Here is an 88791-nt window from a genome sequence, read left to right as displayed (position 1 = left end):
CGCGACAGGCAGTTGAAGAGCGTGGTCTTGCCGGCGCCGTTCGGGCCGATCAGCCCAAGGATCTGGCCCTTGTGCATGTCGAAGGACACGCCGTTGAGCGCGACGATGCCGCCGAACACGACGCTAATGTCGCGAACCGCGAGCAGGGGCGATGCCCCCTGCGCGAGCTGCGCCCGCATCATTTCGTCTCGCCTCTGTCGTTCAGCAACTTGGTGGGCGACCAAGCTCCGCAACGACAACGGCTATCCGAACCCGTCCGCTCCTCGCGCATTTTTCCCTCCTGGTTGTGTCATTTTTTTTGGGATAGCGAATTCTTGGAGCGCCTTGTTTTCTAAGGAGTTCTTCAAGACCCCCCATGAGTTCCGCTCTCAGCAATTCCAGCCGAAATAGCTATATAGTTCCAAATAAGAACTGTCAACTTGATAGGATCACCCTCGTAATTTGAGAGTTTCGATCAGGCAATGAGTTTTAGTTCCATTTTGAGATGTATATAATCGAGATCAGCGATCCTCCATGCGATGCGTGCGGGAAGCACAGAGCTCATTCTGGAGCACAGCAAATCCCGAGCGGGCGGCGAGCCAACCGGGACCACGCCGGCTCATTGCCGCAGGCTGACGCAGTCCCGTAACGCCGATGCGACGCATGATCAGAGAGGTCGGCTTGGCCGACGGTCGATACGTGGGTGCCTCTCGTCGCCGGCCTTCATGATTGCAATTGATGAACACGATAATCCGGCCCGACCTGCGTTGCTCGGGACTGGATCTGAAGTCCTTCGACTTCGCGCTCGAGTTTTGCGAGGCGATTCTCCAGCGTGAACATGTAGTCGCCGCGCGGATCGTCCATGCTGAGGGCCTCGGCCCAGTCGTTCATTCTCTGCCAAAAGCGCGCTTGAACATCCCTGCACGCTCCTGTGGTTGACCATTGCAGTCATTCAGCCGCCAAAATCACGCGAGCCAGTTCCGACGGATTCTCTACGGCTGAGAAGTGACCGGTATCCTTCAGCGTCACCATCTGCGACGTGGGAATCAGCGATCGCGTGCGTTCGCGCTCATCTGGTCGAGACCAATCGCTGTCGCCGTAAATGAGCGTCACGGGCGCCGAGATCTGCCGATAGTAATCACGGGCCTGGCTCCAGGAGCGCCAGCCTGCCAGCACCTTGCGGGCGCCCCGCTTGTATCCGGGGCGACGGGCGACCTCGTTGAATTCGGCAAGCAGATCCGCTGGCAGTTTGCGTGGATCGTGATATCCGCCACCCATGATCTTGCCAAGCACGAGCTTGTTTTCGAGCGATGCATTGATCGCGCCGAGCACCGGGATCTGCAGGCTTCCGATGATGAAATTCGCAAACCAGTTGCCGCGTCGAATGCCGTCGCCGTAGCGGGTCTCGTAGTCGTATGGGTTGATTGCAACGACCCGCTTCACCCGCTGCGGAAGCGATGCCGCTACTGTGAGGACCAATGCTCCGCCGATCGATTCACCAACGAGCGTTACGCCCGAGAGGTCCAGCTCCTCGATAAAGCCTATGACGGCCCGCCTAAAGTAGGGTTCATCAAGGCTCGCGTTCGGATCGATTAGCGAGTGTCCGTGACCCGGAAGGTCAATAGCGTACACCGTGTGCGCCCCGGCGAGGAGGGGCGCAAGAGCGCGGAAATATTCGAGCTGCGTCCGGATCGTGTGCAACAGTAACAGCGGAGGCCCGCTGCCGATCTTTTGAAAACGTATGCTTAGCTTATCCGATATCTTCAGCAAACTCGGTTTGGCTTCAGTCATGCTGAGCATTCGATCTCTCCGTGCTTCGAGGGCATGCGCTTTCAAGCGGCAGCTGCGTCTCGAACCTGTTTCGCCGCGGCATCCAGAACGGCCTGAGCCAGGTCGGGATCGTTGATCACGCGCGATAGCGTCACCGCGCCGATCATCGTCGCGAGAATGGCCATGGACTTGCTACGGGAGGCCTCGTCGCCAGTTCCGGCGAGAAAGCGGTCGAGCACGTCGAGATGCGCTTTGATTCCTGCTTCGAATTCCGCCTTCACCTCGGGGCCCTGTCGGGCAGCGTCCGAGCCGAGTGCCACGATCGGGCAACCATCCATCTTTTCTCCGCGATGATCGCCACTGAGGTAGAACCCGATCACTGCGCCGAGTGGATCGTCAGGATGTGCCGCGGCCGCGTCCGACCATCGACCGGATGCGCTTTCCAATGCGCGCCTGGACGCCTCCACCGCCAGATCCTCTTTTGATGCGAATTGCTTGTAGAAGGCGCCTTGGGTCAGCCCGGCCCCCTTCATCAGGTCCTTGAGGCCGATGCCATCAAAGCCGCGCTCCCTGAAAAGGCGACTGGCCACATTAATTACGGTTTGGCGGTTCTCAGCCGCCTGGGTGCGACTCACTCGCATCGCTGACCTCCATTTGGATTTCGTACGACTTCTATATTCAAGATAGAGTTCAATTGCAATCTATCAATTCCGACTACGGTATCAAGACACCGTTTGACGAGAATCTCCGGTATTGGGGGAAATCACGCTCGCGTTATTGCTCCAAAATTTAGATTGCGATCGAAATCTAATCGTGTATAGAGTTCGTATGCAATCTAATCCTCAAAAGGAGACGGTCATGAAAAGGGGTGTTGCGGTGCTCGCCGGTGTCCTGGTCCCAGCTGGAGTGGCGACCTTCGTTGCTCTTGCGATTCCCTCCCATGAAGCCTCCGCGGTCATCGACCCCAGGCAGGAGCCCCCGATGGTTCGTCTGGTCACGGCCGCGCGGGTCAGCGGATCCGAACGCGGCTTCACCGGGACCGTCGGCGCGCGCGTGGAGAGCAATCTGGGTTTCCGCGTTGCCGGGAAGATCGTCGAACGACTCGTGAATGTCGGTGAGCAGGTCAAATCCGGCCAGCCGCTGATGCGGATCGACGAAACCGATCTCCGCTTGGCAGTCACAGCGAAGCGCAACGCCGTCGCCGCCGCGCGTGCGGTTGTCGTTCAGACCGACGCCGATGAGCGGCGCTACGCCAATTTGGTGAACGACGGATGGACGTCAAAGCAACGCTACGAGCAGGCGAAGGCCGCATCGGATACCGCCAAGGCGCAGCTTGCCGCGGCGGAAGCCGAAGCTGGCGTCGCGGAGAACCAGGCGACCTATTCCGTGCTGGTTGCGGATGCGGACGGAACGGTCACCCAAACGCTTGGTGAGCCCGGCCAAGTCGTCGCCGCCGGCCAAGCGGTGGTTCGGCTGGCACAGTCCGGTCCTCGCGAAGCTGTGGTGGCGCTTCCCGAAACGACCCGGCCGACGATCGGATCGCTCGCCGAGGCAAGCCTCTATGGCAGCGTTGGGCGCCGCTATACCGCGCATCTGCGGCAGTTGTCGGATTCCGCCGATCCGCAGACCCGTACCTATGAGGCCCGCTACGTCCTCGACGGGGAGGCCGCGGCAGCACCACTTGGCGCCACCGTCACCATTCGGCTTGCCAGCCAGGATCATCAGCCGGAAGTGCAGGTGCCGCTGGGAGCCGTGCTCGACAATGGCAGAACGACAGGCGTTTGGGTCTTCGACAGCGCGACCTCGACCGTACGCCTGCAGCCCGTCAAGCTTCTGCGCGTGACCAGCGAGACGGCCGTTATCTCCGGATCGAAGTCCGGTGACCAGATTGTTTCGCTCGGCGCTCATCTCCTGCATGAGGGCGCTCGCGTCAGGACTGGCTCGGACAGCGGGAGCAAATCATGAGCTTCAATCTCTCCGCCCTCGCCGTTCGCGAACGCGCCGTCACCCTGTTCTTCATCCTCCTGCTGGCGGCCGCGGGCACCTACGCCTTCATCATGCTCGGGAGGGCCGAGGACCCGTCCTTCACCATCAAGACGCTGACGGTCACCACGGTTTGGCCGGGAGCGACGGCGCGCGAGATGCAGGACCAGGTGGCCGAGCCTCTGGAGAAGCGGCTTCAGGAATTGACCTGGTACGACCGGGTGGAGACGACCACGCGGCCCGGTTATGCCTATATGACGGTGACGCTGAAGGACAGCACGCCGCCGTCGAGCGTGCAGGAGGAATTCTACCAAGCCCGCAAGAAGCTTGGCGATGAGGCGCGCAAGCTGCCCTCTGGCGTGCTCGGCCCCTTCGTCAACGACGAATACTCGGACGTGAGCTTCGCCCTTTACGCTCTCAAGGCCAAGGGCATGCCGATGCGCGAGCTTGCCAGGCAGGCCGAGACCATCCGTCAGGACCTCCTGCACGTGCCCGGCGTCAAGAAGATCAACATCCTGGGCGAGCGTCCCGAGCAGATCTTCGTCGAGTTTTCCTATGCCAAGCTGGCAACCCTCGGCGTGTCGGCAACGGATATCGTTGCCGCCCTGCAGCGGCAGAATACCGTGACGCCGGCGGGTTCGATCGACACCAAGGGGCCGCAGGTCTTCATCCGGGTCGATGGCGCTTATGACAGCGTCCAGGCGATCGCCGACACCCCGATCGTCGCTGCCGGGCGAACGCTGAAGCTGTCCGACATTGCCGAAGTCCGCCGCGGCTACGAGGATCCAGCCACCTACATCATCCGGCACCAGGGTGAGCCCACCGTCATGCTCGCAGCGGTGATGCAGGAGGGCTGGAACGGTCTCGCGCTCGGCAAGGCGCTGGAGGAGAGGTCCGCGGCGATCGCGCGGACATTGCCACTCGGGATGAGCCTGGCCAAGGTCAGCGACCAGGCTGTCAACATCACCTCGGCAGTCGACGAATTCATGATGAAATTCGCGATGGCGCTCGGCGTGGTGCTGCTGGTGAGCCTGCTCAGCCTCGGCTGGCGAGTCGGCATCGTTGTCGCGGCGGCCGTGCCCCTGACGCTCGCCGTCGTATTCCTCATCATGCTGGAAACCGGCCGGTTCTTCGACCGCATCACGCTCGGCGCATTGATCCTGGCGCTCGGTCTGCTCGTCGACGACGCCATCATCGCGATCGAGGTGATGGTAGTGAAAATGGAAGAGGGCATGGACCGCATCTCCGCGGCGGCCTATGCGTGGAGCCACACGGCGGCGCCGATGCTGTCCGGAACGCTCGTGACGATCGCGGGCTTCCTGCCGGTGGGCTTCGCCCGCTCGACCGCCGGCGAATACGCCGGCAACATCTTCTGGGTCGTGGGCTTCGCCCTCATCGTCTCCTGGATCGTCGCCGTGATCTTCACGCCGTATCTCGGCGTCAAGATGCTGCCCGCGATCAAGCCGGTCGAAGGCGGTCACCATGCGATTTACGGCACGCCCAACTATCAGCGCCTGCGAGGCCTCATCACCCTCGCCGTCCGCCATAAATTCCTGACCTGCAGCATCGTCGCTGTCGCCTTCGCGCTTTCCGTTGTCGGCATGGGTGGCGTCAAGCAGCAGTTCTTCCCGACCTCCGACCGTCCGGAAGTGCTGGTGGAGGTTCGTCTGCCGGAAGGCACCAGCATCGAGACGACGACCGCCACCGTCGAGAAGCTCGAGGGTTGGCTGCATGATCAACCCGAGGCCAAGATCGTCACGAGCTATGTCGGCCAGGGTGCGCCACGCTTCTTCTTCGCCATGGCGCCCGAGCTGCCCGATCCGGCCTTCGCCAAGATCGTCGTCCTGACGCCTGACGCAGAGGCGCGCGAGGCTTTGAAACACCGGCTCCGAACGACCGTGTCACAGGGCTTTGCACCCGAGGCCAATGTGCGCGTCACCCAACTCGTGTTCGGACCTTATACGCCATTCCCGGTGGAGTTCCGGATCATGGGACCCGATCCCGCTCAATTGTACGCCATCTCGCAGAAGGCGCTCGAAGTCATGCGCGGCGTTCACGATGCGCGGCAGGCAAATCGGGATTGGGGCGATCGCACGCCCGTGCTTCGCTTCATCCCGGATCAGGATCGGCTGAACCTGATCGGCCTGTCGCCGGCCGAGGTCGGCCGTCAACTCCAATTCCTGCTCACCGGCATCGCCGTGACGCAGGTTCGCGAGGACATCCGCAATGTCCCGATCGTGGCACGCAGCGCCGGCGGCGAGCGGCTGGACCCATCGCGTCTGGCGGATTTCTCATTGATGAGCCGCGATGGCCGCGCGATTCCGCTCGATCAGGTCGGCCATTCGGAAATCCGGCTCGAAGAGCCGATCATGAAGCGGCGCGATCGCACACCGGTCGTCACCATTCGCTCCGATATCAATGAGGCGACCCAACCTCCGGAAGTCTCCAAGGAGATCAAGACCGCCCTTCAGCCGCTGATCGCGTCTCTTCCGGTCGGCTATCGCATCGAGTTAGGCGGATCGATCGAGGAGGCAACCAAGGCCAACGACGCGTTGGCCACGATCTTCCCGGCCATGATTGCCGCCATGCTGATCGTCGTCATGCTGCAAGTGCGGTCCTTCTCGACCATGGCCATGGTCGTCCTGACCGGACCGCTCGGTCTCGTCGGTGTCGTGCCGGTATTGCTGCTCTTCAACCAGCCGTTCGGGTTCAACGCAATCTTGGGCCTGATTGGCCTAGCGGGCATCCTGATGCGCAACACGCTGATCCTGACTGAACAGATCAAGGAGAACCTTGCTGCCGGACTTGATGACTATCACGCTGTCATCGAGGCCACCGTGCAACGCACGAGGCCGGTGATCCTCACCGCATTGGCAGCCGTGCTGGCTTTCATCCCGCTCACGCATTCCGTTTTCTGGGGATCGATGGCCTACACGCTGATCGGCGGCACCACGGTCGGAACGGTGCTGATCCTGCTGTTCCTCCCGGCGCTCTATGCCACCTGGTTCCGGATCAAGCCGACCGCAGATGGGACGCATGCGGAAACGACGGAAGAAGCACATGCACAACCGGCAATGGCTGCCGAATAGAACTCATCAACTCATGAAGCGCCGCGACGACCGGATTCCGACGCGGCGCAACATGAATGATGCAACCGCCAGCGAAAGCGCGCCGCCCCTCGGCGCGCAAGAACAAATGACCGGCTGAGTGGAGACGACCTTTGAGCAAGCTATTCACCCTCCTTTCGGTCGTCTTCGCCGGCCTCGCTGGCGCAGACTATCTGAGCGTTGCGCCGGCGGTCTCAACAAACGCCTACGGATATTGTCTCCAGGACAATTCGTCCGCCCTACGGACATGCAGCTTCGATACGCTCGAGCAGTGCATCGTCTCGATTTCTGGTCGCGGTGGGAGCTGCGCTCGCCATCGCTGGCCGGCCGAGCGGGCCGCTATGGCAGCGAACTGAGCCAAGCTACATATTCTGGCAGAGCCGGGCTTTCTCGAAGCGTGGCTAGGCTGATCGACCGCTTGCACACGCGTCCAAACGGTTGCTTTCCGTCGGGATCACGCCGGCAGCGCGAACTTGCCGCGATCCGGCGCGAGAAAAGATGATCGTTGCGCGTTGTCACTATTAATAATAAAGTGACTTACATTCAAAAACAATCCAGGGGAAACAAATGCGCAAGGTTGGGATACATAACTTTCCGAACATCGATCGTGTGGTTTACGGCAAGCCTGCAGCCGAGGCTTTGAATGATGAAGCGGTGCGGCTGAATGCCAATCGCGTTTTCCTCCTGGTCAGCCGTACCTTGAATACGAAGACCGACGAGATCGAAAAGATTCGCCGCGCGCTCGGCAACAAGCATGTGGCGACCTTCGACGGAATCGCGCAGCACACGACCCGCAAGCAGGCCGCCGAGGTCGCGCGTCAAGCGAAGGAGGCGCAGGCTGATCTGGTGGTAGCCGTCGGCGGAGGCTCCGCGGTCGACCTCGCGAAGATCGTCATCATGGCGATGGAACATGACATTTCCGATGAGGCAGGCTTCGACCCGTTCGTTATGGGACCCGGCGTGCCCTTCTCTCCATTCCGTGCGCCCACAGTGCGGCAGATCGCAGTGCCATCCACGCTGAATGGCGGCGAATACAATGCCGGTGCGCTCGTCACGGACGAGCGCACCAAGCTGAAGCAGATATACTTCCACCCCCAAATGTCACCGGTAGCGGTCATCCTTGATCCCGGTCTGAGCCTTCATACGCCGATGAACCTGTGGATGGGATCCGGCACGCGCTCGATGGATCACGGCATAGAAGCCCTGTGCTCGCCGACGGGCACGCCATTGGCGGATGAAGTGGTTCTGGCGGGCATCCGTCTGTTGCGCGAGGGTATGCTCCGCACTTTGGAGCAACCAAATGACATGGAAGCGCGACGCCAATCGCAACAAGGCTCATGGCTCGCTGCCTTCGGTCTGCAGGCACGCATTCCGATGGGGGCAAGCCACGGCATCGGACACGTGCTTGGCGGCACGTTCGATGTTCCTCACTATTACTGCACGCCCGTCATCATGCCGAGCCTGCTTCGATACAATAAGGCCTTTACAGAGGATGCGCAGAAGCGCCTGGCAGCAGCCCTCGGCAGCCCCGATATGGAAGCTGGAGACGCCTTTGCTGGTTTCGTCAAAGCCCTCGGACTGCCTACGCGTCTGGCCGACGTCGGCGTCAGCGAAGACAAGTTCGAGAAGATCAGCAAGATCGCGATCAATCACCGCTTCGTTCAAGCCAATCCGCGGCCGTTCAAGAGCGAAGCCGACATCATCGATCTCTTGCGAATGGCCGCCTGACTGACCCGGTTTGCGCGACCTCCTGGGCTGCGTTGCGTGGGATCGGCAGAGGGTTGGCTTGCGTCGGTCTGATGCAAGCCTTTTGCAGATGGCGATCTCGCGTGCCCCTCGCGCTACCCTGCCCTCTGGGGAAGCCGCGGCATCGCCGCTTCGGGCGCCCAACCGTTGATCGTCTGGAACCATTGGGCGACGCAGGTCACAGGAGAAGCCGTCGAGGCCGTCATGTGCGAGGAAGCTCCATGCCACCCGGAGGGCGATCCTGAAATTCCTCGCCGGCTGATCAGGCGACCGGCAGCAGCGCCGACGGCCGAAGATCGGCGATGCGAGGGTATCCATCGACTGCCATCAGCAAGTCCGCCTCGGCCAGAATGCATCGCAGCACGTGAACGATCCCCTCGACGCCGTCGAGCGCGAGTCCGTAGGCATAGGGCCGGCCAACGCCGACGGCCGTCGCGCCCAAGGCCAGAGCCTTGACGACATCCGTGCCTGAGCGAATTCCCGAGTCGAAAAGAACGGGCGTGCTGCCGGAGGCCCTGACGATGCCGGGCAGCAGGTCAATCGCCGCGATGCCGCCGTTTGCCTGGCGGCCGCCGTGGTTCGAACAATAGATGCCGTCGACGCCACCATCGATGGCACGTCGCGCGTCGTCAGGATGACAAATGCCCTTCACGACCAAGGGCAGTTTCGTCAACGAGCGTAACCAGGGAAGATCATCCCAGGTCAGAGGATGTCCAAAGATCGTCCCCCACTTCATGATGGCAGCGGCAATATCATTCTCGGGCGGCTTTTCGAGACTGGCGCGGAATACAGGGTCCGATAGATAGTTGGCGAGAGCATGCCCGCGGAGCTGGGGGAAATTGGCCTGATTGAGATCCCGTGGACGCCAGCCGGTCACCCACGTGTCCAACGTCACAACGATCCCCTTGAAGCCAGCAGCTTCCGCCCGATGAACCAGGCTCTCGGCAACCGCGCGATCGGTCGGCGTATAGAGCTGGAAGAAGCCCGGCGTCTCGCCGAACTCCGAAGCAACCTGTTCGAGCGGAGCGTTGCTCAGGGTCGATGCAATCATCGGCACGCCAAGCCTGCGTGCGGCGTTTGCCGTTGCAAGATCGCCACGTCCATCCTGCGCGCACAAACCAATGACGCCAATCGGGCACAGGAATAAGGGTGTTGGAAGCCGCATTCCAAAGAGATTGACCGACATGTCGCGCTTCGCAGCGCCTACGAACATGCGTGGGATCAACCCCCAGCGTTCGAAGGCGGATACGTTGATATTCTGCGTATGCTCGTTGCCGCAGCCACCTGCCACATAGGATACGACCCACGGGGGCATTGCGGCATGAGCCCGTGACTCAAGTTCACGAAAATCGACAGGAAGCTTCGGCAGCACGCCGTGCAAGCCCGAACGATAGATTTCGAACTGGTAGCCGCCATAATCAACCACGCCGAGCTCCTCTGCCCGTGTCACTTTGCAGAATGCAGCCGCGGATGCTCGCGAGCCTGACGCGCCTCATACGACTTCACATGGGCATAGGCGGCCCTGAGGAGGATCGGGACCTCGCCTGCACCGACGCGACCAAGCAGATCACCGAGAATATGATCGCCCTCGGTCGGTGCACCTCGTTCAATGTCGCGTGCCATGGATGCCATGAGCGGAGAGCCCGGTGTTGTGAGAATGGAACTCACGCGCTCGATATAGGCGGGACGCGGTCCAAACCCCTGCTTGGCCGCGATGGCGCTGGCTTCGTCAAGCAATCCATTCACCACGTCGGAGGCGCCGGCGGCTACGATGTCCCCCATCGAGGCGCGCATCAAGCAGGTCGCGCCGGCGATGGTGGCGATCATGACCCACTTCTCCCACATGCCCTGCAGAATGTCGTCGCTGAGCTCGGCGTCAAAGCCGGCACCCGACAAGGCGCCGACGATCTCGGGGCGACGGTCGGATCGCGTCCTGCTCTGTTCGCCAAAGCTCAGCGTGTGCAGATCCGTCATGTGCAGGATCTCACCGTCGGCGGAAAGCGCCGCCGAGATGGCACACTGACCGCCGAACACGTTCTTTGCGCCAAACCGGGCGTTCAGCACGTCGAGATGACGCAAGCCATTCAACAGCGGGATGATGACCGAGTTCTTGCCCACCGCCGGAGCAAAGGACTCTATCGCACCATCAAGGTCGTAGGCCTTGCAGCTCACGATGATGAGATCATACGGACCATTCAGCCGTTCGGACGTAACGGTCGGAGGCGATGCCAGGTGCAGGTCTCCAAGCTTGCTCTTAACGACCAGCCCGCCTTTCGCAAGCGCTTCCGCGCGTTTGGGCCGCACCAGGAACGTGACGTTGCGTCCTGCCGCCAGCAGCCTCGCGCCAAAATATCCGCCCAGGGCCCCGGCTCCGATGACCAATATCCGCAAAATTCATCTCCTTATTGACGTGAAAGATCGTCGTCCCCTGTCGAATCCGCGACCCGCGCGTCCGGCTCCGGAGCGCGACAGCAGCGCCTCAGTGATCATCCCCTTACCGACAGGCGGGCCTAGTCCGCGGCACTGACAAGCTTCCCAAAGGGGACCCAGCTTTTCCCGTCGAACCTCTCGAGCTGAAGCGAGGCCCACGCCTGGTTATTGTTCACGCCCGTGTTGATGGCGCTGCCGGGGAGCGCCATCGAAGGTGAGAAGTTCCTCAAATTCAGCGCCTGCTTCATGATGTTGTCACGCGTCAAGTCATCGCCGCATTGCTGCAGGATCTGCTCGAGGATTTCGCCCTGGACGATACCGGCAACGTAAAGCGTCTCTGCGACATCCGCCGTAGGAATGTATTTGGCAAGAAACGCACAATAGCTTTTTACCCCGAGATCCTGCTCCCATGTCGGGTCCATCGGATCTTTCAGGAAGGTGCTCGATACGACCCCTTTGGCGTTGTCGAGCCCTGCTGTCGCAAGAGTACCGGCAACGGACGTGGTCGAATTGACAATGACCATTAGTGGATTCCAGCCGATTTCGCGGCTTCTACGGATCGCCTGCGCCGTGAACTTAGGCGACCCGGCGATAAATAACGCTTCTGCTCCCGAACTCTTGAGCGACACGACCTGAGATTCCACCGTCGGATCGGTCGCTTCGTAGGACTTTGCCACAACCAGTTTGCCGAAGTCGTCTTTCATGTAGGAACGGAATGCGCCGACAAAATCCTTTCCGAGATCATCGTTCTGATAGAGGATGGCGATGCGCGAACCCGGCATTTTTTCAGTTATGAATTTCGCATACACCCTACCCTCGGTATCGTAGCTCGGCAGCCCGGTCGTGGTGTAGGGATACTCGCCGTGATTGGTGAATTTGTTCGCGCCTGAGAGAACGAAGAGGTGCGGCACCTTTTTGCTGTTGGCGTATTTCACGTTCGCAGAGATACTTGCGGTCCCAAGCGGGCTGAACAGAAATGCGACCTCCTCGCTCTCCACCAGCTTGCGGGTTTGTTCGACGGATTTGCTCGGTGAGTATGCATCGTCTAGCGCTATCAGCCTGATCTTGCGGCCGTTAACGCCTCCCTTGTCGTTGATGAACTCGACATAGGCAATCAATGCCTTGCCGACCTTGCCGAGGGCCGAGGCAGGACCACTGAAAGGGAACGTCGCGCCGACCCTGATCTCAGTTGCGGTAACCCCGACTGGATCTTCGGCCTTTGCCTTTTGCGCAAACGACACCGTCGCGATTGCAAGCATCAGCGTCGCGAGAACGACTCTCTTCTGCCACATCGATACTTCCCCACACTAAGACGCCCTTGGCGTCAAATGGCGTTTCCGTTCTGCGCCCCCGCATCTGACGGCGGGTTGCGCACGCAGCCAGCGAACCGCGCCGTACCGCGCTTAGTCTCTGTAACGCGAACCCTTTGCTTCCAGCGCACGACGATAGGCCTCGAACGAATCTTGTCCAAAGGAGGTCTTTTCGTCGAAGCCCTTCGCAACCTCACTCTGCATCTGGCGCGTCGTACGGCGCAGAATCTCTTCCGGCAAAGGCCGCCAGCCCTTCCCGAATGTTGCGGCCGCGAGTTGCACCTCGCATGCGCGCTGCAGGATCGTCATGCGGAACAGCGCCTCCGCGGCCGTCCTTCCACAGGTCAGCAGACCGTGATGTCTCAGGATCATGTAGTTCTTGGTGCCCAGCGACTTAACGAGGCGCTCGCGCTCGCCGAGATCTGTCGAGATGCCCTCAAACTCGTGATACGCAATTTGCTCATAGAGCATTGCGCCGTAGAAGCTGTGATGCGAGAGCCCCTCATCCGTACAAGCAACGGCCACGCCGGCCGTCGTGTGCGTGTGGGCGATGAAATGGGCGTCATCGCGCGCTGCGTGGATCGAGGAATGGATCGTGAAGCCCGGCGCGTTGACGCGGCCGGGAACGTCCACGACTTTCTTGCCATCGAGATCGATCTTGATGAGATTGGAAGCCGTGACCTCGTTGTACGCAAGGCCGAACGAGTTGATCAGAAAGTACTTATCAAGACCCGGCACCCGAGCCGTGATGTGATTGTAGATGTGCTCGCACCAGCCTAGATCAGAGAACACGTGATACAGCGCAGCGAGGTCCTCGCGGACCAGCCGCTCTTCGGCAGCCAAAGCGTTCTGTACGATTCTTCCAGGCGACGTTTGGATATTCATGCGATCCCTTCGGGCAGCGCCTCAGTTGAGCAAGTCCGGCTGTTCCTTCACGATCTTCGAATACAGCGTCTGGAACTGAAACCACCCTGCCTTGGGCGAACCAAGGATAGCGAAAGCCTGTTTTGCGGAACCCTCGGGAATCACCTTGAGAGCTTGGCCGGTTCGCGCCGCAGCTGCCTCGGCAATAAGTTGAACCTGGCACGACCGCTCCATCGTGATGAACCACCAGACCGCCTCATCCACGCTCTGTCCGACGGTCAACAAGCCATGGTTCTGCAGGATAGCCGCCTTATGCGGCCCCAACGCCTTCGCGATTTGCTGGCCTTCGTCCATTTCGACTGCGACCCCACCATAATCTTCATATAGCGCGTGATCATTGTAGAATGCGCAGGCATCCTGCGTGATCGGCTCCAGTTTCCGCGCGAGCGTTGAGAACGCCCGGCCATACGTGGAGTGCGAATGCGCCGCACCGATCGACTCCGGACGTGCCGCGTGAACGCTCGCGTGAATCGCGAAAGCGGCGGCGTTGACGGGATGTTTGCCCTCGACCACTTCGCCCTTGTGATTGACCCGGATGAGATCCGAAGCCTTGATCAGGCCAAAGCTCATCCCGAACCCGTTCACCCAGAACGTGTCCGTGAACTCCGGGTCGCGCACGGTGATGTGACCAGCGACCCCCTCGTCGAATCCGAACTTCGAAAAAAGCCTGAGTCCGGCCGCCAGCCGTTCCTTTCGGTACTGCCTCTCTTCGGCCGGACTGTTGAAGACCGGAGGCTGAGGCAGCCCCGCATTGATCTTTGCTAAGGCCGCCGTGTGTTGATCTTGCCGCTGGGGTGCGTTCATCATGGTGCCATCGCCTCCGGTTTCCGTGGGTCGGCCTGTCTGGACGCGCCCGGCTTTTGTTCGATGCGATCTGATAACGATCTAGATTGCGCTATCCGGCGTCCGCTGCCTTTCGACTAAACTGGCCGGCAAGCAGCTAGAAGACAATTGAAATCGGTTGTGGATCGTTGAACTGCGCTCAGCGCACGACGCCGAATGCACATCAACGTTGCGCCCATTGGAACGCCTCATCCCGTTTGTGCGCCTGAGCGTGGCTCCAACGTTCGCAAAGCTTGCCCCGAACAGAAACAATCGGGCTCTATTGCATCCTTGGAGGGTTCTGAGGGTCTCGTGTCGGTCAGGGAGCGTCGATCGAGCGCAGCTGGAAGGTCGGCGGCTGGCCCTTCTTGGAAGGATCCATGAGATAGCCGATCTGGCCTTCCGCTACCCAAAGTTTGTCGCCGACGCGCGCGACGCCAGTTGGTCCAGCGAATTCCTTGATCGTTTCGATTTGGGCCCGATCCTCGACGATCGTCACCTTCGAAAGCGGACCGGCGCCTTCAACCATCACGAATCCGGTCTTGTCAGCCTTAAGACCGTCCGGAAACTTGATTGGGCGTGATGTTTCAAGCTTCGTGACGGCGCCCGCGACTCCCGATTTAGCTTCGATGCGGAAGAGTTCGCCGCTTTGGAAAGTGTTGACGTACAAAGCTCCGTCCGTACCGAACGCAATCCCATCAAGGCCACCCTTCAGCTTGTCGTTCTGGACCCAGACCTCAAGCTCGGAAGATCCCTTCTTCAAGCGGAGGATCTGCGGCTGCAGAGTATTCGTGACGTAGAGCGCGCCGTCCGGCCCAATCGCGAGATCGTTGCAGATCGAGGGCTTCGCGGGCAGTTGGGCGCTGATTTTTCCCTCTCCGGTCTTGAGGTCAAACCCCTTGACGAACGAGCCTTCGATCGTGCTTGGACCTTTGACGCCGAGCGGAGTGGCGTCGTTCGAACAGACCCAGAGAAGCCCCGATCTCTCGTCGGCGAGAACGCCGAACGTCGATCGCGTATCGAACGTCCCCGGCTTGATCCAGGCTTCGGCCTCGGAGGCGCCCGGCTTTACGCGCGCAATTCCGCCGTTCGTCAAGCTGCTGGCGAAGAGCGTTCCATCCGTCGTCGCTGCCAGACTTTCCGGAAACGGGGATCCAGACGGGATCGCGGTCTGCGATCGAGCCTCGCTCGCAACCGAGGCCCCGACTATACCCATCGCAGCCGCGACGATCATTCGGCACAGATTCTGAAGGAGATCTGATTTGTTTGCGGACATGCGTGCCTCCAAGCTAGATCGTGTGGTCGACGTTCACTTCCGAGGGATCTTGAGCCACACTCCACCCAGGATTCCCTCCTCACGTGAAGGAAGACAGCCCATTTGCTTCGAGCGCCAGACTCGAATCGTGCAGCGGCCGGCGACGGTGGATCGAATAGATTCTCGTTGAGACAGATCATCAGCCGCGCGCCCGATCTTCGTCACGGCTCCTGTATGTCGATCGCGCCTCTGGGGGACGTTCCTCCTTCCGCCCTCCCTATCCGCTGCGCGGGTTAGCGCCGTACACAGGCGATCGTCCGACGTCGCCCCTCATAGGAGTCTAAATTGCGCTATGGAGCGTCGCTTGCTTCCGCTAAGCTGGCCAGCAAAACAGGTGGCACACAATTGAATTCGATTGCGGATCGTTGAAGCAGGTTCACGACAAATGTCGAATGCACCATCAGCCCTTCCTCCCCTGGCGAGCCTGCGTGCATTCGAAGCTCTCGCACGGTCAGGCAGCGTGAAGCTTGCTTCCGAAAGCCTGAATCTCACGCCGTCCGCGATCACCCATCAAATACGTACGCTCGAAGCGCACTTCGGCATTCAACTGGTCCGGCGCAGCGGCCGGAATATCGAACTCACGGAAAACGGGGCGATCTATGCCAGTGCCGTCCTGAGCGCTTTCAACGAACTATCTCGCGCAAGCGACCTCCTGGAGGATAGAAAGCGCGGCCCTATTGTTCGGGTTAGCGTAACCCCTACGTTCGCGATGCTTGCTGCGCTCCCTCACCTCGAGAGATTCCGCATCGATAATCCGGGGCTTGATTTGCGACTGGAGGCCAAGAATACACTGGCCGATTTCGAAAGAGACAATATCGACGCCGCGGTTCAGTTCGGAGAGCCGCCGTTTGGAAGCCTGACCTATCATAGACTGCTCAGGTCGCGCGCTGCCCCATGCGCGGACCCGAAGCTGCTGGAGCGCTTTGCCCCAATTCAGCACCCGGAAGACCTGACGAAGCTGCCATTGATAAAGTTCGCCACAGCGCCCGAGCTTTGGCAAAGATGGTTCGAGGAGTACGAACCGCAGGTCGCTACCAAGGAACCGGACCTCGTCGGCGACAGCCTCTTGACGGCGATACAGATGGCCAGGTCATCGATGGGCGTCGTGCTGGCGCCTTTTCCTCTGATCGCTCCACTGGTCAGCAGCGGCGCGCTGACGGTCATGGCGCAGTGGGGCTCGAAAAGCATGGCGCTAAGGGACTTCTACTTTACCTATCGAAAGGTTGACGGTTCGTCCGAGAAGATAAAAGCCGTCCACAAATGGCTAAAGGCAGTGGCCAAGGCCTTGGAGACTGATGCGAGAACGTGTGGGATCTAGAACTTGGCGGCCGCCTTCACGCCAGACGCTTGGGTTTTTCGCGCTTCTGCGGCCTTTTCGAACTCGGACGCTTGGTCCGTATCGAGAGTTTACGTGGCGCCTTCGCGATTCCGGGGACCTGCGGATCATGGCCTAGGACATACTCGCGAGCCACGCTCATTATTTCCGATGCGAACTCCGGATGATCGGCCGCCCGGGCCAGAAGCAACGCACCGACGATCTCGGATACGATGGCGATCGCTTCTCGCTTCGACGGACCATTCACGTCCTTCGACAGAACGTCGATCATCTCTCTCAGGCCATCTGAAAACGTCCTTTTGATCCCGACACCGGCCCGGGGGACCTCGGCTCCGAGCGAGGGAAGCGCGCAACCGTTCGCGATATCGTCGCGGTGTCGGTCCGCGAGGTAGTAGTCGACGATGCTCAGAAGACGTTCGCCGGGACCCGAGCGATCGGCCGCCTTCCGCCATCGCTCCACCGATCCGTCCATGGCTCTGGCGAAGGCCCTCTCGATCAGATCACGACGAGATTTGAAATGGAGATAGAAGCCGCCGTGCGTCAGACCGGCAGACTTCATGAGCCCGGCAACCTTGATGCTTTCAATTCCCCGCTCGCGAATACGAGCAGAAGCACACTCGACGATACGAGCCGACGTTCCGGCTCTATGACCCTTATCGTAGCGCATAATGTCTCGCCATCAACGAGCGATTGGCCGATCGAAATTCGCGACCAGATCCACACGCCCCTGTGGACCGTCCGCCGGTCAAACGCGACTCCGGCTCATCGTAGTGCACCCCAATACAGCCCAACACGGCAAAGCTGCTGCCACGCCTATTCAACAATGAATTACGTACCTCCGCTTCTGGATGATATTCATCATCCAGAATTTTCGAGGACCTCGCAATGACAAGGACTGCTGCGCCTTCGCCCGACCGCCCCGGTGCTCCGGTCCAGACGGGTCAGAAGTTTGAGCCGACGGAAATCCGCAAGCGGGTGGTTCGCGCCAACGGGCTGGAGTTTCCGATCCTCGAAATCGGCGATGGTCCCTTGGTGCTATGCTTGCACGGCTTTCCCGATCATGCGCAAAGCTGGGTTCACGTCTTGGGCCGCCTCGCGCAGGAGGGATATCGGGCCGTTGCTCCGGCGCTGCGTGGATTTTGGGCCGGTGGCGCTGCACCCGACGGATCCTACCGTGCCGCGGCGATCGGACAGGACGTCCTCGCCCTCATTGAAGCTTTGGGCGCCGAACAGGCCTATCTCATCGGTCACGATTTCGGAGCACGGGCCGCCTATTCCGCGGCAAGTCTCGATGCGTCGCGGATCCGCAAGCTTGTAGGGCTGGCGGTCCCCTACGGGAAAGGCTTGTCGCAGGCGTTCCTGGCCGACGGCGACCAACAGCGACGAAGCTGGTACATGTTCTTCTTTCATACGCGTTTTGCCGAACCGGCCGTTCAGCTCAACGACTTCGCCTTCCTCGATCGACTTTGGCGGGAGTGGTCGCCAGGCTACAAGATGCCGGCTTCGGATCGCATCGCACTGATCGAAACGTTCAAGCAGCCCGGAGTCGTACCCCAGACGCTCTCCTACTACAGGCAATTGTTCATCCCGCCACCCGAAGCGGAAGCGCAGGCCCTCGAAGCTCGCGCCAACGGCCCGATTGCCGTCCCAGCCCTCTATCTGCACGGGGAAGAAGACGGCTGCATGTCCGCGCGGCTCAGCGACGATATGGCTGCAGCATTCACAAAAGGCTTTGAACGCGTCGTCATGCCCGGCGTCGGCCATTTCCTGCATCTCGAGAAGCCCGAGGCGGTCTTGGGCCACATTCTGCCTTTCCTCAAGAGCTGATGGCCTCTAGGCGCGCTGCGCGGCCCGCCCCTTCCGTTCGAAGAACGTCCCAGTCACATCACCAAGGAAGCGTCGATGTCCAAATCGCCTCCCATTTTGATTACCGGCGCCGGCGGAGACGTGGGCTCCATCAGCAAAACGATAATCAATATGCTCATCGAGAAGAGCTATCCGGTGCGTGCCTTCGTACGCAAAGACGACGAGAGGGCGCAAGCTCTTCGACAGCTGGGCGCCGAGGTGTTTGTGGGAGATCTGCTCAACGTCGCTGACGTCGCCGCCGCGCTAAAAGGCTGTCGACGGGCTTACTTCAGCATGAGCTTGAACCCCTATTACACAGATGCAACGATCTTGATGGCAGCCGCCGCGCGCGCACAAGGAGGCCTCGAGGTCTTTCTCAATATTTCCGAGTTCGAGCAGTCCTATATGGACTTCACGCGGATGACGGCCCCTTATGAGGCACGGCGGAAGTGGTTGGGAGGATTAGTCACCGACTGGTCGCCGCAGCAAAGGGCCCATTGGGCCTCCGAACAGGCTCTGAATTGGTCCGGCCTGCCGGTCGTCAATATCCGGGCTACAATGTTCGTTGAGAACCCCATTCTTGCCTGGTTTCCGCTCAAGCAATTGTTAAGCGCAGGCGAGCTTCACCTACCCTTCGGCAAGAACAAGATCGCCCCGATTGCCGCCTACGACGTCGCCGAGATCTGCAGCAGTATCCTGATTGATCCTTCGGCGCACGTATCGAAAACCTACGAGCTCACCGGCCCGGAGGCGAAGGACATGCAGGGCTTTGCCGAGGATTACGCTTCGACGTTGGGACGACCCGTTTCCTACGTTCCTCAGGATCTGAACGCCTGGATCGAGGCCTACATCAATGGCGCACTGGCAACTCGCGTTCCGCACACCGCGGAGCACCTGAGGACCATCACCCGCCTCGCCGCGAGCGGGCGATATGAGGCCGTCACCGGCGAACTCGAACGACTGCTCGGACGCGCTCCGAAGAGCTTCAGATGGGCCCTGGAGCGATCGCCCCGGCTCCTCGAAGGCCGCGGTAAGGCATGATCGCGATGAAGTCCTTCTGAAGCTGCATCCAGCGCCCCTCGCACAGCGGCTCGTGGCTCAGTTCCTGGCGTCTCTTGCGCCCTTCGCCGCCGACTTGCCTGCGGATTTCACTCGTTGGACCGGACGGCGGATCAAGGCCTCGGAGGCTTGCTGCAGGTGGCGGAGGCACTGATCGTGCTGCAGGCCGGGACTCAATTTCCCGCCGAGGTGCCGCAGGCCCCATCGACCGAGAGCCAATACGATGACGCCGAGCTCGCGGCCCGGATCCGTCAAGGTATAGGCAGCTCTGGGAGGATGATCGCTGTAGAATTCGCGGCGCACGAGGCCGTGTTCCTCAAGTATCTTCAAGCGATCGGAGAGCACATTGGGAGCCATGCGGGGCAGGCGTTCCTGAAGATCCTGAAAGCGCATGGTGCCGGGAAGCAAGTCCCTGATGATGAGCAGCGTCCACCGCGCGCCGACGATGTCGAGCGTTCGGGCTACCGGACAAGTTACGTCGAGGCTCTTTCTTGCCATCCAATTGAGGTCCCAGAATCCTTATCTTGTCCAAATATAGTCAATATTCCCGGAATTGAAACTGCGCCTTTGTGCCGAGAACACGATCTGCGGGGGCTCGCGTCTCGCACGACCAGGTTCGCTCGCGCGGTCGCAGCTCCGCTCGCGGGTCAGGCGCCTGCAACAGCGACCGCCTCTATCGATCGGTTCTTCCTCTTGTGGGTCGTGGATTCTTCGCGCGTGCTGTTATGATGTCTGCGGCCCGCCGCTTACGTGCGCTTCATTCCTCAGTTCGCGGCGCAGGATCTTTCCGACATTGCTCTTTGGCAGTTCAGACCTGAACTCGATCAGCTTCGGAACCTTGTATGGTGTCAGTTGCGTCCCGGCAAATTTGACGAGTTCGTCCGACGTCAGTTGGGGGTCGGCACGAACAACGAAGACCTTCACCGCCTCGGTGGATTTCACGTCCGGCACGCCGATCGCGGCACACTCCAGGACCCCCGGGTGGCTCGAGATGACCGCTTCGACTTCGTTCGGATACACATTGAAGCCCGAAACGATGATCACGTCCTTCTTGCGGTCCACGATTCTGGTGAATCCGTCGGCCGACATGACGCCGATGTCCCCGGTTCGAAAGAACCCGTCAGGGGTCATCACCCGGGCGGTCTCATCGGGCCTGTTCCAGTAGCCGGACATCACCTGCGGCCCTTTTCCGCAGATCTCGCCGGCTTCCCCGATCGGGACCCCGTTTCCGTCGTCGTCGCGGATCGAGATATAGGTCGATGGAAGCGGCAAACCGATCGTCCCGGAGAACACCGTCATGGTCGGCAACGTGGCCGTCAGCGTCGGCGACGTCTCGGAAAGTCCGTAACCTTCGGACAGGACACAGCCCGTCACCGCGAGCCACTTGTCCGCCACAGCCTTTTGAGTCGCCATTCCTCCACCGATGGCCATCCGCAGCTGCGAAAAATCCACGTTCTTGAAGTCGGGATGGCGCAGGAGCCCATTGAACAGCGTGTTGACGGCCGGAAAACTGTGAACCTTGTATTTGCGGAGCTCCTTGACGAAGCCATCGATATCCCGCGGATTTACGATCAGAAGATTGGCGCCGCCGATCCGCACCGAGAACAAGAAGCAAACGGTAAGCGCGAAGATATGATACAGCGGCAGCGAGCAGACCGTCAGCAAAGGTTCGCCTGCGGGAACGCTGCGGAAGGCAGGCTCGCTCCAGGCATGAATTTGAAGAACGTTGGCCACCATATTGCGATGGAGCAAGGTCGCTCCTTTCGAGACGCCGGTGGTGCCTCCCGTGTATTGCAGGAAGGCAACGTCGTCCGGACCGATATCAGGTCTCCTCAGCTTCGTCTTTCGACCTGCCGACAGCGCAGCGTTGAACGAGACGGCGCCCGGGAGCGCATAGGCAGGGACCATCTTCTTTACCTTGCGCACGACAAAGTTTACGAAAAGGCCCTTCGGACCGAGCAACTCCCCCATCGAACAGACGACGATGTGCTTGACCTTCGTTCTTGGCAGCACCTTTTCCAAAGTCGCAGCAAAATTCTCGAGTATGAAGATCGCCTCCGCGCCCGAATCGTTCAACTGATGCTCGAGTTCTCGAGGCGTGTAGAGAGGATTCACGTTCACAACCGTACAGCCCGCACGCAATGCCGCCGCGCCGGCGATCGGGTTTTGGAGAACGTTCGGCATCATCACCGCAACCCGGCTCCCCTTTGCCAGGCCTTTGCTTTGCAGGTAAGCGCCGATTGCAGCCGACATCTCGTCGAGCTCGCGGTAGGTGATTGCCTTGTCCATGCAGATTGCCGCTTTGCGATCTCCAAACTTCGCAAAGCTCTCTTCGAACATTTCAATCAACGACGGAAATTGATCGGCGTCGATATCCGCAGGCACGCCGTCGGGATAATTCCCCAGCCAAAACCGTTCCACGTTAGTCCCTCCCCAATAAGGACCGCCGTTGCGGCCTCAATCTCTCCGCCGAATGCGCCACATCCAGGAAGACGAGCGGCTGGCATCCGGACACAACGCGGTCAGTCGACCCGTCGGCGGCTTCCCTGAACAGCAGGCAACGACCTGAGAAGGGCGGGTACGAACGCCCTCTCGATCGGTTCTTTAGCGCGAAAATGCTGAAATCCTAAGTTCCTTTTAAGCATTGACTTTCTATTGAAAATGAAGTGACCTCCCTTACTCGTTTTGGGAAGCCAAGCCGGCCCTGGCGAAAGATCGCGCCCGGCTGACCGCGCCACGTTGATCGCAGAACGACGTGTCCGCCAGGACCCCTTTCGTTGTGAAGCGAAATCGATTTGGACTGACAAACGGCAGGAGAACACGGATGACGATCGAGGAGTTCATAAGCAGCGAAGTCAATGAAAACGAAGTCGTGCTATTCATGAAGGGATCGCCGAGCTCGCCGGCCTGCGGATTTTCGGCGCAGGTTGTTCGAATCCTCGATCATTTGGGCGTGACGTTCAAGTCGCACGACATCTACCAGTCCGAGGAATTGCGGCAGGGAATCAAGGCGTATTCGGACTGGCCGACGATTCCGCAACTCTACGTGCGCGGCGAATTCGTTGGCGGCTGCGACATCGTCACGGAAATGTTCCAGTCGGGCGAATTGCAACAGTTGCTGTCGGAGGAGCACCAAGTCGCGCCCTCGTCCTGAGCCTGCCGCAACAACACCGAGGCCCGCCTGCTTGGCGGACCCTCGCAATTGTCACGATGGCAGCACGGCCGTCAGTTCTGGGGGCAGCTGACCACCCATACGTCGGGTATCTCACAAGAACGTAGCTCGCCTCTCACTCGCTATCGATCGCCCAGCGGCCGTCCCAGGACCACCAGCCTGCTGGGCGGCAACGTGCGAATTTAGATATGCGCCATCTCACCAAGTCGTCGGCGCCTGGGCCGTGCCTCATCGTCGGGTGTATCGCAGCGCAAACTGGCGGTCCATGTCAGTTACGGCAAGCGAAACCGACCTTGAGAATCTGATCGTCCAGTCAAATCCGAGGTTTATATGTCTTGGATAGCGACTTATAATTTGATAGTCGCGACACGACCAAGCCCCGATACGAGCAACAGTCAGCAAATCGATGGGCGTGTCACTACTGCCTCTAAGCTTGGAGTCCAGACATGAAGGCTTACCTCTGCAAGTTCATTCCGCCGCGGTCAGATTTTCTGACGACGATGACGGCCGACGAAACAAAGTGGATGAAACAGCACGGAGCGTTCTTGGACGATCTGCTCGCCAAGGGCATGATCGTCGCGCACGGCCCCGTCATGGATCCGAATGGCGGCTATGGCGTTTCGCTCTACCAGATCGCCGACGATGAGAGCATCGAAGCGATTACCTCGCAGGATCCCATCGTGAAGAACGGCGCGGGCCACTATGAGCACTATCCGATGCGTCATCTGGCGGCTCGGGCCTAAACCCCGCGTCAATCACTTTCGGGGCTAAATACCGTTCGATCCGGAATTCGTCTCTCGGATGCGCGCTCGATTGCGATGCCAGAATCGGCCGAGACGCCTCTCTTTTCAATGAGAGGCGTGGCTGACGAACATACAAGGTGTAAGGGGACAAGACGCTAAAATATCGAGCGCCCTGTCCGTTGACCCATTACTTTTCAGGAGTGTCAGGCGATTGCGCGTACCGGGACGGAACCCGTACCGTCGAGGAAGCCCGTCAAACGCTGCCGGATGATGCGTTCGGCGCCATCCATGATGCGATCGATCAACTCCTTGACGGTCGGAATATCGTTGATCAGCCCGACCACCATGCCGCAGCTCCAGGCCCCGGCATCCATGTCGCCATCCAACATCACCTTTGGGTAGACGCCGGCAACCTGGTCGAGGATATCCTCGATCTTCAGGCTCGCGCCCTTCTCGCGCTCGATCTCGATCAGCTCATTGACGCCCTTGTTTCTCAACACGCGCTCGGTGTTGCGCAGCGCGCGCATGACGAGAACGGTGTCAAGCTCGGTCGCCTTGACCAGTGCTTGCTTCACATTGTCGTGCACCGGCGCCTCCTTGGTGGCGACGAAGCGAGTGCCCATATTCATGCCCGCCGCACCCATAGAAAGAGCCGCGACGAGACTGCGCGCATCCGCCATGCCCCCGGAAGCAACGAACGGGATCTTGAGCTCATCGGCCGCACGAGGCAGCAGGATCATGTTTGGCATGTCGTCCTCGCCGGGATGACCGCCGCACTCGAAGCCATCGACACTGACCGCGTCACAGCCGATCTTCTCAGCCTTCAGCGAGTGCCGCACCGAGGTGCATTTATGGATCACCTTGATGCCGGCGGCCTTCAGCGCCGGCATGTACTCCTCCGGGCTGCGGCCGGCGGTCTCTACCGCCTTCACGCCGCCCTCCTTGATCGCCGCGATATACTCGGGATAGGGCGGTGCGGTGAAGCTGGGCAAGAAGGTGAGATTGACGCCGAACGGCTTGTCCGTCATGTCCCGACAGCGCGCGATCTCCTTGGCCAGCAGCTCGGGCGTCTTTTGGGTGAGGCCCGTAATGACGCCGAGACCGCCGGCGTTCGACACCGCGGCTGCGAGTTCGGCGAACCCGACATAGTGCATACCGCCCTGAATAATCGGATGTTCAATACCGAACAGTTCAGTGATCGCTGTCTTCACGATGATCTCCCGCAGTTCCGCTCAATGGATGATTTCGAAAAGGCCCGCCGCGCCCATGCCGCCGCCGATGCACATGGTCACGACGCCGTACTTCGCCTTTCGACGCCGTCCCTCGATCAGAAGGTGGCCTGTGAGGCGCGCGCCGGTCATGCCATAGGGGTGACCGATCGCAATCGAGCCCCCATTGACGTTGAGCTTGTTCGGGTCGATGCCGAGCTTGTCGCGGCAATAGATCACCTGAACGGCATAGGCCTCGTTGAGCTCCCAGAGATCGATGTCGTCGATCTTGAGGTTGTGGCGCTTCAGCAGGCGGGGGATCGCGACGACCGGACCAATACCCATCTCGTCCGGCTCGACGCCTGCGGCAACAAAGCCCCGGAAGATACCGAGCGGTTTCAGCCCCTTCTTGGCCGCGATCTTGTCGCTCATGATCACGCATGCCGATGCACCGTCTGAAAGCTGGCTCGCATTGCCCGCGCTGATGGTCTTGCCCTCGAACACCGGCTTGATCTTGGCGAGGCCTTCTGCGGTCGTGTCGGGACGCGGGCCTTCGTCCTTGGTGAGGGTCACCTGTTCATAGGAGACCTGCTTGGTCTCCTTGTTGACGAGCGCCATTTTCGTCGTGATCGGAACGATTTCCTCGTCGAACCGGCCGCTCTGCAGAGCAGCTCCGACGCGGCGCTGGCTCTCCAGGCTGTATTCATCCTGCTTGTCGCGGCCAATCTTATAGCGCTCGGCGACCGTTTCTGCCGTCTCGAGCATCGACATGTACATGCCCGGCTTCATGGCCATCAACTCATCGTCGACCATGTGAAACTTGTTCATGTGCTCGTTCTGCACCAGGCTGATCGACTCGATGCCGCCGCCGATCGCGATGTCCACGCCATCAAGCATCACGGAACGTGCCGCTACGGCGATCGCCTGCAGGCCCGACGCGCATTGCCGGTCGATGGTCGTTCCGGCAACAGTTACCGGCATGCCCGCACGGATCGCCCCCTTGCGGGCCACGTTCATCACCATGGTGCCTTGCTGCATCGCGCAGCCCATCACCACGTCTTCGACTTCGCCCGGCGTGATGCCGGCGCGCTTCACCGCCTCGGCCATGACGTGACCGGCCATGGTCGGCCCCTCCGTGTTGTTGAGGGATCCACGGTAGGCTTTGCCGACGGCGGTACGGGCGGTGGAAACGATTACTGCTTCAGTCGTCATATTTTGCCTCTTTTCTCACGCGGCCGCGCCAAATCGTGCATAGCGCAGGACGTGGAACGCGGGGTCGCCGAACTGGATGTTGATGGAAGAGATGCGCTTGAAATAGTGGCCAACATTGAGCTCGTCGGTCATGCCCATGCCGCCATGCAGCTGCACAGCCTGTTCGGCGACGAACTTGGCCGCATAGCCGATCTTCGTCTTGGCGCCAGAGGCGAGCCGCGAGAGGCCGGCTTCACCGTCGCTGATGCTGAGATTGAGATGTTGCATCAGGGAGAGCGCCTCCTGATGGGCGATGAACATGTCGACCATCCGATGCTGCAGCACCTGGAATGAACCGATGGTGGCGCCGAACTGCTTGCGCGTCTTCGAGTATTCCAGTGTCGCGGAGTTCAGCTCGGCCATGGCACCGACCGCTTCTGCGCAGAGCGCACCGATGGCGCGATCGCGGCACGCCTCCAGCGCTGCCACGCCCTCACCTTCCTTGCCGAGCAGTTGCCCGCGGACATTGCGCAGATTGATCTCGGCGGCGCGACGGCCGTCGATCGTCTTGAAGCTCCGCAGATCGATGCCGGTCGCGCGGCGGTCGACCACAAACAGACTGACGCCGCCGTGGTCCTTTCGGCTGCCCGAGGTGCGTGCGGAAACGACAAGGTAATCGGCCCAGGGCGCCGCAATCACCGCCGTCTTTCCGCCGCTCAGGACATAGTCCTCGCCCTCACGCCGCGCGGTGGTCGTCACGTCTGCGAGATCGAACCGGCCTCCCTTCTCCGTCCAGGCCAGCGTCCAGATTTTCTTGCCCTCGATGATGTCGGGGATGAAGCCCTGCTTCTGCGCGGCATCGCCTAGCCGTTCGATCAGGCCGCCGGCCAACACCACCGTCTCGACGAAAGGCTCGACGACAAGATGGCGCCCGAATTCATGCGCGATGATCATGGTCGACAGCGGACCGCCGCCGAGGCCACCAGCATCCTCCGCGAACGGCGCAGCCAACAGGCCGAGTTCGGCAAACGCCTCCCATTGCCTGCGGCTGAACCCTTGTTCGTCGGCGACGATCTTGCGGCGTGCCTCGAAATCATATTGATCGCGCAGCAGGCGCTGGACGCTGGATCGCAGCAGTTCCTGCTCTTCAGTAAACTGAATGTCCATCCGACCCTCTCGATACTCTGACTAGAGACCAAGCACCGCTTTTGCGATGATGTTGCGCTGAATCTCGTTCGACCCGCCGTAGATGCTGAGCTTGCGGGAATTCAGGTACTTCTCCGACGCGGTGTGCCCGTATTCAGGGCCCGGCATGAAGTGGTTGGCGCTGGTCGGCTGCTCTCGCAGCGCGAGCCCGTGATTGCCGATCGCGCGGTGGGTCAGTTCGGTGATCTTCTGGAATATCTCGGTGCCGCGAATCTTGAACAGCGATGCGGCTGGTCCAGGATCGATGCCGCGCGCCATCTGAGCCACCACACGTAGCTCGGTCGCCTCGAGCGCCAGTACGTCGAGCTCGACGAGGGCGATCTCGCGCTGGAAGTCGAGATGCGTCGGGTCGTCGGGCGGGATTTCGGCCTCGACGATTTGCTTCAGCTTGTTGATGTAGCGCGTTGACCGGCCGATGCCGGCCATGCTGGTCCGTTCGTTGCCGAGCAGGAACTTGGCGTAGGTCCAGCCCTTGTTCTCCTCGCCGATCAGGTTCTCGACCGGGACGCGAACGTTCTCGAGAAAAACGTCGTTGACCTCGTGGCTTCCGTCGATGGTGATGATCGGCCGCACGGTGACGCCCGGGGACTTCATGTCGATCAACAGGAAGGAGATGCCGGATTGTGGCTTCGCATTCGGATCGGTGCGCACCAGGCAGAAGATCCAATCCGCATGCTGAGCGAGCGTCGTCCAGGTCTTGTGGCCGTTGACGATATAGTGATCGCCGTCGCGCACGGCCTTGGTGCGGACGGTTGCCAAATCCGAGCCGGAGCCCGGCTCCGAATAACCCTGGCACCACCAGTCCTCGCCCGACAGAATACGCGGAAGAAACTTCTTCTTCTGGGCCTCGTTACCGAACGTGTAGATGACAGGCCCAACCATTGTGACGCTGAATGCCAAGGGCGGCAGCGTGCCGGCGCGGCTGGTCTCTTGTTCGAAGACGAACCGGCGCGTAATCGACCAGCCGGGCCCGCCGTACTCCTTAGGCCAGAGAGGCGCGATCCAGCCCTTTTTGTGCAGAATGCGATGCCAAAGCAGCGATTGCTCCTTGGTCAGGTCGGTCTCCGGATTCGGGACGCGCATTTCCGTAGGGTAGTTTTCCGCGATGAAGGATCGCACTTCGTCGCGAAATGCGGCATCCTCTGGAGAAAGCGCCAGCTCCATACTATTTGCTCCTCACCACTTCTCGCCGAAGGGACGAATCTCCAGCTCGAACGTCCATGCGCTTTTCGGCTGCTGGTAGAGTTGCCAATAGGATGCAGCAACGGAGGACGGTGGCATCAACGCATCCGGATCATCCAGCGCGTTTGGCCCGAGAGCCTCCAGCCGCCGCTGCCGAACCCATTCGGTATCCACACCGGAATCAATGATCAGATGCGCGACGTGGATATTCTTCGGGCCAAGCTCGCGGGCCATCGCTTGCGCGACCGCGCGAAGACCGAATTTGGCGCTTGCAAACGCGGCATAACCGCTGCCGCCGCGGAGGGAGGCGGTCGCCCCGGTAAAGAAGATATTGCCGCCCCCACGCGGCAGCATTAGCCGGGCCGCCTCACGGCCGGCCAGAAAGCCGGAATAGCAGGCCATTTCCCAGACCTTGCGGAAAACGCGTTCAGTGGTTTCGAGAATCGGGAAGTTGACGTTCGCACCGATGTTGAAGATGCAGACTTCCAGCGGCGCATGCTTGTCTGCATCATTCAGGAAGGAGACGATCTCGTCTTCCTTGCGAGCGTCGAGCGAACGGGCGTGAACCTCTCCGCCGGCTGCCTCGATGTCCTTGACGAGTGGAGCAAGCTTTTCGCCGTTACGACGGCCGGCGAAGACCGTGAAGCCTTCTGCGGCAAACTTCTTGGCGATCTCGCCGCCGATGAAATCGCCGGCGCCGATGACAGCCGCAGTTGCGTTTCTTTTCTGCACGGGCGTGCTCCCTGTGAGGTTATACGTCGCTTGCGAACTGTTCTGCCACGGAACCCGTCGGACGACGTCGTCGACGGGCTCTCGGCATCATGGAAAGTACATAGCGTTCTTTTTTAGAACTCGTCAATTGATATTTGACGTCCGTGCTTCGAGGTCGCAAGGCGAACGACGCTCCGACCTCAAACTGAACCCTCGATGGAGCCTGACTGCCGGGTACGGCAGAAGATGCGCTCCCCCGATCCAAGGACAGCTCATTCAAAGTGAGCTCGCTCGCGGCACAAAGTCGAAGGACATCAGCGCTGTCCTTTATCCGGGCCGCGATTGCGCCTGCCTGCTAGATCCGAAACGATCATCGCCGGCGCGCTTTGGCCGGCGGCGAATCTCATTTCACGATCGCCGAACTTCGATGCAGATATCACTTGGCCTTGGAGGTAACCCCGGCGGATTGTTCGACGATGGATTCCTCCACGTCCCGCAACTGGTCCTTGCCGAAGAACATTTCCTTGCCGACGAAGAAAGTCGGCGAGCCGAACGCGCCCCGGCTCACAGCATCGTTCGTCAGCTCGATGAGCCTCTTCTTCACATCGTCTTCCTGCGCACGCTTTGCCACGCGGTCGATATCGATGCCTGAAGAGATGAACGCGCTCCGGAAAACCTCAGGATCGTCCATCTTCTTCGGTTCTTCCCACATATGATGATAGGCCGCCCTGAAGTAGGGCTCGAACCCTCCCTCGAACTGCGCCGCGACCGCGCAGCGCATCAACATGAGGGTGTTGACGGGGAAGAAGGGATTGGTGCGGAATTTCGTCACGTTATGGCGGCGAATAAACCGCTGCGTCTCAAGCGCCTGGTACTCCGGCTTGTTCTTGATTCCGCGCAGAGAATCGAAAGGCGACATGTTCCCGGTGGCCTTGTAGATGCCCCCAAGAAGGACCGGGACGTACTCAAATTTGACCCCGGTGCGCTGCTCGATACCTGGGATCGCGACCTCGGCCAAATAGGCGTTCGGACTACCGAAATCGAACTGGAACTCTACTTTCGGGGTCATATCGGCGTCCTCGACAAACTCGGTGATCGTGATGTCGGTATACAGTTCTCTTTTTGAACTGTCAAACCGACATTAAGCCAATTTGGTCGATTTTTCCGCGGGGTATTGTTTGAGGATCAGTACCTATCTAGAATGATATGACTTGTCGCTTCTCCGCAGATTCGTGGGAGAATGATTGGGTTATTGGAGACCGCGGATGAAATGGAAAGAACTTGAGGAAGAGCCATGTTCAATGGCCAGGACTATCGGGGTCATCGGCGACCGATGGACGCTGCTTATCCTGCGCGAATGTTTTCTGCGCACTCGTCGCTTCGAGGGATTCCAGTCCGCCTTGGGAATAACGCGCCATCTACTTGCCGAGCGATTGAAGAAGCTTGTCCGGCAAGGCATTCTCCGCCGAGTCCCCTATCAAGAATCGCCCAAGCGCCACGAATACATCCTGACGCAGAAGGGTCTCGATCTCTATCCGATCATGATGGCGATCGTCCATTGGGGCGACACTCACATGGTCGACGAACGCGGTCGGCCACTCCTGCATCAGCATCGCAACTGCGGTAAGAACTTCGACCCCGTCATGGTTTGCTCCGAGTGTGGCGAGCCAATCTTGGCCAAAGAGGTCCATACGCATCCGGGCCCAGGTGCCAGGCGCCCCCTTGCGAAAAGCGACGTGGAAGCACCGGCCCCAAAACCCAAGGTGCGGCGTAAAGTTGCCTGATCACTCCTGCCCTGCGAAGCCGGCCAAGCCGCTACGCGTGTAATGACTGAGTAGCCGACCGTTTCACCGCGATCAGCCTCGATGTCGGCCACCGGCCCGGCGCTTGACGAGTAAGGGTTCAAACTCGGTTCACGTCTGGGTTCGGGGCGGAGCAGTAGAGAGATTCGGCTTGGTCCGATCGGCACTTCAAGACGGCGCGTTGATTGACATATGCCTTGTCGGTGATTTCTCCAGCGGCAATTGACGGCGGCTCCTTGAGCAGCACGAACGAGTGGACCTTCTCGCTACTGCCAACGGTCCGGTTGTACTCTTGGAGGCGATCCTTGAGGAACTGCACCACGACGGGATCGCTGGTCAGGTCGGAAGACGGCTGCGACGAGATCCGCGCCGCCTCCGTCGGATTCAGCCAGCAAAGCAGACCGCAGCATTCTCGGTTTTCGCCTGCAATCACCACATCCGACAGCATGCCGCGGGTAGCCGCCAGGATTGCGGCGCGCATGTTCCCGACCGACACCCAGGTCCCGTTCGCGAGCTTGAAGTTCTCGGAAATCCTGCCCGTAAACCGAAGTCCAGATTCGGGCTTCTCGGGGTCCATGAACGAGACTGTATCGCCGATGCGATAGAAACCTTCTTCATCGAAGGCTTGCTCCGTCAAATCCGGCCGACCGAGATAACCAGGCGTGACGTTGGGACCCTTGACCCGCACCTCGTATGTATCGGAAACGGGAAGCAGCTTGAGCTGCAAACCGGGCGCGGGAAGGCCGATTTCCCCCGGTCGATCGGTGGCCCAATGCGTCGTACTGATCGTTGGAGCGGTCTCCGTCGTACCGTAGCCGGACATGACAGGAATACGCCGGCCGGTGATCGATGACGTCAGTTTATAAAGACGCTCGAGCGTGTTCTGCGAGATGGCTGCACCAGCGTAACTTATCCTATCCAGCCGCTTCAGTATGCGCGCACCAAGCTCGGAATCCTTCTCAATGGCGTCGCAAAGGGAATTGTAACCGGCCGGCACGTTGAACATGGCGGTCGGCGAGACCTCTTGGAGATTGAGGAGCGTCTTGTGGAAGAGCTGCGGAAGTGGCCGGCCGTCGTCGATGTAGAGCGTCCCTCCATTCTTGAGTATGCCGTGCAGAATGACGTTGCTTCCCATGGTGTGGTGCCATGGCATCCACTCGACCTGAACAGGCGCTTCGGAGGGGGCTACCAGCAAGCTACCCATTTGCAGAGAGCTCGCCATCATGCGGTGAGTATTCAGGACACCCTTAGGAAGGCCCGTCGAGCCCGACGTAAAGAGGACTTTTGCGACGGAATCGCAGGATACAGAGCGGGACGCGCCTTCGAAGCCTTGATAGCTGCTCCTCTTCTCAGTCAGGTCAGAATAGCGCACCGTTTCGGGAGCGCCGTCTACGCTGATCCAGGTTGCCGCTTTCAGTTCCGGAATGGAGCGGGCGGCTGAGAATTCGCGTCCGCTTTGCACGAACACGAACTTCGGGCGCAGCACCCCTGCGATGTCCTTCAGCCGTGCCAGGCCGCCGGGCATCAACGTGTAGTTCGGCGAGATTGGCGCAAAAACGACGCCGATCGACATCGCGGCGAAAGACATCACCGCGTTCTCTATGGAATTCCCGGAGAGGACGGCGAGGTTATCTGAAGGCTTCGCATCCATCTCGATCAGGCTTTGGCCAACCGCCTGAACCAAGGACCAGGCCTGGCTATATGTGATCTCGTCCCACCCGCCGCTTGAATTGCGTTGAGCCAAGAATATGCGGTCGGGAGCGGCTTTCGCCCACCTCGGCAGGAAATCCGTGATACGCCAGTCGCACTCCCCCAGCTCGATCGGCGAGCTCAAGATGAGCGTACCGTCGATCCGACGCTGCAGAGAGACCTCTTTGGGCGCGAATACAGGTGCGTTCGTTGACATTGAAGATGATCCCATGACTTACGGCAGCGCCGCCCCGCACTCTCGCGTGTGATCCCGCTTCCGATTGCCGACCATCTGCGGTCTCGTGCGGACAACTTACCTCAGGAGGTCGACGACGCATTCGGTCACGCGCCGTTTTTCCGTTTTCTGCGCGATCGACTACTCGGATTTCGCGTCAAGCACGTCGCCGAACAATTGATAGGTCGTTCCGGTCCAGCGCTGCAGTCGCATTTGTGTCCACATCATGTTGGAGTTTTCGCTGGTGTTAACCTCGATCCCCGGCAGTGCGACGGGGACGATGACGTTCTTGAGGTTCTTTGCTTGCGCCAGGATATTCTTACGAGAGAGGTCGTTGCCGCATTGCTTAAGGATCTGCTCGAGCAGAACTCCCTGCTGATATCCGACCGCATAACTTCCGTTGGTGATGTCGGCGCCGGACAGATACTTCTCGAAGAAGCTCTTATAAGCTTGCATGCCGGGATCGTTCTTCCACGTCTCGTCTGCCACGTCTTTGGTGATCGTGCCGGCGATCACGCCGATCGATTTGTCGAGACCGGCCGGCGCGAGCGTGCCACCAACAGATGCAGACGGGAAATTGATGATGACGGTCGCCTTCCACCCAATCACCGAGGCCTGCCTGATCGCCTGCGCTGCAAACTTCGGTGTCCCGGCGATCACGAGCGCCTCGGCGCCCGAACTCTTGAGATTCGTGATCTGTGAATCGATGGTCGGCTCGGTAACCTCGTAAGAGGCGGTCACGACCTTTCGGTCGAAATCGCCCCCCAGATACGCCTTGAAGGCATTGACGTAGTCCTTACCGAGGTCGTCGTTCTGGTAGAGGATTGCGTATTTCGCATTGGGAAGCGTCTTGGTCAGATACTTGGCGTAGATCTTCCCTTCGGTATCGTAACTGACGAGACCGGTCGTCGTCAGAGGATAGTTCGCGACGTCCGTGAACTTGGATGAGCCGCTGACGATCGCGAGGCTGGGCACCGCTTTCGCCCTGAGATACTTGGCCGTAGCCGAGATGCCGGGCGTACCGAGTTGGCCGTACATGAAGGAAACTTCGTCGCTCTCGACCAGCTTGCGCACGTGCTCCACCGCCTTGGGCGGACTGTATGAGTCATCGTAGGCGATGTAGTTGATCTTGCGGCCGTTTACGCCGCCTCGGTCGTTCAACGATTGGATGTAGGCGATAAGACCCTTGCCCACGAGCCCGATCGACGATGCCGGTCCGCTGAAGGGAAAGACCCCTCCAATCTTGATCTCAGTTTCGGAAATGCCGGGCTCTTCCGCCGCGGACGCCGGGCCGCTCAAAAGCACAGCAAGAGCAATCGCGATTTTCCATTTCGCTATCATGGATCGTCCTCCCCACGCGCGCCCTGTCGGGGCACGCCAGTATGTTGTTTGACCTTCTGCTTTTGGCGCCCGCCCGCCGGTCGTCGGCTTTGCCGCGAGCGGGGTGACAGGCTTGAGGTCTAGGCAGACCATAACGTTCTTTTTTAGAACTCGTCAAGCGCATCTGTGATTCAACAACTGCGACACGATCACCTGATCCCGGATCCGCCAGTCACTTCGCTCGTGACAAGCTCTGTGCACCTGCACGATCTGTGCATTCCTTAACAGAACTATTGAATTTTGCCCTCGCGCGACGTCTCACAAGGACCGGGCCGACGGCACTGGAGCGCATGTCGTTAGGTACTGCTGATGAAGAGCTCGATCAGCGCGATCACGGTGTCGGGCGCGTCTTCCTGGCTAAAGTGTCCCGCGTTCGGGATCTTTATGATCGGCCTCCCCGGCCAAATCGCACTGAAGTCGGCGATCTGCGTGTCGGGTGCAATGGCGCGATCCTTCATACCGACGGCGAGCATTGCCGGCTTGGACTTCAGATTGTCAATGAGTGGAAAGCCTTCCGCGAGATAGGGCTGGATTCTGCCGAGCAGTGCATCAAGCGGAAACTCGATCGCTCCGAGACACTCTTCTTTCGTCGTGAATGGCGCCCCGTAGGCCGCGAGCCAATCGGCGTCGACGACGGAGAGGTTCTCCAGGCCCTGGGTCTTCATGACACTCAGGATGTTGACATTGAGGTGGCCGAGCACTTCAGGGAGCGTTCCAGCCCTGTGATGATTAAGGACGAACTGGAACCACGGCGTCAGCCCGGGAGTCGCATTGCCGTAGCCAGTGAGTGTGTTGAGCAAAAACAGCCGCTTGATGCGATCGGGATAACGCAGCGCGAACGCCGAACCGATCAATCCTCCCCAGTCCTGAATAACGAGCGTGATGTTCGTGAGATCGAGCGCTTCGACCAACTTGATGAAGTTCTCGACGTGGGTTTCCAGCGAATATTCCCGGTTTGGAGGCGTCTCGCTCTTGCCGAAACCCATATGGTCGGGGACGATCACCCGATGCGAAGCCGCGAGCGGCGGGATGAAGCGGCGATAGAGATAGCCCCACGTCGGCTCACCGTGCAGACAGACGATAGGATCGCCACTCCCCTCGTCGACATAATGCATCCGGAAACCGCCCCCTTCGAAGAAATGGGGCTGGTAGGGCCAGGTTCCGCCGAAAGTCTCGCGAGCATCGATCATGGTTGCGGTGCAACTCGTCCATAGGGCTTTTCAAGCTTTCCGTCGCCGGCGCCGATTATTTTCCGCGGAAAACGGCTGGACGACGTTCGATGAAGGATTGGATGCCTTCCATCATATCCTCGCTACCGAGGACGCGGCCCTTGATTTTCGGTATGTAGTCGATCGCATCTCGCTCGGCCGCTTCGATATATTTCAGCGCGGCTTGCTTTGTGACCTGTATTCCAAGCGGTGCATTTTTGACGATCGTCTGCGCCAGCTCCATCGCCCGATCGATCTGGCTTCCGGGCTTGACCACCTCCTGCACGAGGCCAATCGCGTGAGCTCGCTCAGCATCGAACTCGTCGCAGAGGAAAAGGTGATACATGGCGTCACCCCAACCTGCGCGCGTCAGGAATCGGAAGTGAGCGCCGCCGAGAGGCGCAATTCCTCGCTTTGCCTCCATCTGGCAGAACCTACTGTCCGAAGCGGCGACAACGATATCTCCGGCAAGCATCATTTCGATTCCGATCGTAAAGACGATGCCCTGCACTGCCGTCACGATCGGCTTGCGGCATCGTCCCTTGAGCGCAAATGCATCGATGTTGCTCGGAGAGATATCGATTTTCTCGGCGTTCGGACCGAAGAATTTGGGCATGTCGAGACCTGACGTGAAGTCCGTTCCTTCTGCGCAAACGACGCCCGCCCAATAATCGTCGTTGCGGTCCAGAAGCGTCACGGCATTCGACATCTCCACCATCATGGCGGGTGTGAACGAGTTTTTCTTCGCTGGATTGTCGATGACGATCTTGAGGATTCGACCGTGAACTTCCGTGCGGATCCGGCCAGCCGGGGCCTTCTGATCGCTCATTTGTATCCTCCGGACACGCCAAATAGCGACCGCGTCGCCAAAGCCCGCTTTCTTTCTTGCGAGTTGACAGCGCGCTTCGCAAGCTGGCTACAACAATCTTGTGCCGCCCCTATTCAAAGGTGAATGCCACCGCCGCGGGGGGCGCGTGCAGCGCCAGGAAGTTTTGAATGCGCCGAGGGTGCATTGCAATCGGATCAATACATCATATGATGACCGTCAGCCAACATTGAACAGCGAGGAGCCTCATCATGGCCGAAGCCGCCGATCCCGTCGTCATCGTCTCCGCCGCCCGCACCCCGCTCGGCCGCTTCATGGGCGAATTGTCGCCGCTCCCGGCCCACAAGCTCGGCTCGCACGTGATCGGTGCGGCGCTGGAGCGCGCAAAACTTGCGCCCGAGAAGGTCGACGAGGTCTTCATGGGCTGCGTGCTGCCGGCAGGCCAAGGCCAGGCGCCGGCGCGGCAGGCAGCGCGGAGCGCCGGTCTGCCCGATGCGACCGGCGCCACCACCGTCAACAAGGTCTGCGGTTCCGGCATGAAGGCGACCATGCTGGCGCACGACATCATCCGCGCCGGCTCGGCCAACATCGTCGTCTCCGGCGGCATGGAGAGCATGAGCAACGCGCCCTACCTGCTCGCCAAGGCGCGCGGCGGCTATCGCGCCGGCCATGACCGCATCATCGACCACATGATGATGGACGGGCTGGAGGACGCCTATGAGACCGGCCGTTCCATGGGCGATTTCGGCGAAGCGACCGCGGAAGCCTATCAATTCACCCGCAAGGACCAGGACGCCTATGCGATGGAGACGCTCAGTCGCGCGCGCAAGGCGGTCGAAGGCGGCGCGTTCAAGGCCGAGATCGCGCCGATCACGCTGACCGAGAAAGCAGGTCCCCGCATCATCGCCAATGACGAGCATCCGCTGAAAGTCGATCCGGCCAAGATTCCCGGATTGAAGCCAGCGTTCCGCGCTAACGGCACCATCACGCCGGCCGCCTCCTCCGCCAATGCCGACGGCGCCGCTGCGCTGGTGCTGACGAAGCGCTCGCTGGCCGATCGGAGCGGATTGCCAATCCTCGCCGAGATCAAGGGCCACGCCACCCACAGCCAGGAGCCGCAATGGTTCACCACGGCGCCGATCCCGGCGATCCGCAAGCTGCTGGACAAAGTCGGCTGGGCTGCCTCCGACGTCGACCTGTTCGAGATCAACGAGGCCTTCGCCGTGGTGGCGATGGCGGCGCAGCGCGATCTCGGCATTCCCAGGGAGAAGCTGAACATCCACGGCGGCGCCTGCGCGCTGGGCCATCCCATCGGCGCCACAGGTGCGCGGCTGATCGTGACGCTGCTGCATGCGCTCGAGGCGAACAACCTCAAGCGCGGGGTTGCGTCGCTCTGTATCGGCGGCGGAGAAGCCACTGCGATTGCGGTGGAGCGCCGTAGCAATTGAAAGTCTAAGCGCCAGTAGCCGGCCTGGAGCGCCGCGGAATTGGCGGCGCAGCTGGCGTCCCACCAGATGGCGCCTCGGAACAGTCGTCGAAGCGACGGCCGGCCAAGCGGCCGTCGCGTACGAGATTATCGACTCATCAAGCGAAATTGACGCTCTTGTTTAGAGGCAGTTCGCGTACTCGCTTCCCGGTGAGAGCAAAGATCGCATTGGCGAGAGCCGGTGCCGCCGGCGGTACCGGAGGTTCACCAATTCCTCGCACTTCCCCACCAAGCTCCAATCCCTTGACGATGATTTCCGGCACCTGATGGAATCTCATGGCTTCGAACAGGTGAAAGTTTGTCTGGACCGGCGCAAAGTTTTCGTAGGTGAGTTCGCAGTTCATGGCATGGCCCAAAGCCCAGATGATCCCACCCCGCACCTGCGCTTCGAAATTGACGGGGTCCAGAATGCGCCCCACATCGCAAACGGCATATACCTTGTCGATCTTGATGCCCTGAGGAGTGTCGCTCACCTCGACGACTTGGGCCATGGGCACGCCGAAGGACAATGCCAGCGCCACGCCACGGGCTCGCCGGTCGCCGATTCGCGAGCCTTTCCACGCGGAAACATCTCGCAAAGTATGCAGTATCTTCTTGGAAGGCTCATGATTGCAGAGACGAATGAGCTCCGCCATCGGATCCGCACCCGCGGCATGGATCAACTCGTCCAGGAAGGAAGCATGGTGGAAGCCATTGGCGGACGCTCCGACGGATCGCCACGGGCTGACTGGCACCATTTCCTTCGCCTTGTAACCTGTCACACGAAAGTTCGGTATTGCGAAAGGTTGGTCCCAAATACCGTTGACGCTTGAAACATCGGGACCGGGAGGAACGGGCGCCTGCAAGCGGCTGAACCAGGAGGCTCCCATCGATTGTCCCGCCACATCGATGCTCATGCTCTCGACCATGCCATCGCGAACCGTTCCCCTCGCACGCGAGAGCTGGATCGGCCGCGGATAGTCGTGCCCCATGTTCTCTTCACGGCTCCAGGTCATCTTGACCGGAACGCCTTCCATGGCCATCGCGAGTTCGATCGCCTGCAACGCATAGGTGTCGTCGAGTCGTGCTCCGAAGCTGCCACCGATCGGCTGAGCATGCACATGGATCTTCTCTTCTGGCAGCTGGGTCAGTTTTGCCGCATGCGCCTGGAGGAAAACCGGTATCTGCGTTCCCGTCCAGATGTCGAGCCGCTCTTTCGTATAGAGTACGACCGCATTCATGGGCTCGAGCGGAGCGTGGGCCAGATATGGAGTCCGATACTCCGCCTCAATCGGTTTGGATGAGCCGGCCAAGGCCTTCTCGACGTCTCCGTCATTGCGAAGCCGGCTGTCCAGCAGGTCTTTGGAGAATGAATTCTCCAGCACCTTCCACATTCCAGCCGAATCGGCCGGATAAGGAGGATCGTTCCATTCAACCTTGATGGCGGCCGCGGCCTGAAACGCTCTCCATGTGTTATCGGCAATGACGCCCACACCGTCTTTGATCGGGACGATCTTTTTGACGCCTCTCATCTTTTCCGCGCTGGAGGCATCATATCGCTTGATCGTGCCTCCTATGCCGGGGTTGGCCCGAACAGTGGCATACACGACCCGGTCCGGACGAATATCAATCCCATATTGTTGTGTACCGGTAGACTTGGCGACGATATCGATCCGGCGCATCTTCTTGCCGATGTAGCGCCACTCCTGTTCCGACCGGAGGGCAACATCGGTAACCGGTGCAAGCTGCGCTGCTTCAATGGCCAGCTCCGCGTAAGTGACGGACTTGCCATCGGGCAAGATGACCTGACCGTCCTTGGTCTTCAATTGCGATCGGGACACCCCCGACCTTCTGGCCGCCGCCTCCTTCAAAGTCTCGCGCGCCACGGCTCCCGCCATGCGAAGCTTGTGATAGCCATCAGGTACGGTGGACGAACCTCCCGTGATCTGCATACCGAGAAGACGGCTCAACACCTCGCCACCTCCCCGCGCGCCTCGAGCCATGATGCCCTCGTCGATCGTAGCGAAGGGCAAGCTGTCGTCCATGATCCGGCTGTTGAAGTAGGCAGTATCTGGCGGACCAGGATCGATGCGAACCTTGTGCGGATCCACGTCGAGTTCTTCGGCAATCAGATGAGCCTGGATGGAATATGAGCCTTGGCCCTTGTCGGCGCGCGGAGTGATGAGCGTAACGCCCTTTGCGTCGACGCGGACGTAGGGCGTGATCGCGGCTTCGCCCGCCTTGAGGTCCTTGAGCAGCGGATTGGGAGGATCCTGGCGCAATCGGTAATAGCCGAAGGCGACGCCGCCGGCGATCGCAGCGGAGCCGATCAGGAACGTGCGTCTTGCAATTGTCTTGAGCCTAGCCACGCTATTTTCCCTTCATCATCTGGGCTGCAGTTCTGACGGCGCTGTGGATGCGCGTGTAAGTTCCGCATCGGCAGAGATTTCCGTCCATGGCGTCAGCGATTTCGGAGTCTGACGGATCGGGGGTTTTCGATAGAAGGGCCGCTGCGGTCATCATTTGGCCGGACTGGCAATAACCGCACTGCGCAACTTGGTGCTCGATCCAGGCCTGCTGAACAACGTGCAGATTTGCGGGAGTCCCCAGGCCCTCGATTGTCGTGATGCTGCCGCGGACCTCGCCAGCGCTGATCGAGCAGGAGCGAACCGCGGCGCCGTCGATATGAACGGTGCATGCGCCGCAAAGGCCCGCCCCGCAACCGTACTTCGGTCCTGAGATACCAAGCTCGTCGCGGAGCACCCAAAGGAGCGGCATTTCCGGTTCGACATCCAGATCGTAGCGCTTACTGTTGACGGTCAACTGCATTGCGAATGCTCCTGTAGTTGCGAACAACGACACCTGCCTGCCTCTCCAAGCGCCGCGGCCGGCCGGATCTGACGTGCCGAACCTGGCACGTATTCTTGACGATTAGGTCGTTACGGAGGCCTCGGCCAATTCAGAATCGAATAGCTTTGCTTTACCGCTGAATTGCCGCCAAGCGCGTTTCGGCAGAGCCATACGACGGCTGGATATTCGGAAGCAGTGCTCAGCACGAGGCTCGGTCCCAACAGGACCCCTCGTCGGTCGGTCCGCCTCTCCGATACAGCGACCGTGCTTTTGGCGAACACCGACGCAGAGCTATCGTGCGTCGGACGTGCGGATCAGAGCTACCTAGGTTTCCGCCGCCCCCGGCGCCCCGAAGCGGTGGCACGGGTCTGCTCCGATTCAACTTCCGGCAGCGGCGCATCGATGACACGCTTCATGAGCTCGCGGAGATGGCCGGCCTCGCGCACTCCGAACGCCGATTCGAACCCGGCTCTCGCCTTTTGCCAGGCTGGATGCGCCGCGAACAGCATCTCCTGTCCGCGATCCGTGATTGCAACCTGCCGCACCCGCCGATCCTCCTCGCCCACCCTGATCTCGAGGAAGCCATCCCGCTCCAGCGGCCGAAGATTGTGGCCAACCGTCGCGCGATCCATCGTCATGATGTTCGCCAGGTGGGCCATCGTCATTGGGCCTTCCGAGGCCAGGAAGCCCAGCAGGCTGTACTGGGTCGATTTAAGCCCGGTACCGGCAAGACAGAGATCGTAATAGCGAGATACGCGTCGGGCCGCCCGCCTGAGCTGGCTGCACGTGCAGCTCTGAGGAAAATCACTCGTCGGAAACGAACGTCGTGCCAAGTTCAGGGTTTCCCTTGGTGGCCTGGATCGGTGCTCCAGACCCTTAGCATCGAATCGCCGAACGAACCTCAATGAAATCGCCGTTTACCTACCTGTACGACATGATAGTCTCATATGCCCGTAATTACGTCCGACGCACCGCGCGCGGGGCGCACTCAGCCTTCAAATGCAGCCTTCAGATCAAGGAGACCAGCATGGCGGGACTTAAGGACCACCCAATTGCCGAACGCATACGGCTCAACCCTCCGGCACCGCCTGCAGCCCTTAGCCTCGACGCTTTGAAGGCGCTGGTCATGGAATGCGGTGCAGATGATTGCGGCATCGTCAGCCTGGACGACCCTCTCGTCAAAGACGAAGCAGTTCACGCGCGACGGGCGTTCGCGGGGGCGCGATTAGCGGTGAGCATCGTCAGCAGGATGAACCGCGCTCCCATCCGCTCACCCGCGCGTTCGGCGTCCAATAACGAGTTCCATAAGATTTCCCACGACGTCGACGATATCGCGCGCGAGCTGGTTCGGCGGCTGCAAGACATGGGAATCTCGGCGATGAACCCTCCGATGGCATTCCCCATGGAGTTCGACAAATACCCGGAACGGGGATGGGTCGTCTCGCATAAGCTGATTGCCGAAGCTGCTGGCGTTGGAAAGCGCGGCATCCATCGCAGCGTCATCCATCCCAAATTCGGCAGCTTTATCCTTTTGGGCACCGTGCTGGTCGATCTCGACATAGAGGCGCCGTCGAAGCCACTCGACTACAATCCCTGCTTCGAGTGCAGGCTCTGCGTCGTCGCTTGTCCGGTCGGCGCGATCAAGCCGGATGGATATTTCGATTTCTCTTCCTGCCTCAACCACAACTACCAGCAGTTCATGGGCGGATTCGCGCAATGGATCGAGGACATCGCGGACGCCAAGTCCGCCAAGGACTACCGTGAACGCCAACCGCTGGCAGAAACAGTAAAGCGCTGGCAGAGCCTGTCGTACGGCCCCAACTACAATGCCGCCTATTGCGTCGCGGTTTGTCCTGCCGGCGAAGACATCATGGCCGGCTACTTGTCAGACCGCAAAGCGCACGTGGAAACGATCGTCAAACCGTTGCAGGACAAAGTCGAGCCGCTCTATGTCGTCCGGGATTCCGATGCAGCAAGTCACGCCGCGAAGATGTTCCCGCACAAGACGCTTCGGTTTGTGCGCTCGAGTGCCCGGGCCTCGAGTATCGGCGCATTTCTCTTCGGAATGGGGCTTACCTTCCAGCGTAATAGGGCTAAGGGCTTGAATGCCACCTACCACTTCGTCTTCACGGGCCAAGAGCCCAAGGAGGCCACGGTGGTTATCAAAAATCAGAAGCTGACCGTTACCGACGGCCTCATTGGTACCCCCGACTTGCGCATTCAGGCGGACTCAGCCGCTTGGCTGAAGGCTTTGAATGGTCAGCTCTCGGTCGTCCTGGCGCTCGCGCAGAGAAAGATTCGATTGAAGGGTCCTCTTAGACTCCTGAAGGCCTTCGGTGCCTGCTTCCCGAAATGACAACACTGTCGCAAGCCGGACCCGTAATGACCCCGTCGGGCTCGGCCTACTCGCCGGAGGTTCGAGCTATTTCGTTCCTTTTTAGAATTGACTGAACCATCATCTCGATGTCTTATTGCCGCACCTCCCGGTCCGGTCCAGGAGACGGCGAGATCTGGCTCGGACTCCTTAAACCGGCCGCGAAGGCGGCCGGTTTTTTTCAGTGTGTTATTCGGTGGGATGAAGGAGCCAGGCTCGTCTCGCAATATGCAGCATCTCCGTTTCACGGAGCTTAAGCCGATAAACTCTCGCTTTCGATCTTGGATAATGCTGGGCCGGGGAGGCTCTCAAGATCGCCGGAAGCGCGCTGAAGCCGAGCATCATGCCATTCGGTGCGGTCTCGGTTGGATCGAGACGGAAGGCCGGCGGCGAAGCAAGGCCGTCTCCCTCGTGATCACGGCTCCAGCCAAGGCGATCGAGCGCGGCTACAGGCGAGTGTTCGCCGGCGCGCCATTTCAACACTTCGATCGCGGATCGAAAAGCAAGTGTCACGCAATCGATGTCGTCGACAGATCGGTCGCCGACCATCTGCGCGTGATGGGTAACAGCCTGCAATACCTCTTCACGCGCGTGATCATGGCTCAGCGCGATAGCAGTCAAGCCAAAGAGAGCGTCATAAATCCGGAACGCGTGGCGCGCGGTGGCCAGCACCTGTAGATAACATTCGAAGACCGTCGGTCCGAACGCGATCGCCGACTTCGCTCCGGCCGCTGCCGACCATACCGTGCGCGCTCGCGTGAATCCCAAGCTAGGGGTCCACCCGTTCGAAGTCGACGATCTGGCCGCTTTAGCCAACGAATATTCAGGAGCGTCGCTGCTCATCAGGACGAAATGAGCCATGGTGTGAGTCATTGCGCAATATCCGCATTCACCGCCACTGGACGTGGCATTGGCTTCAACATTCTCGCACTCATGCAAGTCTTCCAGGGCCGCCAGATAGCGAGTTGCCAAGGCATATGCGAGCCCTTCGATAAGAGGCGCCCATCTGAATACGGACCGGAACTCTGTTCTGGACGGAAAGCGACCCGGAAGAACTAGTGGCGCGAGCAAATCGAGAGCGATATCTCTGCTTCTCGCTGTAAGAACATGCATCCGGCTTTGTAAGCCTGCGGATGTCATTAGCTTGTCGATCTCTTCACCCACCGGAACGCCGTGCTGACGAAACGGACGCAACCTCCCGGACGGGTCAATCTCAATCCCGGCCGGGACGGCCGGAATCTTCAGGACCACTGGTCGCGCCGACTCGCCGGCCGTCCGGATGCTTTCCCATGTTGTTGGCTCCATCTCTATGGCCAGTCCGATCGCCAATGTGTCGGCTAATCTCATCAGTTCGTCGGATCCATATGCAGCGATGATCGGACCGAAGTCATGAGACTTGTCTCCGGCCTCCGGGTTCTCTCGATCCGGAGGCAAAGGTCGTTGCTGCAATTCCCACCTCTTTGGCTTTCTCCTGGAAGCGTGAAACCGATCGTCGCGCATGACGAACAGAGCGATTTTCCGAGGATGAAACTAGGGTGGAAAGTAGGTGTGTTTCCTGCAACCGGGTCGAGCCGCGTATTTCGAGCACCGCCTAGTCAGAAATGAATAAGCGGTCATTCACGACGTGCAGTCGATTCTTCCTCCGAACTGTCCCTGCTTGCCGGCGTGCACTTGCATCATTCAGCCGGTTCTTTTATGGAACTTATAGGAAGGCTTCCGAAGAGAGCTATGGAGGAGATCAATGAGCACAGTCGTCAGCCTGAAGTCCCACGACGCCGTAGGCATCGTCACCATCGATAGTCCTCCGGTCAATGCGCTCAGTACAGCTGTACGCGGCGGCATTCTGGAGTGCGTCCAACAGGCCATTGCCGACCCCTCCATTCAGGCCATCGTGTTGACCTGCGCAGGACGGACCTTCATTGCCGGTGCCGACATCACGGAGTTCGGCAAGCCTCCGAAGAAGCCGGCCCTCGATGAGGTCCTGACCGCGATTGAGAGCAGCCCGAAGCCCGTCATTGCGGCCATCCACGGGACCGCCCTCGGTGGGGGGCTCGAGGTCGCCTTGGCGTGTCATTTGCGGGTGGCGGATAAGAATTCGAAGCTCGGGCTGCCCGAGGTCAAACTCGGACTATTGCCAGGCGCCGGCGGCACGCAGCGCCTTCCGCGCGCAGTGGGTCCAGAACTTGCCGCTAAGATGATCATCAGCGGCGATCCCATCGGAGCCGACGAAGCGCTTCAGAACGGATTGATCGAGGAGGTGGTCGAGGAGGCATCATCCGGCGGCGAAGCCTTCGCTCGAAAATTCCTTGCCGACAAGCGCCCGCTTCGCAGGTTGCGCGACGATGACACCAAGCTCGCCGCGGCTCGATCGGACCGCTCGATCTTCACCGGCGCTGTGGCTGCGATTACGAAAAAGGTCAGGGGGTTGGAAGCGCCGTTCGTTGCGGCCGACGCAATCGGCCATGCGCTCGATCTCCCCTTCGATCACGGGCTGAAGAAAGAACGAGAGCTGTTCCTCCGGCTGATGAGCAGCGAGCAATCGAAGGCTCTACGATACGCGTTCTTCGCCGAGCGAGAGGCAGCAAAGATCGCGGGCGTGGAGACCGGAACCAAGCCCCGTCCAGTCGAACATGTCGCCATCATCGGCGCCGGCACCATGGGAGGCGGCATCGCGATGTCATTCGCGAACGCAGGCGTTCCTGTCACTTTGGTGGAGACCGGCAAGGATCAGCTTGACCGCGGATTGGGCGTCATCCGCAAAAACTATGAATCCACCGCAGCGCGAGGCGGTATTCCCGCCGATGCGCCTGCAAAGCGCATGGCACTCATCGGCGGAGCCATCGGTCTCGAAAACATCGGGCAAGCCGACCTCATCGTAGAGGCTGTATTCGAAACCATGGCGATCAAGAAGGAGGTCTTCGGACAGCTCGACAAAATCGCGAAATCAGGCGCGATCCTGGCGACCAATACCTCCTTCCTGGACATCAATGAGATCGCCAAGGAAACCAAGCGTCCGCAGGACGTGGTCGGCATGCACTTCTTCAGCCCGGCGAATGTGATGAAGCTGTGCGAAATCGTCCGAACCAAGAGCACCGCGCCCGACACGCTGGTAACCGCAGTTTCATTGGCGCGGAAGATCGGAAAAGTGCCGGTGATCGTCGGTGTCTGCGACGGCTTCGTCGGCAACCGCATGCTCATGGCCCGGCAACATCAAGCCAGTCAGCTGCTTTTCGACGGCGCACTTCCTCAACAGGTCGACGCCGCCCTGACCAGATTCGGCATGCCGATGGGCCCGTTTGCGATGGGCGACCTGGCCGGATTGGATATCGGGTGGCGGTCGCGACAGGATCGTGGCATCAAATTGGAGATCGAAGACGCCTTATGTGAGGCTGGCCGCTTCGGACAAAAGACCGGAAAGGGCTTCTTCCGATACGAAAGCGGCTCGCGCGCGCCCCTTCCCGATCCGGAGGTCGAAAAACTGATCGATCAGACGTTGAAGCGTCTCGGGCGTAAGCGGCGCACGATCAGCGATGAGGAAATCCTGGAGCGGACGACATATGCGATGATCAACGAAGGAGCTCGAATCCTTGAAGAAGGCATTGCGGCTCGAGCAAGTGACATCGACGTGGTGTGGCTTTATGGGTACGGATGGCCAGTCTATCGTGGAGGTCCCATGTATTACGCCGACCATGTCGGACTGAAGACAATCGCTGACAAGCTGTCGGACTATGCGAAGGAAGCAAGCGATCCGTCGCTCGAGCCCGCACCGTTGCTGAAGAAGTTAGCCGATCAGAACGCGAAGTTTACCTGACCTGTCTGCTCCCGGAGTGAACCGACCCTGCTCGCCGAGAGGCTGACCCGTCTGGCGGCGAGTGGGCTCCCGACCGGCATTTCGAAGCTCTCGAGAAGTCCGAATGATATTGGCGAAAGCTCTCCGCGAGAGCTTCCGTCCCAGCGCTGAAACTAACCGTGATTGACCATTTTTTCTCAATAGTTACTTGATATTTCATAGCTGCTCTGGCAGTTTGGCTCGGCGTAGCTATTTGCAGGGGTAGAGCACGGCTCCCTATCACGGGTGAAGACGTCCCCCTCATCGCTGGAGAAGAAGTTCAGGAGGAACCGATACTGCTGACGCATGATCGGGATCTCCTCCCCTTAACTCTGGCAATAGACCATCGTATCTCCAAAAATCGGGTCCTTACATGCGCCGAATAGTAGTCACAGGAATGGGGCTGGTCTCTCCGCTCGGCTGCGGTACGGAGGTGGCGTGGTCCCGGCTGCTCGCGGGCAAGTCCGGGCTGACCATCCTGCCCGAGTGGGCTTCCTCGCTGCCGGGGAGAGTTGCCGGGCTGGTGCCGACCAAGGACGACGACGTCGATGGCGGCTTCGATCCGGATCTGACCATCCCGCCCAAAGAACAGCGGAAAATGGATCGGTTCATTCAGTTTGCGCTGGTGGCAGCTGCGGAGGCAGTCAAGCAGGCTGGCTGGTCGCCTGCGGACGAACGCTCTCAGGAGCGCACAGCGACGATCATCGCTTCCGGAATTGGAGGATTTCCGGCCATCGTCGAAGCGGTACGGACGACCGATCAACGTGGCATCCGCCGCCTGTCACCATTCACCGTGCCGTCCTTTCTGGCAAATCTCGCCGCCGGACATGTTTCGATACAGTACGGCTTCAAAGGGCCGATCGGCGCCCCGGTCACGGCGTGCGCCGCCGGCGTACAAGCGATCGGCGACGCGGCTCGATTGATCCGCGCGGGTGAGGCCGACGTGGCGGTCTGCGGGGGTGCCGAAGCCTGCATCGATCTCGTCAGCCTTGGAGGTTTCGCGGCGGCCCGCGCGATCTCGACCCGCTTCAATCACCGGCCCTCGCAGGCGTCTCGCCCGTTCGATCGGGACCGCGATGGCTTCGTCATGGGCGAAGGAGCTGGAATCCTGGTGATCGAAGATCTCGAGCACGCTCGAGCACGCGGGGCCCGGCCGATCGCCGAACTCGTTGGCTATGGAACTTCCGCGGACGCGCATCATATCACCTCGGGACCTGAGGATGGCTCGGGCGCCCGGCGCGCTATGGAAGCGGCCTTGCGGCAGGCCGAACTTTATCCCCGCAATGTGCAGCATCTCAATGCGCACTCGACCTCGACCCCGGTCGGCGACAACTCCGAGCTGGCCGCGATCAAATCCGTTTTCGGAGCCCACGGCGGCATCGCCGTCAGCGCGACGAAGTCGGCGACCGGTCATTTGCTGGGCGCTGCAGGGGGCGCCGAGGCCATTTTCGCGATCCTCGCCGTCCGAGACCAGATAGCCCCTCCCACTCTCAATCTGGAAAATCCAGACGAGGCAGCGGAAGGCGTCGATCTTGTCGGACCCAAGGCCCGAAATATGGCGATGGATCACGTGATCTCGAATGGTTTTGGATTTGGCGGCGTGAACGCCAGCGTCATCTTCAAGCGCTGGTAGGATGACGTACGCGCACTTCTCTTTGCTGAGTTCTAGCCCGTCAGCTCCGCTCTAATGCGTCAATTCCCTCATCGCCCCTTCTAGGCCGTCGATGGTGATCGGGAACATGCGGCCCGCAAAGATGCGCTTGATGATGGTGGTGGATTCCGAATAGTCCCAGTGCTTCTGCTGCACCGGGTTCAGCCACACCGTATGCGGGTAGGTGCGGATGATGCGATCGAGCCAGACCGAGCCGGACTCCTCGTTGACGTGCTCGACCGAGCCGCCGGGCACCATGATCTCGTAAGGCGACATCGAGGCATCGCCGACGAACACGACCTTGTAGTCGTGAGGGTATTTGTGCAGCACGTCCCAGGTCGGCGTGCGGTCGGTGAAGCGGCGCTTGTTCTGCTTCCACACGCCTTCATAGAGGCAGTTGTGGAAGTAGAAATACTCCATGTGCTTGAACTCGCTCTTCGCCGCCGAGAACAGCTCTTCGACCTGCTCGATATGCGCATCCATCGAGCCGCCGATGTCGAAGAACACCAGGAGCTTCACCGCATTGCGCCGCTCGGGCCGCATGTGCACGTCGAGATAGCCGTGATTGGCGGTCTCGCGGATGGTGGTGTCGAGATCGAGCTCGTCGGGCGCGCCGGTGCGGGCGAACTTGCGCAGGCGGCGCAGCGCCACCTTGATGTTGCGGATGCCGAGCTCGACATTGCCGTCGAGATCCTTGAACTCGCGCTTGTCCCACACCTTCACGGCGCGGTTGTTGCGGTTCTTCTCCTGGCCGATGCGCACGCCCTCGGGATTGTAGCCATGCGCGCCGAACGGCGAGGTGCCGGCGGTGCCGATCCATTTCGAGCCGCCCTGGTGCCGGCCCTTCTGTTCCTCGAGGCGCTTCTTCAGCGTCTCCATGAGCTTGTCCCAGCCCATGGCCTCGATCTGCTTCTTCTCTTCCTCTGTCAGGTACTTCTCGGCGAGCTTCTTCAGCCACTCCTCGGGAATTTCCGCCTTCTCCATGGCGTCGAGCAGGCTTTCCAGCCCCTTGAACACGGTGCCGAAGACGCGGTCGAACTTGTCGAGGTTGCGCTCGTCCTTCACCAGCGAGGCGCGCGACAGATAGTAGAAATTCTCGACCGTGTAGTCCGCAAGGTCGGCGTCGAGCGCCTCCATCAGCGTGAGGTATTCGCGCAGCGTCACGGGGACCTGCGCATCGCGCAGAGAGGTGAAGAATTGCAGGAGCATGATAGATGGACCATCCGAGTAGCCGACCAAAACTATCCCGGATCTTGGCGCGCCCGATCGACAAACAAGAATAGGCTCGCTTCATCGGTGAATAGCCCCGCGCGTTGATTCTTGCTCCGCCGATGGTCGATCAATTACCCTGAATGAGTGAGGCACAAAGCATTTGAAATCATGCGACTTTAATCACGTCGGCCGCGCTCGAGCAGATACCCGTAACTTGTCGGCTTTGCATGCGAGTCACTCCATGATCATCAGCTGGCGGAAGTGGCCGAGCACTTGATTCCCTTGCAAAACTGCCGCTATTCAATTCAGATCACATCTTCGCGTATCATCCACTCGAACAAATCTGATGGCCATGAAATTCACTGGGACGAAGAACTACGTCGCAACCGACGATCTCAAGGTGGCCGTCAATGCCTCGATCGTGCTCGAGCGCCCGCTCCTCATCAAGGGCGAGCCCGGCACCGGCAAGACGGTGCTGGCGGAGGAAGTGGCGAAGGCGCTGAACGCGCCGCTTCTGACCTGGCATATCAAGTCCACCACCAAGGCGCAGCAGGGCCTCTACGAATACGATGCGGTGTCGCGGCTGCGCGACAGCCAGCTCGGCGATGCGCGCGTATCCGACATCCGGAACTACATCAAGCGCGGCAAGCTGTGGGAGGCCTTCACGGCCGAGCAGCGCCCGGTGCTGCTGATCGACGAGATCGACAAGGCCGACATCGAATTCCCGAACGACCTGCTGCTCGAGCTCGACCGCATGGAATTCCATGTCTACGAGACCGGCGAGACGATCAAGGCGAAGCAGCGCCCGATCATGATGATCACCTCCAACAACGAGAAGGAGCTGCCCGACGCGTTCCTGCGCCGCTGCTTCTTCCACTACATCAAGTTCCCCGATGCCGACACGATGGGCCGCATCGTCGACGTCCACTTCCCCGGCATCAAGAAGCGCCTGGTCGAGGAAGCGCTGCGCATCTTCTTCGAGGTGCGCGAGGTGCCCGGCCTGAAGAAGAAACCGTCGACCTCGGAGCTGCTCGACTGGCTCAAGCTGCTGCTGAACGAAGACATGAGCGTCGAGCAACTCCGCGAACGCGACCCGCGCAAGCTGATCCCGCCGCTGCATGGCGCGCTGCTGAAGAACGAGCAGGACGTGCACCTGTTCGAGCGGCTGGCGTTCCTCGGCCGGCGAGAGGTCTAGCCATTCAAGAATTCGATATTGGCCGTCAGCCGGAGTTCTTGATATTCAGGTCTCCGATTGTTCTGACCGGAGACGATGAGATGGGCCACTCCCAAGCGGACAAAGCGAAGAGTCGGGAGCGTATCCTGCATGCCGCCGCAGTCCAGATCCGGGAGTTGGGATTGGACGGCCTCAGCATTGCCGAGCTCATGAAATCGGCAAAGTTGACGCACGGCGGGTTCTACGGGCATTTTGATTCGCGGGATCAGCTGATCTCCGAAGCTTTGGCAAAGGCCCTCTCGGAAGGTGGCCCGGAATCAGCGCGCGTGGGAAGCGCGAGGGGTCCACGCAATCTCAAAGCGCTGCTAAACACCTATCTCAGCAAGGCGCACCGAGACGATCTGAGTGTGGGATGTGCAGTAGCGGCGCTGGCTGGAGACGTTGCGCGAAGCGATCGAAGAACGCGCGACGTCATGACGAGCTATCTCTCCGAGTACTTCGACAAAGTGGCTAACCTGGTGGAAGGCGATCACCCTGACGAATCCGCCATTGCCATCGTCTGCACAATGGTCGGAGCGGTCGCTCTTTCGCGAGTCGCGAGAGATCGTCCGATGTCTGACAAGATATTGCGCGCGGCCCAACGAAGCATTCTCAATCTTTTGGAACGCCGCGAGCAGCTGAAGAATAGCAGATCTATTTGACGGAGCTCGGCGGATGCATCGAAGTTCAAGGCCGCGATCGCTCCCAGGCCCGAAGGAAAGAAGACGGCGATGAAGCTCTACGATTTCGAACCAGCAGCGAGCGCTCAACGCGTTCGTGTCTTCCTGGCCGAGAAGGGGCTCGAACTACCAACCGAACAACTGAACGTCCGAGAAGGGGCGCAGTTCACCCCCGCCCTGACCGAGATGAATCCGTTTCATTGCGTCCCCTTCTTGGAGTTGGACGACGGCACGGTCATCGCGGAGTCCCTGTCGATTTGCCGCTATCTCGAAGAAGTATACCCGTCCCCCCTCTTTTTGGCCGCACGAGCACCGAGCGCGCCGTCGTCGACATGTGGTTGCGGCGGTTCGAACTGGATGGCCTTGTTCCGATGCTGCATGCCACGCGCAATTTCCTGCCTGTGTTCGCCGGTAGAGTTGTGCCGGGCACCCGGAATGGTCTGCCGCAATTGCCCGCCCTGGTCACTCGTGGGCGCGAAATGATGGAAATCTTTCTCGGTCGCGTGGAGCCGCACATGGCCAGGAATGCCTTCGTCACCGGTCCCCAGTTCAGCGCCGCAGATATCACCGGCTTCTTCGCCATACGCTCGGCCAACGCGCTGAACATGGATATTGGCGCGCGCTATCCTGCCGTCGCAGCCTGGTTTACCAAAGTTTCGGCGCGCCCGTCCTTTCAGCTCTGAGGAGGCCCATATGAACACTCCAGTTTGCCTCGTCACCGGGGTCGGTCCTGAGCACGGCACTGGCGCGGAGATCGCCAGGCGTTTCAGCGAGGGCGGCTATCGGGTCGCAATGATAGCCCGCAATGCGGAGAACCTCCGTAACCTCGCATCGAAGTACGAGGGCGCGCGCGCTTATCCTTGCGATGTCGGTGATCTCAAGGCGTTGCTCCAGACGCTCGCCCTCATCAGGACCGAGATGGGTGCTCCCCAAGTCGTCGTTCACAATGCTCTTCGTGCAACGCGGGGAAGTATCCTTGCCATGGACCCCGACGATTTGGAGAAGAACTTCCGGGTCAATACCACCGCGCTACTCCATCTCTCCCGCGAGACCATTCCGCAGATGCTGGAGGCCGGGAAAGGCGTCATCCTGGTCACGGGCAACACGTCCGCCTTTCGTGGAAAGGCCAACTGGGGCTTCTTCGCTTCAACCAAAGCGGCCCAGCGCATTTTGGCCGAATCGATGGCGCGCGAGTTCGGGCCGAAGGGCATTCATGTCGCATACTTCATGATCGACGCAGCGATCGACCCTCCCCGCACCCGCCCGATTTTGGCGGCGGACAAGCCCGACGATTTCTTCGCAAAACCTGCCGCCATAGCGGAGGAGATGTTTCGGGTCGCCCACCAGGATCGGTCGACCTGGTCATTCCTTGTCGAACTACGCCCGTTCGGCGAGAGTTGGTAAGGGTAACCGAACTGCCGAGCGTGACGGATCAGATCGTCAAGCTTGCTCCGGCGTCGGTTCCGCGCAGACGAGCTAAGGTGCCAGGGCTAATTAGACTGGATCACGCAACCCGCTGCAATCGCTTCTGAGCCGACTTCTGACCGACGAACCACGACTTGGTGTCGGTCAATTCTGCTTCCAGAAAGCGCCAGACCTGCTTGGTCATCTTTCTGAGGTCGCTTTCGCGACGGCGGAGCAGCCATAAATCCAGAATGGCCGTGTCGTCCGGAAGCACACGCACCAAGCCTTCGGCTAAGGCAAACGGAACCGGCAGAAACGCCAGGCCAAGTCCTTCCGCCGTCGCAGCAAAATGATTGACGACCGGCATGAGCTTCAATGCACTTCGGGCGTTCGCAGCCGAATTGAAGGCCGTCAACAACGTGATGTGACTCGTGCGTTCGTTGTGAAGCCTGCCGTACTCGGCCGTGCTTCCGATCAGCTCGTGGTCGCCCAGTTCGTTCAGCGACCTCGGTGCACCACGCTCTGTCAAATAGCTGTCGGATGCAAACAAACCAAAAGCGATGGTTCCGACGCGGCGACCGATGAGCTCGCTGTCACCCGGATGTCCTATCCGAATGACCAGGTCGAGATCGCTGGTGGCAAGGTTCTGCTGCTCGACAGTGGAATTGATCTCAAGTCGGATCTGAGGATTCAGCGCACGCAACTTCTTGACCCGAGGCAGCAGCCAGTGCTTCGTGAGGCCTTCAGTCGCGGAAATCTTGACGGCGATCGAACGGTCGCCGACACGCAGGGACAGATCCCGGTGAAACTCCTCGAAAGAACGAACCATCTCATCCGCCGAGCGGAGAAGGTCCTGTCCCTCCTGGGTCAATTTCACTCCGGACGAGACCCGAAAGAACAGCGGCGCACCGATATTCCGCTCCAACTCCTTCAAGCGCCTGCTAAGAGTCGGCTGGCTCATACCCAAGTCCCGTGCGGCCCTATTGACGCTTCCGGTGCGCGCCACCGAAAAGAAGAGCCTGAACAGATCCCAATTGGTTTCGGTCAAGCGAGGTTTGTGTGGGGTAGCCGCCTCCTTCCCCGTGCTTCGGGGCTCCCCTTCGGAGCAAGGTCCGCCGCGCGCAGCTTCGCCACCCACTACGTTCTCCATTTCCACCCCTTCGAGACATGTCCGAGCGGAGATAACATGACGCCCGTCATCTTTCGCTCAGGATGATGCTTGTCATGCAGAACGTCAAGCGGGGGATTGAACACAAATCGGTGGGAAGCAACAATTGAACAAGGGTTCACTGTTCAGGGTTGTGAAGGCTGTGAGAGAGCACACCGGCTGGTTAGCTTCAGCTGTGTGGGTCCTTTGCGCAATAGCGCCGAATTCGGCTCCCCTGGTTGAGTTGTTCTGCCCGACAAGCTTTGTAAGGCCCCTTACACCTTCCAGACGAACTGTCTGAGAAACTCTGGCGACGCCCTTAAGTACGAGTTCATAAACCGCGAACGCGGCGAGTTGAGTTGTGCACATCCTACATACCGTCGCGTCAGGCTTCCGCCGCGGACAGTTTATCTACGTATGGCCCAAGGTCTGCAGCGAAATGCTCGTGCCTCAACAAACGACCGAAGTGTCTCATCATGCGTGGATACTCGTTGCGGACACCACGATGGAGTATTCTGCTTAGGCCCAGCTCTTCCAGCTGACGCGCTCGACAATGTTCGTTCATGAAAAGAGCGAACTCGGTGGCGAAGCAGATATCGGCAAGGGAAATGTTGTCGCCGACCAGCACCCCACGGGCGGGCGAAAGCGCTTGCTCGAGTCCGGAGGCGTAGATCGAGAAAGCTTCTTGAGCCCTCGCGTGGATTGCCGCGTCTAGTGTCCCGTTTGACAGCGCGAGAAGGTAGATCTGAGCATCCCGCGCGAAAATCAGACTTACATCCAGGAAGCTGTCGATCCTGGAAGTCTCGTAAGCATCCTGCCCATAGAGAGGGAAATCGGTCTTGCTCAGGCGTGCCACCGCCCGCATGATGCTATTCGATTCGAAGATGCCGATTTTTCCGCCGGGAGCGAACGCGGCGGGAGCGTTGCCGAACGGGTGGGCATCCATGAACGCTTCTGTCTTGAACAGGCGTTCTCCTGTCATCCCTACCCTGCCAGTCCGAGCGAGCGGCGAGTACGCATGCCATTCGTAGGAGGCTACGGGGGCGGCATTGTAATCCCAGAGCCAGCCCTTCAACTCTTTCGCAGGGGCACCTCTAATCTCGATTTCAACTCCTGCAAATCTGCCCGCGATGGTCGCCTTCCAAACTCTCGGATTCGGCAAATATGAAAAGATACGAAGGTCAGCCATTGTAAGCCACTCAGAGATTCGGTTCCCTCGGACGTGTCAGAGGACCAAAGGCCTAGCGGAATTCCCAGCAATCAAAAATCTGCATATCGCCCTAGCCACCAATGAATAACAGCCGCGAATTGCTATAGGCGGTGTGCGTCACCGCAGGATCCATCTGATTCATCGTGGTCCGAAATGGCCTACAGAAATGCGGTGAACTTGATCCGATCACGGAACGACCTCGCGCAGTGACGGATCTCAATTGTGAGGGTCAGCTCGCCCCGACCTGGACGTTTCGCCATCCGCTGGCGGCCGGGAGGAACCCGATGCGCTGGGAAGTTGGTGGTTGCGGTAACGCTCACGAAGCTCTGACTTCTTGACCTTCCCCGTCGCCGTATGGGGGATCGAATCCATCACAACGTCATCAGGCATCCACCACTTCGCAATCTTGCCCTCGAGGTACGAAAGAATGGCACCTTTGGACGCCTCCGCGCCCGGCTTGATCTGGACCACGAGCAGCGGCCTTTCGCCCCATTTTGGGTGAGGGACGGCAATCACCGCAACCTCCTGCACGGCAGGGTGCGCGGCGGCAACATTCTCGATCTCGATCGACGATATCCATTCGCCGCCCGACTTGATAACGTCCTTGGATCGATCGGTTATCCGCATGTATGCGTGCTCGTCGATCGTCGCGACGTCACCTGTGTCGAAATACCCCTCCTCGTCCAGGATTCGGTCATTCAAGCCAAAATACGCCTTAGCGACGCTCGGGCCACGCACCTTCAGTCTACCGAATGCTTTTCCGTCGCGAGGAAGATTATTGCCGAAGTCATCGGTGATCTTCATCTCGACGAGAAACGGTGCAAAGCCCTGACTTGAAAGCTGGGCAAGCTTTTCAGCGCCATCCAACTTCTCGAACGGCGGCTTCAGACACCCGATCGATCCGACAGGCCCCATCTCCGTCATACCCCAGCCCTGTCGTGCATCGATCCCCATCCGCTGGAAGCCTTCGATCATTGCGGGCGGAGGCGCTGCCCCGCCGATCGTCAAATTTCTGAGCGACGGCAGTCGCAAATTTTCAGATTCCATATGCTGTTGGAGCATGAGCCAGACCGTCGGCACGCCGGCCGTCGACGTGACGTCTTCGTCCCTGAGCAGTTCATATACGGACGGGCCATCGAGCTTCGCGCCCGGAAACACGATCTTGCTGCCCACCATTGGCGCCTGGAATACGTAAGCCCAGCTATTGGCGTGGAATAACGGCACAATTGGCAGGACGGTATCGTTACAGCTTAAACCCATCACGTCTGCTTGGGCGGTCATCAACGACTGAAGTACGTTTGACCGATGAGAATACAGCACGCCCTTCGGATTTCCCGTCGTGCCTGACGTATAGCACAGGCCGGCAGCCGTATTCTCGTCAAAGCACTTCCAGCCAAAGTCGCCGTCGACGCTATCGATCCAGTCCTCGTACGCTACGGCATTCCGCAAGGACGTGTTCGGCATATTCTTGCGATCCGTCAGTATGACGAACCGCTCGATTGATTCGAGCTGCGGCGATAGCTTCTCGAGAAGCGGTATGAATGTGACGTCAGCACAGAGCATTCTGTCCTTTGCGTGATTGATAATCCATGCGATCTGTTCGGGAAACAGGCGGGGATTCACCGTGTGGCAAATGGCGCCGAGCCCCATGATTCCATACCAGAGCTCCATGTGTCGCCAAGTATTCCAGGCCAGTGTCGCGACCCGATCACCAAGCACAATGCCGTCGCGATCCAGCCGCTGGGCAACTCTTAGCGCACGTTTTCTGATTTCACCGTAATTGGTCCGATGGATCGGCCCCTCGATCGACCGCGTCACGACCTCGCGATTGGGATGACAAGCTGCGGCGTGATCAATGATCCGCTGACATAGCAATGGCCAGTCTTGCATCAAGCCCAACATGGATCCCTCCGATAAGTCCTCCCACGTCCGTTCAATCGGACGCGTGTGTTGCTTCATTTTGAGCATGAGGCGGTCACGCGGCAAAACATAAACATGGGGGTTGGCGCGCAACGTCAAATTTTTGGCGCGCGCGGCCATAGAAGCCGCCTCGCCACGGCGTGATATTTCTCAGCAAATCTCAAAAACAGCGCAACGGTAGGAAACGACATGCCAATCTACATCATCACAAGTCAACGCGGCACGATCAGCTCCGAGCAGAAGTATGAGCTCGCCGAGGCGCTGGTCGAAATGCACTTGCGCGTGGCGGGCGGAGCCAGATGGCTGGTCAACGTCGTCTTTCAGGAATCGGAAAGCATCTTTGTGGGGGGAGCGCCCGCAAAGAGATTGCTGATAGCGACAACGATTCGCGAAGGGCGAAACGACGAGGCCAAAGCGAAACTCCTCGCCGAGTACTCATCCCTTGTATCGCGCGTGCTGGATGTCCCGACCTCGGATATCATCGCCGGCCTTGATGAAGTAAATCCGGACAACGTAATGGAGGCCGGATTCATTCTTCCAAAGGTCGGGGAAGAAGAGGCGTGGATGAAGAAAGTCCTGGCTTCTCAAAGACATTGATGGCGATCGGATCAAGCGAAACGCTTCGGCATGGTGATCGACGACAGCTTATGGGCGGCATAATTGTCGATGCAGACGGATATCGAAGCGCCTTTAGCTGGAATCGACCTTGTCAGGGAGGACGCTATGGCCGCAAGGACGCTCGAACAGGCAGTAATGCAGAATCACGCCGCGCTGGACGCGATGGTGAAGGGTGACTGCTCCGGCTACGTCGCCCTGCTCTCTGATCGTGATGACGTGACCTGGGGCAACCCGTTCGGCCCCTTCGCGCGAGGCCGCGCAAACGTCGAGGCCACTCTGGCCGGCGCGGCGGCGCGCATGCGGGGCGGCAGGGCGGCCGGTGCCGATCACGTCGCGACATACCTGGCCGACAAGCTCGCCGTGGTGGTCGAGGTGGAACACGCCGAAACCATGGCTGGCGGCGCGGACGCCCCCTCGCCGGCGGCGCTCCGGGTCACGAGCGTCTGGCGGCTGGAGGGCGATGCTTGGAAGCTTGTCCATCGGCACGCCGACCCAATCACGACGCCCCGCTAAGCCATTCCCGTGATTTCAGCCTAGCGCCTCGGGCCTGAAGAATTCGCACGAATGATGATTGACTGGATATCGGCCGGTTACAAGACGCTGTAGTGGACGATGCGCCACGTTGAAAGTTTAGATCTTGTCGCTCGGACCTACCACACGGAAACAGAAGCGCCGCAACCTGTTGGCGCCCTTTCCCGCAGCTTGCCTGACCCGCCAATCTGCTCGACCTTTGCCAGGTGATCTTCAACCCGAGCGCAAGCAAAACAGAGCCTCGCCCCGAATGGCAACAGCAAGCGGGCGCCGGTCACATCCGACCACCAAAGTGAGGCTTTCAAAAAACAATCGCCGGCGCAATAAAAGGGCATGGCGATCTTGGACAGGAAATTGATATGATGGAGCACCACATGGAGAACCATCCCCTTGACAGCTCTCACAGTGGCCTCATGCTGGTTTAACGCCATTCTCGACGGCCTTGAACGGCAGGGGCTGGAGAGAACGCAGCTGACGCTGGGGGTTCGCGGCATCGTCGACGGCAGATTTCCGGACACGAGCCGCATTGAGCTTTCTTCAACGAGAACCGTCTGGCGCCGCGCCCGGCTTCTTTCGGGGGACCCCTTACTTGGAGTTAAAGTCGGAAGCAGCTTACCCATTCACGCTACCAATGTGATCGCGGTCATCACTGCGCATAGCCCAACCTTTGGCGAAGCAATTCAACACCTGTTGCGGTACCAGGCTTTGCTGAGCGAGGGCGGCCAGTTCACGACGCAACAGGTGGGAGGCGTAGTGCGGATGCTCTACAAGCCCAATCAGGACCCAATATCGATGGATTCGCTCCACACCGATGCCATCATCGCCTGTTTCTTAGCCAGCAGCCCGAAGCCCGCACTTGCCCACCTTGTAGGCCGGCCAGAGGCTGATCAGCGTTCGTTCGCCCAAATCCTGAATTGCGACGTTTGCTTTGGCGCTCCATACGCGGCTATCGACTACGACACCCAGGCACTAAACGCCAACAAGTCCGGGGCAGATAGAGCCTTGTGCGATATCAATATCGCCTATGCTGAGACGCTGCTGAACGCTCTGCGTAGAATGGATGCCCTCTGCCAAAGGGTGCAGGCGGCGATCGGGAAGCTCGGCGCCAGTGCAGCCAGTATCGAGTCCGTTGCCTGCGAGGTCGGCTGCTCACCGCGCACGCTCCAACGGCGTTTGAGTTCAGCTGGCACCAGCTTCTCCGAACTGTTCGAGGCCTATCGGATGGGGGAGGCCATCATCATGCTCTCCGAGACAGATTTCGGTGTTTCTCGTATCGGTCACCTGCTTGGCTACTCGGAAGCGAGCACATTCTCCCGCGCCGTTTCGCAATGGTGCGGACTATCTCCCCGCCAAATCAGGAAACAGCGGAACAGCGATATCGGTCGAATTCGCGATACGCACCAACCGCTATCCCGCACAGCGAGCAACGCCGTTGGAACGTCTCGGACGAGGGGCGTCAAACGGCCGAGCTCCCTGCTTACCGTGTGATATGCTCGCTTCATCACACCTGCATCAAAACAGCCGCTCCCTCGATTTCTGCCAACGCGGCGCCGCGTAAAGCGTTGCCTCACGTCGACAATCAAGCGGACTGCTCGATCAACGGGGCATCGGATTGGCCGTTGCCCCGCCACGATGGAGGAAAGGACGTCGACGCAGTTACGCCGCGGCCGCCTTCTTCGGCGTGAAGCGACCGTAGAATGTGTCGCCTTTAGCGGCCATTTCGATCAGGAGCTTCGGCGGAGTGAAGCGCGAGCCATATTTCTTCTCGAGCTTCAAACACAGCTCGACGAACTTTTTCGTACCCATGAAGTCGATGTAGGACAGCGTGCCCCCTGTGAACGGCGGGAATCCGAATCCGAGGATCGAGCCGACGTCGGCCTCTCGCGGATCGGTGATGACGCCATCCTCCACGGTGCGCGCGGCTTCCACCGCCTGGACCACGAGAAACCGCTGCTTCAACTCCTCGACGTCGAGCGTATCCGGATCGAGCCGCTTGGGCTGCAGCACGGTCAACTCCGGCCATAGCTTCTTCTGTCCCATGCCCTTCTCTGGGTAATCATAAAAGCCCTTGCCATTCTTCCGACCGAGGCGTCCGCGCTTTTCCACCATTTCGATCAGCAACTTCTTATGATCCTGATTGACCGCCTGCGTGCCGACATCCGCTTCGGTGGCCCTCAGGATCTTGAGCCCAAGATCGAGAGCGGTTTCATCACTGAGCGAGAGCGGACCGACCGGCATGCCGGCCATCTTGGCGACGTTCTCGATCATGGCGGGCGGCACGCCTTCCAGCAGCATCTCGTACCCTTCGAAGATGAAGAGCATCACGCAACGGTTGGCGTAGAAGCCGCGCGAGTCATTGACGACGATCGGAGTCTTCTTGATCTGCCGCACGTAGTCGAGAGCGGTAGCCAACGCTACGTCCCCGGTGTTCTCTCCAACGATAATTTCCGACAGCATCATCTTCTCGACTGGAGAGAAAAAGTGAATTCCGATGAATCTCGACGGATCCTTGAACTCCTCGGCCAGCGAATTGATCGGCAGCGTGGAGGTGTTCGACGCGAAAATCGCGCCCTTCTTCAAAAGCGGCTGCGCTTTGGCGTAGGTCTCTGCCTTGACTTTCCGATCTTCGAACACCGCCTCGATCACCAGGTCGCAATCGCCTATCGCATTGTAATCTGCGGTAGCGGTAATGCGCGACAGGATCGCCTGGCCGTCGGCTTGATTCATTCGGCCCTTGGAAACCGCCGCATCGACGTTCGCCTGGGCGTGGCCCCTGCCCTTGTCCGCCGAGGCCTGGTCGCGATCGATCAGCACCACATCGATGCCTGCCTGCGCGGAAATATAGCCCACGCCAGCGCCCATAAAACCCGCGCCGATGACTGCAAGCTTGTTCACCTTGGTCGGCGGCACATTCTGCGGACGGCGCGCACCCTTGTTCAGATCCTGCATCGATATGAAGAGCGAGCGGATCATCGCCGCCGCTTCCTTCGAACGCAGAATCTTGGTGAAGTGCCGCGATTCGACGCGCAGCGCCGAATCCATCGGCAGCTGTAGGCCTTCGTAGACGCACTGCAGGATTGCGCGTGCGCCAGGATAGTTATCGTAAGTCTCCTTGCGCAGCATCGCGGTCGCCGGCTGGAAGAACTGCAGTCCCGTTTTCGAGTAGACCGCACCACCAGGCAACTTGAAATCCTTCTGATCCCACGGCGCCACCGCCTTGCCGCCGGCCTTGATCCAGTCCTTGGCCTTTTGAATCAGATCCCCAGCGGGCACTACCTCGCCGATGATACCGCGGGCTTGGGCCTTCTTGACATCAATCGCCTCGCCCTTGAACAGCATCTGCACGGCGTCCATGGTCGGCATCAGGCGCGGCAATCGCTGCGTGCCGCCGGCGCCTGGGAAAATTCCAATCTTGACCTCAGGCAGCCCCACACGGGTCTTCGGATTGTCTGACGCGATGCGGTGGTGACAGGCAAGCGCCAGTTCGAAGCCGCCGCCGAGCGCCGTTCCATTGATCGCGGCAACCCACGGCTTGCCACCGACCTCAATATTTCGGAACGATTGCGACAATTTGCGCGCCTCGCCGAACATGTATTGGTTCGCCACTTCCTCGCCTTGCGACTTCAACATCGCCGCGTGGGTGCGATTCATCGCTTCGAGCATCGTCAGATCCGCGCCGGCGCAGAAGGCATCTTTGCCGGATGTGATGACGACGCCGTTCACCGCAGCGTCCGACGTCAGTTGCTCGATGATGGCGCTGAGCTCGGTTCCCGACGTCTCGTCGATGACGTTCATCGACTTTCCGGGAATATCCCAAGTCACCAGCGCAATGCCGTCATCGTCGGTCTCGATCCTGAAATTCTTGTAGGCCATGTGATCGCTCCATCCTTGCCATCATCCAGAGGCACACTCGCTGCTCGCGAGGCTCCCAAGGATGTCATGATTTAGATTCTCGATCGGGTGCCCCTCGCGGGGACGATAAAGTTCAAACCCGTTCGATGATGGTCGCTGTTCCCATGCCGCCGCCGATGCACAGCGTCACGAGCGCGGTGGATTTGTTGGTACGCTCGAGTTCGTCCAGGACCGTACCGAGGATCATCGCGCCGGTCGCGCCGAGCGGATGGCCCATCGCAATCGCGCCGCCGTTAACATTGATCTTGTCCCTGTCGATCTCGAACGCCTGCATCAACCGCAGGACCACGGAAGCAAATGCCTCGTTCAGTTCGACCAGGTCGATGTCCGACAATTTCATGCCGGAGCGATCGAGAACTTTCCTGGTCACGTCGACCGGGCCGGTGAGCATCATCGCAGGTTCGGAGCCCACATTCACGAACGCCCGAATCTTCGCACGTGGCTTGAGATCGTGCTTTCTTCCGGCATCCCTGCTGCCGAGAAGGACGGCGCCCGCGCCGTCGACAATACCCGACGAGTTGCCTGCATGGTGCACGTAATTGATCGCTTCAATTTCCGGATGCGACTGCACTGCGACAGCGTCAAAGCCGCCCATCGCGCCCATCGTGGCGAATGATGGCTGCAGCTGGCCGAGCGATTGCATCGTCGTGCCTGGGCGAATGTGCTCGTCCTTGGCGAGAATCGTGATGCCATTGACGTCCATTACCGGCACGACCGATTTCTTGAAACGACCTTCGTCCCAGGCCCGGGCGGCGCGCTCCTGGCTTTGAACGGCATAGGTGTCGACATCGTCGCGCGAGAAGCCGTATTTGGTGGCAATCAAATCCGCGGCGACGCCTTGAGGCATGAAATAGCTTGGCACCGCCATCGAAGGGTCCGTCGGCCATGCCGAACCGGAGGACATGATCCCGACGCGGCTCATGGATTCCGCACCGCCTCCGATGGTCAATTCGTGCTGCCCCGACATGATCTGCGCCGCGGCAATATTCACGGCGTCGAGGCCCGACGCACAGAAGCGGTTGACCTGAATGCCCGGCACTGACTTGTCGAAGCCGGCCTTCAGCGCAGCAAATCGCGCGATATCGCCCCCGGCCTCGCCGATGGGATCGACCACGCCGAGCACCACGTCATCGACGCTGTCAGGTGCCAGATTGTTGCGTTCCTTCAGCGCCTGCAACGGAACAGCCGCCAGCGCGAGGGCCGTCACTTCATGCAGCGAGCCGTCGGACTTCCCCTTGCCGCGCGGCGTGCGAACGTGGTCGTAGATATATGCCTCAGGCATCTCTGGCCTCTCCTGCCTTGTTCACCTCCCCGACTCGGGAGGATTTTTTTCATCGCCAAATCAAGCTGTCCTGAAATCGCTCAGGAGGCGGGGCCGAAACACACCCTCTCGCCCAGCTCAAAGTACATGCTCAAGCATACATCGATTGCTTTTCTTTATCGACTTGTTTTTTTCTAGTCGATGGTTGCGAATTTCGATTCAACCGCGTCTCTGGCTCTTGATCCGGTAGATTTGATGTGCGTCGGCGTTTAGGGATGCGCGAGCGCCGGCGCATCACAGCTCTGCCAGGACCCGCCACTGCGTGGACTTCGGAGCCCGGCTCCTGTCATGCTCATTCCGAAGAGGCGTCAAGCACTTCGCCGAAAAGCTCCCAAGCGGTACCACTCCAGCGTTGCAGCCTCATCTGGGTGTAATTCATGTTGATCTTGTCGCTCGTGTTGACGCTGATGCCGGGCAACAGTGTGGGTAGCATCACATTCTTCAGGCTCTTCGCCTGCTTGATGATGTTCTCGCGGGAAAGATCGCTCCCGCACTGCTTCATCAAATGTTCGAGCAGCACTGCCTGCACATACCCGTACTGGATGTTGGTGTCAGCGACATCGGCACCCGGCATGTACTTTTCGAGAAAAGCTCGATAGTTCTTCATCCCAGCGTCGTTGGCCCACTGCGTATCGACCGGATCCATCAAGTTCTGCCCGACGATCACGCCGACTGCTCTTTCCAGTCCTGCCGGTTTCAGGGTCGCACTCACCGAACTCGAGGGGTAGTTCAGCACGATCGTGGGTTTCCAGCCGATCTCAGCAGCCCTCCGAATGGCTTGCGCCGCAAACTTTGGCGTTCCCGCCACCAGCAGTGCGCCGGCCCCCGAACTCTTCAAGTTCACGATTTGAGAATCCACCGTCGGATCGGTCACCTCATATGATATGGCGACGACCTTCGCTTCGAAGGCGTCCTTCAGGATCGCCTTGAAGGCGTTGACGTAATCTTTGCCGAGATCGTCGTTCTGATAGAGGATCCCGTACTTGGCGTCCGGCATCGACTTGGTCAGGAACTTTGCGTAGATCTTGCCCTCGGTATCGTAGCTGACGATGCTCGTCGTGGTCAGCGGATAATCCGCAACGTTCGTGAACTTGTTCGCTCCGGTGATGACACCGATGCTGGGTATGCGTTTCGCCTTCAAATACTTGGCCACCGCACTATTCCCGGGGGTGCCGAGCTGACCAAACATGAACGCGACCTCGTCGCCCTCAACGAGCTTGCGCACCTGCTCCACCGCTTTTGGCGGGCTGTAGGCATCATCGTAGGCAATGTAATTTATCTTCCGGCCGTTGATGCCGCCGCGGTCGTTGACCGACTGGACATAGGCGAGAATGGCATGGCCAATGACTCCGTACGGCGAGGCAGGTCCGCTGAAGGGAAAGACTCCACCAATCTTGATTTCGGTAGGCGTCACCCCCGGCTCGTCGGCGGCATAACTAGCAGACGCGAACAACATCATCATCAGGGCAATAGCTGGCCTCAGGATTTTGAACATGACGGCGCTCCATCAATGAAGAATGATGTGTCTTCCCAAACCTCAAGCTGCTTCGTAAAAGTCGGCTTCCCAAACTAGGACGCGCGGCGCCTAGGTGTTGACGACGGGAGCCGCTCCCGGACCAGCTCTCGAACCAGGTCCTTGCGGACCTTGCCGAAGCTGTTGCGCGGCAACGCCTCAAGGCAGACCACTTCGCGCGGCCGCTTGTAGCTCGCGAGCGACGCGCAGCTCTTTACGATGTCGTCCAGGTCTACGGGTGCATCTGTCGCTTTGACGATGGCAGCGACAACGATTTCGCCCCACTTTTCGTCGGGAACTCCGATGACCGCGACCTCCCGCACTGACGGATGATCAATCAAGGCCAATTCCACTTCGGCGCAATAGACATTCTCCCCGCCGGAGATGATCATGTCCTTCTTTCGATCCTTGATCGACAGATAGCCTTCCTCATCGAGGACACCGACATCACCGCTGCGATACCACTCCTGCCCATTCAGATTGATGATCGCTTCCCGGGTCGCCTGCTCGTTGTCGAGATAGCGCGAGAACGCCGTCGGACCGCTGATCAGAATTTCCCCTACTTCGCCACGCGGTAGAATCCCGCGCTTCTCATCATGAATGACTATCTGAGTGCCGGGCGCCGGCAGCCCGGCGGCGCCGAGCTTCTTGGCGAGCATCGCTGGTGGGCATTTTGAAACGAACAACATTTCCGTAATGCCGTAGGCGTTTGTCACCCCGTTTGGCAGCCTGAAGCGTTCCTGGATGCGTTCCGCGAGCACCGGCGGCAGAGGCGCCGAAGCCGAGATCCAGTGTGTGAGATGCGGCAAGCTCTTCTTCCCGGCGAATGGCTCATGGACGAGCTGCCAAGCCATCGTAGGCACGATGAAAGCGAGCTGGATCCTGTGCTTCTCCAAATTCTCCAGAGTTTGAGTCGCGTCGAACTTCTTGAACAGAAAATTTGTTCCACCACACATGACGACCGGCAGCGCGAAGTTTTCCATCGCTCCGCGATGAAAGAGGGGCGCCACGCCCAACGACCGCACCTCGTCAGGGAAGCCTAACGCGACGGCACTGAGAGTCGCGGCGGCAATCGCCGATCGATGTTTAACCACCGCTCCCTTCGGTCGGCCTGTCGTGCCCGATGTGAACCAGATGCCGCTATCGGCATCTGAGCTCACGATCGGGAAAAAGGGAATGCCTTCGGTGCTGCCGTTCATCAGATCGTCGAAGCGAAGCTGATCGGTCCGCCCGCCGTTGCCGCATACGATCGGTTGGATTTGGAGGCCAGAACTGGCGATGGCTTGCGACCCCAGTCCGGAGAGCTCTTCGTCAACGATCAGCACTTTACACTTGGCTGCCGAGAGCTGATACGCGAGTTCTTCGGCCGTCAGCCGAAAATTCAGAGAAACAGTCAGCGCACCGAGCCGCGCGATCGAAAAGTAGGAAAGAAGCAGCTCACGCTGATTCCACAGCAGATACGCGACCCTGTCGCCTGCTCCGACGCCGAGCCGCTGAAGTCCCGCAGCAAGGCGGTCGACGGTCTCATCGAATTCTCGGTAGGTCAGCGACCCCGCCTCATCGACGACAGCGTCCCGTTGCGGAGTCGCGCAAGCTGTTGCCCGAAGAATATCCGAAACCGAAATGGCTCGATCCAGCACCATGACCTCCCCTTGTTTCGTTCTGGCAGCTTGTGCTGCTCTTAGAGTTTTGCGACCTCGCCTAACGTGGTGGCTCTGGCTGCCACTTCACCCAGTGGAAGAACGACTTGCATTGCCGACACCGAAACAGGACCTCGGAGACGCTTCCACCGAAGGGCGATTCGATGTCGACGACATCGCTTTCACAATGCGGACAGACGACCTTGCTGGCATCCACCGGCAAGTCGAATGTTGGCTCGTCGCGATTCACGGCATCGCCAATTCGCGATTCTTGAAACGGATCTTCTCGAACAGGTTCTCCGGGATTCCCGGAGCGCCATTGCGGCGGATGGACCGCTGCCAGGACCTTGCATGGCCGGCAATTCCGTCCGGAACGTCGAAGGTCTCGCCGACCGCTTTGAGGAAGCGCTCGCGAAGGTCCGAATCCGACGCGTCCCGATATCCGCTCGCGAAAACGACGTCCGGCTGGTCCAGCTCGCCCCACCAATCCAACGCTTCGACCAAGCGGCGACGAGCATCTTCGTCGACTGCCGATGACGGATCGTTGCGTAGCGCCTTGATCCAACCTACAGAATAGCTGAGATGAAAGCGCGATTCCTTTAGGATCTTGTCAGCCAGACGTGCCAGGGTTCTGTCGGCCAGGCTCGTTCTGTAAGCGCTCAGTTGCGTGGAGATGGCTTGCTCGGCCATGAATATCGTCGCGACGAAATCGGACCACGATTGCGGCGGCCGATCGAGCAGCTTCGGCGAGCGAATGTCCTTCGCACCACGCGTCCACTCCACCTCATCGAGAGTGACGCCGAAACGACCGAGATGTTGATAAAGCGCGCGGGCATGCCCATATTGCCCCTGCATCATCGCGCAGATCGACGTAAAGTCCGCGATGGATCGCCCATTCTGCAGCACCATCATGTACCAGCCAGCGAGCACCAGCTTGGCGTCCGCGATGCAATACAATTCGTCCCGCAGGACTTTGTCCGCTTCTGAAAGGTCTTCGATTGAATTGACGACGGCCATCACACCACCTTCACCTTCGATTTGCTGCCGCGTTCGGTAATCGTGACGATTGCAGACAGCGGGACGATGCACATCTCCCGCCAAATATGCTGGTCGTAGACAAACCAGGCGCGCGCCTCCGCCAGTTCCGCGTTGGGGGCCTCGACCGAACCGATATGGGTGAGCGGTTCTGCGGAATCCCGGCGCGCAAATACCTCGTAGAATTCGGGCTTGTCGCCGCCCAACTCCAATTGTCTGTCGATAACCTTCTTCATCATCGCATCCCTAGACCTGAATTCCGAAGCGGCGCATCAATTGTCGTGAATTGGGCTCAATGGATTGAGTGGTCCAATCGTGATGCCAGCCTTCGAGGACATTGACCTCGCTGACCCCCTCCAAGCCGCCCACTGCGTCCTTGACCGATTGCTTCAACATCGAAACGCCAGGACAGGCCAGGCACGGAATCGCGAGCTCGACATTGACCACGCCGGTGTCCGATATCGTGACTGCGCGCAACATCCCCATGCTCTCGATGCTGACCGGGATGTGCGGGTCATTCACCGCGAGGAGCGCTTCCCGGACCGCCTGCTCCGTCACCACAGGTCCTGCCCCCAAAGTTCGACCTGCATCCGGGTCAGGCCCGGCAGCTTTAACGGACCGCCTTTCTTCCACTGCGCCAGCTTCTCGGGCCACGTGACCGTACGAAAATCCCACTTTAGGGTTTCCAGATTCAGCAGGATCGGCATCTGGTAATCGAGGACGTAAATGCCCCTTTCGCTGTCGAAGTGAGCGGGGACCTTCAAACCAACCTGCTCGCAAAAGGGCACGAGGCGCTGCAGCCAAATTTGCCTCAACTGATCGTTGCTGCTGCCGCGTATCTTGTAATGGAGCTGGTCGGTCCTCGACTTGACGTCGTCCGTCGCACCGAACCACTCGGCCCCCAGCGGAAACCAGAAATCCATACGGTCCTGGACCCGCTTCCGCATCTCGGGGCCCTGCTGCATGTAGTGGCGGATCATGTACTCGCCGCGCTTGACGTGGAAGTTCTCTTCGAAGTTCACCTTCCGCAGCGATCGGCTATACGGCCCGAATGAACAATTCTCCTCGAGATCGCGCGTCGTGATATATCCCGCCTGATCGCCGACAAGGTGGCCCAGCCCCACATCGATCGGACTGAGGTTTCCGAACTCGAGCAGAAAGAACGTCTTGAAGTTCTTGGGATCACGCTCGAACACCTGGTGATAGGAGTCGAATCCGAAATCCTCAAGCATGCGGAACATGACCTGGGCATGTCCCATCTCGTCTTGCAGCGCAGACGCGACGGCAATGCGATCGTTGATGCTGGGCGCAAACGCTATGGCGTCGTAGTCGAGAGGCAACGTCATGATTTCCAGATCGGCGGCGATCGCCATGGTCGCGACCAGCACGTCACGATAGCGGGGCGTCATCTCGCTGATATCTTCCAGCGTTGCGCCGGCCTTAATTCGGGTCTGCAGGGCGACCTCGGTTGCCTCTTCGGTGGTTTCACGCGCGAGTGCCGCTTGAGCCATGGTCGAACCTTCCGTCGTTACAATTCGCTGACTGGTTGTTCTTAGTCCTGAAGATTGCCGCGCAGGACATCGATCACGGAGGGACCGTCATCGGCCTCGATGTCTCTCGGTGCCTCCGACGCGATTTGAAGACCGGTAAGCACGACAGCCTTCAGCGTACGAACCAGCCGGTGAACATCAATGCGGAGATTTTGGCGGAGGCACTCAAGCATGATGCCATCGCCGGTCGAGATCAGGAGCCGAGCCATATCGTTACTGCTCAGATCGGAGCGAAACGCTCCAGAAGCCTGCCCCAACTCCAGGACGTTTCGCACTTCTCGTGCGATCCGGTTATAGCCAGCCTTTACCCTGCGCGCCGCCTCGGATTCAGTTCCGGCCATCTCTATCGAAACGACGATCGGCAGCAACATCGACCCCGGATGCTCAAGAGCGATCCTGCCGGCCCTCTCCAGGTATTTCGTCATGCGCTCGACGGGCGAAAGGCCTTGGTCTTGCAGGATCTGAAGGTACGGCTCCATGACGTTGGCCTGCACGCGATTGAGCAGTTCAAGGAGAACACCTTCCTTGGTGCCGTAATAGAAGTAGACGCTGCCCTTGGTCAGGTCCGCGAGCTGTCCGATCTGCTCCGTCGTCGTACCGTTGTAGCCCTGGGTCACGAAGAGAAACTCGGCGGCAGCCAATACTGCCGACATGCTCAACTCGCGATGTTCGGAATTTGTCAGTCGTTTCTTGCGCTTTTTCATGCGCTCGAACGTATTATCACTGGACTCGCGAGGTAAAGCCTCGTGCAAGCCTAATGCACCGCTAGCCGAACAACGGCTCAGTTCACCAAAGCCCTGGTTTGCATCGAACCGTCCCGACATTGCGGCGGAAATACTCATGCTCATGGCCCGGCGGAGTTGTCTTCGAAGCGACTGGCAGTTGACATTGACTGTCATTTACCTTTAACTTACTTACCAGTCAATAACTTTCTTTGAGAGCAGGGAGAAATCTTATTTTCGTCTTGGAAACCAGTGAGATACACGAACGCAGCGGCTCAGCTCGGCAGCTGTTGGGCGTCAGATTGAGCCAACCAGCTCAGCCAACAAGGAAGGGACCAGGGATGACCAAGCAGATTGAATTCTATTTCGACTTCGGTAGCCCCTACAGCTACCTCGCACAGAGCCAACTCAAGAAGCTGGCGGCGGACACGCAGGCCACCATCGTCTACATGCCGATCAACGTGCTGGATTTGATGAAGGCAACCGGCAACACCCCGACAACGATCGAGTGCAAGGCAAAGAGGAAATACGCGAAGAGCGATCTGCAACGCTGGGTCAAAAAGTACGGCGTCGGCTGGGAGCCCAACCAGAACTTCCGGCACATCGACCTCAACTTCCTGCTTCGCGGGGCCATCGCTGCGATCAAGCTGGGGGTGGGTGCCGAGTTCGTCTCGAAGGTATTCACCGGCCTCTACGCTCAGGTGCTTGACCTGGGCAACGCCGAAATCCTCCAGGACTTCCTGAAGAAGAACGAGCTCCCTGCGGATCGCATCCTCGAGCTGACGGCTCAGGAGGAGATTTCCGAGGAACTGAAGGCCCGCAACAAGGCAGCCGAAGAAGCCGGCCTGTTTGGTACGCCGACGTTTCGGATCGGAGAGGAAATCTATTTCGGAAACGATCGGCTCCCATTCGTTGAAGCAGCAGCAAAAGCGCAGGCATGATCATGACAAAGCCAGTTTGTGTTATTACCGGCGTTGGTCCCGGCACAGGCAGCGCACTTGCGCGTCGCTTCTCCCGCGGCGACTATCACGTCGCCCTCATTGCGCGCTCCGAGAAGCGCATTCGGAAGCTGCAAGCTGAGCTGCCGAACGCCTCCGCCCACATCTGCGACGTCACGCAAGAGGACCAGGTTAGCGAAACTGTCGCCAAGATCACACGCGACTACGGCGCACCCGCGATCGCCATCCATAATGCCGTAGGCGGAACGTTCGGAAATTTCCTGGAAGTGGATCCCGCGGCACTCGAGACTAACATCAAGGTCAACACCATGGGACTTCTTTATCTCGCCAGAGCGGTCGCTCCAGCGATGATCAAAGCGCAAAGCGGTGCCATCATTGCGACCGGCAATACCTCGGCCTATCGCGGGGTCGAGAGCTACGCCGCGTTCGCTCCGTCCAAAGCAGCAGAACGTATCCTTGCCGAATCGATGGCGCGGCATCTGGGCCCGAAGGGCGTCCATGTCGCCTTTCTGATGATCGACGCAATCATCAACGTGCCATGGGCTCGCAAGATGTTCCACGACAAGCCGGAAGAGTTCTTCGCTCAGCCGACAACGATCGCTGATGAGATCTGGCACATATGCCATCAGCCTCGTTCCGCATGGTCGTTCAATTACGAACTCCGCCCCTATGGCGAGAAGTGGTGACCTGCTCGATCGTATACATCAATCGATCGTCGATCTGAGAAGCCGGACCGTCGCCTTACTGGCCGACTAGTCCGGCTCTTGAAGCGTCCTTCGGCAGTTTTGTTTGCATTCCAACGGGGGGCGTTCTTGCTGGACACAAGGCATACCAATGGTTTGGCGAAGGGGCCCGTTTCCCGCTGGGCTGTCAAATCCTCCACGGTCAAGTCATGGATCGTTCGTACGACCGCTATAGCACCAGGCGTGATTGTTGCTTCCTTAATTGGAATCTTGGCTGGGTGGCTGCGGAATCTGCCGCTGCTGTCCGTCGTCAGCCCGATGATGCTGGCAATGTTGATCGGGATGACCCTTAACAAGGTCGTCGGCGACCAAATCCGGACGAGAGACGGAATCATATTCAGCCAGCGGCGACTACTTCGGATAGCCATCGTCCTGCTCGGCTTTCAGCTCACGTTTGCCCAGATTGCCAGTCTGGGCCCGACAGGGGTGGTCATCCTCGCCGCTGCTCTGTCCTCCACCTTCGTGTTCACGGTGCACGCGGCACGATTCCTGCGGGTGGACGAAGGGCTCGCCAAGCTCATAGCGGCCGGGACTAGTGTGTGCGGCGCGTCGGCCGTGGTCGCTGCGAATACTGTCGTGAGCGGAAAGGAAGAAGACGTGACCTATGCCGTTGCATGCGTCACCATCTTCGGGACCGCCGCTATGTTCCTTTTTCCGTTGCTCCCGGAGCTCTTCCATCTTGATGCCCGAGAGTTCGGACTGTGGACCGGCTCCTCTATTCACGAGGTTGCGCAGGTAGTTGCAGCTTCATTTCAACACGGGCAAATCGCCGGCGAAATGGGCACGATCGCAAAACTGTCCCGCGTCATGATGCTCGCCCCGCTGGTGCTTGCGATGGGTCTTCTTTCGCGAGGTGACGGCCAAGAAGAGGCAGATGCTTCAAGACGCAAGCCCGCGGCGCCCTGGTTTGTGTTCGGTTTCATAACCACTACCTGCATCAACAGCATGGTTGCCATCCCCGTGGAGCTGAAATCGAATCTCGTATGGTTGACAACCTTTCTGCTGACCGTCGCGCTTGCCGCAATGGGAATGCATACCGACTTGTCAAAACTGCTGAGCCGTGGCTTTCGTCCTGCCTTCCTGGGCGCACTTGCCTCCGTTTTTATCGGCCTCTTTAGCTTAGCCGGCATCAAGCTGCTCTATTGAACGACATGCGGCGACTTCAGGAAGGCTGGCGCCGCATCGCTGACTGCTTCTACCGAAATTTCGATCTACCGCTGATACGGCCTCGCGCGGCAAGAGGTCGGCAAAAAAAGGCCCGAGATCGGAGATCCCGGACCAGTCTGGGAGGCTCGCACGCGCAGCGTCAGAGCGCGATCCAAAGAACAAGCTGCACGATGACTGCGAAGGGCAACCCGAACGTCAGCGCGAGGAGCTGACCTTCCCTGATTTCATCGACGCTCAGATCAGGAAAGAATTCGATTGCGAATAGGCTACATTCCATAAGTCGCCCCGATTTTTCTCGACAACGATTTGCCTGCGTTCGTCTTTTTCAGCCCTCCACCTTGAAGGTGAGTCCGGCGTTCCGTACCAGCCGCGATATCAGCTTCTCGCCCATCGCCGCGCCGGGCGTCCAAATGCCCGCAGCAACGTCGCTCGCGTCCTGCAGGAGACAGATCGCACATTCCGTGATCATTTTTGACGTCGATCCGTAGCCGGGGTCCCTGTCACCTCTGACCGCGACAAAGATCTTGCCGCGATCCTTGTTGCTGCCGATGAACAGGATGTCGTAACAACCGGCTTCACGATCCGCCTTGGATGGGCCCTCACCCGGCTTCGGACTGCCTTCGCCGCCGAACGATCTGTTGTCCTCCACAATCTTGGCGGCCGCAGCCTCTCCCTGTTTGCCCGCGCCCGCCACGATCATCTCGTCGTAAACAAAGCCCGTCCCGTAGGGATGCCCCATGAGCGCGTTGGATCGATGGACGTTGCGCGTGTTGATGGGCGACATGATGAATGGGGCCACCCAGGCGCCCATGTCCTCGTCAAACTCGATCTTCATTCCGTGCGGCTGCTTTGGACCGCTGAAGCCGGGCGTCAGAACGAAGGGATCCTTGAGCTGATCGAGCACCTTCGGATCGCTCATCGCCGCGGCCATCGTCGCGCGTGAGCTGGCTGCAGTTCCGCCCGAGAAGGTCCCCTTCATCACCCGTACCCGGCCTTTGACGCGCTCGGCCGGCTCTCCCCACGCTTTCCTGGCGACGCCTTGCAGGAAGAACACGCCGAGCTCGAACGGGACTGAATCGAAGCCGCACGAAAAAATGATGCGCGCCCCACTCGATCGCGCCTCCTTCTCATGAGCGTCGATCATGCTCCTCATCCAGACGGTCTCGCCACTCAAGTCGAGATAGTCCGTGCCTGCGCGGGCGCATGCCGCCACCAATTTGGATCCGAAAAGCTGGAAGGGGCCGACCGTGGAGATCACGGCGCGGGTCGACCGAGCCAGCGCCTGCAGCGATTCTTCGTCGTCCGAGTCAGCCTTGATCAGCAATGTATCGTCGGGCGCGCCGATCTCCGCGCGAACAGTGGCGAGTTTCTCGAGGTCGCGGCCTGCCATTCCCCATTTGATGCCGCCGTATTTCCTGGCGATGTATTCGGCCACGAGTCGCCCGGTGAAGCCGCTGGCGCCAAAGACAATCAGATCGCAGGCGCTATTCCGTACCATGCTCTCGCTCCATCAATACCCGAGGCGCTGCCTCACCTGCGGCCGCGAGCTCCCGTCTCCCGACGCATGACTCATGCAGCCGATGCGGCTGAACCACTGTTTTTTATTCGCTTTTCGCGTCGCCTATAAAACATTCTGACTATACAGTAAGTTTCTTCAATGTAAACTGTGACGCGTCTCAGCCGCCCCTTTTGCGGCTGAGGTTCGGATGTCGCCCCTCCAACAGAACATCAGGTCTTCAAAATGGTCAGCTTGAAAAACTTGTTCGATCTCTCTGGAAAGAAAGCCCTCGTAACCGGGGGCTCTCGGGGGCTTGGGCTTCAAATCGCCGAAGCGCTGGGCGAACAGGGAGCAGAGCTCGTATTGTCGTCGCGGAAGGCTTCGGATCTTGAAAAGGCGCAGGCGCATCTCGCCGACCGCGGAATTTCCACACAATGGATCGCAGCGGACAACTCCAGGGACGATGACATCTCACGCCTCGTCGACGATGCCCTTGGCAAGCTCGGGCGGATTGACATTCTCGTCAACAATGCGGGAGCGACATGGGGGGCTCCGACCGAAGATCACCCAATCGAGGCGTGGGACAAGGTCATGAACCTCAACATTCGCTCCCTCTTCCTGCTGAGCCAGCAGGTCGGAAAACGCTCGATGATTCCGAACCGATATGGGCGGATCATCAATCTGGCGTCGATCGCCGGCCTCTTCGGCAGCACGAGCACGACTCAAACGATCGCCTACAACACGAGCAAGGGCGCCGTGGTTAACTTCACCAGAGCACTCGCCGGCGGCTGGGGACGCTACGGCATAACGGTGAACGCCTTGGCACCGGGCATGTTTCCGTCGAAAATGACCAAGGGCACGATCGAGCAGGTCGGTATGGAGAAGCTGACGGCAGGCGTACCCCTTCAGCGCATCGGTGACGAAGACGACCTGAAAGGCGCCGCCGTGTTGTTTGCCAGCGACGGCGGTAAACATATCACCGGTCAGATACTGAGCGTCGACGGCGGTCTAACTTCTGTGCTGTCCTCCTCCTAGGGGGGAGATAACTCCCAACACGCGTGTGAGGAGATGACATGACCGAGTCCACCCAATCCACAGTCCGGGATGTTGCTCTAATTGTCGGCGGCGGCCCGGGCATCAGCTCAAGTTGCGCGAGGCTATTCGCCAAGAACGGCATGCATGTCGCCGTGGCAGCCAGGAATCCCGACAAGGCGGTCCTCGCGGCACTCGAAAACATGCATGGCGTGGGTCGATACGCTTGCGATGCCAGCGAGCCGGCAGCAGTGGAACACTTGTTCAGGACTCTCGTGCACGACATCGGGACGCCGAGGCTTGTCGTTCACAACATCGATGGACGAGTTCCCGGCATATTCCGCAAGAGCGTCATCGAAGCGGACCCAACAATGGCGTTTGAGACGCTTCGCAACGCGGCATTCAGCGCGTTTCTGGTTGGACAGCAGGCAGCCAGACTCATGCTTGAAAACAAGCCGGACGCCAACGGAAAGAAAGGTACGATCATCTTCACGAACGCCAGCGCAGCGCTCAAAGGCTTCCCATCAAGCGGCGCTTTTGCAATGGCATGCCATGCCAAGTCGGGACTGGCGCAGAGCATGGCGCGAGAGCTGATGCCGCAGGGTATCCACGTCGCCAATGTGCCTATCGACGCCGCGATCGGCTGGACCCAGGAGGACGGGACGCGCGCCCACCGCCTGGCCGGAACGACGGTCGATGACAACATGGCCGACCCCGATCATATCGCCGAAACCTATCTGCACCTGCATCGCCAACATCGGTCGACCTGGGCTTTCGAAATGGTTCTCAGACCCTGGGTCGAGAAGTGGTGACCATCGCCCATCTGCGCACTTGCGCCGGACCAAAGCCCATTCTCCGTTGAATAACGCCTAGCCGATTTTGACCACAGCGCATCGTGGCAAGCTCACCCTATGCTTCTGCCAGACTTATTGGAGCCGCGGGGACTTTCCGATCTGTGATGACTCGAGACTTGCGGGCGACAAGACCTGATGCCGAGCGCCTCAAGACCTGGAGGAAAGCGATGACGAGCCAATCTATCGACACAGGGGGGCGCCTTGAGCCTTGAAGATCATCCCACGGTGAAGAGCGTCCGCTCCCGCAGCCGTCAGCAAGTTGCCGACATCCCCGTTTCTGCGAATCTGATCAAGCAGATCGCGCGCGACTGCGGCGCCGATGATGCAGGCATCATTGAGATCAATCGCGCCGCGATCGCACCTCAGCTAAGAGTCATCCGGAAGGTCTACGGCCGCACGCGATCCTTGCTCGCGATCGCTTGCAGCATGAATCGTGAACCCGTCCGTTCCCCTGCCCGTTCGGTCGCCAACGAGGAATTCCACGGCACCTATGATCACGCGAACGAAACTGCGCGCGCGATCGTCCGCGCGCTCGAAGAGCACGGCATCCCGGCCTGCAATTCAGTGTCCGCCTTTCCGATGGAGATGGATCTGCCACGGGTCATGATGGTCCAGCACAAGCCGATCGCCGTGGAAGCCGGGCTCGGTCGCATGGGAATCCATCGCAGCATCATTCATCCGAAGTTCGGAAGCTTCATGGTGCTGGGCACGATTCTGCTCGGACGGGAGGTCGACGCCTATGATCAGCCGATCGACTACAATCCCTGCCTGGAATGCAAATTGTGCGTTGCCGCCTGCCCGGTCGGGGCAATCAAACCGGACGGCGCCTTCGATTTCCTGTCCTGCCAGACTCACAACTATCACGACTTTCTCGGCAACTTTGCGCAGTGGGTCGAGACCGTCGCCGATTCGAAAGACGCCAAGGACTATCGCTCACGCGTGCCCCGCACCGAAACACTGAACATCTGGCAGTCGCTCTCGTTCAAGCCCGGCTATAAAGCCGCCTATTGCATCGCAGCCTGTCCGGCCGGCGAAGACGTCATCGGCCCTTTCCTGGAGAACCGCGAGGCCCACTTTGCGGAGGTGGTCAAGCCGCTGATCGACAAAGACGAGTTCGTCTACGTGATACGGGACACCGATGCCGAGGACACGGTCACACGGCGCTTCCCTCACAAGAAGATCCAGTATGTCACCTCGGGCCGCCATAGCGTCAACATTCAAGGCTACCTCTTCTCCCTGTCGCTTGGCTTCCAGCGCGGCAGGGCCAAAGGGCTGGACCTCGTGACACACCTGAGCTTCACCGGAACGACGACGCTCGATGCGACGGTCGTCATCAAGGACCGGAAGCTGGAGGTCGTTCCCGACCATCATGCCGGTGAAGCGGGATTGAAGGTCGCGGCGGACTCCAACGCGTGGTTGAGCGTTGTCAACCGCGACCTCGATATGGCCGAAGCAATCGGCTCCAAGCTGGTGAGCGTGAGCGATGAAAAAATGTTTGCAGCCTTCATGCGCTGCTTCCCGATGTGAACCCGTACTCGGCAGCAATGCGAGACTTGAATAGATTGCGTCTGTGCAGGATTACCAGATTGTTGACCCGAAGCAGGTTCAGATGATCTTGCACCGCCGCGACGTCGGCCTCGGACAGTCCATCGGCTGTCATGCGGACGCGATCCTCAGGACGCACCACAGCCGATGCGCCTTGTGCGTCTAGCAGGGCATAAGTCCAAAGCGCCCGCTTGTCGCCAGCCGTTCCCGCTCGAAGTCGAACACGGGCGAACTCTTGGCGGCCTGCGCGACGCACTCGAGCTTCGTTAGATGTCCGTCGACGAAGACGCGGAGCATTGCTCAATTTGGGACCTGCAGGTCGGCACTAGCGGCTAGCATCGCGGCATCTTCCAGGATCGGGTCAAGCTAAGTGCCCATCCGACGTGCCGCCACGGGGCTGGTCGTTCGGAGGCTCAGAAAAAGATGCGGGCGGTCGAAGATATTGGCAAGCGCGCGCGGCGGTCGGCGCCGCCAGTAGTACACGGCTTCCCGGCGAAAGATGTGGACAGCCATTTCGAAACACACCCTGTGCAGCAGCAGTGTGTCGCAGAGCTGTGCAGCAGCTCCCCAGCCAGGCCGGTTTCGTGGGTGATTTCAGGCTGGGCGGGAGATCTGGCTGGGGCGGGAGGGTACTCAGCCAGATCGTCGCCGCTCTCAGGCGCCTGAAATCACTCCAAAAAACGGAGCGACCACAGTGGCTGTGTAGCAGCCCAGTGCAGCACCCGCAACCGCTACCGATGGCGAAGCGGCAGGCGCTGAAAGGGCGAGGTGTGCAGGGCCGGCGAGATGACATGCGCGGCGGGATCCGAGCCCAACGACTCGCCCTGCTCCATCGCCGTCTCAGACGGCGTCGTGAGCCTCTCCGCTTCGGTGGAGGACAGACTGTCCACGTCTCCGCGTTGAGCCTCTGCAGAACTCTCCCCTGCGTTTGCGAGCTCCGGCTTCTCTACGCGCGCACCGAAGTCGGTGCGCAGCCGGCCAAGCGCAGTAGCGGTGATGAGGCCGGTCCAGCCACCCGCGCGCCCATTCCAGTGAAGGCCGGCGCTTTCCAGTGCATGGCGGTTAGCCGGGGACGCATTGCGGCTCAACCGGACAAACGTCGCGATATCCGCCTGTTCATCGCATTCCGAATAACCGTCCTTCGACGCCGGCGAGACCTGCGGCATGCTTTCAATGATCTTGTCCAGTCCCGCCAGGACCTGCGCGATGGGCAAGCCCGCGATACCAAGTGCTTTCACCTTCTCGATCACCACCTGAGTGACCTGCGCCTCCTGAACCGCTTCCAAGCGGGATATTTCAGCGTCGATCTCTGTCCGCTGGACGCGAAGCCGGGCGAGTGTTGCCTGGGTGTTTTGTAGTTCCTTCATACGAACCGGACGTCTCATGTATCTTCCTCCATCCAAGGATGAGAGGAGACTACGCAGGCCTGCAAGTCGCCATATCTGGCGACAAAAAAATCTGGACGGCCGGAGCCGGTACACCGGCGTGCGCAACTCCCCTGAGCACTCTCGCCCGCATTTGTCGACCGCAGATCAATCGCCGCTATACTTCGCGAGGATGAGCTTCGCGAGTTTCGTACCCTGCGGGCCGATCGCGACCAACTGACGCGGGCGGCATCCCGGCCGCTTAAACGGACGTGGCCATGTTGTCCCGATTTTTGGATTTCCTTCCAAGCCGAGTTTAGCCGGCCTACCGCGTTTGGCTGTCCGAGCCAAAGATCAGACCGCTGGGCCGTGAAATTGGGCTGTCGATACATCTAGTGAACCGACTAGATGTATTTCCCTCGCCACCGAAACGATTTCATTTCCGAATTTCAGGGTGAGGCTCGAAGCTATCTCCGGCAAAGGAAATAGCGGCTATGTCTTACCAATTTAATCACGTCGAGACCTTCGGTCGCAAGGGCGCTCACAAGAGGAAGTCGTCCTCGCGCAAACGCTCGATGGCCGACATCAGAGACGAAATGATCCGGGCGCCCCATGCGTGCGCGCACGTCGATACCCCGAGAGAGCCGGAAGTGATATTTGGCATGCATCCTAGGCAGGCGTTTGCTTTGGCGACTGAGCGCGCTGACCTGGCCGTCGACAAAATCGGGCGCAAGCTCCGGAGCGACGCCCCCGTCATCATGGTGGGTGTTGCCAGCTGGCCCGTGCTCGTTGCAGATATCGAGACCGATCCGGCAAAACAGGCCGAATATACTCTTTGGCGTTCCGCGACCATCGAATGGCTGCAGGAGCAGTGGGGCGGCAAGTTGGAATGCGTAGTCCAGCATTTGGACGAGCCGAGGCCCCACCTCCACTACGTTGTGGTGCCGAGGCTGAATAGCTCTCGCCGCCTGCGGATCGAGAGCGTGCACCCCGGGGTTCGAGCGGCAGCCGAATGCAAGAATGCCGGCGGGTCTCCGCGGCAACAGAAGGATGCCTACGTCGATGCAATGATCGATTTACAGGATAGCTACTACGCAAGGGTCGCCGTTCGTTGCGGTTTGACGCGTCTCGGACCGCGCCGGCAGCGCCTCACACGGGAGGAGTGGGTTCAGCAGCAGCGTCAGGCCACTGCGCTGGCCGAGGCGCATGCGAAACTGGAACGGTATAAGACCAAGGTAAAAGAGCGGGCTACCGAGTTCGTTAATCAGCGTCTCGCAGCAGCCAACGCTCAGGCCGAGAAAAAGGTCGACGCGGTGGAGCAACAGTCGTTTCAACGCATTGAGATGCTGAAGCAGAAGGCACAAGAATACATTGCGGCTCTCCGCCAGAAGACGACGGATCTTGAGGGGCAGCTCTCGGCCAAGGAAGCGATCATCGCGGCTCAAGCGCAACAGCTCCAGTTGCTGATGGTCGTGCTGGAGGAGCACGGCATCAATCGGAAGATAACGCTGTAGAGGTCGCATGCGCGAGCGCACGTCACACGAGACCGCGACACGCCTGTGCGGCCAAGCCCGGCAAGCACGTCGTCGTCGACGCCTGAGAAGCCGCCGCCGTCCGCCGAGATCAGCAGATGATCCAGCGCGAAGGTATCGAGGTCGAACGCGCCGGTGCCGCGCGGGTGCCCCTAGCGCTGCACTGTCCGGGCAGCCGAGCCTCTAAAGGAGCTGGTGGTGCTCAAGGACGGCGTCATTCAGGAAGCCGGCCAGACCGCTTCCGTCTTCTCCTCGCCGGCGTCGGCGTACGCGAGAAAGCTGCGCGCGGATGTCCCAGCCCTCAATCCTGACCGTTATGCTGCGCTACGCGACACGGGTCTCCGCGCCCTCAAGACCACCGTTGGCGACAGGCGGAAGATAGAAGTCAACGCCGTCACGAAGACCTTCACCGTGGACGGCAAGAGGCTGACGGCCGCCAGCGATTTGTCGTTCACAGTTCCGGCCGGCACCACGCACGCGCTGGTCGGCGAGTCCGGCTCGGGCAAAACGACGGCGGTGCGGCTGCTGCTCGGTCTCGAGCAACCCGACAGCGGGACCATCTCGGTCGCAGGCGAGCAGATCACCGGCCGCTCACCGGAGGCGCTGCGCTCGGCATGGCGCCACCTTCAGCTGGTCTACCAGAACCCGTTCACCTCGCTCGACCCGACCTGGACGATCGAGCAGCTGGTGCGCGAACCGCTCGACCGCTTCAAGATCGGAATGCGCAAGGAGCGCGACGAGCGGGTACGCGAAGCGTTGGCCGACGTCGAGCTTGGCGAGCATCTGCTGTCCCGCAAGCCCGGGGCCCTGTCAGGCGGCCAGCGCCAACGCGTGGCCATTGCACGATCGCTGGTGCTCAGGCCCGATGTGATCGTGCTCGACGAACCCACCTCCGCACTCGACGTCAGCGTCCAGGCCGGCATCGTCGAGGTCCTGCTCACGCTGCAGGCCAATCTCGGACTGACCTATGTGTTCGTCTCGCACGATCTCGCGCTGGTACGCCAGCTCGCTCACACCGTTTCGGTCATGCACCGTGGCCGCATCGTTGAGCACGGGACGGACGCTGAGATCTTCGACAATCCACGGCAGCCCTATACAAGGTCGTTGCTGGAATCCATTCCGTCGGGGGGCGCTGCTGTTGCGCAGGCGGCGCCCACGCGTCCCCTGGCGACCGCAGGTTGAAGTCCGCCGGGGCGCCTGCATTCCGCAGAATAACCCCGCTCGTAACACAATACCGCCGACGACGACTTATCTTGCAGGCACGGGATCGATGGTCCGCAAAGAATTGTTCTGCGTGCAGGCAATTCGGAAATGTCGTCCTCAGGAACTCGTCGCGCTCGCAGGGATCCTGCCAAACTTGATTCCGCCGCAAGTATCCTGTGTCCGGCACGACGTTGACCGTCATATCTGCTCGCGCATCCCATGTTGAACGTGCCTCGTCGCAATGAGAGAGATACCGTGACCGTCCAGACATCGCAGCGCACGAACCGCGTCGCTGACCACCCTGCCGAGCGCATCTTCGTCGATCGCTGGTCCCCCCGGGGATTTTCCCAGGAGCAAATTACGGAAGGCGAACTTCGGACGTTGTTCGAGGCGGCGCGGTGGGCGCCCTCCGCCTACAACTCGCAGCCCTGGCGGTTTCTCTACGCCCTCAGAGGCGAGGCGGATTTTGATACATTTCTTGCTCCCTTGATCGAGTTCAATCGCGGATGGGCTCAACGTGCGGCGGCCCTGATCTACCTTCTCTCCAGGAAGGAGTTCACGCCGCTTGGCAAGACCGAAGCACAATTTTCGCGAACCCACTCCTTCGATGCAGGCGCCGCATAGGCCAATTTCGCCAACCAGGCTGCCATCGGCGGCTGGCCTGCTCACGGCATGAGCGGGTTCGACGTCGAGAAGGCGCGAACGCTCCTCGGCGTTCCCCAGGGATTTGACGTCGAGATCGTGATCGCGCTCGGTCGCAAGGGCGATGGAGCGCATCTGGCGCCCGCCCTGCTTCAGCGCGAGCAGCCGAGTCCGCGCGCATCCGTCGACGAATTCGCCGCGCGGGGTCTGTTTCCAAAGCGGTTCGAGGCGGCACGATGACCGGCCTGCCCAAGCTCCGCACCTTCGTCGCCGAGGTCGCACGGGTCGTCGATGCGAAGCTGGATGAGCGCGCGACCCTTGCTCGGCTTGTGCCGAAGCTCAGGGAACTGGTCACCACGGACGACTGGCTGCCGGACGCCTACGCTGCAGCTGATGGCAAAGCCTATCGACAATACCTGCTCTACGCCGATCCGCTCGATCGTTTCTCCATCGTCAGCTTCGTCTGGGGACCCGGACAGGGCACCCCAATCCACGACCATCGCGTCTGGGGCCTAGTGGGCGTGTTGCGGGGAGAAGAGCTCTCGGTCAGCTACGCGCGGCAACCCGATGGCTCGTTGCGGCCCGGCGCCACCGAGCGCCTGGCGAAAGGCAACGTGGCCGCCGTCTCGCCCGATATCGGCGATATTCATGCCATCTCGAATGGCTTGATGGACAAGTCGTCGATCAGCATTCACGTCTATGGCGGCAACATCGGCAGGATCCACCGCTCCGTCTTCGATGCTGCGACCGGGGCCGAGCACGAGTTCGTCTCGGGATATTCGAACGAATTCGTGCCCAATCTCTGGGTCTGAAACCCGCCAACAGCCTCGGCAGATCTGTTCCGCCGCTCTGACGCGGTCTTCTGCTCCGCAGGGTCGTTCTCGACTCGGTGCGATCACCCCGGATCGCCGGAGAAGAAAATACCATACCTGTCTGACTATCAACGCATTTGGCCTGTAGAACTTCCCCCTCCTGCGACGTTGACCGAGCGACCATAACGGGGGCGGCACGATGGGTCCGGAGGGGCGGCACGCGATCGTCATCGGCGGAGGCGCCAGCGGCGTTCTTCTCGCCTTTCAACTGCTGAAGACCAATCCATCCGATCTCCGCGTGACCTTGATCGAGAAGAGGCCCGAGATCGGACGGGGACTTGCCTATCATGCAGGCAATCCCGAACATCTCCTCAACGTGCGCGTGACCAATATGAGCGCGCTTCCCGACGATCCCGACCATTTCTGGAACTGGCTGTGCGCACAGCCCGCCGGGCCGCTGTGTCCGGATCCCTATTGCTTCGTTCCGCGGCAGACCTACGGAGACTATCTCGCCGATCTGATCGCGCCGCTGAGATCGCGCGACGGGACACAAGGCCTGACCATCGTGCGTGGCGAGTGCGTGTCGATCCGAGAAAGTCGCTCTGAGGTCGCAATCACCCTTTCCGACAGAACATGCATCACCGGTAGCACGGCCATTCTCGCCACCGGCCATGATGCCGCAGCGCCGCTGCTGGCCGGCCATGCCGAACCCTGGGCCTCACCCGCCGACGCCGGCATCGACCCGAACGCCACCGTGCTCATCCTCGGCACCGGTCTCTCGATGGTGGACTATGTGCTGTCGCTGCTCCGCCACGGACATCAGGGACGGATCGTCGCGATGTCGCGGCGCGGCCTGCTGCCGCGAGCGCATCGGCGCGTCGATCCAATGCGCTTCGCCGAGCACGAGATCCCGTTCGGCGCCGAGATCGGCACGCTGCTCCGCTGGTTTCGCCGCCGTATCGAGATGCACGTCGACGAAGGCGGCGATTGGCGCGGTGCCGTCGACGCGATCAGGCCTTACACTCAGCGGCTTTGGCAGGAGCTGCCGTTGAGCTCCAGGCGCCGTTTCCTGGAGCACGCCCGCGCTTGGTGGGATGTGCATCGTCATCGCACCGCGCCGGAGGTCGAGGCCCGCATTGCGGACGCCCTTGCGATGGGGCGGCTGACGGTTATCGCCGGCAAGCTCGCCACCGTCACGCCGAACGCTGCCGGCGCAATCGTTCGCTATCGCCGGCGCGGCCAAGCCGAGACGTCCGAGCTGCATGTCGGAGCCATCATCGACTGCACCGGTATCGTCCGCGATCCCGGCGCCAGCACCAACCCGGCAGTGCGCAGCCTGCTCGACCAGGGCCTTGCCCGCATCGATCCGCTGCGGATCGGGATCGACGTCACGCGCGACTGCGCGATCGTCCATCGCGACGGGTCCCCCTCGCGGCGTCTCTACGCCGTCGGCCCGCTGACGCGGGCCGCATTCTGGGAAATCATCGCGGTTCCCGACATCCGGCAGCAATGCGCGGAGCTCGCCGCCAAGCTCCGCGCGACGTGACCGCTAGTTGAACAGATCCGGCTCCGCCTCGGTGATCCAATCCCAGAGCGGCTGGAAACTGAAGTAGCCGCCCTTGTGCGTGCCGACCTGGCGCGCGGTGAGGCTGGCAACCTCGTGCGGGATCGGCTTCGGCGTACCGGCCGCTTCGGCGAGCAACTGGGCGCGCGCCGCGTTGTCCATCGCGATGTACCACCACGCGGCCGCCTCGATGGTCGGCCCGACCGTGAGCAGGCCGTGGTTCTGCAAGATGGCGGCCTTCTTCGATCCCAAGGCTTGCGCGATCTTGCGACCCTCTTCCGCTTCCAGCACGACGCCCGAGAAGGGATCGAACAGCACGTGATCCTCGTAGAAGGCGCAGGAATCCTGCGTCAGCGGGCCGAGCAGCCGGCCGAGCGCCGACCAAGCCTTGCCGTAGGTCGAATGGGTGTGGGCCGCGGCGATGACCTCGGGATGCGCGGCGTGGATCGCCGAATGGATCACGAAGCCGGCCTGGTTGATCGGCTTGTCGCCGATCAGGATATTGCCGTCGTGGTCGACCAGCTGAAGATCGGACACCTTGATCTGGCTGAAATGTTTCGAGAGAGGGTTGATCCAGAACCGCTCGGGAAATTCCGGGTCACGCACGGTGACATGGCCCGCAAGGCCCTGATCGAAGCCATGGCGCGAAAACAGACGGAACGTTGCAGCAAGCCGTTGCTTGCGGTGCAGCCGCTCCTCCTCGAACGTCGCGGCCGGCGTACGCTCGACCAGGGAATACTTCTTGGGCTTCTCGACGACCTTGTTCATTGTTGCCGCTCCTTTTCTAGTATTCGAGATTCTTGTCGAAGACGTCGGCAAGCGCCACGCCATGCGCGTAGGCGTCGAGGTTGACCAACGTCTTATCGGCCAGCCGCGAAGCGGTCTGGATCCAGCGCAGGCCGAACGGCCAGCCGGCCGGCTTCTCCTTGGGCGCGCCGTGCCAACCAGCCAGCGGCCGCGTCAGCAACACGTCAGCCTCGGGCGCGATCTCCCATGGCGCGCGATCAGCAGGATGATCGATGATTAGCGGACGCGACCAGTGATCGGCCAGGACGGCACGAACTTCCGCGCCGAGCTGATTGACGATGATCGGCGACCGCACGCTGGTGGAGGCGCGCCTGCTTTCAATTCGCGGAGTGTTCATGTCCTGCAGCTTTGCGGTGGCAACAACGAGGACATGCTAGGCGCTGGGACCAAGATAGTCTTTTCAAAGATCGCCGCTGTCCTGCAACAACAGGACGACGCATCCCGGCACGACAAACGAGTTTGTCTCTCCGGACTCACTTGGTGCGGATCACGTCGGCCGACGTCACTTTCGCCTGCGCTGCGGCCTCGCCGGCGCGGCGGAAGACGGTTTCCATCAGCCATTGCTCGTTAGGAAAGCGATCCGACCATTCGTCCCAACCGGAATGCTTGCGGTATTGACCGAGGCGACCGGAGGCCACCACTTCGGTCTCGTCCACGGTGACACGGCGGTCGCAATCGGGTGCGACGTAGATGGCGTCCGCCTGGCAATAGAGCTCGCACATGAAGCAGGTCTGGCAATCCTCGACACGCGCGAGAATCGGCAAGCCACCTTGCCCGGCGTCGAGCACATTGGCTGGACAAACCTCGATGCATGTCCCGCAATCCGTGCAGCGGTCCGCGACGATGAGCTCGATCATGATGCCACCTCGAGCTGACCGGTCTTAGTATCCGCAGGAGCACCATCGACGGCGACCCAGACCTGGTCCAGGCCGCCACTCAGCAGACGGACTGCAAGCCCGCAATCCCGTGAAGGGAAATCCTCGCGGCGATGAAGGCCCCTGCTCTCCTTACGCGCTGCCGCCGTGGCGACGGACCAGCGCGCTGTTGCCAGTAGAGCCGCCGTCTCGCGCGAGGCGATCGTGCCTGTATCTGCGTGATCGGCCAGCTGGGCCCACAAGCCTTCGAGCACGACTGCAGATGCTGCAAGTCCGTGCGCAGTGCGGAATAGATTTTTGTCGAACGGGTGCATTTCGGCGCGAACGCCGTCGCGAAGCGCGGCGAGATCGACGGTCTTGGCGGCCCTGCGGGGTTCGCGCCCGACGCGACCAAGTGGCCGCAGCCCGCCCACGCGCCTCTTCGCGCCACGCACGAGGCGTGCCGCAGCACGTCCGGCGAACACGCCGGACGAAAGCGCCCAGGCCGAGTTGACATTGCCGCCGCCGGAGATCGCGCCCGCAACCTTCTCGCGCGAGGCATTGTCGCCGGCCACGAACAGTCCCGGTACCGATGTCGTCCCATCCACATCGTGCACCCGCACGCCGCCAATGCCCCTGATGGTGCCGTCGGTTGTGCAATGTCACTTCGAAGCGATGCCGATAAGGATCGATGCCCCAGCGATCGAACACCAATGGAACGTTCGGCGAAATCGTGTGCAGCCGCGCCTTGATGTCGTCGGGAAGACGGTGCAGCGAGCAGTAGACCGGTCCGCGCTGAAGAGCGCGCGCCAGACGTAGGGTCTGGTCGGGGCCGAACGGAAGATCGAGCTCGCGCCCGGCGGCGTCGTAATAGGTCGCGAACGAATACGCCATGCTTCGCGTCATCGTCGAATGCGCGGGCGCAATGGTGTAGGCCGCGGTGAACTCCATCCCGGACACCTCCGCACCCGCTTCGGCCGCCAGGAGATAGCCGTCCCCCGTGTTGGTTTGCGAACCCAGAAGATGGGAGAGGAAGCTGGTCCCGCCGGCTCCGAGCACCACCGCTCCCGCCTCGACCCGGTAGGCCCTCCCGCCATCCTGCCGACGCTGGCCGCGGGCACCGCCGATCGAGCCGTCGGATCGCGCCAGAAGCTCGAGAACGGGCGAATGATCGAGGATGGTGACGCCGTGGCCCAGCGCCTGCTGCCGCAGCGCGCGCATATATTCGGGTCCGCGCACCGCGCGATAGTTCACCCGCCCCTCGTCATCCACGCCGAACTTGTAATAGCGCGCCAGCGTCGGCAGCGTCCGCCAGGTCTGGTCGAGAATGCGATACATCCAGTCCGCTTCGCCAAGACCAAGGCCGCTCGTGACACGATTGGCAACGGCCGCGTCGCGCGCCGCCGGAGGATCCGGCGGGACCCACCAATGGCCCGGCCCTGCCGCGGCCGTGACGCCACTGGTGCCGCAATAGCCCTTGTCGACCAGTACGACTTTCGCCCCCGCTTCTGCGGCAGAGGTCGCGGCCCAGGCACCCGCCATGCCGCCGCCGACGACCAGCACGTCGGTCGCTATCGACAGCTCTTCAAGCGCGGACGACACCATGATCTCTGCCTCTGGCAACACAGCGCGGCTCCGCCGGCAGCACGTGGATGCCGGGCCATGCCGATCGCTCCATGTTTGGGCCGGGCCATTGCCGCGTCAATGAAAGGCATAACTCTTTTGGCAGCCTGCGGCGAACGAGACGCCCTGCCGTCTTCGATGTCGGGAAGATGTCTATTTCAGCGTAGAACAGACTTCTCCGGCGAGAACGACGAATGAAACGTAACGTTCTTCTATTGTCAGCTCCTGCCGGACGCCCGCGATCGGACCGAAGCTCCTCAAGGCACAGGAACAGACTTCTTTCATCGAACGCGATGGGAGAACGGACTTCCCGTCAAACGCGACGCGAAAGTGCGATTCTTTCGAAAATGGCGCAGCGACATCAGTTCACTGGACCGGCTGAATGATTTCCTGAAGTGTGCGGCAATGGCTCGTGGTGAGCCGTCGCACGAATTGGAATTCAAGAGACGTCAACATGAATAAATCGTGGCTTTTGCAGGCGGCGCTCGCGCTGATCATTTCGCTGGGCGGCGCGAATGGCTTGCGCGCCGAAACAACGCAGCTTCGCATCGCCCAACAGTTCGGCATCGCCTATCTTCCGCTCATCGTTGCCAGCGAGAAGGGGCTGATCGAGGAA

Annotated in this window: 81 protein-coding genes and 3 pseudogenes (1 of these 84 only partly in view); 34 read left to right on the top strand and 50 right to left on the bottom strand. The window is 60.1% G+C overall.

What is annotated here, in order from left to right:
* The 4 genes from P0R31_RS15990 to P0R31_RS15975 all read right to left on the bottom strand — a co-directional run.
* Positions 1-182, bottom strand: a 182-nt coding sequence (locus tag P0R31_RS15990) for an ATP-binding cassette domain-containing protein (protein ID WP_275514836.1), incomplete at its 3' end; no start/stop codon positions are given.
* A gap of 520 nt (positions 183-702) precedes the next feature.
* Complete coding sequence (locus P0R31_RS15985; RefSeq protein ID WP_275514835.1) at positions 703-843, bottom strand: hypothetical protein; 141 nt, start codon at positions 841-843, stop codon at positions 703-705.
* Between the two features lie 84 nt (positions 844-927).
* The gene (locus P0R31_RS15980) at positions 928-1779 is read right to left on the bottom strand and encodes an alpha/beta fold hydrolase (RefSeq protein ID WP_275514834.1); all 852 of its coding nucleotides are present in this window, start codon (positions 1777-1779) and stop codon (positions 928-930) included.
* Positions 1780-1811: 32 nt separating this feature from the next.
* A complete protein-coding gene (locus tag P0R31_RS15975; RefSeq protein ID WP_275514833.1) occupies positions 1812-2390 on the bottom strand; it encodes a TetR/AcrR family transcriptional regulator in 579 nt (192 codons plus the stop codon).
* Positions 2391-2607: 217 nt separating this feature from the next.
* On the opposite strand from P0R31_RS15975, the gene P0R31_RS15970 reads away from it, so the two are divergent.
* The 4 genes from P0R31_RS15970 to P0R31_RS15960 all read left to right on the top strand — a co-directional run bounded on the left by P0R31_RS15970 (position 2608) and on the right by P0R31_RS15960 (position 8567).
* Complete coding sequence (locus P0R31_RS15970) at positions 2608-3714, top strand: efflux RND transporter periplasmic adaptor subunit (protein ID WP_275514842.1); 1107 nt, start codon at positions 2608-2610, stop codon at positions 3712-3714.
* Positions 3711-6821, top strand: coding sequence for an efflux RND transporter permease subunit (locus P0R31_RS15965; protein WP_275514832.1), 3111 nt, complete (start codon positions 3711-3713; stop codon positions 6819-6821). Before P0R31_RS15970 ends, P0R31_RS15965 begins: the two co-directional genes overlap by 4 nt.
* A 131-nt stretch (positions 6822-6952) precedes the next feature.
* Positions 6953-7195 (top strand): DUF3551 domain-containing protein, encoded by a 243-nt coding sequence (locus P0R31_RS41080; protein WP_430516833.1) that lies wholly within the window; start codon positions 6953-6955, stop codon positions 7193-7195.
* A 211-nt stretch (positions 7196-7406) separates the two neighbouring features.
* Positions 7407-8567, top strand: coding sequence for an iron-containing alcohol dehydrogenase (locus P0R31_RS15960; RefSeq protein ID WP_275514831.1), 1161 nt, complete (start codon positions 7407-7409; stop codon positions 8565-8567).
* Positions 8568-8847: 280 nt separating this feature from the next.
* On the opposite strand, the gene P0R31_RS15955 is transcribed toward P0R31_RS15960, so the two are convergent.
* The 6 genes from P0R31_RS15955 to P0R31_RS15930 all read right to left on the bottom strand — a co-directional run bounded on the left by P0R31_RS15955 (position 8848) and on the right by P0R31_RS15930 (position 15347).
* Entirely contained in the window at positions 8848-10011 is a 1164-nt protein-coding gene (locus P0R31_RS15955) for a lactate 2-monooxygenase (RefSeq protein WP_275514830.1), read from the bottom strand.
* 20 nt (positions 10012-10031) lie between these two features.
* The gene (locus P0R31_RS15950) at positions 10032-10976 is read right to left on the bottom strand and encodes a ketopantoate reductase family protein (RefSeq protein WP_275514829.1); all 945 of its coding nucleotides are present in this window, start codon (positions 10974-10976) and stop codon (positions 10032-10034) included.
* A gap of 119 nt (positions 10977-11095) precedes the next feature.
* Positions 11096-12307, bottom strand: coding sequence for an ABC transporter substrate-binding protein (locus P0R31_RS15945; RefSeq protein ID WP_275514828.1), 1212 nt, complete (start codon positions 12305-12307; stop codon positions 11096-11098).
* Positions 12308-12418: 111 nt separating this feature from the next.
* Entirely contained in the window at positions 12419-13210 is a 792-nt protein-coding gene (locus tag P0R31_RS15940; RefSeq protein ID WP_275514827.1) for a class II aldolase/adducin family protein, read from the bottom strand.
* A gap of 21 nt (positions 13211-13231) precedes the next feature.
* Complete coding sequence (locus P0R31_RS15935) at positions 13232-14056, bottom strand: class II aldolase/adducin family protein (protein WP_275514826.1); 825 nt, start codon at positions 14054-14056, stop codon at positions 13232-13234.
* 334 nt (positions 14057-14390) lie between these two features.
* On the bottom strand, positions 14391-15347 hold the full coding sequence (locus P0R31_RS15930) for a hypothetical protein (protein ID WP_275514825.1): 957 nt from the start codon (positions 15345-15347) through the stop codon (positions 14391-14393).
* A 424-nt stretch (positions 15348-15771) separates the two neighbouring features.
* Here P0R31_RS15930 and P0R31_RS15925 point away from each other — a divergent pair, with 424 nt between their 5' ends.
* The gene (locus P0R31_RS15925; protein WP_275514824.1) at positions 15772-16704 is read left to right on the top strand and encodes a LysR substrate-binding domain-containing protein; all 933 of its coding nucleotides are present in this window, start codon (positions 15772-15774) and stop codon (positions 16702-16704) included.
* Positions 16705-16720: 16 nt separating this feature from the next.
* Here the strand turns inward: P0R31_RS15925 and P0R31_RS15920 are convergent, their stop codons facing one another.
* Complete coding sequence (locus P0R31_RS15920) at positions 16721-17389, bottom strand: TetR/AcrR family transcriptional regulator (RefSeq protein WP_275514823.1); 669 nt, start codon at positions 17387-17389, stop codon at positions 16721-16723.
* 308 nt (positions 17390-17697) lie between these two features.
* Here P0R31_RS15920 and P0R31_RS15915 point away from each other — a divergent pair, with 308 nt between their 5' ends.
* A complete protein-coding gene (locus P0R31_RS15915; RefSeq protein ID WP_275514822.1) occupies positions 17698-18549 on the top strand; it encodes an alpha/beta fold hydrolase in 852 nt (283 codons plus the stop codon).
* Positions 18550-18624: 75 nt separating this feature from the next.
* A complete protein-coding gene (locus P0R31_RS15910) occupies positions 18625-19608 on the top strand; it encodes an NAD(P)H-binding protein (RefSeq protein WP_275514821.1) in 984 nt (327 codons plus the stop codon).
* A 57-nt stretch (positions 19609-19665) separates the two neighbouring features.
* Here the strand turns inward: P0R31_RS15910 and P0R31_RS15905 are convergent, their stop codons facing one another.
* Positions 19666-20124: a winged helix-turn-helix transcriptional regulator gene (locus P0R31_RS15905; RefSeq protein WP_275514820.1), complete on the bottom strand. Its 459-nt coding sequence runs from the start codon at positions 20122-20124 to the stop codon at positions 19666-19668.
* Positions 20125-20349: 225 nt separating this feature from the next.
* Positions 20350-22047, bottom strand: coding sequence for a long-chain-fatty-acid--CoA ligase (locus P0R31_RS15900; RefSeq protein WP_275514819.1), 1698 nt, complete (start codon positions 22045-22047; stop codon positions 20350-20352).
* A 403-nt stretch (positions 22048-22450) separates the two neighbouring features.
* Here P0R31_RS15900 and grxD point away from each other — a divergent pair, with 403 nt between their 5' ends.
* Complete coding sequence (grxD, locus tag P0R31_RS15895; RefSeq protein ID WP_275514818.1) at positions 22451-22780, top strand: Grx4 family monothiol glutaredoxin; 330 nt, start codon at positions 22451-22453, stop codon at positions 22778-22780.
* Positions 22781-23244: 464 nt separating this feature from the next.
* Positions 23245-23541: a YciI family protein gene (locus tag P0R31_RS15890; protein WP_275514817.1), complete on the top strand. Its 297-nt coding sequence runs from the start codon at positions 23245-23247 to the stop codon at positions 23539-23541.
* 203 nt (positions 23542-23744) lie between these two features.
* Here P0R31_RS15890 and P0R31_RS15885 read toward each other — a convergent pair whose 3' ends face one another.
* The 6 genes from P0R31_RS15885 to P0R31_RS15860 form a co-directional block, all read right to left on the bottom strand.
* Positions 23745-24752, bottom strand: a complete 1008-nt coding sequence (locus P0R31_RS15885) for an NAD(P)H-dependent flavin oxidoreductase (RefSeq protein ID WP_275514816.1) — start codon at positions 24750-24752, stop codon at positions 23745-23747.
* 21 nt (positions 24753-24773) lie between these two features.
* Positions 24774-25961, bottom strand: a complete 1188-nt coding sequence (locus tag P0R31_RS15880) for an acetyl-CoA C-acyltransferase (protein WP_275514815.1) — start codon at positions 25959-25961, stop codon at positions 24774-24776.
* A gap of 15 nt (positions 25962-25976) precedes the next feature.
* Complete coding sequence (locus P0R31_RS15875; RefSeq protein WP_275514814.1) at positions 25977-27107, bottom strand: acyl-CoA dehydrogenase family protein; 1131 nt, start codon at positions 27105-27107, stop codon at positions 25977-25979.
* A gap of 21 nt (positions 27108-27128) precedes the next feature.
* Positions 27129-28310, bottom strand: a complete 1182-nt coding sequence (locus tag P0R31_RS15870; protein ID WP_275514813.1) for an acyl-CoA dehydrogenase family protein — start codon at positions 28308-28310, stop codon at positions 27129-27131.
* A gap of 12 nt (positions 28311-28322) precedes the next feature.
* Positions 28323-29060: an SDR family oxidoreductase gene (locus tag P0R31_RS15865; protein ID WP_275514812.1), complete on the bottom strand. Its 738-nt coding sequence runs from the start codon at positions 29058-29060 to the stop codon at positions 28323-28325.
* A 415-nt stretch (positions 29061-29475) separates the two neighbouring features.
* Positions 29476-30108, bottom strand: coding sequence for a 2-hydroxychromene-2-carboxylate isomerase (locus tag P0R31_RS15860; protein WP_275514811.1), 633 nt, complete (start codon positions 30106-30108; stop codon positions 29476-29478).
* Positions 30109-30304: 196 nt separating this feature from the next.
* On the opposite strand from P0R31_RS15860, the gene P0R31_RS15855 reads away from it, so the two are divergent.
* On the top strand, positions 30305-30823 hold the full coding sequence (locus P0R31_RS15855) for a winged helix-turn-helix transcriptional regulator (protein WP_275514810.1): 519 nt from the start codon (positions 30305-30307) through the stop codon (positions 30821-30823).
* Between the two features lie 118 nt (positions 30824-30941).
* Here P0R31_RS15855 and P0R31_RS15850 read toward each other — a convergent pair whose 3' ends face one another.
* The 4 genes from P0R31_RS15850 to P0R31_RS15835 all read right to left on the bottom strand — a co-directional run bounded on the left by P0R31_RS15850 (position 30942) and on the right by P0R31_RS15835 (position 36182).
* Complete coding sequence (locus P0R31_RS15850) at positions 30942-32747, bottom strand: AMP-binding protein (RefSeq protein ID WP_275514809.1); 1806 nt, start codon at positions 32745-32747, stop codon at positions 30942-30944.
* Positions 32748-32906: 159 nt separating this feature from the next.
* Positions 32907-34106, bottom strand: coding sequence for an ABC transporter substrate-binding protein (locus P0R31_RS15845; RefSeq protein WP_275514808.1), 1200 nt, complete (start codon positions 34104-34106; stop codon positions 32907-32909).
* 335 nt (positions 34107-34441) lie between these two features.
* Positions 34442-35335 carry an alpha/beta fold hydrolase gene (locus P0R31_RS15840; RefSeq protein ID WP_275514807.1) on the bottom strand — a complete coding sequence of 298 codons (894 nt, stop codon included), beginning with the start codon at positions 35333-35335 and terminating at the stop codon, positions 34442-34444.
* Positions 35336-35390: 55 nt separating this feature from the next.
* Positions 35391-36182, bottom strand: a complete 792-nt coding sequence (locus tag P0R31_RS15835) for a crotonase/enoyl-CoA hydratase family protein (RefSeq protein ID WP_275514806.1) — start codon at positions 36180-36182, stop codon at positions 35391-35393.
* Between the two features lie 248 nt (positions 36183-36430).
* On the opposite strand from P0R31_RS15835, the gene P0R31_RS15830 reads away from it, so the two are divergent.
* On the top strand, positions 36431-37627 hold the full coding sequence (locus P0R31_RS15830; RefSeq protein WP_275514805.1) for an acetyl-CoA C-acyltransferase: 1197 nt from the start codon (positions 36431-36433) through the stop codon (positions 37625-37627).
* 136 nt (positions 37628-37763) lie between these two features.
* Here P0R31_RS15830 and P0R31_RS15825 read toward each other — a convergent pair whose 3' ends face one another.
* The 3 genes from P0R31_RS15825 to P0R31_RS15815 form a co-directional block, all read right to left on the bottom strand.
* Positions 37764-40013 carry a xanthine dehydrogenase family protein molybdopterin-binding subunit gene (locus tag P0R31_RS15825; protein WP_275514804.1) on the bottom strand — a complete coding sequence of 750 codons (2250 nt, stop codon included), beginning with the start codon at positions 40011-40013 and terminating at the stop codon, positions 37764-37766.
* A 1-nt stretch (position 40014) separates the two neighbouring features.
* Positions 40015-40473: a (2Fe-2S)-binding protein gene (locus tag P0R31_RS15820; RefSeq protein ID WP_275514803.1), complete on the bottom strand. Its 459-nt coding sequence runs from the start codon at positions 40471-40473 to the stop codon at positions 40015-40017.
* A 341-nt stretch (positions 40474-40814) separates the two neighbouring features.
* A complete protein-coding gene (locus P0R31_RS15815; RefSeq protein ID WP_275514802.1) occupies positions 40815-41327 on the bottom strand; it encodes a MarR family winged helix-turn-helix transcriptional regulator in 513 nt (170 codons plus the stop codon).
* A gap of 194 nt (positions 41328-41521) precedes the next feature.
* On the opposite strand from P0R31_RS15815, the gene P0R31_RS15810 reads away from it, so the two are divergent.
* Entirely contained in the window at positions 41522-42850 is a 1329-nt protein-coding gene (locus P0R31_RS15810) for an SCP2 sterol-binding domain-containing protein (RefSeq protein WP_275514801.1), read from the top strand.
* Positions 42851-43057: 207 nt separating this feature from the next.
* Here P0R31_RS15810 and P0R31_RS15805 read toward each other — a convergent pair whose 3' ends face one another.
* Entirely contained in the window at positions 43058-44317 is a 1260-nt protein-coding gene (locus tag P0R31_RS15805; RefSeq protein ID WP_275514800.1) for a hypothetical protein, read from the bottom strand.
* Between the two features lie 292 nt (positions 44318-44609).
* Between P0R31_RS15805 and P0R31_RS15800 the strand changes: the two genes are divergently transcribed.
* Together P0R31_RS15800 and fabF are read left to right on the top strand one after the other, a co-directional pair.
* Positions 44610-46679 (top strand): 3-hydroxyacyl-CoA dehydrogenase NAD-binding domain-containing protein, encoded by a 2070-nt coding sequence (locus P0R31_RS15800; protein WP_275514799.1) that lies wholly within the window; start codon positions 44610-44612, stop codon positions 46677-46679.
* A gap of 391 nt (positions 46680-47070) precedes the next feature.
* Positions 47071-48330 (top strand): beta-ketoacyl-ACP synthase II, encoded by a 1260-nt coding sequence (fabF, locus tag P0R31_RS15795; RefSeq protein WP_275514798.1) that lies wholly within the window; start codon positions 47071-47073, stop codon positions 48328-48330.
* A 51-nt stretch (positions 48331-48381) separates the two neighbouring features.
* On the opposite strand, the gene P0R31_RS15790 is transcribed toward fabF, so the two are convergent.
* A complete protein-coding gene (locus tag P0R31_RS15790; protein ID WP_275514797.1) occupies positions 48382-49557 on the bottom strand; it encodes a vWA domain-containing protein in 1176 nt (391 codons plus the stop codon).
* Positions 49558-49912: 355 nt separating this feature from the next.
* Between P0R31_RS15790 and P0R31_RS15785 the strand changes: the two genes are divergently transcribed.
* The 5 genes from P0R31_RS15785 (at position 49913) to P0R31_RS15770 (ending at position 52857) form a co-directional block, all read left to right on the top strand.
* Positions 49913-50755, top strand: a complete 843-nt coding sequence (locus P0R31_RS15785; RefSeq protein ID WP_275514841.1) for an AAA family ATPase — start codon at positions 49913-49915, stop codon at positions 50753-50755.
* 80 nt (positions 50756-50835) lie between these two features.
* Positions 50836-51435 (top strand): TetR/AcrR family transcriptional regulator, encoded by a 600-nt coding sequence (locus P0R31_RS15780; protein ID WP_275514796.1) that lies wholly within the window; start codon positions 50836-50838, stop codon positions 51433-51435.
* A gap of 69 nt (positions 51436-51504) precedes the next feature.
* On the top strand, positions 51505-51936 hold the full coding sequence (locus tag P0R31_RS41075; protein WP_430516832.1) for a glutathione S-transferase N-terminal domain-containing protein: 432 nt from the start codon (positions 51505-51507) through the stop codon (positions 51934-51936).
* A complete protein-coding gene (locus P0R31_RS15775; protein WP_275514795.1) occupies positions 51825-52136 on the top strand; it encodes a glutathione S-transferase family protein in 312 nt (103 codons plus the stop codon). The genes P0R31_RS41075 and P0R31_RS15775 overlap by 112 nt, the downstream gene beginning before the upstream one ends.
* Positions 52066-52857 carry an SDR family NAD(P)-dependent oxidoreductase gene (locus tag P0R31_RS15770; RefSeq protein ID WP_275514794.1) on the top strand — a complete coding sequence of 264 codons (792 nt, stop codon included), beginning with the start codon at positions 52066-52068 and terminating at the stop codon, positions 52855-52857. The genes P0R31_RS15775 and P0R31_RS15770 overlap by 71 nt, the downstream gene beginning before the upstream one ends.
* A 100-nt stretch (positions 52858-52957) precedes the next feature.
* Here the strand turns inward: P0R31_RS15770 and P0R31_RS15765 are convergent, their stop codons facing one another.
* The 3 genes and pseudogenes from P0R31_RS15765 to P0R31_RS15755 form a co-directional block, all read right to left on the bottom strand.
* Positions 52958-53905 (bottom strand): LysR family transcriptional regulator, encoded by a 948-nt coding sequence (locus tag P0R31_RS15765; RefSeq protein WP_275514793.1) that lies wholly within the window; start codon positions 53903-53905, stop codon positions 52958-52960.
* Between the two features lie 484 nt (positions 53906-54389).
* Positions 54390-55193: a glutathione S-transferase gene (locus P0R31_RS15760; RefSeq protein ID WP_275514792.1), complete on the bottom strand. Its 804-nt coding sequence runs from the start codon at positions 55191-55193 to the stop codon at positions 54390-54392.
* Between the two features lie 303 nt (positions 55194-55496).
* A pseudogene (locus P0R31_RS15755) lies at positions 55497-57116 on the bottom strand (long-chain-fatty-acid--CoA ligase); the annotation flags it as partial.
* A gap of 207 nt (positions 57117-57323) precedes the next feature.
* Between P0R31_RS15755 and P0R31_RS15750 the strand changes: the two are divergent.
* Together P0R31_RS15750 and P0R31_RS15745 are read left to right on the top strand one after the other, a co-directional pair.
* A complete protein-coding gene (locus tag P0R31_RS15750; RefSeq protein WP_275514791.1) occupies positions 57324-57731 on the top strand; it encodes a tautomerase family protein in 408 nt (135 codons plus the stop codon).
* 69 nt (positions 57732-57800) lie between these two features.
* Positions 57801-58265 (top strand): YybH family protein, encoded by a 465-nt coding sequence (locus tag P0R31_RS15745; RefSeq protein ID WP_275514839.1) that lies wholly within the window; start codon positions 57801-57803, stop codon positions 58263-58265.
* Between the two features lie 137 nt (positions 58266-58402).
* Here P0R31_RS15745 and P0R31_RS15740 read toward each other — a convergent pair whose 3' ends face one another.
* Positions 58403-58669 (bottom strand): hypothetical protein, encoded by a 267-nt coding sequence (locus tag P0R31_RS15740; protein WP_275514790.1) that lies wholly within the window; start codon positions 58667-58669, stop codon positions 58403-58405.
* Between the two features lie 4 nt (positions 58670-58673).
* On the opposite strand from P0R31_RS15740, the gene P0R31_RS15735 reads away from it, so the two are divergent.
* On the top strand, positions 58674-59771 hold the full coding sequence (locus P0R31_RS15735) for an AraC family transcriptional regulator (RefSeq protein ID WP_275514789.1): 1098 nt from the start codon (positions 58674-58676) through the stop codon (positions 59769-59771).
* A 168-nt stretch (positions 59772-59939) separates the two neighbouring features.
* On the opposite strand, the gene P0R31_RS15730 is transcribed toward P0R31_RS15735, so the two are convergent.
* The 10 genes from P0R31_RS15730 to P0R31_RS15690 all read right to left on the bottom strand — a co-directional run bounded on the left by P0R31_RS15730 (position 59940) and on the right by P0R31_RS15690 (position 70096).
* A complete protein-coding gene (locus tag P0R31_RS15730; RefSeq protein ID WP_275514788.1) occupies positions 59940-62156 on the bottom strand; it encodes a 3-hydroxyacyl-CoA dehydrogenase NAD-binding domain-containing protein in 2217 nt (738 codons plus the stop codon).
* A 112-nt stretch (positions 62157-62268) separates the two neighbouring features.
* Entirely contained in the window at positions 62269-63477 is a 1209-nt protein-coding gene (locus P0R31_RS15725) for an acetyl-CoA C-acetyltransferase (protein ID WP_275514787.1), read from the bottom strand.
* A gap of 331 nt (positions 63478-63808) precedes the next feature.
* Complete coding sequence (locus P0R31_RS15720) at positions 63809-65011, bottom strand: ABC transporter substrate-binding protein (RefSeq protein ID WP_275514786.1); 1203 nt, start codon at positions 65009-65011, stop codon at positions 63809-63811.
* A gap of 74 nt (positions 65012-65085) precedes the next feature.
* Positions 65086-66672, bottom strand: a complete 1587-nt coding sequence (locus tag P0R31_RS15715) for a class I adenylate-forming enzyme family protein (protein ID WP_275514785.1) — start codon at positions 66670-66672, stop codon at positions 65086-65088.
* Positions 66673-66730: 58 nt separating this feature from the next.
* Positions 66731-66919, bottom strand: coding sequence for a hypothetical protein (locus P0R31_RS41070; protein ID WP_430516831.1), 189 nt, complete (start codon positions 66917-66919; stop codon positions 66731-66733).
* Positions 66916-67686, bottom strand: coding sequence for a Phenylacetic acid catabolic protein (locus P0R31_RS15710; protein ID WP_275514784.1), 771 nt, complete (start codon positions 67684-67686; stop codon positions 66916-66918). The genes P0R31_RS41070 and P0R31_RS15710 overlap by 4 nt, the downstream gene beginning before the upstream one ends.
* Positions 67686-67940: a phenylacetic acid degradation b gene (locus tag P0R31_RS15705; RefSeq protein ID WP_247971896.1), complete on the bottom strand. Its 255-nt coding sequence runs from the start codon at positions 67938-67940 to the stop codon at positions 67686-67688. Before P0R31_RS15705 ends, P0R31_RS15710 begins: the two co-directional genes overlap by 1 nt.
* A gap of 10 nt (positions 67941-67950) precedes the next feature.
* Positions 67951-68262 carry a metal-sulfur cluster assembly factor gene (locus tag P0R31_RS15700; protein ID WP_275514783.1) on the bottom strand — a complete coding sequence of 104 codons (312 nt, stop codon included), beginning with the start codon at positions 68260-68262 and terminating at the stop codon, positions 67951-67953.
* Positions 68259-69215, bottom strand: coding sequence for a 1,2-phenylacetyl-CoA epoxidase subunit PaaC (locus tag P0R31_RS15695; protein WP_275514782.1), 957 nt, complete (start codon positions 69213-69215; stop codon positions 68259-68261). Before P0R31_RS15695 ends, P0R31_RS15700 begins: the two co-directional genes overlap by 4 nt.
* 41 nt (positions 69216-69256) lie before the next feature.
* The gene (locus tag P0R31_RS15690) at positions 69257-70096 is read right to left on the bottom strand and encodes a TetR/AcrR family transcriptional regulator (RefSeq protein WP_275514781.1); all 840 of its coding nucleotides are present in this window, start codon (positions 70094-70096) and stop codon (positions 69257-69259) included.
* A 221-nt stretch (positions 70097-70317) separates the two neighbouring features.
* Between P0R31_RS15690 and P0R31_RS15685 the strand changes: the two genes are divergently transcribed.
* From P0R31_RS15685 to P0R31_RS15675, 3 genes are all read left to right on the top strand, one after another.
* Complete coding sequence (locus P0R31_RS15685) at positions 70318-70917, top strand: 2-hydroxychromene-2-carboxylate isomerase (protein WP_275514780.1); 600 nt, start codon at positions 70318-70320, stop codon at positions 70915-70917.
* Positions 70914-71621 carry an SDR family NAD(P)-dependent oxidoreductase gene (locus P0R31_RS15680; protein ID WP_275514779.1) on the top strand — a complete coding sequence of 236 codons (708 nt, stop codon included), beginning with the start codon at positions 70914-70916 and terminating at the stop codon, positions 71619-71621. The genes P0R31_RS15685 and P0R31_RS15680 overlap by 4 nt, the downstream gene beginning before the upstream one ends.
* A gap of 126 nt (positions 71622-71747) precedes the next feature.
* Positions 71748-72824, top strand: coding sequence for a YeiH family protein (locus P0R31_RS15675; RefSeq protein WP_275514778.1), 1077 nt, complete (start codon positions 71748-71750; stop codon positions 72822-72824).
* Between the two features lie 346 nt (positions 72825-73170).
* Here P0R31_RS15675 and P0R31_RS15670 read toward each other — a convergent pair whose 3' ends face one another.
* Entirely contained in the window at positions 73171-74343 is a 1173-nt protein-coding gene (locus P0R31_RS15670; protein WP_275514777.1) for a saccharopine dehydrogenase family protein, read from the bottom strand.
* A gap of 243 nt (positions 74344-74586) precedes the next feature.
* Here P0R31_RS15670 and P0R31_RS15665 point away from each other — a divergent pair, with 243 nt between their 5' ends.
* The 3 genes from P0R31_RS15665 (at position 74587) to P0R31_RS15655 (ending at position 77756) form a co-directional block, all read left to right on the top strand.
* Positions 74587-75378 (top strand): SDR family oxidoreductase, encoded by a 792-nt coding sequence (locus P0R31_RS15665; RefSeq protein ID WP_275514776.1) that lies wholly within the window; start codon positions 74587-74589, stop codon positions 75376-75378.
* Between the two features lie 38 nt (positions 75379-75416).
* Entirely contained in the window at positions 75417-76187 is a 771-nt protein-coding gene (locus P0R31_RS15660) for an SDR family oxidoreductase (protein ID WP_275514775.1), read from the top strand.
* A gap of 672 nt (positions 76188-76859) precedes the next feature.
* The gene (locus P0R31_RS15655) at positions 76860-77756 is read left to right on the top strand and encodes a 4Fe-4S binding protein (protein WP_275514774.1); all 897 of its coding nucleotides are present in this window, start codon (positions 76860-76862) and stop codon (positions 77754-77756) included.
* A 384-nt stretch (positions 77757-78140) separates the two neighbouring features.
* On the opposite strand, the gene P0R31_RS41065 is transcribed toward P0R31_RS15655, so the two are convergent.
* Complete coding sequence (locus tag P0R31_RS41065; RefSeq protein WP_430516830.1) at positions 78141-78287, bottom strand: DUF6538 domain-containing protein; 147 nt, start codon at positions 78285-78287, stop codon at positions 78141-78143.
* A 218-nt stretch (positions 78288-78505) separates the two neighbouring features.
* A complete protein-coding gene (locus tag P0R31_RS15650) occupies positions 78506-79159 on the bottom strand; it encodes a hypothetical protein (protein WP_275496790.1) in 654 nt (217 codons plus the stop codon).
* 473 nt (positions 79160-79632) lie between these two features.
* Here P0R31_RS15650 and P0R31_RS15645 point away from each other — a divergent pair, with 473 nt between their 5' ends.
* The 5 genes and pseudogenes from P0R31_RS15645 (at position 79633) to P0R31_RS15625 (ending at position 84873) form a co-directional block, all read left to right on the top strand.
* The gene (locus P0R31_RS15645; protein WP_275508832.1) at positions 79633-80652 is read left to right on the top strand and encodes a hypothetical protein; all 1020 of its coding nucleotides are present in this window, start codon (positions 79633-79635) and stop codon (positions 80650-80652) included.
* Between the two features lie 189 nt (positions 80653-80841).
* Positions 80842-81852 (top strand): annotated as a pseudogene (locus P0R31_RS15640) (ABC transporter ATP-binding protein); the annotation flags it as partial.
* A gap of 240 nt (positions 81853-82092) precedes the next feature.
* Positions 82093-82755 (top strand): annotated as a pseudogene (locus tag P0R31_RS15635) (nitroreductase family protein).
* Positions 82752-83327 carry a cysteine dioxygenase gene (locus tag P0R31_RS15630; RefSeq protein ID WP_275514773.1) on the top strand — a complete coding sequence of 192 codons (576 nt, stop codon included), beginning with the start codon at positions 82752-82754 and terminating at the stop codon, positions 83325-83327. The pseudogene P0R31_RS15635 and the gene P0R31_RS15630 overlap by 4 nt, the downstream one beginning before the upstream one ends.
* Positions 83328-83526: 199 nt before the next feature.
* On the top strand, positions 83527-84873 hold the full coding sequence (locus P0R31_RS15625) for an FAD/NAD(P)-binding protein (protein WP_275508830.1): 1347 nt from the start codon (positions 83527-83529) through the stop codon (positions 84871-84873).
* Positions 84874-84876: 3 nt separating this feature from the next.
* On the opposite strand, the gene P0R31_RS15620 is transcribed toward P0R31_RS15625, so the two are convergent.
* The 5 genes from P0R31_RS15620 to P0R31_RS15600 all read right to left on the bottom strand — a co-directional run bounded on the left by P0R31_RS15620 (position 84877) and on the right by P0R31_RS15600 (position 88157).
* Positions 84877-85659, bottom strand: a complete 783-nt coding sequence (locus P0R31_RS15620; protein ID WP_275508829.1) for a class II aldolase/adducin family protein — start codon at positions 85657-85659, stop codon at positions 84877-84879.
* A gap of 16 nt (positions 85660-85675) precedes the next feature.
* A complete protein-coding gene (locus tag P0R31_RS15615; protein ID WP_275508828.1) occupies positions 85676-86035 on the bottom strand; it encodes a hypothetical protein in 360 nt (119 codons plus the stop codon).
* A 136-nt stretch (positions 86036-86171) separates the two neighbouring features.
* On the bottom strand, positions 86172-86555 hold the full coding sequence (locus tag P0R31_RS15610) for a 4Fe-4S dicluster domain-containing protein (RefSeq protein ID WP_260376093.1): 384 nt from the start codon (positions 86553-86555) through the stop codon (positions 86172-86174).
* Positions 86552-86815, bottom strand: a complete 264-nt coding sequence (locus tag P0R31_RS15605) for an FAD-binding protein (protein WP_275508827.1) — start codon at positions 86813-86815, stop codon at positions 86552-86554. The genes P0R31_RS15610 and P0R31_RS15605 overlap by 4 nt, the downstream gene beginning before the upstream one ends.
* Complete coding sequence (locus P0R31_RS15600; RefSeq protein ID WP_275514772.1) at positions 86706-88157, bottom strand: FAD-dependent oxidoreductase; 1452 nt, start codon at positions 88155-88157, stop codon at positions 86706-86708. The genes P0R31_RS15605 and P0R31_RS15600 overlap by 110 nt, the downstream gene beginning before the upstream one ends.
* Before the next feature lie 472 nt (positions 88158-88629).
* Between P0R31_RS15600 and P0R31_RS15595 the strand changes: the two genes are divergently transcribed.
* Positions 88630-88791, top strand: the start of a protein-coding gene (locus P0R31_RS15595; RefSeq protein WP_275508825.1) for an ABC transporter substrate-binding protein. The gene runs 843 nt beyond the window's last position; only the first 162 of its 1005 coding nucleotides appear in the window; the start codon lies at positions 88630-88632; its stop codon lies off the right edge, out of view.

Origin of the sequence: Bradyrhizobium yuanmingense, from assembly GCF_029167105.1 — a bacterium.
Taxonomy (GTDB): domain Bacteria; phylum Pseudomonadota; class Alphaproteobacteria; order Rhizobiales; family Xanthobacteraceae; genus Bradyrhizobium; species Bradyrhizobium yuanmingense_A.
This window is presented reverse-complemented; position numbering and strand designations above follow the sequence as displayed.

Coding starts and splice junctions, on each gene's coding strand:
- P0R31_RS15985 (WP_275514835.1), bottom strand. CDS start 843: ATGGACGATCCGCGCGGCGACTACATGTTCACGCTGGAGAATCGCCTC.
- P0R31_RS15980 (WP_275514834.1), bottom strand. CDS start 1,779: ATGCTCAGCATGACTGAAGCCAAACCGAGTTTGCTGAAGATATCGGAT.
- P0R31_RS15975 (WP_275514833.1), bottom strand. CDS start 2,390: ATGCGAGTGAGTCGCACCCAGGCGGCTGAGAACCGCCAAACCGTAATT.
- P0R31_RS15970 (WP_275514842.1), top strand. CDS start 2,608: ATGAAAAGGGGTGTTGCGGTGCTCGCCGGTGTCCTGGTCCCAGCTGGA.
- P0R31_RS15965 (WP_275514832.1), top strand. CDS start 3,711: ATGAGCTTCAATCTCTCCGCCCTCGCCGTTCGCGAACGCGCCGTCACC.
- P0R31_RS15960 (WP_275514831.1), top strand. CDS start 7,407: ATGCGCAAGGTTGGGATACATAACTTTCCGAACATCGATCGTGTGGTT.
- P0R31_RS15945 (WP_275514828.1), bottom strand. CDS start 12,307: ATGTGGCAGAAGAGAGTCGTTCTCGCGACGCTGATGCTTGCAATCGCG.
- P0R31_RS15940 (WP_275514827.1), bottom strand. CDS start 13,210: ATGAATATCCAAACGTCGCCTGGAAGAATCGTACAGAACGCTTTGGCT.
- P0R31_RS15935 (WP_275514826.1), bottom strand. CDS start 14,056: ATGATGAACGCACCCCAGCGGCAAGATCAACACACGGCGGCCTTAGCA.
- P0R31_RS15930 (WP_275514825.1), bottom strand. CDS start 15,347: ATGTCCGCAAACAAATCAGATCTCCTTCAGAATCTGTGCCGAATGATC.
- P0R31_RS15925 (WP_275514824.1), top strand. CDS start 15,772: ATGTCGAATGCACCATCAGCCCTTCCTCCCCTGGCGAGCCTGCGTGCA.
- P0R31_RS15920 (WP_275514823.1), bottom strand. CDS start 17,389: ATGCGCTACGATAAGGGTCATAGAGCCGGAACGTCGGCTCGTATCGTC.
- P0R31_RS15910 (WP_275514821.1), top strand. CDS start 18,625: ATGTCCAAATCGCCTCCCATTTTGATTACCGGCGCCGGCGGAGACGTG.
- P0R31_RS15905 (WP_275514820.1), bottom strand. CDS start 20,124: ATGGCAAGAAAGAGCCTCGACGTAACTTGTCCGGTAGCCCGAACGCTC.
- grxD (WP_275514818.1), top strand. CDS start 22,451: ATGACGATCGAGGAGTTCATAAGCAGCGAAGTCAATGAAAACGAAGTC.
- P0R31_RS15890 (WP_275514817.1), top strand. CDS start 23,245: ATGAAGGCTTACCTCTGCAAGTTCATTCCGCCGCGGTCAGATTTTCTG.
- P0R31_RS15880 (WP_275514815.1), bottom strand. CDS start 25,961: ATGACGACTGAAGCAGTAATCGTTTCCACCGCCCGTACCGCCGTCGGC.
- P0R31_RS15875 (WP_275514814.1), bottom strand. CDS start 27,107: ATGGACATTCAGTTTACTGAAGAGCAGGAACTGCTGCGATCCAGCGTC.
- P0R31_RS15870 (WP_275514813.1), bottom strand. CDS start 28,310: ATGGAGCTGGCGCTTTCTCCAGAGGATGCCGCATTTCGCGACGAAGTG.
- P0R31_RS15860 (WP_275514811.1), bottom strand. CDS start 30,108: ATGACCCCGAAAGTAGAGTTCCAGTTCGATTTCGGTAGTCCGAACGCC.
- P0R31_RS15855 (WP_275514810.1), top strand. CDS start 30,305: ATGAAATGGAAAGAACTTGAGGAAGAGCCATGTTCAATGGCCAGGACT.
- P0R31_RS15850 (WP_275514809.1), bottom strand. CDS start 32,747: ATGTCAACGAACGCACCTGTATTCGCGCCCAAAGAGGTCTCTCTGCAG.
- P0R31_RS15845 (WP_275514808.1), bottom strand. CDS start 34,106: ATGATAGCGAAATGGAAAATCGCGATTGCTCTTGCTGTGCTTTTGAGC.
- P0R31_RS15840 (WP_275514807.1), bottom strand. CDS start 35,335: ATGATCGATGCTCGCGAGACTTTCGGCGGAACCTGGCCCTACCAGCCC.
- P0R31_RS15835 (WP_275514806.1), bottom strand. CDS start 36,182: ATGAGCGATCAGAAGGCCCCGGCTGGCCGGATCCGCACGGAAGTTCAC.
- P0R31_RS15830 (WP_275514805.1), top strand. CDS start 36,431: ATGGCCGAAGCCGCCGATCCCGTCGTCATCGTCTCCGCCGCCCGCACC.
- P0R31_RS15820 (WP_275514803.1), bottom strand. CDS start 40,473: ATGCAGTTGACCGTCAACAGTAAGCGCTACGATCTGGATGTCGAACCG.
- P0R31_RS15810 (WP_275514801.1), top strand. CDS start 41,522: ATGGCGGGACTTAAGGACCACCCAATTGCCGAACGCATACGGCTCAAC.
- P0R31_RS15800 (WP_275514799.1), top strand. CDS start 44,610: ATGAGCACAGTCGTCAGCCTGAAGTCCCACGACGCCGTAGGCATCGTC.
- fabF (WP_275514798.1), top strand. CDS start 47,071: ATGCGCCGAATAGTAGTCACAGGAATGGGGCTGGTCTCTCCGCTCGGC.
- P0R31_RS15790 (WP_275514797.1), bottom strand. CDS start 49,557: ATGCTCCTGCAATTCTTCACCTCTCTGCGCGATGCGCAGGTCCCCGTG.
- P0R31_RS15785 (WP_275514841.1), top strand. CDS start 49,913: ATGAAATTCACTGGGACGAAGAACTACGTCGCAACCGACGATCTCAAG.
- P0R31_RS15780 (WP_275514796.1), top strand. CDS start 50,836: ATGGGCCACTCCCAAGCGGACAAAGCGAAGAGTCGGGAGCGTATCCTG.
- P0R31_RS41075 (WP_430516832.1), top strand. CDS start 51,505: ATGAAGCTCTACGATTTCGAACCAGCAGCGAGCGCTCAACGCGTTCGT.
- P0R31_RS15775 (WP_275514795.1), top strand. CDS start 51,825: ATGCTGCATGCCACGCGCAATTTCCTGCCTGTGTTCGCCGGTAGAGTT.
- P0R31_RS15760 (WP_275514792.1), bottom strand. CDS start 55,193: ATGGCTGACCTTCGTATCTTTTCATATTTGCCGAATCCGAGAGTTTGG.
- P0R31_RS15750 (WP_275514791.1), top strand. CDS start 57,324: ATGCCAATCTACATCATCACAAGTCAACGCGGCACGATCAGCTCCGAG.
- P0R31_RS15745 (WP_275514839.1), top strand. CDS start 57,801: ATGCAGACGGATATCGAAGCGCCTTTAGCTGGAATCGACCTTGTCAGG.
- P0R31_RS15740 (WP_275514790.1), bottom strand. CDS start 58,669: ATGGTTCTCCATGTGGTGCTCCATCATATCAATTTCCTGTCCAAGATC.
- P0R31_RS15730 (WP_275514788.1), bottom strand. CDS start 62,156: ATGGCCTACAAGAATTTCAGGATCGAGACCGACGATGACGGCATTGCG.
- P0R31_RS15725 (WP_275514787.1), bottom strand. CDS start 63,477: ATGCCTGAGGCATATATCTACGACCACGTTCGCACGCCGCGCGGCAAG.
- P0R31_RS15720 (WP_275514786.1), bottom strand. CDS start 65,011: ATGTTCAAAATCCTGAGGCCAGCTATTGCCCTGATGATGATGTTGTTC.
- P0R31_RS15715 (WP_275514785.1), bottom strand. CDS start 66,672: ATGGTGCTGGATCGAGCCATTTCGGTTTCGGATATTCTTCGGGCAACA.
- P0R31_RS15710 (WP_275514784.1), bottom strand. CDS start 67,686: ATGGCCGTCGTCAATTCAATCGAAGACCTTTCAGAAGCGGACAAAGTC.
- P0R31_RS15705 (WP_247971896.1), bottom strand. CDS start 67,940: ATGAAGAAGGTTATCGACAGACAATTGGAGTTGGGCGGCGACAAGCCC.
- P0R31_RS15695 (WP_275514782.1), bottom strand. CDS start 69,215: ATGGCTCAAGCGGCACTCGCGCGTGAAACCACCGAAGAGGCAACCGAG.
- P0R31_RS15690 (WP_275514781.1), bottom strand. CDS start 70,096: ATGAGTATTTCCGCCGCAATGTCGGGACGGTTCGATGCAAACCAGGGC.
- P0R31_RS15685 (WP_275514780.1), top strand. CDS start 70,318: ATGACCAAGCAGATTGAATTCTATTTCGACTTCGGTAGCCCCTACAGC.
- P0R31_RS15680 (WP_275514779.1), top strand. CDS start 70,914: ATGATCATGACAAAGCCAGTTTGTGTTATTACCGGCGTTGGTCCCGGC.
- P0R31_RS15670 (WP_275514777.1), bottom strand. CDS start 74,343: ATGGTACGGAATAGCGCCTGCGATCTGATTGTCTTTGGCGCCAGCGGC.
- P0R31_RS15665 (WP_275514776.1), top strand. CDS start 74,587: ATGGTCAGCTTGAAAAACTTGTTCGATCTCTCTGGAAAGAAAGCCCTC.
- P0R31_RS15660 (WP_275514775.1), top strand. CDS start 75,417: ATGACCGAGTCCACCCAATCCACAGTCCGGGATGTTGCTCTAATTGTC.
- P0R31_RS41065 (WP_430516830.1), bottom strand. CDS start 78,287: ATGGCTGTCCACATCTTTCGCCGGGAAGCCGTGTACTACTGGCGGCGC.
- P0R31_RS15650 (WP_275496790.1), bottom strand. CDS start 79,159: ATGAGACGTCCGGTTCGTATGAAGGAACTACAAAACACCCAGGCAACA.
- P0R31_RS15645 (WP_275508832.1), top strand. CDS start 79,633: ATGTCTTACCAATTTAATCACGTCGAGACCTTCGGTCGCAAGGGCGCT.
- P0R31_RS15630 (WP_275514773.1), top strand. CDS start 82,752: ATGACCGGCCTGCCCAAGCTCCGCACCTTCGTCGCCGAGGTCGCACGG.
- P0R31_RS15625 (WP_275508830.1), top strand. CDS start 83,527: ATGGGTCCGGAGGGGCGGCACGCGATCGTCATCGGCGGAGGCGCCAGC.
- P0R31_RS15620 (WP_275508829.1), bottom strand. CDS start 85,659: ATGAACAAGGTCGTCGAGAAGCCCAAGAAGTATTCCCTGGTCGAGCGT.
- P0R31_RS15615 (WP_275508828.1), bottom strand. CDS start 86,035: ATGAACACTCCGCGAATTGAAAGCAGGCGCGCCTCCACCAGCGTGCGG.
- P0R31_RS15610 (WP_260376093.1), bottom strand. CDS start 86,555: ATGATCGAGCTCATCGTCGCGGACCGCTGCACGGATTGCGGGACATGC.
- P0R31_RS15600 (WP_275514772.1), bottom strand. CDS start 88,157: ATGGTGTCGTCCGCGCTTGAAGAGCTGTCGATAGCGACCGACGTGCTG.